General features: G+C 59.9%; 111 protein-coding genes, 1 tRNA gene and 1 pseudogene (1 of these 113 cut by a window edge). 20 read left to right on the top strand and 93 right to left on the bottom strand.

Features of this window, described 5'->3' with window-relative positions:
- The 6 genes from DV520_RS03910 to DV520_RS03885 all read left to right on the top strand — a co-directional run.
- On the top strand, positions 1–581 hold the 3' portion of the coding sequence (locus DV520_RS03910; RefSeq protein ID WP_165850030.1) for a DUF975 family protein. Its footprint begins 199 nt before the window's first position; 581 of the gene's 780 nt are visible here — the last part of the coding sequence; its start codon lies off the left edge, out of view; its stop codon occupies positions 579–581.
- A 15-nt stretch (positions 582–596) separates the two neighbouring features.
- Positions 597–1502 (top strand): DUF4179 domain-containing protein, encoded by a 906-nt coding sequence (locus DV520_RS03905; protein WP_117141846.1) that lies wholly within the window; start codon positions 597–599, stop codon positions 1500–1502.
- Between the two features lie 110 nt (positions 1503–1612).
- Positions 1613–2272, top strand: coding sequence for a response regulator transcription factor (locus tag DV520_RS03900; RefSeq protein WP_021919430.1), 660 nt, complete (start codon positions 1613–1615; stop codon positions 2270–2272).
- A complete protein-coding gene (locus tag DV520_RS03895; protein ID WP_021919431.1) occupies positions 2269–3666 on the top strand; it encodes a sensor histidine kinase in 1398 nt (465 codons plus the stop codon). Before DV520_RS03900 ends, DV520_RS03895 begins: the two co-directional genes overlap by 4 nt.
- Complete coding sequence (locus DV520_RS03890; protein ID WP_021919432.1) at positions 3663–4469, top strand: hypothetical protein; 807 nt, start codon at positions 3663–3665, stop codon at positions 4467–4469. The genes DV520_RS03895 and DV520_RS03890 overlap by 4 nt, the downstream gene beginning before the upstream one ends.
- Before the next feature lie 81 nt (positions 4470–4550).
- Positions 4551–5273 (top strand): M15 family metallopeptidase, encoded by a 723-nt coding sequence (locus DV520_RS03885; RefSeq protein ID WP_117141845.1) that lies wholly within the window; start codon positions 4551–4553, stop codon positions 5271–5273.
- Positions 5274–5338: 65 nt separating this feature from the next.
- Here the strand turns inward: DV520_RS03885 and DV520_RS03880 are convergent, their stop codons facing one another.
- The 13 genes from DV520_RS03880 to fba all read right to left on the bottom strand — a co-directional run bounded on the left by DV520_RS03880 (position 5339) and on the right by fba (position 23860).
- Positions 5339–6265 carry an FkbM family methyltransferase gene (locus DV520_RS03880; protein ID WP_021919434.1) on the bottom strand — a complete coding sequence of 309 codons (927 nt, stop codon included), beginning with the start codon at positions 6263–6265 and terminating at the stop codon, positions 5339–5341.
- Between the two features lie 35 nt (positions 6266–6300).
- Complete coding sequence (locus DV520_RS03875) at positions 6301–6951, bottom strand: manganese efflux pump (protein ID WP_117141844.1); 651 nt, start codon at positions 6949–6951, stop codon at positions 6301–6303.
- A 152-nt stretch (positions 6952–7103) separates the two neighbouring features.
- Positions 7104–8315: an RNA polymerase sigma factor RpoD gene (rpoD, locus tag DV520_RS03870; protein WP_117141893.1), complete on the bottom strand. Its 1212-nt coding sequence runs from the start codon at positions 8313–8315 to the stop codon at positions 7104–7106.
- 105 nt (positions 8316–8420) lie between these two features.
- A complete protein-coding gene (dnaG, locus tag DV520_RS03865) occupies positions 8421–10166 on the bottom strand; it encodes a DNA primase (protein WP_117141843.1) in 1746 nt (581 codons plus the stop codon).
- Positions 10167–10191: 25 nt separating this feature from the next.
- Positions 10192–11196, bottom strand: a complete 1005-nt coding sequence (locus DV520_RS03860) for a deoxyguanosinetriphosphate triphosphohydrolase (protein ID WP_021919438.1) — start codon at positions 11194–11196, stop codon at positions 10192–10194.
- A gap of 160 nt (positions 11197–11356) precedes the next feature.
- Positions 11357–11992 (bottom strand): YigZ family protein, encoded by a 636-nt coding sequence (locus DV520_RS03855; protein ID WP_021919439.1) that lies wholly within the window; start codon positions 11990–11992, stop codon positions 11357–11359.
- 13 nt (positions 11993–12005) lie between these two features.
- Positions 12006–13313, bottom strand: a complete 1308-nt coding sequence (hflX, locus tag DV520_RS03850; protein WP_117141842.1) for a GTPase HflX — start codon at positions 13311–13313, stop codon at positions 12006–12008.
- 21 nt (positions 13314–13334) lie between these two features.
- A complete protein-coding gene (locus DV520_RS03845; RefSeq protein ID WP_021919441.1) occupies positions 13335–13844 on the bottom strand; it encodes a flavin reductase family protein in 510 nt (169 codons plus the stop codon).
- A 153-nt stretch (positions 13845–13997) separates the two neighbouring features.
- Positions 13998–14201: a 50S ribosomal protein L31 gene (rpmE, locus tag DV520_RS03840; protein WP_021919442.1), complete on the bottom strand. Its 204-nt coding sequence runs from the start codon at positions 14199–14201 to the stop codon at positions 13998–14000.
- A gap of 123 nt (positions 14202–14324) precedes the next feature.
- Entirely contained in the window at positions 14325–17903 is a 3579-nt protein-coding gene (gene addA / locus DV520_RS03835) for a helicase-exonuclease AddAB subunit AddA (RefSeq protein ID WP_117141841.1), read from the bottom strand.
- The gene (locus DV520_RS03830) at positions 17881–21210 is read right to left on the bottom strand and encodes a PD-(D/E)XK nuclease family protein (RefSeq protein ID WP_117141892.1); all 3330 of its coding nucleotides are present in this window, start codon (positions 21208–21210) and stop codon (positions 17881–17883) included. Before DV520_RS03830 ends, addA begins: the two co-directional genes overlap by 23 nt.
- Before the next feature lie 14 nt (positions 21211–21224).
- Positions 21225–22826 carry a spermidine synthase gene (locus tag DV520_RS03825; RefSeq protein ID WP_117141840.1) on the bottom strand — a complete coding sequence of 534 codons (1602 nt, stop codon included), beginning with the start codon at positions 22824–22826 and terminating at the stop codon, positions 21225–21227.
- 98 nt (positions 22827–22924) lie between these two features.
- Complete coding sequence (gene fba, locus DV520_RS03820; RefSeq protein ID WP_021919496.1) at positions 22925–23860, bottom strand: class II fructose-1,6-bisphosphate aldolase; 936 nt, start codon at positions 23858–23860, stop codon at positions 22925–22927.
- A gap of 147 nt (positions 23861–24007) precedes the next feature.
- Between fba and DV520_RS03815 the strand changes: the two genes are divergently transcribed.
- Together DV520_RS03815 and DV520_RS03810 are read left to right on the top strand one after the other, a co-directional pair.
- The gene (locus DV520_RS03815) at positions 24008–25255 is read left to right on the top strand and encodes a 6-phosphofructokinase (RefSeq protein ID WP_117141839.1); all 1248 of its coding nucleotides are present in this window, start codon (positions 24008–24010) and stop codon (positions 25253–25255) included.
- A gap of 100 nt (positions 25256–25355) precedes the next feature.
- The gene (locus DV520_RS03810; RefSeq protein WP_117141838.1) at positions 25356–27290 is read left to right on the top strand and encodes a thioredoxin domain-containing protein; all 1935 of its coding nucleotides are present in this window, start codon (positions 25356–25358) and stop codon (positions 27288–27290) included.
- A 45-nt stretch (positions 27291–27335) separates the two neighbouring features.
- Here DV520_RS03810 and DV520_RS03805 read toward each other — a convergent pair whose 3' ends face one another.
- From DV520_RS03805 to rsmA, 30 genes are all read right to left on the bottom strand, one after another.
- Entirely contained in the window at positions 27336–28859 is a 1524-nt protein-coding gene (locus DV520_RS03805) for a DUF3794 and LysM peptidoglycan-binding domain-containing protein (RefSeq protein WP_117141837.1), read from the bottom strand.
- Between the two features lie 239 nt (positions 28860–29098).
- Positions 29099–29992: a ribosome small subunit-dependent GTPase A gene (gene rsgA, locus DV520_RS03800; protein ID WP_021919491.1), complete on the bottom strand. Its 894-nt coding sequence runs from the start codon at positions 29990–29992 to the stop codon at positions 29099–29101.
- Positions 29989–31965, bottom strand: coding sequence for a Stk1 family PASTA domain-containing Ser/Thr kinase (pknB, locus tag DV520_RS03795; protein WP_021919490.1), 1977 nt, complete (start codon positions 31963–31965; stop codon positions 29989–29991). The genes rsgA and pknB overlap by 4 nt, the downstream gene beginning before the upstream one ends.
- Before the next feature lie 16 nt (positions 31966–31981).
- Positions 31982–32716, bottom strand: coding sequence for a Stp1/IreP family PP2C-type Ser/Thr phosphatase (locus DV520_RS03790; RefSeq protein WP_021919489.1), 735 nt, complete (start codon positions 32714–32716; stop codon positions 31982–31984).
- A 34-nt stretch (positions 32717–32750) separates the two neighbouring features.
- The gene (gene rlmN, locus DV520_RS03785; protein WP_117141836.1) at positions 32751–33779 is read right to left on the bottom strand and encodes a dual-specificity RNA methyltransferase RlmN; all 1029 of its coding nucleotides are present in this window, start codon (positions 33777–33779) and stop codon (positions 32751–32753) included.
- Positions 33772–35109, bottom strand: coding sequence for a 16S rRNA (cytosine(967)-C(5))-methyltransferase RsmB (rsmB, locus tag DV520_RS03780; RefSeq protein ID WP_117141835.1), 1338 nt, complete (start codon positions 35107–35109; stop codon positions 33772–33774). The genes rlmN and rsmB overlap by 8 nt, the downstream gene beginning before the upstream one ends.
- A 21-nt stretch (positions 35110–35130) precedes the next feature.
- Complete coding sequence (gene fmt, locus DV520_RS03775; RefSeq protein WP_117141834.1) at positions 35131–36051, bottom strand: methionyl-tRNA formyltransferase; 921 nt, start codon at positions 36049–36051, stop codon at positions 35131–35133.
- 37 nt (positions 36052–36088) lie between these two features.
- Positions 36089–36583: a peptide deformylase gene (gene def / locus DV520_RS03770; protein ID WP_021919485.1), complete on the bottom strand. Its 495-nt coding sequence runs from the start codon at positions 36581–36583 to the stop codon at positions 36089–36091.
- 29 nt (positions 36584–36612) lie between these two features.
- Positions 36613–39078 carry a replication restart helicase PriA gene (priA, locus tag DV520_RS03765; RefSeq protein WP_117141832.1) on the bottom strand — a complete coding sequence of 822 codons (2466 nt, stop codon included), beginning with the start codon at positions 39076–39078 and terminating at the stop codon, positions 36613–36615.
- Between the two features lie 25 nt (positions 39079–39103).
- Positions 39104–39364, bottom strand: coding sequence for a DNA-directed RNA polymerase subunit omega (gene rpoZ / locus DV520_RS03760; protein ID WP_117141831.1), 261 nt, complete (start codon positions 39362–39364; stop codon positions 39104–39106).
- A 6-nt stretch (positions 39365–39370) separates the two neighbouring features.
- Complete coding sequence (gene gmk, locus DV520_RS03755; RefSeq protein ID WP_117141830.1) at positions 39371–39967, bottom strand: guanylate kinase; 597 nt, start codon at positions 39965–39967, stop codon at positions 39371–39373.
- Positions 39964–40227 (bottom strand): extracellular matrix/biofilm regulator RemA, encoded by a 264-nt coding sequence (gene remA / locus DV520_RS03750; protein ID WP_021919481.1) that lies wholly within the window; start codon positions 40225–40227, stop codon positions 39964–39966. The genes gmk and remA overlap by 4 nt, the downstream gene beginning before the upstream one ends.
- A 13-nt stretch (positions 40228–40240) precedes the next feature.
- Positions 40241–41119: a YicC/YloC family endoribonuclease gene (locus DV520_RS03745; protein WP_021919480.1), complete on the bottom strand. Its 879-nt coding sequence runs from the start codon at positions 41117–41119 to the stop codon at positions 40241–40243.
- A 37-nt stretch (positions 41120–41156) separates the two neighbouring features.
- On the bottom strand, positions 41157–41750 hold the full coding sequence (locus DV520_RS03740; protein ID WP_117141829.1) for a J domain-containing protein: 594 nt from the start codon (positions 41748–41750) through the stop codon (positions 41157–41159).
- Positions 41743–42666 carry a DUF5685 family protein gene (locus DV520_RS03735; protein WP_187422451.1) on the bottom strand — a complete coding sequence of 308 codons (924 nt, stop codon included), beginning with the start codon at positions 42664–42666 and terminating at the stop codon, positions 41743–41745. Before DV520_RS03735 ends, DV520_RS03740 begins: the two co-directional genes overlap by 8 nt.
- A complete protein-coding gene (locus DV520_RS03730) occupies positions 42651–43094 on the bottom strand; it encodes a SoxR reducing system RseC family protein (RefSeq protein ID WP_117141828.1) in 444 nt (147 codons plus the stop codon). Before DV520_RS03730 ends, DV520_RS03735 begins: the two co-directional genes overlap by 16 nt.
- Positions 43095–43130: 36 nt before the next feature.
- Complete coding sequence (locus DV520_RS03725; RefSeq protein WP_117141827.1) at positions 43131–44372, bottom strand: CdaR family protein; 1242 nt, start codon at positions 44370–44372, stop codon at positions 43131–43133.
- Entirely contained in the window at positions 44369–45244 is an 876-nt protein-coding gene (gene cdaA / locus DV520_RS03720; RefSeq protein ID WP_021920746.1) for a diadenylate cyclase CdaA, read from the bottom strand. The genes DV520_RS03725 and cdaA overlap by 4 nt, the downstream gene beginning before the upstream one ends.
- A gap of 160 nt (positions 45245–45404) precedes the next feature.
- The gene (locus DV520_RS03715; protein WP_117141826.1) at positions 45405–46523 is read right to left on the bottom strand and encodes an aminotransferase class V-fold PLP-dependent enzyme; all 1119 of its coding nucleotides are present in this window, start codon (positions 46521–46523) and stop codon (positions 45405–45407) included.
- Entirely contained in the window at positions 46520–46771 is a 252-nt protein-coding gene (locus DV520_RS03710; protein ID WP_021920744.1) for a putative Se/S carrier protein, read from the bottom strand. Before DV520_RS03710 ends, DV520_RS03715 begins: the two co-directional genes overlap by 4 nt.
- Positions 46772–46869: 98 nt before the next feature.
- Complete coding sequence (ispF, locus tag DV520_RS03705; RefSeq protein WP_021920743.1) at positions 46870–47349, bottom strand: 2-C-methyl-D-erythritol 2,4-cyclodiphosphate synthase; 480 nt, start codon at positions 47347–47349, stop codon at positions 46870–46872.
- Entirely contained in the window at positions 47346–48077 is a 732-nt protein-coding gene (gene ispD, locus DV520_RS03700) for a 2-C-methyl-D-erythritol 4-phosphate cytidylyltransferase (RefSeq protein WP_117141825.1), read from the bottom strand. The genes ispF and ispD overlap by 4 nt, the downstream gene beginning before the upstream one ends.
- A gap of 74 nt (positions 48078–48151) precedes the next feature.
- Positions 48152–48631: a CarD family transcriptional regulator gene (locus DV520_RS03695; protein ID WP_021920741.1), complete on the bottom strand. Its 480-nt coding sequence runs from the start codon at positions 48629–48631 to the stop codon at positions 48152–48154.
- Between the two features lie 284 nt (positions 48632–48915).
- Positions 48916–49191, bottom strand: a complete 276-nt coding sequence (locus DV520_RS03690) for a zinc-ribbon domain containing protein (protein WP_021920740.1) — start codon at positions 49189–49191, stop codon at positions 48916–48918.
- Between the two features lie 62 nt (positions 49192–49253).
- Positions 49254–49889, bottom strand: coding sequence for a sigma-70 family RNA polymerase sigma factor (locus DV520_RS03685; RefSeq protein WP_021920739.1), 636 nt, complete (start codon positions 49887–49889; stop codon positions 49254–49256).
- A 142-nt stretch (positions 49890–50031) separates the two neighbouring features.
- A complete protein-coding gene (gene ruvB / locus DV520_RS03680; RefSeq protein WP_021920738.1) occupies positions 50032–51075 on the bottom strand; it encodes a Holliday junction branch migration DNA helicase RuvB in 1044 nt (347 codons plus the stop codon).
- 16 nt (positions 51076–51091) lie between these two features.
- Positions 51092–51694, bottom strand: a complete 603-nt coding sequence (gene ruvA / locus DV520_RS03675; protein WP_021920737.1) for a Holliday junction branch migration protein RuvA — start codon at positions 51692–51694, stop codon at positions 51092–51094.
- 19 nt (positions 51695–51713) lie between these two features.
- On the bottom strand, positions 51714–52202 hold the full coding sequence (gene ruvC / locus DV520_RS03670) for a crossover junction endodeoxyribonuclease RuvC (protein ID WP_021920736.1): 489 nt from the start codon (positions 52200–52202) through the stop codon (positions 51714–51716).
- A 207-nt stretch (positions 52203–52409) separates the two neighbouring features.
- Positions 52410–54173 (bottom strand): phosphoenolpyruvate carboxykinase (GTP), encoded by a 1764-nt coding sequence (locus tag DV520_RS03665; RefSeq protein WP_021920735.1) that lies wholly within the window; start codon positions 54171–54173, stop codon positions 52410–52412.
- Positions 54174–54251: 78 nt separating this feature from the next.
- A complete protein-coding gene (gene rsmA / locus DV520_RS03660) occupies positions 54252–55118 on the bottom strand; it encodes a 16S rRNA (adenine(1518)-N(6)/adenine(1519)-N(6))-dimethyltransferase RsmA (RefSeq protein ID WP_021920734.1) in 867 nt (288 codons plus the stop codon).
- Between the two features lie 152 nt (positions 55119–55270).
- Between rsmA and DV520_RS03655 the strand changes: the two genes are divergently transcribed.
- A complete protein-coding gene (locus DV520_RS03655; protein ID WP_021920733.1) occupies positions 55271–56014 on the top strand; it encodes an N-acetylmuramoyl-L-alanine amidase in 744 nt (247 codons plus the stop codon).
- A gap of 267 nt (positions 56015–56281) precedes the next feature.
- Here the strand turns inward: DV520_RS03655 and DV520_RS03650 are convergent, their stop codons facing one another.
- From DV520_RS03650 to DV520_RS12245, 12 genes are all read right to left on the bottom strand, one after another.
- Entirely contained in the window at positions 56282–56653 is a 372-nt protein-coding gene (locus DV520_RS03650; protein ID WP_021920732.1) for a hypothetical protein, read from the bottom strand.
- 68 nt (positions 56654–56721) lie between these two features.
- Positions 56722–58236 carry an APC family permease gene (locus DV520_RS03645; protein ID WP_117141824.1) on the bottom strand — a complete coding sequence of 505 codons (1515 nt, stop codon included), beginning with the start codon at positions 58234–58236 and terminating at the stop codon, positions 56722–56724.
- A gap of 389 nt (positions 58237–58625) precedes the next feature.
- Positions 58626–59996 carry a CCA tRNA nucleotidyltransferase gene (locus DV520_RS03640; RefSeq protein ID WP_021920730.1) on the bottom strand — a complete coding sequence of 457 codons (1371 nt, stop codon included), beginning with the start codon at positions 59994–59996 and terminating at the stop codon, positions 58626–58628.
- Positions 59993–60856, bottom strand: a complete 864-nt coding sequence (locus DV520_RS03635) for a sensor histidine kinase (protein ID WP_117141823.1) — start codon at positions 60854–60856, stop codon at positions 59993–59995. Before DV520_RS03635 ends, DV520_RS03640 begins: the two co-directional genes overlap by 4 nt.
- A 142-nt stretch (positions 60857–60998) precedes the next feature.
- Complete coding sequence (locus tag DV520_RS03630) at positions 60999–61610, bottom strand: SpoIIIAH-like family protein (RefSeq protein ID WP_117141822.1); 612 nt, start codon at positions 61608–61610, stop codon at positions 60999–61001.
- Positions 61611–61620: 10 nt separating this feature from the next.
- A complete protein-coding gene (locus tag DV520_RS03625) occupies positions 61621–62139 on the bottom strand; it encodes a stage III sporulation protein AG (RefSeq protein ID WP_021920727.1) in 519 nt (172 codons plus the stop codon).
- A complete protein-coding gene (locus DV520_RS03620; RefSeq protein ID WP_021920726.1) occupies positions 62136–62624 on the bottom strand; it encodes a stage III sporulation protein AF in 489 nt (162 codons plus the stop codon). Before DV520_RS03620 ends, DV520_RS03625 begins: the two co-directional genes overlap by 4 nt.
- A 9-nt stretch (positions 62625–62633) precedes the next feature.
- Positions 62634–63728 carry a stage III sporulation protein AE gene (locus DV520_RS03615; RefSeq protein WP_242984640.1) on the bottom strand — a complete coding sequence of 365 codons (1095 nt, stop codon included), beginning with the start codon at positions 63726–63728 and terminating at the stop codon, positions 62634–62636.
- A gap of 8 nt (positions 63729–63736) precedes the next feature.
- Positions 63737–64120, bottom strand: a complete 384-nt coding sequence (locus DV520_RS03610) for a stage III sporulation AC/AD family protein (RefSeq protein ID WP_021920724.1) — start codon at positions 64118–64120, stop codon at positions 63737–63739.
- A 6-nt stretch (positions 64121–64126) separates the two neighbouring features.
- Positions 64127–64321: a stage III sporulation protein AC gene (spoIIIAC, locus tag DV520_RS03605; protein ID WP_021920723.1), complete on the bottom strand. Its 195-nt coding sequence runs from the start codon at positions 64319–64321 to the stop codon at positions 64127–64129.
- A gap of 106 nt (positions 64322–64427) precedes the next feature.
- Positions 64428–64937 carry a stage III sporulation protein AB gene (locus tag DV520_RS12250; RefSeq protein WP_165850029.1) on the bottom strand — a complete coding sequence of 170 codons (510 nt, stop codon included), beginning with the start codon at positions 64935–64937 and terminating at the stop codon, positions 64428–64430.
- Positions 64934–65824: a stage III sporulation protein AB gene (locus DV520_RS12245; protein ID WP_165850028.1), complete on the bottom strand. Its 891-nt coding sequence runs from the start codon at positions 65822–65824 to the stop codon at positions 64934–64936. Before DV520_RS12245 ends, DV520_RS12250 begins: the two co-directional genes overlap by 4 nt.
- Positions 65825–65964: 140 nt before the next feature.
- Between DV520_RS12245 and DV520_RS03595 the strand changes: the two genes are divergently transcribed.
- The gene (locus DV520_RS03595; protein ID WP_117141821.1) at positions 65965–66777 is read left to right on the top strand and encodes an MBL fold metallo-hydrolase; all 813 of its coding nucleotides are present in this window, start codon (positions 65965–65967) and stop codon (positions 66775–66777) included.
- A 240-nt stretch (positions 66778–67017) separates the two neighbouring features.
- Here DV520_RS03595 and DV520_RS03590 read toward each other — a convergent pair whose 3' ends face one another.
- Positions 67018–67701 carry a Fic family protein gene (locus DV520_RS03590; RefSeq protein ID WP_333818490.1) on the bottom strand — a complete coding sequence of 228 codons (684 nt, stop codon included), beginning with the start codon at positions 67699–67701 and terminating at the stop codon, positions 67018–67020.
- A 116-nt stretch (positions 67702–67817) separates the two neighbouring features.
- Here DV520_RS03590 and DV520_RS03585 point away from each other — a divergent pair, with 116 nt between their 5' ends.
- Positions 67818–68003, top strand: coding sequence for an Arc family DNA-binding protein (locus DV520_RS03585; RefSeq protein WP_165850027.1), 186 nt, complete (start codon positions 67818–67820; stop codon positions 68001–68003).
- 154 nt (positions 68004–68157) lie between these two features.
- Here DV520_RS03585 and DV520_RS03580 read toward each other — a convergent pair whose 3' ends face one another.
- The 6 genes from DV520_RS03580 to DV520_RS03555 form a co-directional block, all read right to left on the bottom strand.
- Positions 68158–69105, bottom strand: coding sequence for a thiamine pyrophosphate-dependent enzyme (locus DV520_RS03580; protein ID WP_021920716.1), 948 nt, complete (start codon positions 69103–69105; stop codon positions 68158–68160).
- Between the two features lie 6 nt (positions 69106–69111).
- Entirely contained in the window at positions 69112–70293 is a 1182-nt protein-coding gene (porA, locus tag DV520_RS03575) for a pyruvate ferredoxin oxidoreductase subunit alpha (protein ID WP_021920715.1), read from the bottom strand.
- Positions 70290–70598: a 4Fe-4S binding protein gene (locus DV520_RS03570; protein ID WP_021920714.1), complete on the bottom strand. Its 309-nt coding sequence runs from the start codon at positions 70596–70598 to the stop codon at positions 70290–70292. Before DV520_RS03570 ends, porA begins: the two co-directional genes overlap by 4 nt.
- Complete coding sequence (locus DV520_RS03565) at positions 70595–71179, bottom strand: 2-oxoacid:acceptor oxidoreductase family protein (protein ID WP_021920713.1); 585 nt, start codon at positions 71177–71179, stop codon at positions 70595–70597. Before DV520_RS03565 ends, DV520_RS03570 begins: the two co-directional genes overlap by 4 nt.
- Positions 71180–71604: 425 nt before the next feature.
- The gene (locus DV520_RS03560; protein ID WP_021920712.1) at positions 71605–72504 is read right to left on the bottom strand and encodes a precorrin-6B methylase 2-like protein; all 900 of its coding nucleotides are present in this window, start codon (positions 72502–72504) and stop codon (positions 71605–71607) included.
- Positions 72505–72541: 37 nt separating this feature from the next.
- Positions 72542–73105 carry a YcxB family protein gene (locus tag DV520_RS03555; RefSeq protein ID WP_117141818.1) on the bottom strand — a complete coding sequence of 188 codons (564 nt, stop codon included), beginning with the start codon at positions 73103–73105 and terminating at the stop codon, positions 72542–72544.
- Positions 73106–73292: 187 nt separating this feature from the next.
- Between DV520_RS03555 and cysK the strand changes: the two genes are divergently transcribed.
- On the top strand, positions 73293–74225 hold the full coding sequence (cysK, locus tag DV520_RS03550) for a cysteine synthase A (RefSeq protein ID WP_117141817.1): 933 nt from the start codon (positions 73293–73295) through the stop codon (positions 74223–74225).
- A 55-nt stretch (positions 74226–74280) separates the two neighbouring features.
- Here cysK and DV520_RS03545 read toward each other — a convergent pair whose 3' ends face one another.
- Both DV520_RS03545 and DV520_RS03540 read right to left on the bottom strand, forming a co-directional pair.
- Entirely contained in the window at positions 74281–74466 is a 186-nt protein-coding gene (locus DV520_RS03545) for a ferredoxin (RefSeq protein WP_021920709.1), read from the bottom strand.
- Between the two features lie 117 nt (positions 74467–74583).
- Complete coding sequence (locus DV520_RS03540) at positions 74584–75057, bottom strand: low molecular weight protein-tyrosine-phosphatase (protein ID WP_117141816.1); 474 nt, start codon at positions 75055–75057, stop codon at positions 74584–74586.
- Positions 75058–75189: 132 nt separating this feature from the next.
- On the opposite strand from DV520_RS03540, the gene DV520_RS03535 reads away from it, so the two are divergent.
- The gene (locus tag DV520_RS03535) at positions 75190–75498 is read left to right on the top strand and encodes a helix-turn-helix domain-containing protein (RefSeq protein ID WP_021920707.1); all 309 of its coding nucleotides are present in this window, start codon (positions 75190–75192) and stop codon (positions 75496–75498) included.
- Positions 75499–75539: 41 nt separating this feature from the next.
- Here DV520_RS03535 and DV520_RS03530 read toward each other — a convergent pair whose 3' ends face one another.
- The 21 genes from DV520_RS03530 to rplS all read right to left on the bottom strand — a co-directional run bounded on the left by DV520_RS03530 (position 75540) and on the right by rplS (position 94972).
- Positions 75540–76910: an MATE family efflux transporter gene (locus tag DV520_RS03530; protein ID WP_021920706.1), complete on the bottom strand. Its 1371-nt coding sequence runs from the start codon at positions 76908–76910 to the stop codon at positions 75540–75542.
- 179 nt (positions 76911–77089) lie between these two features.
- The gene (locus DV520_RS03525) at positions 77090–77863 is read right to left on the bottom strand and encodes an AIM24 family protein (protein ID WP_117141815.1); all 774 of its coding nucleotides are present in this window, start codon (positions 77861–77863) and stop codon (positions 77090–77092) included.
- Between the two features lie 26 nt (positions 77864–77889).
- Positions 77890–78831, bottom strand: a complete 942-nt coding sequence (locus DV520_RS03520) for a sensor histidine kinase (RefSeq protein ID WP_117141814.1) — start codon at positions 78829–78831, stop codon at positions 77890–77892.
- A gap of 13 nt (positions 78832–78844) precedes the next feature.
- Positions 78845–79669 carry an ABC transporter permease gene (locus DV520_RS03515; protein WP_117141813.1) on the bottom strand — a complete coding sequence of 275 codons (825 nt, stop codon included), beginning with the start codon at positions 79667–79669 and terminating at the stop codon, positions 78845–78847.
- An 84-nt stretch (positions 79670–79753) separates the two neighbouring features.
- The gene (locus DV520_RS03510) at positions 79754–80668 is read right to left on the bottom strand and encodes an ATP-binding cassette domain-containing protein (RefSeq protein WP_021920702.1); all 915 of its coding nucleotides are present in this window, start codon (positions 80666–80668) and stop codon (positions 79754–79756) included.
- 82 nt (positions 80669–80750) lie between these two features.
- A complete protein-coding gene (locus DV520_RS12710) occupies positions 80751–81113 on the bottom strand; it encodes a winged helix-turn-helix domain-containing protein (RefSeq protein ID WP_338083405.1) in 363 nt (120 codons plus the stop codon).
- 14 nt (positions 81114–81127) lie between these two features.
- Positions 81128–81406, bottom strand: a complete 279-nt coding sequence (locus DV520_RS12705) for a response regulator transcription factor (protein WP_338083404.1) — start codon at positions 81404–81406, stop codon at positions 81128–81130.
- Positions 81407–81418: 12 nt separating this feature from the next.
- Positions 81419–82030, bottom strand: coding sequence for a LysE/ArgO family amino acid transporter (locus DV520_RS03500; protein WP_021920700.1), 612 nt, complete (start codon positions 82028–82030; stop codon positions 81419–81421).
- A 39-nt stretch (positions 82031–82069) separates the two neighbouring features.
- Positions 82070–82564: a prolyl-tRNA synthetase associated domain-containing protein gene (locus tag DV520_RS03495; protein WP_187422450.1), complete on the bottom strand. Its 495-nt coding sequence runs from the start codon at positions 82562–82564 to the stop codon at positions 82070–82072.
- Between the two features lie 120 nt (positions 82565–82684).
- Positions 82685–83365, bottom strand: coding sequence for a formate/nitrite transporter family protein (locus DV520_RS03490; protein WP_117141812.1), 681 nt, complete (start codon positions 83363–83365; stop codon positions 82685–82687).
- A 44-nt stretch (positions 83366–83409) separates the two neighbouring features.
- Positions 83410–84018 (bottom strand): ribosome biogenesis GTP-binding protein YihA/YsxC, encoded by a 609-nt coding sequence (gene yihA, locus DV520_RS03485; protein ID WP_117141811.1) that lies wholly within the window; start codon positions 84016–84018, stop codon positions 83410–83412.
- Between the two features lie 11 nt (positions 84019–84029).
- Positions 84030–86429: an endopeptidase La gene (gene lon, locus DV520_RS03480; protein ID WP_117141886.1), complete on the bottom strand. Its 2400-nt coding sequence runs from the start codon at positions 86427–86429 to the stop codon at positions 84030–84032.
- A 161-nt stretch (positions 86430–86590) separates the two neighbouring features.
- Positions 86591–87910, bottom strand: a complete 1320-nt coding sequence (clpX, locus tag DV520_RS03475; protein WP_117141885.1) for an ATP-dependent Clp protease ATP-binding subunit ClpX — start codon at positions 87908–87910, stop codon at positions 86591–86593.
- Positions 87911–87976: 66 nt separating this feature from the next.
- A complete protein-coding gene (gene clpP, locus DV520_RS03470; RefSeq protein ID WP_021920694.1) occupies positions 87977–88558 on the bottom strand; it encodes an ATP-dependent Clp endopeptidase proteolytic subunit ClpP in 582 nt (193 codons plus the stop codon).
- Between the two features lie 51 nt (positions 88559–88609).
- Complete coding sequence (gene tig, locus DV520_RS03465; protein WP_117141810.1) at positions 88610–90154, bottom strand: trigger factor; 1545 nt, start codon at positions 90152–90154, stop codon at positions 88610–88612.
- A 120-nt stretch (positions 90155–90274) separates the two neighbouring features.
- The gene (locus tag DV520_RS03460) at positions 90275–90961 is read right to left on the bottom strand and encodes a metallophosphoesterase (protein WP_021920692.1); all 687 of its coding nucleotides are present in this window, start codon (positions 90959–90961) and stop codon (positions 90275–90277) included.
- A gap of 16 nt (positions 90962–90977) precedes the next feature.
- Complete coding sequence (gene thrC, locus DV520_RS03455; protein ID WP_021920691.1) at positions 90978–92465, bottom strand: threonine synthase; 1488 nt, start codon at positions 92463–92465, stop codon at positions 90978–90980.
- 99 nt (positions 92466–92564) lie between these two features.
- Positions 92565–92933 (bottom strand): YraN family protein, encoded by a 369-nt coding sequence (locus DV520_RS03450; RefSeq protein ID WP_117141809.1) that lies wholly within the window; start codon positions 92931–92933, stop codon positions 92565–92567.
- On the bottom strand, positions 92930–93532 hold the full coding sequence (locus tag DV520_RS03445) for a ribonuclease HII (RefSeq protein ID WP_117141808.1): 603 nt from the start codon (positions 93530–93532) through the stop codon (positions 92930–92932). The genes DV520_RS03450 and DV520_RS03445 overlap by 4 nt, the downstream gene beginning before the upstream one ends.
- Positions 93519–94403 carry a ribosome biogenesis GTPase YlqF gene (gene ylqF, locus DV520_RS03440; RefSeq protein WP_117141807.1) on the bottom strand — a complete coding sequence of 295 codons (885 nt, stop codon included), beginning with the start codon at positions 94401–94403 and terminating at the stop codon, positions 93519–93521. Before ylqF ends, DV520_RS03445 begins: the two co-directional genes overlap by 14 nt.
- A 224-nt stretch (positions 94404–94627) precedes the next feature.
- A complete protein-coding gene (gene rplS / locus DV520_RS03435; protein ID WP_021920687.1) occupies positions 94628–94972 on the bottom strand; it encodes a 50S ribosomal protein L19 in 345 nt (114 codons plus the stop codon).
- A 291-nt stretch (positions 94973–95263) separates the two neighbouring features.
- On the opposite strand from rplS, the gene DV520_RS03430 reads away from it, so the two are divergent.
- The 4 genes from DV520_RS03430 (at position 95264) to DV520_RS03415 (ending at position 98560) form a co-directional block, all read left to right on the top strand.
- Complete coding sequence (locus tag DV520_RS03430; RefSeq protein ID WP_117141806.1) at positions 95264–96583, top strand: Na+/H+ antiporter NhaC family protein; 1320 nt, start codon at positions 95264–95266, stop codon at positions 96581–96583.
- Between the two features lie 99 nt (positions 96584–96682).
- Positions 96683–97270 carry an NUDIX hydrolase gene (locus tag DV520_RS03425; protein WP_117141805.1) on the top strand — a complete coding sequence of 196 codons (588 nt, stop codon included), beginning with the start codon at positions 96683–96685 and terminating at the stop codon, positions 97268–97270.
- 123 nt (positions 97271–97393) lie between these two features.
- Positions 97394–97470: transfer RNA gene (locus DV520_RS03420), tRNA-Pro, on the top strand.
- A 694-nt stretch (positions 97471–98164) separates the two neighbouring features.
- The gene (locus tag DV520_RS03415) at positions 98165–98560 is read left to right on the top strand and encodes a PadR family transcriptional regulator (protein ID WP_021920633.1); all 396 of its coding nucleotides are present in this window, start codon (positions 98165–98167) and stop codon (positions 98558–98560) included.
- A gap of 49 nt (positions 98561–98609) precedes the next feature.
- Here the strand turns inward: DV520_RS03415 and DV520_RS03410 are convergent, their stop codons facing one another.
- The 3 genes from DV520_RS03410 to DV520_RS03400 form a co-directional block, all read right to left on the bottom strand.
- Positions 98610–99374, bottom strand: coding sequence for a peptidoglycan recognition protein family protein (locus DV520_RS03410; RefSeq protein WP_117141804.1), 765 nt, complete (start codon positions 99372–99374; stop codon positions 98610–98612).
- A gap of 240 nt (positions 99375–99614) precedes the next feature.
- Positions 99615–99818 carry a holin gene (locus tag DV520_RS03405; protein WP_021920630.1) on the bottom strand — a complete coding sequence of 68 codons (204 nt, stop codon included), beginning with the start codon at positions 99816–99818 and terminating at the stop codon, positions 99615–99617.
- Positions 99815–100102, bottom strand: a complete 288-nt coding sequence (locus DV520_RS03400; protein WP_021920629.1) for a hypothetical protein — start codon at positions 100100–100102, stop codon at positions 99815–99817. Before DV520_RS03400 ends, DV520_RS03405 begins: the two co-directional genes overlap by 4 nt.
- 154 nt (positions 100103–100256) lie before the next feature.
- Here DV520_RS03400 and DV520_RS03395 point away from each other — a divergent pair, with 154 nt between their 5' ends.
- The 3 genes from DV520_RS03395 (at position 100257) to DV520_RS03390 (ending at position 101477) form a co-directional block, all read left to right on the top strand.
- On the top strand, positions 100257–100682 hold the full coding sequence (locus DV520_RS03395) for a DUF2383 domain-containing protein (protein ID WP_021920628.1): 426 nt from the start codon (positions 100257–100259) through the stop codon (positions 100680–100682).
- A gap of 92 nt (positions 100683–100774) precedes the next feature.
- Positions 100775–100948 (top strand): hypothetical protein, encoded by a 174-nt coding sequence (locus tag DV520_RS12240; RefSeq protein WP_165850026.1) that lies wholly within the window; start codon positions 100775–100777, stop codon positions 100946–100948.
- A 196-nt stretch (positions 100949–101144) separates the two neighbouring features.
- Positions 101145–101477: a sporulation initiation factor Spo0A C-terminal domain-containing protein gene (locus tag DV520_RS03390; protein WP_021920626.1), complete on the top strand. Its 333-nt coding sequence runs from the start codon at positions 101145–101147 to the stop codon at positions 101475–101477.
- 108 nt (positions 101478–101585) lie between these two features.
- Here DV520_RS03390 and DV520_RS03385 read toward each other — a convergent pair whose 3' ends face one another.
- The 5 genes and pseudogenes from DV520_RS03385 to DV520_RS12760 all read right to left on the bottom strand — a co-directional run.
- Positions 101586–104513, bottom strand: coding sequence for a leucine-rich repeat protein (locus tag DV520_RS03385; RefSeq protein WP_117141801.1), 2928 nt, complete (start codon positions 104511–104513; stop codon positions 101586–101588).
- Positions 104510–105709 carry a hypothetical protein gene (locus tag DV520_RS03380; protein ID WP_117141800.1) on the bottom strand — a complete coding sequence of 400 codons (1200 nt, stop codon included), beginning with the start codon at positions 105707–105709 and terminating at the stop codon, positions 104510–104512. The genes DV520_RS03385 and DV520_RS03380 overlap by 4 nt, the downstream gene beginning before the upstream one ends.
- 425 nt (positions 105710–106134) lie before the next feature.
- A complete protein-coding gene (locus DV520_RS03375) occupies positions 106135–106980 on the bottom strand; it encodes a tyrosine-type recombinase/integrase (protein WP_021920805.1) in 846 nt (281 codons plus the stop codon).
- A gap of 343 nt (positions 106981–107323) precedes the next feature.
- On the bottom strand, positions 107324–112732 hold the full coding sequence (locus tag DV520_RS03370; protein ID WP_242984639.1) for an S-layer homology domain-containing protein: 5409 nt from the start codon (positions 112730–112732) through the stop codon (positions 107324–107326).
- A gap of 609 nt (positions 112733–113341) precedes the next feature.
- Positions 113342–113821, bottom strand: a pseudogene (locus tag DV520_RS12760) (VWA domain-containing protein); the annotation flags it as partial.
- Positions 113822–113956 lie beyond the last annotated feature (135 nt).

The following is a 113956-nucleotide window of genomic DNA, read 5'->3' as shown; positions in this document are numbered from 1 at the left end:
TTCTGTATACCGTGGAATACTACACCAATCCCTTGGCCCTCTTTTCCATTTCCCTGGGCACGGCGTGGCTTGTGATCCTGTTTCTGGTCAGCGGTCCCTTTGAAGTGGGGGCCTGCCGGTTCCTGCTGGAGAGTTCCCCAACCCACAAAGTTCCTTTTTCTCGGGTTGCTTTCGGCTTCAACGCCAACTACGGCAATGTGGTGCTCACCCAGTTCCTGCGGCGCTTGTTCAATGCCCTTTGGTTTCTGCTGCTCATTGTCCCGGGAATCATCCGCAGCTTAGGGTACTTTGCCGTCCCCTTCATCCTGGCGGAAAACCCACACCTGCATTACAGACGGGTCATCCGCTTGAGCCTGGATATGACCCAGGGCTACAAGTGGGACATCTTTGTTACTTTCTTGAGCTTTCTGGGCTGGTACCTGCTGGATGTATGCACGTTGGGTATTCTTGGCATCTTTTACGTGAATCCCTACTGCTACGCAACCCAGGCCGAGATGTACCGTTTCCTGCGGACACGCGCCCTGGAAAACGGCATTGCCACGTTGGAAGAACTGCCCGGTGTTCAGCCCCTCCCCCAGTGAGAAAGGAGTGCCCCCATGAAAAAGGTTCTGCTCGCCTGCTTGCTGCTGGCTTTCCTGTTCTGTGCTGCCTGTGGGCAGCAGAAGGAGGAAACCGCCGTCCCCATGCCCGCCGACGGCGGGGATGAGGCCCAGATTCGCCTGGACCCCAATGACCCTCTGAACAGTTACCTGGACCTAAGCCAGCTGGACCAGGCCACCCTGGCCGCCTGCACCCAGACGCTGGACATAACCAGTGAAAACAACGGTGTCACAGCCACCCTCCGCAGCGTCGTGGGGGATGCCATGACGCTGTATCTGACCGTGGATCTCACTTTTCCGGACCCTGTGGACCTCTCCGCTCCTCCCGTTTCAGACGCCTCCTCTCCCTTTTATGGCGGCGCGACTTTTGATTTTACCATGGAGACGCCCCCAGAGTCCGATCCCCTTGAAAACACCCCTGATGGCATCGGACAGCAGGGAATTCAGCTCTCAGAAAATACAGTACGCTATATGCTCTCCATTACCTACCGGCAACCCGTACTCACCCCCGGCAAAGAGGTCACCCTGTCCCTGTCAAATCCCTACGGTGAAACCTCAACCCATCTGTTTCACTGGACGGTAGAGACCCAGGCTCCCGTCCAGGAAGCTACCCTGACGGACCAAGAGGGAACCATGGTGGGAACTGGCTTCTTCTCTCCCTTCTCCGCCTGTGTCACCTTACAGAAGGGGGACACATTGGACCCGGATGCTCTCCTGGAAAGCACCGCTCTCCTGGATGCCTCCGGACAACCCATCCCGGGCTTTCAACTATCCGGCGTAGAAGGAGACCCACCATTGTTCCTGCAATTCCTGTCTTATGTCCCGGTGCTGCCGGACCAGCTCCATACCCTGCAAACTGGCTCCTGCACCGCGCAGATTCACTGGACGGATTCCGCGTCCTAAACACCCAACCGGAGGGCATGCCCTCCGGTTTTTTTGTCTGGGAAACCATTCGTTGCCGTTTGGATGCCTTTTTGTGGTATGCTATGCACACAAGCAAGGAGGGATTTTCATTGCCTAAAATTTTAATCGTAGAAGATGAACTGCCCATTGCCGATCTGATCCGCCTGACCCTAAAGTCGGCCGGCTATCTCTGCGACCATGCCCCAGATGGGGATCAGGCCGCGGACCTGGCGGCTGCCGGGAACTATGACCTGGCCCTGGTGGACGTCATGCTTCCCCGCACCGATGGCTTCACCCTTTTGGAATACTTCCAGTCCCTGGAGCTTCCTGTGATCTTCGTCACCGCCCGGTCGGCGGTGGCCGACCGGGTGAAGGGGCTGAAATTGGGGGCCGAGGACTATATTGTCAAGCCCTTTGACGTGGCCGAGCTTCTGGCCCGGGTGGAAACGGTCCTGCGCCGGTTTCACAAAACCGAGGAGACCCTCTCCCTGGCAGGGGTGCGGGTGGACCCCCGGGCCCGGAAAGTCTGGCGGGGGGAGGAGGAGGTCTCCCTGACCCCCAAAGAGTACGACCTGCTGCTTCTCTTTCTTCACAACCCCAACGCCGCCCTCTACCGGGACACCATTTATGAACGGGTCTGGGGCGGAGAACTGGCCTACGGCAGCAAAACCGTGGACCTGCACGTCCAGCGTCTGCGGAAAAAAGTGGGCTGGGAAAAGGCGCTGCAGGCTGTGAACAAGATCGGCTACCGTCTGGAGACGCCCCTATGAAATTTCGCCTGAAAACCACCCTGTGCATGGTCTGCCTGGTCTCTCTCCTCTTCGGCGCTGGCAGCTGTGCGCTGATCTCCTTCTCCTTTCAGAACGCTCTGGAGCGGGAACAGGCTGCCGCCAGATCCGCCTATGCGCTTCTCGTCCGCACCTTGCAGTTGGTAGAAACGGTAGAGGTCTGGTCCCAGCCCCAGGATGTGGTCCAGGTGCTCCAGCAGCTGTCCGCCCAAGGCAACAAGTCCTGGTCGGCCCTCTCCCTGGAGACAGAGCAGGAGTTTCTCTCCCAAGGAAGTATATCGGATGGCTTCTTAGACCTGAGGGAGCAGGTGGATGAGACGCACTACGCCCAGTCGGCCTTCTCCTATGGAGGCAAGCAGTATCTCCAACTGGCCGGCCAGTTGGAGATTCAGGGGGAACCCCTGATTCTCAATGTGGCCTACGACATCTCCTCCATCTATCAGACCCGCCAGCAGCAGCAGCAGGCCCACGGAAAGATTTTCGCTATTCTCTTTGTGGTGTGCGCCGGCCTGTCGTACAGTATCGCCTGGTTTCTTACCCGCCCCCTGGACAAGCTCTCCCAAACCGCCCAGGCGCTGGCCGCCGGGGACCTGTCCCGCCGCAGCGGAGTGCAGACCCAGGACGAGCTGGGGGCGCTGGCTCGGGAATTTGACGCCATGGCCGCCCGCCAGGAGGCCAATTTTGCCGCGCTCAAGGCCACCATGGAGGGACAGGACCGCTTCATCGGGAGCTTTACCCACGAGCTCAAAACCCCGATGACCTCCATCCTGGGGTACGCGGACCTGCTGCGCCGGGGTACTCTCTCCCCAGAGGAGCAGGCCAACGCCGCAGACTATATTTTTTCCGAGGGCAAGCGGCTGGAGCGGCTCTCCCTCAAGCTCTTGGAGCTGTATCTGGCGGAACACCAGGCCCTTTCCCTGGTTCCCGCCGCCCCGGCGGATCTTCTGCAGGACCTCACCGCCCACCTGTCCCCCGGACTGGCGCGGCAGGGAATTGTCCTCACCACCCAATGGGAGCCTGGGCTGTGTCTGCTGGAACCTGACCTGTTTCGTTCCCTGGTGCTGAACCTCATCGACAACAGCCGGAAGGCCATCGGGGCCCAGGGCACCATCTCCATATCCTGCCAGATGACCGAGCGCGGGTGCCGCCTCACCGTCCAGGACACCGGCAGAGGAATGCCCCCGGAGGTCCTCTCCCACCTGACCGAGGCCTTCTACCGGGTGGACAAATCCCGGGCCCGGGCCCAGGGCGGCGCGGGGCTGGGCCTGGCTCTGTGCGAAAAGATCGCCGTGCTGCACCAAGGCCGCATCACCTTCGAGAGCACCCTGGGGCAGGGAACCACCGTGACCGTTTCTTTGGAAGGAGGCCGCCCATGAAGTCCCTTCGTTTTCTTCTCCCCCTCCTGGCTGCTCTGCTGGTGAGCGTCGGTTTTTTCCTGCCCTGGATGGGGGCGGCCTGGCAGGACCGGGCACTGGGCCACACCACAGTGCAGTATGAAACCGCCCCCCTGCACCTGGCAGACCTCATAGACCACTTAAAGCTGGCGGCCAATGGATACAGCGTTGTCGCCTTGACCCAGGCCAGTACCCGGCTGTCCGCCCAGCAGGCGGAGGAAGCCGCGCAAACGGCTCTGAATGTCATGGCGGAGTATCCCCTTTGCTTTTTCTCCCTGGACCAGCTCTTCAACCCCAGTCTGTGGACCCTGCATTCCGCCACCCCCTTTGTGGCGGTGAGCAATCTCTCCGTTACCTCCTCCCAGGAATCCACCCCCTCCCAGGACTACTTCGCTGCGGACACGGCAAATCCCTCCGCCGCAGTGTTTTGGAACTGCTCCTTTTCCGGCAGCACCGGCCACCAGTTGGACCTGATTTTAGATGATGAAACAGGGAAAATGCTGGCCTTTTCCTATCGGATTCCCGCGACAAACACCGCAGAAGCCGCCTTTTCCATGGAGGACGCCGTGCAAATGCGCCAATTCTGCCAGCAATACTACAACTTGGACGCAGCACAGTTTTCCGCCCTGCTGCCCCTCTATCCCCCCGGCTATCTCCTGCCTTTTACCGATCAGAAGGGGGAGCAAGTCAACTTGAGTCTGCGAACCAGTCAAACCTCCGTGTCCAACTCTTCCCAGGAAAAATGGGATTTCTTTGTCCTTTCTTTCAATGGTGCCGGCGTCTGATGCTGTTTTGATGTCGAAATGCGGCGTATTGGAGGGAGCGCCCTGGTATCTTTTCCTTACAAACTGTGAGGTGAAGATTCCATGCAAAAGAACCGCATTCTCCTTTCCCTGGGGCTGCTGGCCGCTCTTTCGGTCGGACTGATCTGGTTCGGCCTCTCCCAAGAGGTCTCGCCTGACTCCAACGCCGCACCGGTCTCCCAGGCTGTGCCGCCCACCCCGGTGTCCCAAGAGGAGACCCCAGACCCGGCGGACTGGCGCCTGTGCCTGGTCAATCCCTGGCATCCCCTGCCCGAAGGATACCAGCCCCAGCTGACCCAGGTCGAGAACGGACACCAGGTAGACTCCCGCTGCGCCGCCGACCTGGAGGCCATGCTGGCCGACTGCCGCGCCGCGGGACATGCACCGCTCCTCTGTTCCTCCTACCGGACCCAGGAAAAGCAGACCCAGCTCTACAACAATCTGGTGCAAAAGCAGATCGCCCGGGGAAACAGCCGGTCGGAGGCCATGGCCAAAGCGGCCAAGGAGGTGGCGGTCCCGGGCACCAGCGAGCACCAGCTGGGCCTGGCCGTGGACATTGTGGACACCCAAAATCAAGTGCTGAACCGAGCCCAGGAGGACACCGCGGTCCAGCAGTGGCTGATGGAGCACTGCTGGGAGTACGGCTTCATTCTTCGCTATCCCCCTGACAAGGAGGAGAAGACGGGGATTATTTACGAGCCCTGGCATTACCGGTATGTCGGGCGGGAATATGCCCAGGCCATCCGGCAATCCGGTCTGTGTCTGGAAGAGTTTCTCCAGAGGTAGCGGTTTCCCTTGGTCAAAAAAGGGGCCCCCAGGCGTACCAGCCCGGGGGCCCCTTTCCCCCTCCATCAGAGGGCGAACAGCGTGATCTCCGTGGGATAGAGAGGAGAACTTTTGAAGCGCAGGTAGAAGCGATACTCTGGGGATATCTGGTGAATCCGCTGAGGGATCTTCCAGAGGTCCTCATTGTTGTGATACACGGAAAAGAGGAGCTTGGGGTGATCGTTCAAAATATGATGCTTCGCCCCTTCCAGGGCTTTCTGTTCAAACCCCTCAATATCCGCTTTGATCAGCGTCACCGGCTCGGTGATATCCTGATCCAGAGTGGTCACAGGAACCTCCTCCCCACGCTCCTGCCCAAGGGTATTGGCCGAGGCACTGGTCTGGTTGCTGACCAGGAACATGGTTCCCTCGGTATCCGCCACCCCCTTCATACGAAACTCGATGTCCCTGTACTGCTCCAGATTTTTCCGCAGCAGGGCAAAGATCTTGGGGGTAATCTCATAGCAGTAAATCCGTTTATAGCAGTCCTGGCCATAATTTTTCAGGTAGGAGAGCACCGTGTCCCCTGTAAACGCCCCCAGGTCCACAACCACCTCCTCCGTGCTGCAGGAGACAAGGTCCAGGTCAAAATAGTCGTCAAAGAGATACTCCTTGGCCTGCGCCGTGGTGGTGAAATCATAGCGGTACCAGTTGTTCAAAATGGCATAGAGGGTTTTCTTGGACCGGTAGTCCCCCAAGTGATGATACAGCCAGACAAAGTCCTCCATATGTGCAAACAGCGCCTGCCCTTTCTCTTCGATCTCTTCGTACACGCCTTTCTCCGGGTCAAGCCTGCCCCAATAATTGAACTGATTGAAAAAGTCCATGCAGCTCTTCTGAATTTCACGGGGCACTTGGTCAAAGTGCTTCCGGATGCGATAGTAAATCTCCTTCTCACTGAGTCCCCGAATCTCCGCCGCCAATGCTTCAAACTTCTGATCAATCTCGTTCATGTACAAACCCTCCCATACAATTTGGACGCGCTGGCTCACACCAGCTTTAGGCCCGCCAGAACCAGCAGCATCAGGCCGCTGATCCAAGACACCTCAATCTGAAGTCCTCTCATGAGCTTATCTCCCAGCCAGCGGCCCAGCAGGATGGCCGCCAGGCCCAGAACAAAAGAGAGCAGCACCGCCGCGAAAACCGGCGTCTGATCCAACCCTGCCCCGACCCCCACCGTCAAGCTGTCCAGGGACAACGCCACCGCCAGCGCCGTGGCCTCTCCCACGGACAAAGCCCCGGATCGGTCCTGATCTGCCTGTTCCGGGTTGGCGTAAATGTTCAGAATCACGCGAAAGTGAAAGGCAGAAAACTGCCACTGTCTATGCAGGTCCCGGTGCCGCCGGATCAGCGCCTTGAGGGAGCTGTCAAAAATCTTGACAATACCCAGCCCGGCCAGCAGCAGAAAGCAAATCCAAGGCAGGACCCCCTCCGGCAAATAAGATCGGAGGCCGCGGCCCACAAGCAAAGAGAGCCCCAAGCTTCCGCTGCAAATTCCGCTGATGCAGGCCACCGAACGAAATGGCATCCGAATATGATTGGCGCCATAGGAAAAGCTGGCCACAAAGGAGTCCACAGACAAGGCAATGACCAGTAGCCCCGTCTCAAAAAGGGAGCGCAGCAGCGTCTCCATTCCCATCCACACCCCGTCTCTTTTTTCTCCATAGTATGCGTGCCGCCGCGTTTTTGTCCCTCCCCTGTTTTCCCTCTCTGCCGGTGTCCCGGTTCTGTCCACGGGCACAAAAATCCCCCGCGGCAAGGCTTCCGCCTGCCACGGGGGACTGTGTTTGTTCAGTTCAGAAAATCCTTCAGCTTCTTTGAGCGGCTGGGATGGCGCAGTTTTCGCAGGGCCTTGGCTTCAATCTGCCGAATCCGTTCCCGAGTGACGTTGAACTCTTTGCCCACCTCTTCCAGGGTGCGGGTCCGGCCGTCCTCAATGCCAAAGCGGAGCTTCAGCACTTTCTCCTCCCGGGGCGTGAGGGTGGAGAGCACATCCACCAGCTGTTCCTTCAGCAGGGTAAAGGATGCGGCCTCGGAGGGCTCGGAAGCGTCCTCGTCAGGAATAAAGTCGCCCAGATGGGAATCCTCCTCCTCTCCGATGGGGGTTTCCAAGCTGACAGGCTCTTGGGCAATTTTCAAAATCTCCCGCACCTTGTCCACCGGCATGTTCATCTCCTCGGAAATCTCCTCTGGTGAGGGATCATGGCCCAGCTCCTGGAGGAGCTGGCGGGAGACGCGGATGACCTTGTTGATGGTCTCCACCATGTGGACCGGAATGCGGATGGTACGGGCCTGGTCCGCGATGGCACGGGTGATGGCCTGGCGAATCCACCAGGTGGCATAGGTGGAGAACTTGTATCCCTTGGTATAGTCAAACTTCTCCACCGCCTTGATCAGGCCCAGGTTCCCCTCCTGAATCAAATCCAGGAAGAGCATCCCCCGGCCCACGTAGCGTTTGGCAATGGAGACCACCAGACGGAGATTGGCCTCCGCCAGACTCTGCTTGGCCCGCTCCCCCGCCTTGACCAGCTTTTCCATCTCCCGCCGGGCCTCCGGGTCCAGGGCCACACCCTCGGCCTCCATCTCCTCCAGCTGGCGCTTGGTCTCCTGGCCGGTGACCATGGTCTGGGCCAGGGCCACCTCCTGCTCACTGGTGAGCAGGTCCACCTTGCCGATCTCCTTTAAGTACATCCGAACCGGGTCGTCGATGCCGAAGGAGTCCACCAGGGTATTGGGGTCTACAATCTCCTCCTCGGGAATCTCCTCAATCTCCTCAATGGGGGGCATGTCATCCCCGCTGAGCTCAGGCAGGTAGTCTTCCCCCGCGGTGTCAATGCCCATGTTCTCCAGAACATCATAGATCTTGTCCATCTGTTCGGATTCCAGGTCAATCTCCTCCAGGGCCTCCATCAGCTCTCCGGAGGACAGGCGGCCCTTTTTCCGGCCTTTATCCAGCAGGTCCCCCAGCTTCTCCGCGCCGTTGAGGCCCGCCACAATCTTCATGATCTCCGCCTTGCCCGCTTGGAGCTGTTCCTCGGTAACATGAATCAGTTTTTCTTTTTCCCGTTTATTCTCCGGTGCTTTTTTTTCGCTCATGTGCTCCATCTCCTATATACTTTTCTTTTTCCGATAGGTTTCCCGCGCGGCCAAAAGCACCGCTTCATCGGTGGTGGTTTGCTGCTTCATTCGCTCGGTCTCCAAAACGGCCCGGTAGTCCGCCATGGCCTTGGCACCGTTTTCCAGGGCCGTGGGCTGGCCCAGAATGTCCGCCAGGAGGGCAATCTCCTCCCCTTCCAGCTCTCCCTCCAGGGTGCCCAGCTGGAGGGGCCGCCCCTGCTTCAGATGCTCCAGCAGGACCTGGTAGATCTTTCCCAGAACCGGCGCAGAAAACTGGCCGGGTTCCAATCCCTGGGTCTGCTTTACCAGGGACCCGTCCAGCATCAGCAGACGGAGGATGCCCTCCTCCGCCCGGGCGGACCGGGGATTTTCATATCGCAGCTGCCGGGCCTTGGGCTGAATCTGCGCCACAGGGGTCAAATTCCGCCGGGTCTGCTTCTTTTTCGCCGCGCGCAGGCGCTGGTCCTGCACCCGCTGGATCTCCTGGAGCAGCGCGGCTTTCCCCACGCCAGTCATTTCGGACAGCTGGCCGGCATAGACCTCCCGCTCCACCGGGCTGTCCAGGGAGGCCAGCAGCTCCGCCCCCGCCCGGGCAAACTCCGCCTTTTGCAACGGGTCTGTCAAATCATAGCCGCTCTGAAGCTGCCGCAGATTGTACTCCACATAGTTCTCCGACTGATCCAACAGCCGGGCAAAGGCATCCCGGCCGAAGGAGCGGAGAAACTCATCCGGGTCCTTCGCCCCTGTCACCCGAAGCACCTTGACCTTCAGCCCTGTCTTTTCCAGCATGGGAATGGCCCGGTTGGCCGCCTGAACCCCGGCGCTGTCGGCGTCGTAGCAGATGACCACTTCCTTGGTAAATCGGGAGAGCAGCTTGGCATGGTCCGCCGTCAGAGAGGTCCCCAAGCTGGCCACCGCGCAGTCAAACCCGGCCTGGTAGAGGGAAATGGTGTCCATATACCCCTCTGTCAGGACGATCCGGCCCAGCTTGGTGTTTTTGGCCAGGTTCAGGGCGAAGAGGTTGCGGCTCTTGTTGAACACCGGCGTGTCCGGGGAGTTGAGATACTTGGGGGTTCCCTCCCCCAGCACCCGTCCGCCAAAGCCGATGACATCCCCCCGCAGGTCGATGATGGGAAACATCACCCGATTGCGGAAGCGATCATAGATGCTCCCCTTTTGGTTGCTCACCGCCAGACCCGCGTCCAGAAGGTCCCGCTTTTCATACCCTTTCTGGGCCATGGCCCGAATGAGGCTGTCCCAGCTGTCCGGGGCAAACCCCAAGCCGAAGCGGGTCATAATCCCTTTGGACAGCCCCCGGCGCTGGAGATAGTCCAGGCCCGGCTGCCCCACAGGGCTGTGGAGCTGGCTGTGAAAGAATCGCGCGGCTTCCTTGTTCAGGTTCAGCAGGCGGTTTCGTTTCCGGCGGCTGCTCTCGTCCAGGTCCCCCTCGGGAAACTCCATGCCCGCCCGCTTAGCCAGCAGGCGGAGGGCATCCAGAAAGGGCAGGTTCTCCATCTCCATCACAAAGGAGACCACGCCGCCCCCCTTGCCGCAGCCGAAGCAGTGGTAGAGCTGCCGGTCCGGCAGGACATGGAAGGAGGGGGTCTTCTCCCCATGAAAGGGACAGAGCCCCCAATAGCTCCCCCCCTTGGGAGTCAGGGTCACATAGTCGGAGACCACGTCAACAATATCGCTTCGCGCCACCAGCTCATCCTTAAATGACGATGGAATGGCCATCGCGGTCCCCTCCTTTCCGTTTTTCTCATTTCACCGACCAGGCCAGGGGAATAAACGCCTCGCTGTACTTGGCCACGGCGTAGTTGTCGGTCATGCCGGCAATGTAGTCACAGACCGCCCGGTCTACCCCCTCCCGCGCCCGGATATCCTGGTAATCCGGGGGCAAGTCATCCGGGTTTTGCTGATAGAACTCAAACAGGCGGGCGATCATATCCTGGGCCTTGGACTCCTCCCCCTTGGCCAGCGGGTTGTGATAAACCGCCTCAAACATGAACTGACGCAGCCGGGCCATGGCCTGTCCGCAGGCGGGGGACTGGACAATCTCCCCTTTTCCCTGGCTGGCCTGAATCACATCTCCCGTCAGCGTGTTGATCCGCCCGCCGTGGTCAAACCCCAGCACCTGGGAGATATCCAGGGGGATGTCCAGAGGATAAATGATCCCCCCTCGCATGGCATCGTCGATGTCGTGATTGATGTAGGCAATCTTATCCGCCACCCGGACAATCTGTCCCTCCAAGGTCTCGGCCCGGTCCGGGCCCGTGTGGCAGAGAATGCCCCGGCGCACCTCATAGCAGAGATTCAGCCCCTCGCCCCCTTTTTCCAGGCGGTCCACCACCCGAAGGGACTGCTCGTTGTGCCGGAAGCCACCGGGAAGAATCTCGTTGAGCACCCGCTCCCCCGCGTGGCCAAAGGGGGTGTGCCCCAGGTCGTGACCCAGGGCAATGGCCTCGGTGAGGTCCTCGTTGAGCCGCAGGCCCCGGGCGATGGTGCGGGAGATCCGAACCACCTCCAGGGTGTGGGTCATTCGGGTGCGGTAGTGGTCCCCCTCCGGCTGGAGAAACACCTGGGTCTTATGCATCAGACGCCGAAAGGACTTGGAGTGGAGAATCCGGTCAATATCCCGTTGATAGCAGGTTCGGATCTGACAGGGTTCCATGGGGCGCTGCCGCCCCCGAGAGTCCGCAGACAGCGCCGCGTAGGGGGACAAGGTTTGTCGTTCCAGTTCTTCTGTCATCTCCCGCAGGAACATGGGCATTCCCTCCCGTTTCGTGTTGTAAGGGCCTGTTCTTCCTAAAAATTATACGGAAAAAATTTGCGAATTCCTGCTTCCTATGAAAACTTTTTATGAATAAAAGGAATATTTTCTAAAAATCAGGGTTTCTTTCTGAAAAATGAGAGGCACGCCCCCCTCAGCGGGCCTCCACCGGCGCCGCCTGGAAGGTCTCCCCCAGCTTCTCCGCCGCGATCTTGCCTGCGGTCAGTTCCGTGATCCGGGCCGCGTAGGCCGGCCAGTGCTCCACAGGCAGCAGGGCGGGCAGGCGGACCTGGGCGCCATACGAAACCTCCCCCAGAATGCCCTGGGCGGCGGCAATCTCCAGCTTGACCCGCTCCAGCAGGGGGTATGGGCATTCCACCACCGTCTGGGCCCACTGACGGACCTGGGCGATGCCCGCCGCGTCCAGCGCGTCCTTGGCCGACCTGGTATAGGCCCGCAGCAGCCCGCCGGTGCCCAGGAGGATTCCGCCGAAGTACCGGGTCACCACGCAGCAGACATTCTCCACTCCCGCCCGGCGAAAGACCTCCAGCATTGGCTGGCCCGCGGTTCCCTGGGGCTCTCCATCGTCAGAATACCGGATGATGCCTCCTTCCCGGATCAGGTAGCACCAGCAGTTATGGCGGGCATCATAGTGCTTGGCCTTCATCTGGGCAATCTTCTCCCGGGCTTCTTCCTCCTGCTCCACCCGCCAGACATGGCCAATGAAGCGGGATCGCTTCTCCGTGAATTCTGTCTCGCTGTCCCGGGCTGGGACATAATACTCTGCCATGGTTCCCGCCTCCTTAGTCCTCCCAAAATTCCTTGCTGGGCTGCCAGCCGTCAATCACGTATTCCCGCACTTGACCCACGGTCTTTTCCCCGCAGACCGCCACCACCTGAATGGTCTGGCCGTACTCCACCGATTCCACCTTGGCCTCCCGATAGAGCATGTCCACCACGCCGCCCTTGTCATAGGGCACAGACAGCGTCACCCGATAAAATCCGGTGTCCAGACGCTTGCCGATCATGGCCAGCAGTTGGTCCAGCCCCTCCCCTGTCTTGGCGGAGATGGAGACAATATCCTCCCCATGGGGGCGGATTTCCCCCACATAGATGTCCGATTTGTTGAATACCTCCAGCCGCGGGGTGGCCTCCGCCCCCAGCTGGCGAATCAGGGCCTCCACCACCTCGGCCTGCTCCCGCCACTCCGGGTTGGAGGCGTCGATGACATGGAGGATCAGGTCAGCATAAGCCAGTTCCTCCAAGGTGGCTTTGAAGGCCTCCACCAGGTGGTGGGGGAGCTTGCGGATAAAGCCTACGGTATCCGAGATCAGTACCGTGCAGGTGTCAGAGATCTCCAGCGTCCGGGTGGTGGTGTCCAAGGTGTCAAACAGCCGGTTCCGGGCCGGGATTCCAGCGTGGGTCAGGGCATTGAGGAGGGTGGACTTGCCGGCGTTGGTATAGCCCACAATGGCCACCACGGGGATCTCATTCTTCTCCCGGCGGTCCCGCTGGACCGCCCGAATCCGGCGGACCTCCTCCAGGTCCTCGGTGAGCTTGGCGATCTTCCGGCGGATGTGCCGGCGGTCGGTTTCCAGCTGGGTTTCTCCGGGGCCGCGGGTTCCAATGGGGGATTTTCCCCCGGAGGCAGTCTGACGGACCAGGTGCCCCCACATACCTGTCAGCCGGGGCAGCAGGTATTTGTACTGCGCCAGCTCCACCTGGAGCCGCCCCTCCTTGGTCCGGGCCCGCTGGGCAAAGATGTCCAGGATCAGCCCCGCCCGGTCGATGACCTGGGCCCCCACCTCTTCGGTGAGGACCCGCTGCTGGGAGGGGGAAAGCTCGTTGTCAAAGACCACCAGGTCCGCCCCTTGGGCCTGGACCAGGGCGGCCACCTCCGCCACCTTCCCCTCTCCAATGAAGGTTCTGGCCTCGGGGGTCTCCCGATTTTGGAGCACACTGCCCACGCACACACCGCCGGCGGTTTCCAGCAGCGCCTCCAATTCCTCCAGGGTGGCGTCGCTGGCGTTCTCCTCCTGGGAGAGGCTGCTGGCATGGAGCCCCACCAGGACGGCGTGATTTCTCTTTTCTTCCATCGTATGATCGGTCATAGGGACCTCCTTTTTCCAAGATCAGGGAATCTGCTTTTGCCTGACCAAGACCTGGGTAATCTCTCCAATGTAAACCCGGTGATAGTCCTTGGCCTGGTAGTTGCTCAACGCCTCTTCATCCATGTGCGCCGGGTTCAGATCATTCCAATAGCGTTTTTTACACACCAGGACCAGATCGGCCTCCTGAATATACGGCGCCTGCCCCGCCGCCCCCACGTGAAACCCACAGGCGGCAAATTTGTCCTCCTCCCGGCCGCTGACCGCGCCGCAGTAAGCCAGCTGTTTTTTCCACTGGGGGCCGAAGAACGACAGGGTAAAGTATGGATTCTCCTCCAAAAAGGTATAGGTATACCGTTGGGGTCGCACATAAATGGTGGCCACCGGCTTACGCCACAGCACACCCAGGCCGCCCCAGCTGGCGGTCATGGTGTTGCAGTGGTCCGGTGTGCCGGCGGTAATGAGGGTCCACTGGTCACCAATGAGGGAAAAGACGTTTTCCTGCAGTTGTTTTGGGTCGATGGATTGAAACATGGTAACGCCTCCTATTTTTATGCAGATGAAAGGGTACTCGGCTTAGTCTATGCAAAAAGCCAGGGGCAGACACCGTCGGGGGCAAACTTTTTCCCGACGGGAACAACGGAAAAACCCGTGCCGGGAAGGGCACGGGTTCAAAGACAAAATCTTTTAGTTTTCCAAACCGAACTTTTTGTTGAAGCGGCTGACGCGTCCGCCAGTATCCACCATCTTCTGCTTGCCGGTGAAGAAGGGGTGACACTTGGAGCAAACTTCTACTCGGATGTCTTTCTTAGTAGATCTTGTCTCGATCACGTTGCCACAAGCACATCTGATTGTGGTCTGCTCGTAGTTGGGATGGATGCCTTCCTTCATGAGTGTTCACCTCTTTCTGATGTCAAAAAATGATCGCGCCTCACAAGCGCATGATACATGATACCACTTTCAGAGCAAAAATGCAACTCTTTTTTTCAGAATTATTGGGTTTTTTTCGTGGATTCAGGACAGCTCCACCCCAAGGTTGGGGACCAAAAACCAGAGTACCCGCCGGACAACCGGGATTCCGGTCACTTCCTCCAGGGCATAGGCGTAAGCTGCCATCTGCCCCCGGTACCGCTGGCTCCGCTGGGCCAGATGCTCGGCGGAGACATGGTCCGTCTTGAAATCCACCAGGGTGATCCCCTCCGCCGTCTCAAACCAGCAGTCGATCACCCCTTGGAGCAGGACCTCCTCCCCCGCCGGCGCCTGGGGAAAGAAGCGACGGGCCTCGGTCAGGACCGAGAACGGATACTCCCGGTGCAGGTTCCGGCTCCCCCGCAGCTGCCTGCCCAGGTCCCCTGCGAAGAACCGGGCCACTGCGGCTGGGTCCACCGCCTGGGCCTGGGCTTCGGTGAGGTAGTGGGCCCCGGTCAAGCGGTCCAGCTCCGCCTGGACCTGCTCCACAGACCCTGTTCTGTCCAGACGGATGCTCTGCATCACCGTGTGGACCGCCGTCCCTCTCTGGGCCGGGGTGAGCCCCAGAGAGGCCTGGGCAAATTGCGGGCGGTAGAACGGGGCCGGCTCCCTCGATCCCTGGTCCCGGAGAAGAAACCAGCCGGCCTCCTCCGGGTCTTGGTCCGCCACCTGGGTGGCCGTCACCTTCGCAGGGGTGGCGGCGGACGCCTCATAGGGATAGCGCCAGCGCAGCTGCGCGAGGAGCTCCTCCGGCGGAAGAGCGGCATGCCGCGCCGCCTTGCAGGGACCACGGCGGGAGGACCCCCTCTGGGACACCCCGCCGCCATGGTAGGCAATGCGCCAGGATGGCCCCAGGGCTGCCGCCGGCAGGGGAAGCTCCTCCCGGCCGATGGCCGCCCGCAGTTCGCCCCCCTCCGGCCGGGCCAGCGCAGTGAGCAGGAGCCACTGACCCACACTGGTGCACCCCGCCAGCACCCGGGGGTCGGCGGGGTAGGAGACACTCTCCGCCAGGTTCCTCAGGTCTCCCCGCCCATAGGCCAGGGCGTGGGTCAGGATCAGCTTCTCTTTGGCCCGGGTCATGGCCACATAGAGCAGGCGCATCTCCTCCGCCAGCAGTTCCTTCTTCAGGGCCAGCGCCACCCCGGTCCGGGCCAGGGTGGTAAACTCCACCATAGTCTCCCGGTCCAATCCCTTGGGCCCCAGGCCCAGCCGCGGGTGAAAGAGAACCGGCTTCTGCAAATCCCCATAGTTGATCCGCCGTCCCAGGCCGCAGAGAAAGACCACCGAGTACTCCAGCCCTTTGGAGCGGTGGATGGAGAGGATTTTCACCCCGGCCTCCTCCTTGGGCGCGGCCGGCATCGCCGGCAGGCCCCCGCTCTCCCGTACCCGGTCCAAATGAAGGAGAAAGCCGAAGAGCCCTTTGTGTCCCGCTCCCTCAAACCGTCGGGCCAATTCATAGAAGGAGAGTAGATTCTCCCGGCGCTTTTCCCCGCCGGGCAGGGAGGAATACACCTCCAGCATATCGGTCTGCCGGTACAAAGACCAGAGCAGGTGATGACTGCTCTCCTCTCCCGCCCCAAACCGCAGGGCTTCCAGCTGGCCCAGAAAGGACCGGCAGTCCTCCCACCCCTGCGCCCCGGCCGCCTGAAGGGCGGTGTAAAAGGTGCCCTCCGCCAGGCCTCGAATCTCCGCCAGCCGGTCCCCGGTCATCCCCACCAAGGGGGAGCGAAGCACGGCCAGCAGGGGGATATCCTGCTGGGGGTTGTCTATGATCTGAAGCCAGGAGAGGGCCACTGAGACCTCTGAGGCAGCAAACAGATCTCCCCCCTCTTCCGCGGACCAGCCCACCCCCTGCTCCTCCAACGCCTGGGTGTAATAACGCCGCACCGGGCCGGGAGAGCGCAAAAGGATGGCAATATCATCCGGCCGGACCGGACGGGTCCCGCCGGCCCCATCGGACACGGGAAAGCCGGACTGGAGCAGTTCTGCGATCTCCTTCGCCACAAACCTGGCCTCCAGCGCATTGCGGTTTTGCTTCTCCTCGGTGTACGCTGGGTCCTCTGTAAAGTCCAGCACATGAAACTCCGTCTCATAGCCCTCTCCCGCCGGAAACGTGCCGCCAGGGTACAGGGCCTCCCCGTCTGTGTAGTCCATCTCCCCCAACCGCCGGGACATGATGGCACGAAACAGATCGTTGGCCGCCTCCAAAACCTGGGGGCGGGAGCGAAAATTTTTGGACAGCGTAATCCGCCGCTCCTGTCCCACCTGGGCCTGGTCATAGGGGGGAAAGGTACGGTATTTCTCCAGGAAAATGGTGGGGTCGGCCAGACGGAAACGGTAAATGGACTGCTTGACATCCCCCACCATGAAAAGGTTTCTCCCCTCCTGGGACAGCGCCTGGAAAATGGTATTCTGCACCTGATTGGTGTCCTGGTACTCGTCCACCATGATCTCCGTATACCGCGCCCCCCACTGCCGGGCCAGCGGGGTGGGCCCCCCCGCCTCGTCCACCAGCAGTCGGACCGCCAAGTGTTCCAGGTCCGAAAAGTCCAGCAGGGAGCGCTGCTTCTTCGCCGCCTCATAGGCCCGGGAGAAATCCTCCACCAGGTCCAGCAGCCCCAGCATGGCGGGGTAAACCAGCGCCATATCCGCCAGCAGGGGGGCGCTGGGGCCGGACACGGTTTGGGTCAGCTCCTCCACCGCCTTTTTGCACCGGGCCCGGATGCTTTTGATCTGCTCCTGCAGGGCCGGGTCTTCCACCCCCCGGGCAGCTTTGAGCTTGGGAAAGACAATCTCCACCCGGGCCGCCTCATCCCAGCTGGTTCCGGCTGCCTGGACAAAGGCCTCCAGGCTCCTCCGGGTGGCCTGGAGGCTGTCCCCGTAGGCCTTTTCCAGCCCCGCCTCTTTCTGGGCCAGGTCACAGGCCCAGGCCATTTGGTCCGCCCAATAGGCGGCGGTTTGGCCGGCCTCCTCCAGCAGCAGGCTGCCCCAGGGGGTCTGTCCCACATCGGTCACCGCCGACAGGTCCAGGGCTTCCCGCTGGCTGGCCAGCCAGGCCAAGGGGTCGGGGTAGCTCTGAATTTTTCCATAGATATCCAAGGTGATCTCCAGCAGGCGGCTGTCATCCCGCCCTTTGGAGAGCACATCCAGCAGCCTGGCAAAGGGCCCTGTGGGGTCGATCTCCTCATACCGTGCCTCCAGCACCTGGTTCAGGGTCCGGGTCATGAGGACCTGGGCCTCCTCATCCTCGCAGAGGGCAAAGTCCCCCGGGATATCCAGCAGGTGGCCCCACTGGCGCAGAAGGACCGTACAGAAAGCATGGATGGTGGAAATCTGGGTCTCATAGAGCCGGACCGTCTGCTGGCGGAGGTGGGCATGGTCGGGCTGGGCCGCCAGCGCCTCGGCGATCTCCTTGGCAATCCGGGCCCGAAGCTCCTCCGCCGCTGCCCGGGTAAAGGTGATGATGAGAAACTCGTCAATATTCCGCCCCTCCTGGAGGATGTAGTCCATCAGCCGCTCCACCAGCACCCGGGTCTTTCCCGACCCGGCGGCAGCGGAAACCAGCAGGGCGCCGCCGCGATTTTTGACCACTTCCTCCTGCTCAGGCGTTCGTTTCACCGCCATGGGTGTTCCCTCCCTCCTGGGTCTGCTCCAGCCACTGCCAGAATTCGCTGTTCTTCACCGACGGAATCCACCGCCGGCGGTCGGTGTGCTCTTCAAACTGGCAGGCCTGGAAAAATTCACAATACTGGCAGGCATTCCTGGCCTCCCCCCGCCAGACCGGGTCAGCGTCAATGGTCCCCCGGGCAATCTCGCCGCAGATCTGGGCCAAGATCCGCTGGGTGTGCTGCTTCAGCCGGCCCAGCTTTTGGGCGCTGACCAGAGCCTCCCCCGAGATTTTTCCCGTCCGGGCGCTCACCCGCAGGGGCAAAAAGCGGGGACCGCCCTCCCCGTGCTCCATGGCCCGCAGTACGTCCTCCTCTTCCAGCAGCAGGCCTCGACGGACCAGTTCTTTGTCCAGCAGCCGCTGACGGGTTGCCTCATCCATGGAACGGCTGCCGGAAATCATGGCGTCCCGGGCCGGCAGGTACAAGACCCCCGCCGGTATGGGCCGCGTTCCGAAAATGCGGTCCCCCTCCTCCTCCAGAGTGAACAGGTACAGCAGCATTTGCAGCCCCAGGCCGTGCCAGACCTCCGTCAGGTCAAAGGACTTCCGGCCCGTCTTATAGTCCACCACCCGCAGATAGAGCCGGCCGTCCTTGACCCATCCGTCCACCCGGTCCACAAACCCAGAGATCCGGAGGGTTACGCCTCCCTCGGTGATCTCCACCGGAGGGAGCTCTTTTCCCGGACCAAACCCCAGCTCAAAAAGCACCGGCTGGAAATCCGAGGCCTGGAGTTCCGCCACCACATTGTCCACCACCGCCCGGACATTCCGTTCCAGCCGGCGGAAGAGATAGCGGAAGCGGGGGGTCTGGTGCTCCATACCCCCCAGTTCCCGGGCCACATAGTCCTCCACCGCCCGGGCCGTGCAGGCCTGGACCGCCTCTTGGGAGACCCGCGCCACCCCCCCCTGGGCCCGGACCTCCCGCAGCACGGTTTCCAGCACGAAATGGACAAAGGTTCCGTACTCCGGGGCATGGAACCCCGCCGGGCGGCGGTCCTTTGCCCCCAGGCCGTAGCGGAGGAAATAGGCAAAGTGACAGGACTGATACTGATCCATCCGAGAGGCCGACATAGCCACCTTCTCCCCGTACAGCGCCGCCACCCGGTCCGCCGACAACCTTCCCCGGGTCCAGTGGGCCGCCCGATCCAGGCGGCGAAACAGCGTGTCGCAGAGGGGATCGTCCGACAGAGCCTGTCGGACCTGGGGCAGTCCGGCCGCCATGGCACGCAGCTGATCCAGGGAGGGCGCCGCCCCCCCCTGGGCCGCCGCCGCGGGAAACAGACGGTTCAGCCGTTCCACCAGGAAGGAGGGGCGTTTCTCGCCCCCTCCCGCCCCCTGGAACGGCCAGGTGACGCAGAGGCGTTCCGTGGGCTGGGCACAGGTGGTATACACAATGGTATTCTCCCGGCTGATCTTCTCCTCCAACCGGGGTGAACAGGTCAGCCCGTAGTCCTCCAACAGCAGCCGGTCCTGGTCGGTGAGCAGGCCCTGGCCGGGGGCCACCTGGGGAATGGCCCCATCCTCCGCTCCCAGCAGGAAGAGCACCTTACAGGCCCGTCCCCCCAGCCGCTGGGCATCTCCGGCGGTCACCCGGTCCAGGGAGGCGGGAATGGTCCCCACCGAGTATTGGGACAGAAGGAGGCGCAGCAGCCGGGAAAAATCGGCAAACGCTGCCTCCACCTCCCCCAACAGCGCCGCGCACTGCTCCAGGGCCCGGCAAAAAATCTCCCACAGTTGGCTGTATTGCCGGGCCAGCTCCGGCTCACCCTGGTGCAGCAGCGCCGCGCTTCGCGCCTCCAGATGCTCCGGGGCATGGATCTCCTCCAGAAACTGGTAGAGGGCGAGCACCTGTTCTCCGATGGTGCCACCGGCGTTCTTCCGCAGCCGTTCCAGAGGCTGGATCACCCGCAGGCGGAGGGCATTGAGGGTCTCCAGCGTCTCCTCGTCCTGGGGCGTAAACCGCTGATGGTATCCCCCGGGGTGACGCGTCCAGCCTCCGGCTCCGGTCCAGCGGCTGCCCCAGATGTCCCAGGTGAGAACATAGTTCTCCAGCTGGTCACACTCCGGCAGGCTCAGTCCGGCCAGACCGGTCTTCAAGTAGCGAAACATATCCTCATAGAGATAGCCCCCGTTCACCGCGTCCAGCGCGGCGGTGATGAGGGTAAACAGGGGCTTTTGCAGAAGGTCGGTTTTATCCGCCTGAAACAGGGGGATGTCATACTGGGCAAACACCCCCTCCAGCTGCTCCCAATAAGGGTCCATAGACCGGGCCGTCACCACAATGTCCCGGTAGCGAACCCGGCCCTGCCGGACCAGGGCCCGAATCTCCCCGGCGGCCCAAGCCACCTCCTCCCGGGGAGAGGGCAGCTCATGGACCACTATACTACCGTCCCAGGGGCCGGTATAGGAGGGCATGGGATGGGCAAAAAGCGCCTGCTCCAAATGGCGCAGGGGCGGGGTCCGCTCCCATTCCCCGGCGGGCAGAGCTTCCTCCTCCACAGGACAGCCCACCTTGGCAGCCAGCCCCTTGATCCAAGCCAGAGTTTTCCTCGCCGGGGCAAAGACCGCCTCCTCCCCAGCCCCCTCTCCATAGGTCAGCGCCAGTGTCACGGAGTGGGCTTGGCGGAGGAGTTCCGCCAGCACCAGACCCTGTTGGGGGGTAAAGTCGGTAAACCCATCCAAATACACGTCCTGACCCTGGAAAAAGGGAAACCGCCTCAGCTTTTCCGCCAAACGGGTCAGCCGGTCCCGGGGGTCCAGCGCGCCCCGGGCGGTCATGGCCTCATAGGCACCAAAAATCAGGCCCAGGTCTCGGAGCTTCTCACCGTCCAATCCCTCGGTCTCCTCTCCCACCTGGGTCAGCTGCTCCCCTGTGATACAGTAGCTCTTCAGCTCGTCCAGGGTGGTCAGCAGACTGGTCAGAAAGGCCGGCTTCTGGGAGGGCATGGCATAGACCGTCAGATTGGCCTGCACAGAACGAAGGGCGGCGTATAGAACCAGCAGCCGGCCCCCTGCGTCCAAAACAGGCTCCGCCGCCCCGCCGCCCAGGGAGAGCACCCGGTTCTCCAGACGGGTAAAGGAGAGCACCTCCCCGTACCGCCCGGCCTGGTTGCCGTTTTCCCGGCAGAACCGCCGCTCGGTCTCAAAAGACGCCTGTTCCGGCACCAGCAACAGCTGGGGCCGGCGCTCTCCCGCCTCCCTCATCCGGCGAAGCACCTGGGTGGTCTTGCCGCTGCCGGCCCGGCCTGTGAGGATATGCAGCATGGTCCTTCCCCCTTTCAAAACCGGTTCAGCAGGCCGGACAGGCCTTCCTCCCGGTAGATTTCCTGGTAATACGCCAGTTCCTGCTGGATCAGATCATCAATGGCCCGCATCCCCAGCAGTTCCACCGGCGCCTTGTCGTCTGTGAGAATATGCGCCCCGCCCACATAGGGGATCAGCCCCTGGGACACCCGTTCCATCTGGTCCCGCAGCTCCCCCGCCGGGAGGGCGGCCCGGCGTTGGGCCAGCCACTGCACGGGGTCGCCGTCCACCGCCGCAAAGAGCTCCCGGTTGGTGGTGCCGGGGACATCCACCGTAGACACATAGGGAAACAGACTGGCAATGGTGTCGCACAGGGCCTGGTTGATGCTTCCCTCCCCGTCCGAGTGCATATTCAAGTTGACCACCATCACCCCGCCCGGCGCCAGGTGGTCCCGAACCAGGGCAAAGAACTCCACCGTGGACATCTGGAAAGGGATGGTAATGTCCTGATAGGCATCCACCTGAATCACGTCATACTGGGTGTCCACCGCCTGGAGGTAGGCCCTGCCGTCATAGGTGGTCACATCCACCGTCTCGGGAAGGTCAAAATAACGCGTGGCCAGCTGGGTGATCTTGTCATCAATCTCCACCCCGGAGACCTGAACCTGGGGAAAATAGCGGGTACACTGCCGGGCATAGGTTCCGGTGCCGTTGCCCAGAACCAAAACCCGGCCCGCGGTCCCCTGGTGCAGTCCCGCCATCACCGGCGCCGCCAGGGCGTAGTCGTAGTACATCCCGGTGAGGCCCTCCTGCTTCATCTTCACCGACTGTACCCCAAACAGGACATTGGTGGAGAGGATGGTCCGGTCCTCGGTCTCTTTCACCTGGAGATAGTTGTAAACCGACTCCCCTTCATAGGTAAGGTCCTTTTCCCAGAAGGCAAATCCGCCCCGGCCGCCCAACAGGGTGCAGAGCACAAAGAGAATCCCCGCCGCCAGGCAGGTTCTCCAGCAGGTTCTCGCACTGAAGAAATAGGCCAGCCCAATGACCAGCAGAATCCCGGAAAACAGCAAGAAAGTCACCGCCGTGCCCACCGCCGGGATGGTGACAAAGGTGGGCAGAAAGGTCCCCAGGATGCTGCCGATGGTGTTGCAGGCCCCCAGGGTCCCCACCACTTTGCCGTTGTCCTCCAGGCTGTCCACCGTGTACTTCACCAGGGAAGGGGTCACCGTGCCCAGCAGGAACAGGGGAAAGACAAAAATGACCATACAGGCGCAAAAGGCCGCAATCACCAAAAAGTGGGTGCTGATGGTGAGGACCAACAGACTGGAAATGCCCAAAATAATGTACTTTCCCAACACGGGAATGGCAGCGATCCAGACCGCCGCCAAGAGCAGACGGCGGTAGAGCCGGTCAGGGTCGGGATTCCTGTCCGCGGTCCGGCCGCCCCAGAGGTTGCCCAGGGCCAAGGCAATCATAATGGTGCCGATGATGATGGTCCACACAATTTGGGAGGAGCTGAAGTACGGCGCCAGCAGACGGCTGGCCCCCAGTTCCACCGCCATGACGGAGACGCCGGAAAAGAATTCCGTCAGGTAGAGATAATACTTGTTCTTCAGAATGGAGCGTTCTTTCATGGTTCTCTTTCCTTCCCGATTTACCAAAAAACGGTACAGCGACTGCTGTACCGTTTTCTCCGTTCCACCGGACCTCAAAGGGGCCGGCCACAGACAGGTCAGACCTTGTGATCGCTGCCCAGAACATTGACGATTTTGTCCTTGACCAGATCCTTCACATACTGACGGCCTACCTTCAGATAGCCCCGGGGATCAAAGCCCGCAGGGTCCGCCATCAGCTGCTGGCGCACGCCGGCGGTCATGGCCAGGCGGAGGTCCGAGTCGATGTTAATCTTGCACACCGCCATTTTGGCCGCCTGGCGGAGCTGATCCTCCGGCACGCCGATGGCATCCTTCAGCTGGCCGCCGTTGGCGTTGATGAGCTCCACATAGTGGGGAACCACCGACGAGGCCCCGTGGAGTACAATGGGGAACCCAGGCAGGCGGCGGGAAACCTCCTCCAAGATATCAAAGCGGAGCTGAGGCTTGGTCCCCGGCTTAAACTTATAGGCGCCGTGGCTGGTGCCGATGGCAATGGCCAGGCTGTCCACCCCCGTGGCCCGAACAAACTCCTCCACCTGGTTGGGGTCGGTATAGGAGGAGTCCTCCGCCGAGACATTCACGTCGTCCTCAATGCCGGCCAGACGGCCCAGTTCCCCTTCCACCACCACGCCGTGCTGGTGGGCGTACTCCACCACCTGGCGGGTGAGCGCAATATTGTCGGCAAAGGAATGCTTGGACCCGTCGATCATCACCGAGGTAAAGCCCCCGTCAATGCAGGCCTTGCAGATGGCAAAATCCTCGCCATGGTCCAGGTGCAGGGCAATGGGCAGGCCCGTATCCTCTACGGCGGCCTCCACCAGTTTCATCAGGTAGCCGTGCTTGGCGTATTTCCGGGCCCCGGCGGACACCTGCAAAATCAGAGGAGAGCTCACTTCCTTGGCCGCCTCCGTAATGCCCTGGACAATTTCCATATTGTTGACGTTAAAGGCGCCGATGGCATACCCGCCCTCGTAGGCCTTCTGAAACATTTCTGTGGTCGTCACTAACGGCATAGATACCGCTCCTTTCCAAACAATTCGGATAAATTATTGTACCAGCATTCATTGAGAATTGCAAGAGCGGATGGGATATGTTATGATGGGTTCTCAAGAGGAATCGAGTTTGCTCTCCATTCATTTTTTATTAGGGAGGTTTTCTTTATGGAAAACTTGAAAGGCGCCTGCATCATCGGGCAGTCCGGCGGGCCCACGGCCGTCATCAACGCCAGCGCCCAGGGCGTGATTCAGACCGCGCTGGCCTCCCCCCAGATCACCCGGGTTCTGGGGGCCGCCCATGGCATCAAAGGGGTCTTGGCCGACCAGCTCTACGACATGGGACAGGAAGACCCCGGTCAGCTGGAGCTGCTCCAGTTTACCCCCTCCTCCGCGCTGGGGTCTTGCCGGTACAAGCTGGCTGACCCGGATGTGGACGACACGGACTATAAACGGATCTTGGAAATCTTCCAAAAATACGACGTCCGCTACTTCTTTTACAACGGCGGAAACGACTCCATGGATACCTGCAACAAAATCAGCAAATACATGCAGCGGGTGGGCTACCCCTGCAACATCATCGGGGTCCCCAAAACCATCGACAACGACCTGTCCGGCACCGACCACTGCCCCGGCTATGCCAGTGCCGCCAAGTACATCGCCACCTCCTGCATGGAGCTTTACCAGGACGCCCGGGTCTATGACACAGGGACTGTGGTGATCGTGGAGATCATGGGCCGCCATGCCGGCTGGCTGGCCGGTGCCGCCGGGCTGGCCACCTGGGCCGGGTCCGGCCCCGACCTCATCTACCTGCCCGAGGTGGATTTCTCCATGGAGGCCTTTCTGGCCGACGTAAAGCGGGTCTATGAGGACACCGGCAACTGCCTGGTGGCCGTCTCCGAGGGCATTCACTATGGGGACGGAACCTTTGTCTCCGAGGCCAAGACCTCCGCCACCGACGGCTTCGGCCATGCCCAGCTGGGCGGGCTGGCCGCCCTGCTGGCTGAGTCCGTGAAGAGGGCCCTGGGGGTTAAAGTACGGGGGATTGAACTCTCCCTGCTCCAGCGGTGCGGTTCTCATCTGGCCTCCCTGACCGACGTGCGGGAGGCCTATCTGGCGGGAAAGGCCGCAGTAGAGGCAGCCACCGCCGGCCTCACAGACCAAATGGTGGCCCTGGACTGCACCCGGGACGCCAGCGGCTATCGCTGCCAGACCAAGCTCATCCCCCTCACCCAGGCCGCCAACACCGAGCGCAAGGTCCCCCTGGACTGGATCACCCCCGAGGGCAACGGCATCCGCCAGCCCTTCATTGACTATGCCCTCCCCCTCATCCAGGGCGAGCTCCAACGCCCCCTGGCCCATGGTCTGCCTCAGTTTGCCCACTTAAAAAAAGTGCGTACCACCGACATGGACTGAAGCTGCAAAAACCGTCCCTTTTTTCTGAGAAAGGGACGGTTTTTGCATGTTTTGGTGGATTTTTCATATACTAACCGCATCTAATCACGGAGGTATCCCTATGAGCAACCATCTGCGGGGCCAAACCAGCCCCTATCTCCTGCAGCACGCGGACAATCCAGTGGACTGGTACCCCTGGGGACGGGAAGCTCTGCAAAAGGCCAAAATTGAGGACAAACCCATCTTTCTCAGCATCGGGTACAGCACCTGCCATTGGTGCCACGTCATGGCCCGGGAGAGCTTCGAGGACTTGGAGATTGCCCGGCTTCTCAACGAGAGCTTTGTCTCCATCAAGGTGGACCGTGAGGAGCGGCCTGACATTGACAGCCTCTACATGGCGGCCTGCCAGGCCTTCACCGGCAGCGGCGGCTGGCCCACCACCCTGTTTCTCACCCCGGAACAGCTTCCCTTCTTTGCCGGAACCTATTTTCCTCCCACCAGCCGGGGCGGCCTGACCGGACTGCGGCAGCTCCTGTCTGCCATCCGGGACGCCTGGGCTCAGGACCGGGAGGCCCTCACCGCCCCGGGGCGGCAGTTTCTTCAGCTGCTTACCCAGAGACCTCCGGAGCAAAGTTCCCCCACCCGGTCCCTTTTGGAGGAGGGCGTGGCCCAGTGGAAACGGACCTATGATGAGACATACGGCGGCTTCGGCGCCGCCCCCAAATTTCCCATGGGGCACAGTCTTCTCTTTCTGCTCACCTATGGAGAGAAAAAGGCGGACCCCGCCGCCTTGGCCATGGCGGAAAAAACTCTGGAGCAGCTTTACCGCGGGGGCATCTACGACCACATCGGCGGCGGATTCTGCCGGTATTCCACCGACCGGGCCTTTCACATCCCCCACTTTGAAAAAATGCTCTACGACAACGCCCTGCTGATGCTGGCCTACTGCAAGGCCTACGCCATCACGGGACGGACGCTTTACCGCCAGGTGGCCACGGAGACCGCCGGCTATCTCTTCAAAGAGATGTCCCTGGCCTCCGGCGCCTTTGTCAGCGCCCAGGATGCCGACAGCGACGGCAGCGAGGGCGCCTACTACGCCCTTCGCCCGGAGGAAGTGCTGGCTGTGCTGGGAGAAGACCAGGGGACCGCCTTTAACGCCTGCTATGACATCACGGAAGAGGGAAACTTCCATGGCTTCAGCATCCCCAATCTGCTCCACAGCCCCTTGCCGGGGGACCGATTCGCCGCTTGCATCCCCGCCCTGTATGCATACCGGCTGGCCCGGGCCAGCCTTCATCGGGACGATAAAGTGCTGGCCGGGTGGAACGGCCTGCTGATGGGCGCCCTATCCTGGCTCTATCGGGTCTCCGGGCAGACCATTTACCGGGACGCCGCCCGGGGGATCTGGACCTACCTTTCCCGGGTTCATGGGAGCCAGGGTACCCTGTCGGCCACCAGCCGGGATGGGTTGGCCCGGGGGATTGGGTTTTTAGAGGACTACGCATTCTGCGCCTTTGGCCTGCTGTCCCTTTACGAAGCCACCCTGGAGCCGTCCTATCTGTCCCAAGCGCAGACCCTGTGCCGGCAGGTCCTTACTGATTTCACCGACCCCAGCGGCGGCTTCTTCCTCACGCCTCAAAACGCCGATCCCCTGTTGATTCGCCCCAAGGACACCGCGGACGGGGCACTTCCCAGCGGAAACACCATGATGGCCTGGAACCTGATTCGTCTGTCCCATCTGACCCGGGAGGATACGTGGCAGAGGGCAGCGGAAGCCCAAATGGCCTTTCTCTCCCCCCTGGCCGCCTCCTATCCCACGGCCTATCCTGTCTTTCTGCTGGCCTTGCTGGCCCAGGCCGTGCCGGCAGAGGAGATCACGGTGGTTCTGGCGCCGGGAGAGGCCCCGCCCCGGCAGCCCTGGCCCTTTCCCCTGGACGCCGTGGTCACCATTCTGGAACAGCCCACGGACGCCTATCCCCTGCTGGGAGAACAGACCACCTACTATGTCTGTAAAAACCACAGCTGTCTGCCTCCCTGCCACCAGTATCCATCATAAAACGCCAGACAAAGCGCCCCGGCACTGTGTGCCGGGGCGCTCCCTTTAGCTGCTCTTCCGGGGGATCAGCAGCATCTGGCCCGGGAAAATCTCCCCAGAGGTCAGGCCGCTGGCCTCCATAATGTCGCTGTCCGTGGTCAGGTAGGCCTTGGCCACGGTCCACAGGTCCTCCCCAGGGTGGACTGCCCGGAGAATCACAGAGGGCTGCCGGGCGCCGAGCTCCCGCTTTTCCCCCAAGGTCACCCGGCCAATCACCGGGGCCTCCTCCTTTTCCAGAACCATCCAGCGGAAGGCCAGGGGGAAAGAAACCTCCACTCCCTCTCCCGCCGGCGCAGCGGTGGGTTCCCGGAGAAGCTCCGTGGAGAACACCGCCTTCCCGCCGCTCTGGCCGGACAGGCGATGCTGCACCACCACTTTTTGGCGGGCAGACGCCAGGCCCTCCTCGGTGTCATAGAGCACCACCAGCTCCACCTCCTGGGTGAGCATTTGGTCCTCTCCTTCCTGGCTCTGACCGGTCCGGCCCAGCCGGGCCTGCACATCCAAAAGATTGCCGGGAAGGCCCTGGGTTCCCACCACCTCCCGGACGCTCTCCTGCTCCTCTCCCTGTCCCAGGAGGTGGAGTACAGGACAGGTTACCTCCTCCGGCTGCACCTCATAGGCCGTGCTGTACAGGTCGGTGAGAATGGGCACCGTCACCTCCCGGCGCAGCACCGCCTGGGCTTGCACCGCCAGCTCCACCTGGAAGCTCCGCCGGTCCTCCTCCACAGGGGTACACTTTACGTCGGTGAACAGAAGGTCCATGCTGCACATGCCCTCCTCACTGTCCTCCCCGGCATCCATGATCTGGGAATAGGGCAGGTGGAATTCCCCGGTAAACAGGGCTCCGTCCTCCCCCCGGCACAGCAGCTGCAGCATCGCCTCTCCTTTGAACACCAACTTACTGCCGATGACCCGTGCCTCTGTGCAGGTGCACTGTGCCCGGGTCCGCAAGAGCTCCACCGCGTCGGGTCGTCCGGCGGGGAGCACCACCGTGTCCTGGTAGGTAAATGCCTTTTCCTGGGCGTAGACGGTCTGAAAGCTGCGCAGCTCCCCAGTTTTCTGGCGGATTCCATAGCGTTCCGGCTCCTCCACCAGGGAGGTCAGACTTCTGGCCTGGGGCTCAAAGCCCTCGATGTCCAAGCAATATCCCACCCGGACCAGAACCTTCCGGGGGTTGAGCAGATGTACATCCACTGACAGTACCCGGGGAATCACATGGAGCATGCTCCGCCGGGTCAGCTGGGTCAGTTCCGGGGAAGCGGAGAAGGGCAGGGTCACTTCCATGGCCCGCAGGCCCTGCTCTCCTTCCGGCTGATACAGGATCGTGGTTTTCAGCAGGCCGGAAAACTCCCCTTTCCCATCCTGGGGCTCCTTCCGCTGGAGGAGAAGACGGGCCTCCCCATCCAGCACCTGCCAAATGTCCGGACAGGCATCCGGCACGATCATCTCTGCGGTCTCTTCCTGTTCCAATGTCGCACGGCAGACGGACTCCCATCCCCGCACGGTCTCCTGCCGGAGTTCCAATTCCATCACTGTGACCAATCCTTTCTCGTGTCAAGTAAGTATCTGTCCCATCCTATGTGGAACTGCCGGCAGATAGACCTGGTTCCCCGTTTCAAATATGGAAGAGCTTTTTCAGCAAGCCTGCCAAGGCTTTGGGTGCGCTCACCACCACCATCTTCATGGGCTCCCCTCCCTTCCCGGGCATGAAAACACCCGTCCGCTCTCAGTCTATGCCGAAAGGGGACGGGTGGTGCGGACACGGAAATTCAGTTTTTCCCCCAGGGCTTGTTCTCCCTGGCCAGTTCATACAGCCGCACATAGCTCTCGTGCCGGCTGGGGACGATCTTCCCCGCATCCCGGGCCGCCAGAACGGCGCAGCCCTGCTCCTTCACATGGGCACAGCCCACGAAGCGGCATTGGCCCAGGTAAGGACGAAACTCCCGGAAAGACCGGGCCAGGGCCTCTTGCTCCACCGGGTCCTCTCCCTTCTCCTGATCGAAGGCGGAAAAGCCCGGTGTGTCCGCAATGAGCCCTCCTGCCAGGGGGAACAGCTCCACATGCCGGGTGGTGTGGCGCCCCCGGCCCAGCTTCTCGCTGATCTCTCCCGTGGCCAGGCCAAAGGCGGGGTCCAGCGCGTTGAGGAGGCTGGACTTACCCACCCCGGAGTTGCCAGTAAAAGCGGAGATCTTTCCCGCCAGCAAGCCGCGCAGCTGGTCGATTCCCAGGCCAGTAACCGCGCTGACCGGAAGGGCGGGGATTCCCGCGGCCCGATAGGTCTCCAGCAGCTGCTGGGCCGGGACCAGGTCCCACTTGTTGATGCACAAAATCGGCTCGCAGCCCTTGCGCTCGGCCAGAGAGATGATCCGGTCCAGCAGAAAAGGATCGCTCACCGGGACCGCCCCGGAGGCGATGATGACCAGCTGGTCCAGATTGGCCACCGCCGGACGCTGAAAGGCATTGCGGCGGGGCAGAATCTCCACCAGGGAGCCCGACCCATCCGGCTGGAGGGCAATGGCCACCCGGTCCCCCACCAGGGGGGTCACTTTCTGATACCGGAACTTTCCCCGGGCCCGGCAGGTCACCAGGGTCTGCTCTGTCTGAACGTAATAGAATCCGCTCAATGCCTTACGGATGGTTCCTTCTACCCTTGTCTGACTCATTCGTTAAAATTCTCACTGTACCGTTTTTCCAAACTTCCGTCAAAATAGATGCAGATTTCCATGACGCCGGAGCCGGTGACGGGAACATAAAAACTCCCCTGCTCCGTACTCACGTCGTTCTTATAGACCTCTTTTCCGTCCACTGTAATCCGCACCTCTACGCTCTCCCGCTCGTCATCGGGCAGGGTGATCTCGATATTTTTGGTGCTGGTCACCGGTTCCTGCTTTTCCGGTCCCTTGCTCACCTGGAGGACAATGCCTGTGCCCTCCTCCACCTCGGTGTTGGGGGCAATGCTCTGGTAAACCACCTGGCCCACCGGCTTGTCGCTGTTTACCTCCGTCACGCTGGAGATTTTCAGCCCCGCGCTGGTGGCGATGTTTCGGGCGTTCTCCAGCGTGGTTCCCGTGAGGGTGGGGACGGTTACGTTTCGGGTGTCAGGGCCGGAGCTGATCACCAGACGCACGGTATCTCCCGGGCTGACTTTGGTCCCCGCCACGGGATCGCTGGAGATCACCTTGCCTTCCTCCACGTCATCTGAGGGCTCCCGGGTGGGGGTATCCACCTTCAGGTCCAGCTGCTGCAGACGGGTGACGGCGGTCTCATAGGTGTCCCCCAGCACGTCAATCATCTCCACCGTCTCCTTCCCGGAGCTGACCACCACCTGAATGGTGATGGGTTCCTCCCCGGCAGTCACCTCGGTGCCGCCGTCGGGGTCCTGTCGGATGATCTGTCCCTCGGGATAGTCCTCACTGGGTTCCCTGGCCTGTTCTACAATCTTAAAATGTTGTAGGATCTCCTGATCCTGGGTGACATCTTCGATCTTCTCCCCCAGCAGGTTCGGCACTTTCAGCGCGTCATCCTGGGCGAACAGGCCGCTGAAAAAGGTCAGCCACAGGAAAATGCCCACTCCCACCAGGAAGACCACCACCACAATGGGAATGACCAGATTCCGCTTGCGTTCCTGGGCGTCTTCATAGGCCTCCTCCGGCGGATATCGTCGCGGGGGCGGCGCGGTTCTGGGCCGGGCGGGGGGGCGCTGCCGCCGCCCCAGGGAACTGGCCCCATCCACTGCCTGGGTGGGCTCATCCGGCACGGGCTGGTTGCCGTGGAAGCTGGCCAGGTTATAGTGAAACTCCACCTGGGGGTTCTTCCGAAACTCCTCCAGGTCCCGGAGCATGGCTTCCGCATTCATATACCGCTGGTCAATCCGGGACGCCATGGCCTTCATGGTGATCTCCTCCAGGCCCAAGGGGATGTCCGGAATGAGTTCCCGGGGAGACATGGGTTTGGCGCTGATGTGCTGGATGGCCACGGACACCGGGGAGTCCCCATCAAAGGGCAGGCGCCCGGTGAGCATCTCATAGAGAACCACGCCGGCAGAGTAGATATCCGCCCGGGCGTCAATGTGGCTGCCTCGGGCCTGCTCCGGGGAAATATAGTGCACCGACCCCAGAGCCTCCTGGGTCAGGGTGTTCTGGGCGGCGGACATGATCCGGGCAATGCCAAAGTCAGCCACTTTCACGCTGCCGTCCCGGAGCACCATAATATTTTGGGGCTTAATATCCCGGTGAATGATCCCCCGGCTGTGGGCGTGTCCCAGGGCCCGGACAATCTGCGTGATAAAATACAGGGACTCCCGCCAGTTCAGGCGACCTTCTTTTTTCTGCATATATTGCTTGAGGGTAATGCCGTCGATGAGCTCCATGACGATATAGTCCAGATCATCCCCCTTGCTGACATCGTACACAGAGACGATGTTGGGGTGGGAGAGCATGGCAACTGCCTGGGCCTCCTCATGGAACCGGCGGCGGAATTCCGCATCGGCGGCCAGGTCCCGCTTTAAGACCTTGATGGCCACAAACCGGTGCAGCCGGTGGCAATAGGCCTTATAGACCACCGCCATCCCGCCGACCCCGATGACATCCAGGATCTCATACCGGTTGTCAAGCATTTTACCGATGTATTGATTCATGGTAATATACGCCTCCTCACAGTTGGAACAGCACAACGGTGACGTTGTCCGGCGCTCCGCTGTCCAAGGTGCGGGTCATCAGCCGCTGACAAATCTCCTGGGGGGTCCCCCCAGCCAAGACCTCCCGGTGGATTTCCTGGTCGGTGACCTCGTTGATCAGTCCGTCAGAGCAGAGCAGGAGATAGTCTCCCTCCGCCACAGTTTCCTGAAAGAGATCGGCTTTCACCCGGCGGGCGGTGCCCAAGGCCCGGGTGATCAAATTTTTCTGGGGGTGGTTTCTGGCCTGCTCTGGGGTCAGGTCCCCTTTGGCCACCAGATCCTCCACCACAGAGTGGTCCCGGGTAATCCGCCGGATGGCCTGCTTGGTGATGTGATAGGCCCGGCTGTCCCCCACGTTCACCACCCACAGGGTGGTGCCCCGCAGGATCATTCCCACCAAGGTGGTGCCCATGCCCACGCAGTCCCGGTCGGTCTCCGCCTTGAGATAGACCACCCGATTGGCGTCCTCGGCGGCGGCCAGCAGCAGGTCCGCCGCGGGGGGGGGCCCCTCCAGATCCCGCAGCTGCTCCAAATGGGCGCAGAAAGTCTCCACCGCCATCTTGCTGGCGATGTCGCCGGCCTTGGCCCCGCCCATGCCGTCACACACAACGCCCCAGGCCAGGTCGCCGTCCTCTATGATTTCATAGGCACAGGAATCCTGGTTTTCTCTTCGTACGATTCCTCTGTCAGTCAGTCCCCATACGGAAACCATGGGGGATCATCTCCTTTCGCATCTCCTGCTCTCCTCATTCCGCCCGGTTTTGCAGGGCTTTCCGGCGCAGCTGGCCGCAGGAGGCGTCGATATCGCTGCCCAGCCGCCGGCGGACGGTGGCGGGAATACCCCGCTTTTCCAGCTGCCTCTGAAAGGCGGCCACATGGGGACTGGGCTTTAAGCTGCTCTCCTCCACATAGTTGAGAGGAATGAGATTCACATGGGCAACGGTCCCCTCCAACCGGTCCCCCAACAGGGCGGCATGGCGGGGGGTGTCGTTGACCCCGTCGATCATGGCATACTCATAGGAGATCCGCCGGCCGGTTTTGGCAAAATACCGGCGGCAGGCCGCAAGCAGGGCCTCCACCCCCGTGCCCCGGTTGATGGGCATGAGGGCGCTCCTGGTTTCATCGTCGGGGGCATGGAGGGACACAGACAGGGTGAGCTGAAGTCCCTCCTCCGCCAGGCGGTCAATCCCCCGGATCAGTCCACAGGTGGACAGGGAAATGTGGCGCATGCCAATGTTCACACCGTCCGGGTGGTTGACCAGGGTCAAAAACCGCCGTACATTGTCATAGTTGTCCAACGGCTCCCCAATCCCCATCAGAACAATGTTGGAGATGGGGACACCGGAATCTTTCTGGGTAAAAATGACCTGGTCCAGCAGTTCTCCCGCCGTCAGGTTGCGGACCCGCCCCCCCACTGTGGAGGCGCAGAAGGCACAGCCCATGGCGCAGCCCACCTGGGAGGAAATACAGACGGAGTTGCCATGGCGGTAGCGCATGAGAACCGTCTCAATGCAGTTGCCGTCCGACAGCCTCCAAAGATATTTTATGGTTCCATCCAGTTTTGAGACCTGTTTTCGCTCCACCGACGGGGGGGAAATGCCGCCCTCCTGGTCGATCTTCGCCCGAAGGGCCTTGGGAAGGTCCGTCATCTCCTGGGTAGAAACCACCCCCCGGCTGAGCCATTGAAACAGCTGCCTGCCGCGAAAGGCCGGCTGGCCCTGTTCCCTGCACCAGGCGGTCAGTTCCTCCGGCGTCATGGATTTCAGGTCAGTCATGGTCTTCCCTCCTTCGGAATTTGGCCAGGAAAAATCCATCGGTCCCCAGCCGCTGGGGCCAAAGGGTACAAACCCCCTCCGGCTGTTCCCCCATGGGGCCAGGCAGCCGGAATCCCTCCAGAGAAAAGCCCCCATGGGAAGCCAAAAAGGCCCGGACCACCGCCTCATTCTCCTGAGGACGAAGGGTACAGGTGGAGTAAAGCAGCACCCCGCCCGGCTTGACATAATGGGCCACATTGTCCAAAATCTCCCCCTGCAGCGCGGGCAGTCCGGCCAGCTCTTCCTGGGGCTTATAGCGAATCTCCGGCTTTTTGCGAATGACCCCCAGCCCGGAGCAGGGTACATCGGCCAGCACCGTGTCAAAGGTCCCCTCCCACCCCTTACGGGGCTTTCTGGCGTCCAGCACCTGGGCTGTGATGGAACCCAGTCCCAGCCGAGCTGCCCCAGCCTCGATGAGAGCCTTTTTATGGGCATGGAGATCGCAGGCATAGAGTTCTCCTTGGTCTCCCATGGTCATAGCCGCAGCAAAAGATTTTCCTCCCGGCGCCGCACAAGCGTCCAGGACCTTATTCCCTGGCAACAGGCCCGCCGCCAAAACCGCCAGGCGGGCCGCAGGGTCTTGCGGGTAGAACATCCCGGTTTGCCAGGCGCGCCCCTGGGTCAGGTCCCCTGTTCCCGTGAGCACCAGACAGTCCGGCAGCCAGGGATGGGCCGTCACTGTCATCCCCTCCTCTTCCAGCGCCGCCGCCACCTGAGAGGTTTGGAATCGGCAAGTGTTTACTTGTACTGTCACAGGGGGTTCACTGTTGTCCCAGCGGAGCAGTTCTTCCAGCTCCCCCGCTTCCAACTGCTGGCTCCATTCCTCCACCAACCACTGGGGGTGGCTGTACAGCAGGGAGAGATATGCAACAGGATTCCCCCGGTCCAGGGTGGGAAGCTCGTCCAGATGGCGGGCCAGATTGCGGAGAATGCCGTTGACCATCCCCCCCGCCCGGGGATTTTTGCAGTGCTTCTTGGTCAGCTTTACCCCTTCGCTTACCGCCGCGCTGACGGGAATCTTGGTCATAAAAAGCATCTGGTACAGACCCAACCGCAGGTTGTTGCGTACCTTGCTCTCCATTTTGCTCAGTTTCATGGCAGAGTACTGCTGGAGATAGTGGTCCAGCAGCATGCGGTTTTGGATCACACCAAAGCAGAGGCGGGTGGCCAGGGCGGCATCCCGCCGGTCTAATCTTTGTTCCTGGATGACCTTTTTCAAATGGCCGTTGGACCAGGCCTTTTGGCGCTCCATCGCCACCAGGGTCAGCAGCGCAGCCTCTCGGGCGGACATGCCCCATCCCTCCTTTCTCTCTCAGTCCACGGGAATGGGGTGTCCCCGCAGATAGTCCGCAGCCGCCAGGCGCTTGCCTCCGTCCGCCTGAAGCCGGTCGATGCGGAGGAGCGTCCCCTCCCCGCAGGCAATTTTCAGGCCCGTCTTGTCCGCTGTCACCACGCTGCCCGGCGCCTTTTCCGTGGTCTCTTCCAGCACGGTGGTGGCCAAAATCTTGCAGCGTACGCCCCCCAGCTCTGTCACTGCAGCGGGCCAGGGAAGCAGTCCCCGCACCTGATCGTGGAGGGCCCGGGCAGGGCGGCTCCAGTCCATGGGGGACAGGGCCCGGCTGAGCATGGGCGCCAACGTCACCTGACTCTCCTCCTGGGGGGTCCGGGTGGCGGTGTCGTCGGCCAGATGCTCCACCGTCTCCACCAGCAGTTCCGCCCCCAGACGGGCCAGCCGGTCATGGAGGGTCTCCACCGTCTCGTCCGGGTCAATGGGGGTGGCCCGCTGGGCAATGATATCCCCGGCGTCCAGCGCCAGAGCCATGTGCATGATGGTCACCCCGGTCTCCTGCTCTCCGTTCAGGATGGCCCAGTGAATGGGGGCCGCCCCCCGGTACTTGGGCAGCAGGGAGGAGTGCACATTGATGCACCCCAGCCGGGGATAGGACAGAATCTCCTGGGGCAAAATCCGGCCGTAGGCCGCCACCACGATGAGGTCGGGCGCCAGCTGGACAATGGTCTCCAGCGCCGTGCCGTCCCGGAGTTTGGTGGGTTGAAAGACCGCCAGGCCGTGGGCCTGGGCACAGCACTTCACCGGCGTGGGCTGGAGCTTCATCCCCCGGTTCTTGGGTTTATCCGGCTGACTGAACACCCCCACCACCTCATGTCCGGCGGCCACCAGGGCCTCCAGCGAGGGCACGGCAAAATCCGGCGTGCCCATGAATAGAATCCTCATGCCTCTCTCCCCTCCTGACCGCTCCAACAGGCCTGCATTACGCCTCTTCCTCGGCCTTCTGGAGCATCTCATCCACCTCGGCCTCGGTGAACAGGCGGCCCGCCCGCTCATAGTACATGTGTCCATCCAGGTGCTCAATCTCATGGCAGAAGCAGCGGGCGGTGACCCCTTCCCGCTCATATTCCACCGGGTTTCCATGGCGGTCCTGGGCCTTCACCGTCACCTTCATGGGGCGCTTGACAATGCCGTACATCCCCGTTAAGCTCAGGCAGCCCTCAAATCCCTCCTGCTCGCCTTCCTGGCTGACAATGACAGGGTTGACCAGCTCCAGGTACTGCTCATCCTCGTCCATCACCACGCAGACCCGGCGGAGAATCCCAATCTGGGGGGCAGCCAGGCCCAAGCCCTGGGCATCCTTCAGGGTAGCAGTGAGATCATCCAGCAGAGCACCCAGCTTCCGGTCGAAGCTGGTGACGGGATGGCATACTTTATGCAGGGCAGGGTCTTCCTTTTGCAGAATTTTTCTGATCATAATGGGTCATTCCTTCCTCTTATTTCTCTTTAATCCATGGGATTTACATCCATTGCGATGGACAGCCCCCGGTTGGCCCGGTCCTGCTGGGCCGCCTGGAGAATCTGGGCGAGGACCGCCCGGATCTCCCGCCCGTTCCGGCACTTCAGCAGCACGCGGTACCGGTACCGGTTGTTCACCTTCAAAACAGGCGCCGGCGCAGGGCCCAGCACTTCCGGTCCCTCTGGCCCCTGCTGCCGGGGCTTCACCCAGGGTTCTAAGCTACGCCGGATCACCGCGCAGGCCCGGAGAACCTGGGTCTCCTCCGGACCGGAAAGGGTAATCCGAAACAGGTCCAGAAAGGGGGGGAACCGGAGCATCCGGCGCATCTCCCGCTCTTCCTCGTAAAACGTATCGTAATCCTGGCGGGCAGCCAGGTTGATCACATCGTTGTCCGGGGTCCAGGTCTGAATCACAGCCCGCCCCAGCTTTTCTCCCCGCCCCGCCCGGCCCACCACCTGGGTCAGCAGGGAAAAGGTGCGCTCCGCAGCCCGGTAATTGTCTGCGTATAGGGACAGATCGCCGTCCACCACCCCCACCAGGGTCACATTGGCAAAGTCCAGCCCCTTGGCCACCATCTGGGTGCCCAAAAGGATGGGGACCTGCTTCCACCGAAACCGGTCCAGCAGCACCTCGTGGGATTGGGTGGCTGTAATGGTGTCCGCGTCCATCCGCATGATCTCCACCCCGGGATAGCTCTCCTCCAGCGCCTCCTGGAGTTTTTGGGTGCCCATGCCCACAAACTGGAGCCGGCCATAGCAATGGGGGCAGAGCTCCGGCAGGGGCTGGGAATGGCCGCAGTAGTGGCACATCAGCCTGCCATTGGCGCTGTGATAGGTCAAATGAACCGAGCACCGGGGACAGGTGGGAACCTCGCCACACTGGCTGCATACCACCATACGGCTGTTGCCCCGGCGGTTGAGAAAGAGAATGCTCTGTTCCCCCCGCCGGAGGTTTTCCTCCAGTTCTTCCCGCAGCAGGCCGGACAGGCCCGTGGCGTTTCCCTGCCGGAGTTCCTGCTTCATATCCACCAGGCGCACTTTCGGCATCTGGTGGGCATTGTATCGCTGCCTGAGGGTAAACAGGTGATACTGTCCCATCTCCGCGGCATACCGGCTCTCCACCGCCGGGGTCGCCGACCCCAGCAGAAGCAGTCCCTTATGGTGGGTGCAGCGGAACTTGGCCACCTCCCGGGCGTGGTAACGGACCATGCTCTCCGACTGATAGCTGCTCTCCTGCTCCTCATCCAAAATCATAAGGCCCACATCCGCCAGGGGAGCAAACACCGCAGAACGGGTCCCAATGACCACAGAGGCCTGTCCATCCCGGACCCGCTTCCACTCGTCGTACCGCTCCCCGGTGGACAGGCAGCTGTGCAGGACCGCCACTTGCCGGCCGAAATGGGTGAGGAAGAGCTGCAGCAGGCTGGGGGTCAGGGCAATTTCCGGGACCATTACAATGGCCCCCCGTCCCGCCGCCAGGGTCTGCTCGATCAGATGGAGGTAGACCTGGGTCTTCCCGCTGCCGGTGACCCCGTAGAGGAGGGCCGCCTCCGGCTTTCCCCCGTTCATCAGCGCCCGCAGCCCCTCATAGGCCGCCTGCTGCGCCTCGTTCAGAGGAGACAAAGGTTGCGTTTGCCGGATATCCGGCAGCTGGTGGCGGAACACCTCCCGCTCCTGCAGGCGGAGAATCCCCCGCTTTTCCAGGCTCTTCACCGTCTGGTGGGAGGCCCCGGTGAAGTAGCACAGCTCCTTCACGCTGGCGCTGCCCAGGTTGCACAGCAAGGATGTGACCTCATACCCCATGGGCGCCGTCTTCCGCCGGGGCTCCATCCGGGCCAGCGCCTCCGCCGGGTCCACAGCCAGGGAGGCAATCTGCTCCGTCTTATCCTTGACCTTCCGCCGGGCCTGGGTTTCCCGGACCACCAGGCCCGCCTTCTCCAGCTCCCGCAGCACCCCTCGGGGGTCTTTCCCGTCGGGAATGGCTCTGATCTGGGCCAGGTCAGCCCGCCCCCCTGCTCCGTGGAGGAGGGTCATCACCTGTCTGGCCCGGGGATGGCCGGCCGTCTTGGCCTCCCAAGTCTCCCGGTCCACCCCGGGGGCCAGGGCGTATCCCTCCTTGAGCACATACCACAGTCCCGTGGGAAGCATGGTCAGCGCGGCGGCATAGACGGTACAGAAAAACCGCTCCCGCATCCAAAGCGCCAGCTGGATGCCCTCGGGGGTCAGGACAGGGCGGCGGTCCAGCAGAGTCTGAATCTCCTTGAGCCGGTGGGTTTCCTCCGCCTGCTCCAGGGAGAGCACCAGGCCTTCGCTGGACCGGTTGCCCTTGCCAAAGGGCACCAGAACCCGCATGCCCGGCTCCAGCAGGTTCTCCAGCTGGGCGGGAACCCGATAGGAGTAGGGCCGATCAATGGCAAAGGTGGCCGCCGACAGGGCAATTTTGGCCAGCATCATACCGCCGTCACGGCACGGGCGCTGTTCATTCGATGCCCGCTTCCCCTTGGATTAGATGCTCCTCTTCCGGGAATCCTTCCTCCATCCCGGCCGCCTCCTCCGGGTCCTTCCAGTGTCCCTCGGCAATCTCCCGAATGGCAATGCTCACCGGCTTATCCTCCAGCATGAGGTCCTCCCGTTCCGCTTTGGCGGCGATCTTCCGGGCCCGGGCCGCCACCACATTCACCAGCTGATATCGGCTGGGTACCTGCTCCAGCAGTTCATTCATTGCGGGATACAGCATCATAATCCATTACACTCCTTCCACAAGATGAAGCCGTCTTTCCTTCCGGCAGCCCTCCGCGATGAGAATGGCTAATATCTCCCCCACCGCCCGGTCCACCGTGTCATTGACGACGATGTAGTCATAGTTCACAATTTCCTTCGCCTCCCGGCGGGCAGTCTCCAGCCGCTGCTGGATCTTCTCCTCCGAGTCGGTTCCCCGGCCGTGGAGCCGGCGGGAGAGCTCTTCAAAGGAGGGCGGGACCAAAAACAGGGAGACCGCCTCCGGCATTTTCTCCCGAACCTTGGCCGCCCCCTGAATCTCAATCTCCAGGATCACGTCGATTCCCTGGTCCAGCTTCTCCCGGATCACCGCCATGGAGGTTCCGTAGAAATTCCCCACATACTCGGCGTACTCTAAAAATTCTCCCCGTTCAATCCGCTCCTGAAACGCCTGTCGGGTGACAAAATGGTAATTGACCCCGTCTTTTTCCCCTTCTCTGGGGGGACGGGTGGTAAAGGACACGGAGAAATAGAGATCAGGACGGCGTGCCAGCACTTGGGACAAGACCGTGCCCTTGCCCGCGCCGGAAAAGCCGGAGATCACCACCAAGGTCCCTTTGTTCATTCCTCTTCCTCCCCTGCCAGTTCCTCCCGCCCGTTGAGCCGGCCGGCTACCGTCTCCGGCTGCAGGGCAGAGAGGATGATATGGTCGCTGTCTGTAATGAGGACCGCCCGGGTACGGCGGCCATAGGTGGCGTCCACCAGCACCCCCCGGTCTCTGGCCTCCTGGACCATGCGCTTAATGGGGGCGGATTCCGGACTGACAATGGCGATGAGCCGGCTGGCCGACACCATGTTTCCAAACCCAATATTGATCAGCTTCAACAGGTCGCCTCCTCTATTCGATGTTCTGCACCTGTTCCCGGATCTTCTCGATCTCGCCCTTGAGCTCCACCACCACCCGGGACAGGGCCACGTCGCTGCACTTGGAGCCGATGGTGTTGGCCTCCCGGTTGAACTCCTGGATCAGAAAATCCAGCTTCCGGCCAACGGCGCCTCCCTGCTCCAGCATATCCTCCAGTTGGGACAGGTGGCTGCGCAGGCGGACCGTCTCCTCGTCCACGGCCACCTTATCCGCGAAGATGGCGGCCTCGGTGAGAATCCGGCTCTCGTCGATCTGGGTATTTTCCAAAACTTCCTGCATCCTCTGGCGGAGCTTTTCCCGATACGCGGCAACCGTTTCCGGAGAACGAACCTCCACCTGTTCCACCAGCGCGGCGATGGCGGCGGCCTTGGCCCGGATATCCTCCGCCAGCTTTTGGCCCTCCCGTTCCCGCATGGCGTTGAAGCCCTCCAACGCCTGGGAGAGCACTTGGAGCAGGTCCGCAGCAATCACATCGGCATCCCCCTGCTCCTTCTCCACCAGAAACACATCCGGGAACCGGGAGAGGAGAGAGACTGAAATATCATCCTTCAGGTTATAGGCATCCCGCATCTGGGTCAGGGCGGTGTAATATCCGTCGGCCACAGACCGGTTCAGGCTCACCGCCACCTTGTCCGCAGCGGTGGCATCAATGGAAATCAGCACATCCACCTTTCCCCGGCCCACCTGCTTCTGCACCTGGGCCTTAATGCTCTCCTCGGCAAATACATAGAGCCGGGGAATCTTCACCGCACAGTCCAGATAGCGGTTGTTCACCGCCCGAACCTCCACCGTGATGGCCCGGTCGTGGAGGACCCCCTCCCCCCGGCCATAGCCTGTCATACTTCGTATCAAGCCAAACACCTCATTCTCATTTTTCTTCCGTGCGCCGTCAGCCGCTGCACGAATTGCACAGACAGTTGAGGCAGCACAGGGTGGTACAGAGGTTGGCAATATCGTCTCCCCCTCCATAGGTTCCCCGTCGGGCCTGCATCCCCATACTGTTCATGGCCTGACGGTACTCCATGTTGTTGGGGTCCATGTTGCAGGCGGTCCAGAAATTCTGGCGGGCATCGTCCATCCAGCCCCGGCGGTAGGCGATACTGCCCATAAGGTAGTACCACTCCCCGTTGTTGGCCGGGGTACTCCGGAGAATCCGTTCCGCCTCCGCCAGATTGTTCTGGGCAATGAGCTGGCGCACCTGAATCAGCGTGGGATTGTTGTAGCGGCCGCCGCCCTGGCTGGAGGTCCGGCCACCGCCATACCCGTTCCCGCCGGCCGACTGGTATCCGCCCTGGGTCCGGGCCTTCATGATGGCGTCATAGGCCTCATTGACCTCTTTCATCTTGGCCTCGGCCAGGTCGGCCAGAGGGTTATTGGCATAGTTGTCCGGGTGATACTTCTTGACCAGGTCCCGATAGGCGCGTTTGATCTCCTCCTCACTGGCAGAAGAGCTCACGCCCAACACGGCATAGGGATCATTCATACGTTTCCTTCTCCTTATTGGTGGGCACCGCGGCAGGCGCGGACCCTTGATGATGATGAAATGGGCGCTTTCGCTGCTTCCACTGGCCGGTAAAAACGGCCTCTTCCACAGCGGGCAGTCCCGTGCCCAGAATATGGCCCAGCAGAGGCTCCCACTCTCCCCAGTCCAGCAGGGAAAAGGCGGTGTTTGCCAGGCCCAGGGAGACTCGCATGGTCTCCCGCAGCGATTCCTTGGATGCCGCTGCCTGGTCCCCAAATCGGGCCAGGAGGGGATTGTAGTTTCCTGTGCGCTGATCCTCCGCCAGGTCGTCCCAGGCATCGGCCAGGTAGATCCAGCGCCCCACGTGGTAGAGAATCTGCTGCACCCCACGGGTGCGCGCGGCCAAATCCGTCTCCACTGCCGCCGCCTGGAGAATCCGGGCAAAGGTATCCGCCGGGCGGTCCAAGGACGGCACGCGATCCCGCTCCAGTTGATGCAGCTCCTCCAGGCAGGACCGAACCGTCTCATCGAAGGCCGGCCACCGGGCCGCCGCGGCCCGGTAATGTCCTCTCAGCGGCAGGGCCGCAGCCCGGCTGCCCATTCGCTGGGCCAGCTTTCCGTCCCGGAGAGCGTCCTGGAGCTTCCACCAAGTGAGAATCACCGTGGCGTCCGCCGCAGCGTCCAGGGCAGGAGACCCCAGCCAGCAGGTTTTCTTTCGCCAGGGATGGACGGGACAGGGGCAGTCGGGAAAGGTTCCCCCTGTCTCTGGCCGGGCCAGAAGGATGGCCAGGAAGACAAAGTCATAGTTGAGGATCAGCTGGGCCGTCTTTCCGTACCGCTCCCCCAGGGTGCGGCACAGACCACAGTAGACCGCCTCATACCGCCGGGCCTCCTCCGGTGCAAGAACCGGGGTAACCGCTCTTACATACCCGAACATGCCCGTTTGACCTCCACAATGTGGAAGCGCAGGCCGCTGACCTTTTTCATGTGGCGGTCCCAGGCCACGGCCACAAGGATGCCCAGGACAAACCCAATCCCCGCGCAAAGGGCGTGCAGACCCTCTCCGCCCAGGGACAGGGCCGAGGCCACACCGTAAAACACCAGGGCCAGGACCAAGGGCAGCAGGTAGACAATGGCTGCTGTCTTAAAGAAATTGCCATTCTCACTCTGTACCTTCACCACATCCCCCGGGTGCGCGTTCACATCGTTGTATGCCACCACGACGTTTTCCGTCCGCGTCATCATTTTTTCGCAGCCTGCACAGTCCGCGCAGCTGTGGGCAGCGCCGCAGGCGGTCTCCCGCTGTACGGCAACCTGCGCCATTCCATTGTCCAGAATGGACTTTACCATTGCGATCTGTTCCATAGAAACCTCCTTACCTGTTTCTCAAACCATGGTTTCCTATTGTTTCAGCCGCAGGGCAACGCTGTAATGCGTCCCCATGATTTTAACCCCTTCCGGTTCGCCGCCCTTCCAGGTAACCTTTGCCGGGAACCGCTGAAGCTCGTCCCCTTTTCCCGCCTCGGACAGGTCTACCTCCACTTGAAGCTGTTTGGGATCGAGGGCTTCCACCAGGTCCTGCCTTCCCCGCACCCAGACATAAAGCTGCTTGCTCACCAGCGTCGCGTCATACCCCTGGGGGATATTTTGCAATGCAATCTGCTCCACTGCCAGCTGCCGCGTTACCAGCTGGGGAAAGGTGAGAGACACTCTGGCGTATCGGCTCTGCTCTCCCCAGGCAGTGACGCCCGTAGGGAGCTTGATGGGGAAGGAATAGGAGGTATCGCCCAAAACATCCTCCAGCTCAATGGTTCCCAGGGAGATGGCACTGGGCAGAGCTTCCTCGCCCTCCTGGGCCACCACGGTGATGGTTTCCGGGGAAATCGTCACCTCCACATCCTCCCGGGCAGCGCCGCCGCCCTCGATGATCTCCACCGTGAGCGGGAGGGAGACCACCTGCCGGACTGGGACGGTGACCTCCACCGACTCCGCACTGGCGGTCACATTCTTCCGGCTGGCGGGGGTTCCGTCCGGGCCCATGAATACCACACTGGACTGCTCCACTATGGTATCCCGAACCTCTTTTCCCCCCACCGTTGCCAGGGCATAGGAGATGCCCTCCAGCTCCTTTGCCGGGCCCTTTAGAACCAGGGTCTCAGGATCGGTGGTCACCGCACCGGCCAGGCAGTTGTCCGCCTCCGTCCCGATGAACTCTCCTCGAACCGGAATCTCTTTGGTTGCCTGTTTCTCCACCGTCACCGTGACATGCAGGTCCTCCCAATCCGAAATAGAGACATTGTCGCCCACGGTATCTGGGAAGTCCACCTTACAACTCAGCGTATGCTCCCCCTCCGAGGTAACCGAGGAGACATCCAGCTTTAGGGTGATGTTTTTCCGATTGAGCTTCATCAGGGTCTTTTTTCGACCGGAGAGTTTGAGAGAGACATGGTCCCGGTTCTGTTCCGTCACCATCAGCCCTCGCTCAGCCAGGCTGTCCTCTCCCACCACGGTAACCGGGATTTCCCGGACAGTACCGGTGCCGGAGGGATTTTCCACGTTGATGACATACATCCACACACCCACCGCCAGCACAATGGCCAGGACGATATTGAAGATTTTGCGGTTTTTCTTCGGGTTGGTCACGATTCTCCTCCCCTTCCTTTCCAGAACGGCAGGGAAGGTCTGCGCCGCTTGCCGGAGGCGCTCTCCTCCCGGGGCAGCAGTTCATTGCGCAGAATCCGTCCCAGCGTCTCCGGGGACAAGTGCCGGCGGAGGTTACCGTTGACCACAACAGAAATGGCCCCTGTCTCCTCGGAGACAATGGCAACCACCGCATCAGAACGCTCGCTCATACCCAGACCGGCCCGGTGGCGCATGCCCAGGTCTTTGCTTAGATTCATACTCTCCGACATGGGGAGCATGCAGGCCGCCGCCGCGATCTTCCCCTGCCGGACCACCACTGCGCCGTCATGGAGGGGCGCGTTGGGATAAAAGATGTTTTTCAGCAGTTCACTGGTCACCGTGGACTGGAAGGGAGTGCCCGAGGAGATGATGTTGGACAGATTGGTCTCCCGCTCGAACACCATCAAGGCGCCCACCCGGTTTTTCGACATCTCTCCATAGGCCTCCACCGTCTCCTGAATGGCCTCCTCCACATCGCTGACTGGGGTTTCATTCCGGAAAAAGCGGGAGATTCGGGAGACGTTGTTGCTGCCAATGCGCTCCAAAAACCGGCGAATCTCCGGCTGGAAAATGACCACCAGGGCCAGCAGCCCCAGCTCCACCGCCTTATTCAAAATGAAACTGATGGCATTAAGGTTAAATTGGTAGGAAATCCACATCGCAACGATAATCAGCAGCAGCGCCTTGGCCACCTTGGCCGCGTTGGTCCGCTGGAAAATCCCGATGCATTTATAGAACAGGAAGGACAAGATGGCGATGTCGATCAGATCAGAGACTGTCATCAACCGCAGATAACCCAACGTGTTGACGCAGTACTGCAAAAACGAGGTCATCGCTCCCACCTCCTTTAGGGTATAATCCGCCAAGTTTTCTATGGTAATTCAAGTTATTATACTGTATTTCCCTCCCATTTACAACCCCGCCGGCAGAGGAAATTTCACCTTTTCTTCTGAGAAAAGCGCCCTGGAAATCCAGGGCGCTTTTCGTGGGCACCTATCCCAGCCGCCGCATTGTTTTCAGGAACCGCTCCACCTCCTGGCCGGTGTTGAAGGCAGAAAAACTCACCCGCACGGTGCCGGTTGCCTCGGTTCCCCCCGTGGCATGGGCCAGCGGAGCACAGTGGAGTCCCGCGCGAACCGCGATCCCCCGCTGGCCCAGTTCCTCCGCCACCCAGCCTGGGTCCCGGCCGGCCACCCGGAAGGAGAGCACGCCGCTCTGGCAGCCCTTCTCTCCCGCTGAGTAGACCTGGACCCTGGGCAGCTGGGCCAGCCCCTCCGCCGCCTGCCGGACCAGCGCCGCCTCGTGGCAGAACAGCGAATGGATTCCCCGCCGCCGGAGGAACCGCAGCCCTTCCAGCAGACCGGCCACCCCGGGGACGTTGTGGGTTCCCGCTTCCAGCCGGTCCGGCAGGAAATCCGGCATTTCCGGCTGTCGGGACAGACTGCCCGTTCCTCCCGCGATCAGGGGTTCTCCTCCAGCTTGGCAGAGGAGCAGCCCGGTTCCCTGGGGACCATAGAGCCCCTTGTGACCAGGCATCGCCACAAAGGCCGCGCCCCAGTCCTCCATACGCACAGGAAGCACCCCGGCCGACTGGGAGGCGTCCACAATAAGGGGAACCTGACGCCGCCGGCACAGGGCGGCAACCTCCTCCACCGGCAGCACATAGCCGAACACGTTGGACACATGGGTACAGATGACCACATCCACCTCCGGGGTCAGCCGCCGCTCCAGTTCCTCCAGAAACAGATTGGGACAGAAGAGCGGGGCCCGGACCACCCGCAGGCGGACATCGGCAATCGACGCCAAAGGCCGGGTCACCGCATTGTGTTCATATCCCGACAGGAGCACCGTGGCTCCCGGCTTTACCAGGGAATGCACGGCAATGTTCAGCCCATGGGTGGCGTTGAAGGTCAGCACCACCCGCTCGGGCTGCCCCACCTGGAAGAGGGCGGCGGCCTCCTCCCGGCAGGCCAGCAGCGTTCGGGAGGCCCGGGCCGCCGGGCCATAGGTCCCTCGTCCCGGACTGGTCATGGATGCCATGGCCCCCCGGACTGCCCGGAATACAGCAGGGGGCTTTTGATACGTGGTGGCGGCACTGTCCAAATAGATCACAGTTCCACCTCCCGGTAACCATATCCCGCCGCGTTCACGTAGATGCCCAGATAGGGCAGCCGCGTTCCGTTCAGGATGGTCAGAGCCCGGGCCAGGTTCCGGGCGGCGATCTTCACCGAATAGCTGCATCCGGTGGGTGAGATCTCCCCTGGAGACCGGAGGACCCGGGCGGGGATCCCCGCCCGCTCCAGGGCGTTGGACACCCTTTGTGCGTAGGTCAGGGATCGGCACATAATCAGATATACCATAAAAAGCTCCTCCCGCACCAGTGTATGCGCGGGAAGCGGAACTGTGTCGAGGGCGGTGCTGTCCCCGACCAAATGCCTCTCTCTGCGGCAGGAAGCCTCTATTTTCCCAACGGCTCCAAAAGGACCACCCCGTGGGCGGCAATCCCCTGTTCCGTTCCTGTGAAGCCCAGCCCCTCCTCTGTGGTGGCTTTCACACTGATGGCCGTGACCGGCAGCCCCATTGCCCGGGAGTAGTTCTGGCGCATCTGGGGGAGATAGTCCTTCAGCTTGGGGCGCTGGGCCAGGATGGTGAGGTCCACATTTTCCACCCGCCACCCCTGCGCTGCCAGCAGCGCCATCACCCGTCCCAGCAGGTCCAGGCTGGAGATGTCCCGGTACGCCGGGTCCGTATCCGGGAAATGCTGCCCAATGTCCCCCAGGGCCGCCGCGCCCAGCAGGGCATCCATCAAGGCGTGGGTCACCACGTCCGCGTCCGAATGGCCCAGCAGTCCCAGATGATGAGGGATGTCCACCCCGCCCAAAATCAGCTTCCGGCCCGTCACCAGCCGGTGTACATCGTATCCATGTCCGATCCTCATCGTCCCATCCTCTCCGCTAAAATAGCCTCTCCCCAGGTCAGGTCCCTGGGGGTTGTAATCTTGATATTCTCCTCACTGCCCTGGGTCAAACAGACGGGAAACCCAATCCGCTCCACGGCGGAACAGTCATCTGTGAGGGCCGCGCCCTCTTCCCAGGCTTTGGTGAGCGCCCCTTTGATGAGCGAGGCCTCAAACACCTGGGGCGTTTGCACGCCAAAGAGCCGGGCCCGGTCCGGCGTCTGCTGCACCACCCCTTCCTGGGCCACCTTAATGGTGTCCTTCACGGGAAGGGCAGGGGCGGCGGCTCCTCTCTGCCGGGCAGTCTCTATGGTCTGCTCCAACACCTCCAAGGGCAGAAACGGCCGGGCGCCGTCGTGAATGGCAATGAGTGACGCCTGGGGATCGGTCTCCCGCAGCCCCGCCAGAACCGACTCGGTCCGGCTCTCCCCTCCTTTGACCACCCGGCGCACCTTGGTGATTCCCCGCTGGCTGCACAGCGTTCCAATGGGAACCATCAGGTCCTCCCGGGTGACCAAGACAATCTCATCCACCAGAGAGGAGGTCTGAAAGGGCATGAGGGTATACAGCAGCAGGGGTTCCCCTCCCATGGGACAGAGAATCTTGTCGATCCCCTCCATTCGGGAAGCCCGGCCCCCGGCCACAATCACCGCTGAGCAAAAGGAAGCCGCCGCCTCTTCCCGATGAAACAATCTCCGCAGCAAATCCATATTCTTCTCCTTTCCACGGCAAAAAGGAGCCTGTCAGGCTCCTTTTCAATTCCACGTTCTCTGTATCCTACATGTTATGAGTGAAGGGCCCGGTCCATGCGGTCTTCCGCCTCCTGGTAGCTGATGGACTGGGCCAATCCAATTTCTGAAATCAAGATCTGCCGGGCCGAATGGAGCATTTTCCGCTCCCCTGTGGACAGGCCCCGCCGGGCGTCCCGCAACATGAGACCTTTGGCCACCTTGGCCACCTCCAGCAGGTCGCCGCTTTTGAGGCGTTCCATGTTCTCTCGGTAGCGGTGGTTCCAGTTGGTGTCCATCTCCACCTGAAGGTCGGGAATCTTTCCCAAGACACGCTCCGTCTCATCCCCGCTGAGGATAGAGCGAACGCCGATCTCCCCACAACTCTCCGTGGGGATCATCACCAGCATATCCCCCAGGGGCAGCTTCAGGCTGTAATAGTCCCGCAAGACGCCATTGACTTTCCGCGTCACAATCTGGTCCACAATTCCCGCGCCATGCATGGGGTGGACGATCTTATCTCCTATCCGGAACATTGACCTCACCTCCCGATCGGTCTCCTATGTACTTCGGCTTTCGACTCCTCCACAGTTTGATTTGTTGTACGAATGGTTTCATTATATCGTTATTTTTCCATATTTGCAAGGGTTTTTCCATCTTTTCATTAAACTTTTCCCTTATTTTAACCTTTTATTCCCATTCCAATCCTTTTCCCGGCCAACTCCCCCTCCGGGAACCGCCTCGTTCCTGCCCACAAAGAAAAAACGAACGGCGTCAGATTCCTCTGACGCCGTTCGTGGTGGGCGTAATTTCTAAGAAATTAAGCTTCTCTCATCCGAGCAAAACACTCGCTGCAGTAGACGGGACGATCAGACTTAGGCTCGAACGGAACCCTCGCCTCTCCGCCGCAAGAGGCACACACCGCGGTGAAATATTCCCGGGGGCCGCGGGCAGCGGCCTTGCGGGCATCCCGGCAAGCCTTGCAGCGCTGAGGCTCATTCTGGAAGCCTCTCTCTGCATAGAATTCCTGCTCTCCAGCGGTGAACACGAACTCGTTGCCGCACTCTTTGCATACTAAAGTCTTGTCTTCGTACATGCTGTTAACCCTCTCTTTGACATTGTAACCCAGGTTTCTTTGGGTCGGATAAAAATATGCGATCAGCTTTCGCTGTATTCGCCGCGGGATAAATACTGTGCAATCTTGCGTCGAATCCGCTGCACAGCGTTGTCCACCGACTTTGTGGACCGTTGTACCTCTTCCGCGATCTCGGCATAGGACAGGCCATGGAGATAACAGGCCAGAACCTGGGCCTCCAGCCCAGTCAAACCCTTGCGGATCGCCTCCTCCAGCGTGCTGAGATTCTCCTCATGGATGACAACGTCCTCGGGGTTTCTTTGCTGATGATATGCCGTGCCAAAGAAGGTAAAATCCTGGTGAGCCAAAAAGAGGGATGGATCGAGGGAAACATAATCGTTCAACGGTGAGTGCTTTCCGCCGGCGGCGGCCCGCACCACAGAGATGATCCGGCGGCGGACACACAGCTCCGCAAAGGTGCGGAACCGGGCGCCCCGGTCTGAGCGAAACTCCCGAATGGCCGAGAGCAGCCCCAACATGCCTTCCTGAATCAAATCCTCGCTGTCTCCCCCAGCCAGAAAAAAGGGCCGCGCACAGACACGCACCAAGCGGGAGTAGCGGAGAACGAGGGTTTCCTCGGCGGCACGGTCCCCTGACGCGGCCCGTGCACAGAGAGTTTCGTCTGTAATACTGGTGTTTTTTCCATATTCAGCGTTCATATAAATTTCACTTTTATTATAATGTAACAAGAAGGAAAAGTCAAGCAAATTATCAAGTTAATGCTAAATTACAAAAAATCTCCGTCATTTTTGTGTATTTTTCCCCATTTGCTTTTGCATTTTTTCCTTCATCTCCGCCGCCTCACAGCTTCAGCTGCTCCTGTCCATGGAAGGGAAGCCCCAGATGCTCATAGGCCAACCGGGTAACACACCGTCCCCGGGGTGTCCGCGTGAGAAAGCCCATCTGCATGAGGTAAGGCTCATAGACATCCTCCAGAGTCACCGCCTCCTCCCCCACTGTGGCGGCCAGCGTTTCCAGCCCCACCGGTCCGCCGGCATAGTGGGCAATGATGCTGCGGAGCATGCGGCGGTCCACTGCGTCCAGGCCCAGCTGGTCCACCTCCAACGCCGTCAGCGCCTGGTCCGCCACCCCCTGGGTGATCACGCCGCCAGCCCGGACCTGGGCAAAATCCCGCACCCGCCGGAGAAGGCGGTTGGCAATCCGGGGGGTGCCTCGGGCCCGCCGGGCAATTTCCGCCGCGCCGGCTGCCTCAATGGGGACCCCTAAAATCCCCGCGCTGCGGGTGACAATTTGGCCCAGCTCCTCCGGGGTGTAGAGCTCCAGCCGCAGCATCACCCCAAACCGGTCCCGCAGAGGGGCGGAGAGCTGCCCTGCCCGGGTGGTGGCGCCGATGAGGGTGAACCGGGGCAAATCCAGCCGGATGGAGTTGGCCGAAGGGCCCTTGCCGATGATAATATCAATGGCAAAATCTTCCATTGCCGGATACAAAATTTCCTCCACCGACCGGTTCAGCCGGTGAATCTCATCCACAAACAGGATATCATTCTCGTTAAGATTGGTCAGAAGGGCCGCCAAATCTCCCGGCTTCTCAATGGCCGGGCCGGAGGTAATGCGGATATGGACCCCCATTTCGTTGGCGATGATCCCCGACAGCGTGGTTTTGCCCAGTCCCGGGGGGCCATGGAGGAGCACATGATCCAGGGGTTCCTGGCGCATTTTGGCCGCGTCAATGAATACGGACAGGTTTTCCTTGGCCTTTTCCTGGCCAATATACTCTGTCAGGCGCTTGGGACGGAGGGAACCCTCCCCCTCGTCCTCCCCCAGAAGGGATGTGGTCATAAGAGGGGTCGTCTGGGCCTCCTCTTGGGAAAAGTCGATGCTCATGCCGCCCTGCCTCCCTTCACTTGATCATTTTCCGCAGGGCCTGGCGGACAATCTCCTCCAAGGAGAGCCCCTCCAAATCCAGTCCCTTCAGCGCCACGGCAATTTCCGCCGGGCTGTATCCCAGCACCGCCAGCGCCGCCGTGGCCTCCGAGCTCTTGTTCTGGGGGATCACCGTCACCCCTGTGCCCCCATAGCGTTCCTCTCCGGCGGGGAGCTGGCCTTTGGCCAGCTTGTCCTTCAGCTCCAGAAGGATGCGCTGGGCAATCTTCTTCCCGATCCCCTGGGCCACCGTCAGGGCCTTTTCGTCGCCGGTAATGATGGCGGTGGCCAATCCCTCCGGGGTGGTGGCGGAGAGAATGGAGAGCGCGGCCTTGGGCCCCACACCGGAGACGCCAATGAGCAGTTGAAAGCAGTTGCGCTCCTTTTCCGTTCCAAAACCGTAGAGCTCCATGGCGTCCTCCCGGACATTGAGATGGGTATAGAGGGTTACCTCTTGTCCCATCTGGAGTCCAGAGAGGGTATAACTGGTGGTCCGGCAGGCATAGCCCACGCCGCCGCAGTCGATCACCGCCAAGTTGGGGGCCAAGTGGGCCGCTCTGCCCTTGAGATAGTAAAACACGGGAACTCTCTCCTTCCTGTCACTGCCGGCTCAGCCGGGAGGTGTGGGACCGGGCGTGGCACAGGGCGATGGCCACTGCGTCGGCCGCGTCGTCCGGCTTGGGCACAGCTGCCAGATGGAGCAGCCGTCTCGTCATGTCCATCACCTGGCGTTTTTCCGCCTTGCCGTACCCCACCACAGCCTGCTTCACCTGGGAGGGTGTGTATTCATACACGGTGACCCCCAGTTGGGCTGCGGTCATGAGGATGACGCCTCGGGCCTGGGCCACGCCAATGCCGGTGGTCACATTGGTGTTGAAAAAGAGCTCCTCAATGGCCATGACATCCGGGGCAAACCGCTTGATCAATGTCTCCAAATCCTCATGGATTTGGAGCAGGCGCCGGGGCATGGGGACCCCTGCCTGGGTATTGATGGCCCCGCACCGAAGCAAGCGGGCCTGTCCCCGCTGTGCCTCTAAAATGCCAAATCCCACAATGGCATACCCCGGGTCGATGCCAAGAATCCGCACATTCTTTCCTCCCCTCTGCTGCATTCGGCACCCATTATAGCATAGGAATCCGGAGGGGTGCAACCCGGTCACCTCTGTTTTCGCGCCGCCGCCTCCAGGAGAATCCCAATGCGTTCCCGCAGGGCAGAATTCCCCCTGCCGTTCCCTCCTCCATTCCATGAAACAAGCTGCTGACCAGACCTCCGGCCAGCAGCTTTGTTGTTTCTGTCAATCCTTCAGACGGTCCTCCAGGCCCGCCAGCTCTTCCCGCAGCGCCTGGGGCAGCTTGTCGCCAAACTGTGCGTAGAAGCTGTGGATTCCCTCTGTCTCTTTGCGCCAGAGGTCCCGGTCCACAGACAGCAGGCCAGCCAAGGTCTCCCGGCTCACGTCGATGCCCTCCAGGTTGATGTCCTCCGGGTTGGGCAGGTAGCCGATCTCGGTCTCCCGGGCGCCCACCTCATCGAAGCAGCGTTTGAGAATCCACTCCACCACCCGCATATTCTCCCCGAAGCCGGGCCAGATAAACTCGCCCTTCTCATCGGTGCGGAACCAGTTGACATTGAAAATCTTCGGCGGATGGGCGATGTCCCGCTCCATATCCAGCCAGTGCTGCCAATAGTCGGCCATGTGGTAGCCACAGAAGGGCAGCATCGCCATGGGGTCCCGCCGGGTCTCTCCCACCGTACCCTCTGCGGCGGCAGTCTTCTCCGAGGCCATAATGGAGCCCACGAAAACCCCGTGCCGCCAGTTCCGGGACTGATAGACCAGGGGCGCCGTCTTGGCCCGGCGGCCACCGAAGATGATGGCGGAGATGGGCACCCCATGGGGGTTATTAAACTCCGGGGAGATACAGGGGCAGTTCTCCGCCGGGGCGGTAAAGCGGGAGTTGGGATGGGCCGCGGGTCCCTGGGCGGTCTCCGGGCTCCAGGGATTGCCCCGCCAGTCCAGGGCATGCTCTGGGGGATGCTTGTCCAGTTTCTCCCACCACACGGTGTTGTCGTCCAAATTCAGGGCCACGTTGGTGAAAATGGTCCCCTTCTGGGTGGTGGCCAAGGCGTTGGGGTTGGACTTGGCATTGGTGCCTGGGGCTACGCCAAAGAAGCCCTTCTCCGGGTTCACCGCCCACAGCCGGCCATCTTCTCCCACACGAATCCAGGCGATGTCATCCCCCACGCACCAGCATTTCCAGCCGTTTTTCTGATAGCCCTCCGGGGGGATCAGCATGGCCAGATTGGTCTTGCCGCAGGCAGAGGGGAAGGCACCTGTAATATAACGGACCTCCCCCTGGGGATTCTGAATCCCCAGAATCAGCATGTGCTCCGCCAGCCAGCCCTCCTGCCGGCCCAGGTTGGAGGCAATCCGCAGGGCAAAGCATTTCTTTCCCTGGAGCACGTTGCCGCCGTAGCCGGAGTTAATGGACATAATGACATTGTCCTCCGGGAACTGCACAATATACCGCTCCTCCGGGTCCAGGTTGGCCCGGGCGTGGAGGCCCTTGATAAACTGTTCATCCAGGTAGGGCACAGCCTTCTGGCCCGCCCGGGTCATAATGGCCATGTTCAGAACCACGTAAATGGAATCCGTGAGCTCAATGCCATACTTGGCAAAGGGAGAGCCCACAACACCCATGCAATAGGGAATCACGTACATGGTGCGGCCTTTCATAGAACCATCGTACAGGCGATGCAGCTTGGCATACATCTCCTCCGGGTCCATCCAGTTGTTGGTGGGACCGGCATCCTCCTGTTTCTTACAGCAGATGAAGGTCCGGCTCTCCACCCGGGCCACGTCGCTGGGGTCGGACCGGTGAAGATAACAGCCGGGGAGTTTTTCCTGGTTAAGCTCGTGGAGCTCTCCCGTGGCGCAAGCCTCCTTCCGCAGCGCTTCCAGCTGCTGCTCACTGCCGTCGATCCAAATGACCTGGTCTGGCTGGGTCAGCTTTACCTGCTGGTCAATCCAATCCAGCACGGCTCGATTTTTTGTCAATTCCATGTAAAATGCCCTCCTTAGAGCCACCCTTAGCTTCTTTCCATTATATCTCTTTGCAACTTTTTATGCAAGTGACATCCTTCAACTTCCCCTGATTTCTTTTAGTTTTCCCGTTAATTGGGCAAAGTCCGCAAAAGTAAGGCGCTCCCCACGAATGGTCTCCGTCAAATTGCAGGCATGGAGCAGACCACTCAGGGTCTGCTTTTCCACACTTTTTTCCAAAAGAGGATACAAACAGTTGACAAGGGTCTTCCGCCTCTGGGCAAATGCCGCCCGGACCACCTGAAAAAAGAGGTCCGGGTCCTCCACCACCGCCGGGGGCTTTTCCCGGATTGTCATACGGATCACCGTGGAGGTCACCTTGGGAGCGGGAAGAAAGCAGGAGGGAGGCACATCATACAGCAGCGCGCAGTCGGCGTAATACTGGCAGAGAAGGGTGAAGGCCCCGTATTCCGGCGTTCCAGGCTGGGCACAGATCCGCTGTGCCACCTCCCGCTGGATCATCACCGTCACCGCCTGAAAGCATTGGGCCTGGAGCAAGGCTGTGATCACCGGGGTTGTGATATTGTAGGGCAGGTTGGCACAGGCCACCACCGGCAGGCCGGGCATCCTCTCCCGGCAGAGGGCGGCAATGTCCGTCTTTAAGATGTCCCCCGGGACAATCTCCACGTTGTCATAGTCTGACAGGGTCTCCGCCAGAATGGGCAGGAGGGTGCGGTCCAGCTCCACAGACACCACCTTCTCGCCCCGCCGGGCCAACTGAGCGGTCAGCGGGCCAATGCCGGGACCGATCTCCAGCACCCCTACCCCAGGGGCTGCGCCTGAGGCCTCCGCAGTCTGCCGGGGGACCCACTCCTGGATCAGGAAATTCTGGCCCATCTGCTTGGAAAACCGAAACCCATGGCGGCCCAAAAGGGCCTTAATCTCTTTGGGATTGCACAGATCCATTGGCAATACCTCCTGTGGGCATTTTTTTCATCATAGCATAGGCCCGCCGGGATTGCAATGGCACACACGTCCGGGCCCCCGCTCCCTTTCGCAGCACAGAGGTGACCAGCCATCTCTGCCGCGCATAGGATGAGAAAAAAGGAGGGATTATTTTGCCCATTATCTATTTGTCACCTTCCACCCAAGAATACAATGAATATGTCAACGGCCTGGGAAATGAGGAGGAGTGGATGAACCGCCTGGCAGACGCCATGGAGCCCATGCTCTTTGCCTCGGGGATTCAATACACCCGCAACACCCCCGACATGACGGCGGCCTCCTCCATCCGGGCCTCCAATGCCGGGAACTACAACCTGCACCTGGCCCTGCACACCAACGCCTCCGGCGAAGACCAGGCGGGCCAAAACCGGGGGATCATCGCCTTCTATTTCCCGGGAAGTGCCCGGGGAATGCGGGCTGCCCAGTTCTTAGCCGATGGCCTCAAGGCCATCTACCCCCTTCCCAACCTGGTCCGCACGGAACCCACCACCACCATCGGCGAGGTTCGCCGGGTCCGGGCGCCGGCGGTCCTGCTGGAGCTGGGGTTCCACGACAACCCGGACGACGCCCAATGGATCGTCACCCACATCGACGCCATGGCGGAGAGCATCGTGCTCTCCCTCACAGAATATTTCGGCATTCCCTTCTTCCCTGACAGCTATCCCCTGCCCGGGGAAGTCCGGGCGGAGCTGGGCGCCCTGGATGTTTACAGCCGGCCTGACTTTGACACGCCGCCCATCGCCCAACTCTACGACGGCGCCCAGGTGACGGTCATTAACGAATACTATGGCTGGTACCTGATTCAGTTCGGCGATCAGGTCGGCTATGTCGCCGCCGATTTCGTGGCGGTGGAGTGACGCCTCTCTTTTGATCCTTATGTTCATAATTTGTTCACTTAAAGTTAGTAAATTATCCACTTCTTCTCTCCCCCCGTATGCTATCCTAAGCATGTAAACAGAAGTCAATCAACATTACCTCTCTCTTTTCTCTCTCTTCCTAAATACACTGCAAAAAACCGAACGCCTCTGCGTTCGGTTTTTTGCGTTCCGCGCGGGTGCCGGTTCTCCCCATAGAAAAGCGCCGGAGTGATCTCACTCCGGCGCTTTGTTTCGTTTTCCAATGGCTCAGAGCTTCCGCCGCTTCTGCACGGAACGCACTCTGCGCAACATTTTAATCAGGTAGTAGAACAACCCGATGAAGTACGGCACCCCAAAGTAGGTCAAGGTGCTGCGGGTCACGGAAAAGTCCTGGTTATACAGGCACATGATTCCAACAATCACCGTAAAGCCACAGATGATGAAGAGAGAAATATACTTCGGAATCCTCAACACCTTATACTCCATTGATTGCTTGTTTCCAATCACTTTTCCTGCCCAAAGATCCATGAGGAGAATCAACACGATACTGATAATCGCATACAGAACCAACTCCATCATAATCACTTGGTTGTTGGCAACATCCTCTAAGGCCTTGCTGGCCGCCGCTGCTTCATTCATGGGGTACTCCTTTGAAAACGTAAATTAGCAAATCACAGAATTAACCGAACGGACTAAGAGAATCCGGCTTAGGCCTGCTTTCTCTCTTCCATGCCGTGGAACACGCCTTCCTTCAGCTCTGTCTGAGACTTGCCTCTGCGCTGACCGCTGGCGGCCAGGTAAAGGATCAAGCCGATGATCATCCAGCCGACGAACATGATGCAAGCCGTGCTCTTCATGTACATGGGGCTGGCGGGGATGAACAACAGGATGAAGACAACCGTGGACACGATGCCGGCAAACCAGCCCATTGCGGCGCCGCCGGGGACCTTGTAAGGACGCTCCAGGTTGGGCTCCTTCTTCCGCAGGAACGCCAAGGAGTAGGAGGTCAGGCCCCAGGACAACACGAAGGCTGCGCCCGAGAAGGAAGTGATGTCGCCGATCAAGCCAGCGCCCAGGAAGGGGCCGATGAGGGACAGGCCCAGGCAGACGATCAGGCCGGGAACGGGGATGCCGTTCTTGTTCTGCTTGGCAAAGATCTTGGGCATCAGCAGGCCACGGGACATGCCCATGAGCAGCATGGCCGAGGACATGAAGAAGCCGTTCCAGGTGGTGAACAGACCGGCAATGGCGCCGATGGTGATCAGCCAGTAGAAGAACTCACCGGCAGCACCGCCGTAGCTCAATCTCAGCATGGTTGCCGCCGCAGGGTTGGTCATGATGCCGCCGACCGCAGTGGGCTGTGCGAACTCCTGCCAATCCCAAGCAAAGCCGAAGGAGAACAGCAGGAACGCATAGAACACGCAGGCCAGGGTAACGGAGAGCACCACGGTCTTACCAACGGACTTGATGTCGCCGCCAGCTTCCTCAACGCCCTGGGGAATGGTCTCGAACCCGGCCAGGAAGAAGGGAGCGGAGGACATGATGGCGAGGATACCGCCAAACATGCTGCTATTGGTTGCCTCAACATAACCCTGACTGGGGTCACCATAGATCATGGGGTTGCTGGTGTCATAGAGGGGCTGCCAGTGCTCGGGGCTGCCGTGGAGCAGAGAGGCCACAGCGCCGACGACAGCGGAACCCATCAGGATGAAGCACAGGATCTTCTGCACACCTGCCGCCGCAGCCAGGCCACGCATGTTCAGGGCGAACAGCAGGAAAGAACAAATCACGCCAATGATGATGGTGGTCAGATGGATGCCGGTGCCCGCCACATAGTAGAGGGGTTCACCGTCGGTCAGCCCAGGGATCAGATACCCCAGAACGTCGGTGATCTGAATGGCTTCCCAAGGAATGATGGATACGAACCCGCCAAAGGCCGCCCAGCCGGAAATCACGGCGACCTTGTCATTAAACGCACGGAATGCGAATGCCATGCCGCCGCCGGCGACGGGCAGGGCGGGAACCAGTTCGCAGTAGCACAGCGCGATGGGAACCATCATGATCAGTGCTGCGATGTAACCGAGACCGGCAGGAATGGGGCCGCCACTGCCGCTCATCCAGTTGTTGATGGAGACGGCCCAGCCGACTCCCACGATTGCGCCAAAGCCAATGCAGAAAAAGTCAATAGCGCTTACGCCTTTTTTCTCTCCCTGATTACTCATACATTTTACCTCGTTTCTTGTTGAACTCTAATTGGATCATCTCAACTATCATTCGCACGCGGTCTCCGGTCTGGCGGGTGGCTCATTCATGCGCCAGGCCGAACTTCTTCTTTTGTTTCGAGTGTGCTTTCTTCGAATGTCTTCCTGCATTTGAGGAAAATTCACTCTATTTTTTTCCTTCTTTCTTGCCTCTCACGCACCCTCCCGGGTCACCGCATCCCTCCTTTTGGGTTCAGGTTGAGCCGTACTCCCCATCTGTTTTTTCGTCTTTTTGACGAAGCCACAGACCTTTTGAGTGGCTTCATTATATCACACTGTATAGAAAAAATAAAGAGAAAATTTAGTTTTTTAGCAAAATTATCAGGTAGGAACATTTTTCACTTTCTTTTTTAGGTTTCGCCCGAGGATTTGTTTCTTTTTCCTTCTGATTTTTTTGCATCAATTTGTTCTAAATATTGCAGAAGGGCGGTTTTCTCATTGGGAAGGGTTCCCTCCAGCACACAATCCAGCAGCCGGCGGAGAGCCATTCCAATCGCCGGGCCTTGGTAACCCAACGCTAACAGCTCCCTTCCCCCCACCGCCAGCTCCCTGACGGTCAGACAGGGCGCCTCAGCCAGGACCTCCCCGGCAATCTTTTCCAGGCGCCGGAGGTGGTCCAACCTTGTGCAATATGCCGGGGCCTGGGCGGAGGCATCCCCCCGCTGGATCTCCAGCAGATCAAAAAAGCGCTCCGGCCCCAATTTGTTGAGCCAGCGGCGCACCCGCTGGGGGCTCTCCTCGATGACCGCGTCATGGTAGCGCACCAGGCACAGCACTTGCTCCCGGGTCCGCCGGGGAAACCGCAGCCGGGTGAGGATTCCTTCCGCCAGCTCCACGCTCCGCCGGGGGTGCCCGTAGAAATGTCCCTGCCCATCCTCTCCCAGAGAAAAGGTATCTGGCTTTCCCATGTCGTGCAGCAGCATCGCCAGGCGCAGAGGGAGCCGGGGGGGCACATGGTCCACTGCCACCGCCGTGTGGGTCCACACGTCATAGCAGTGGTGGGCATTCCGGTGGGCAAAGCCCACCATGGGCAGCAGCTCCGGGATCACCACCCCCAGCACGGCGGGGTAGGCCCGTAAAATCCGGCCGGCCGCCGGGCCGCAGAGGAGCTTTCCCAACTCCGCAGCACACCGCTCGGCGGACACCTTGGTCAGCAGGGGGGCGTACCGCCGGGCCGCCCGGTCGGTCTCCTCTTCCAGGGAAAAATCCAGCACCGCAGCGAAGCGAAGTCCCCGGAGAATCCGCAGGGCATCCTCCTGAAACCGGGTTCCGGGGTCCCCCACCGCCCGCAGGCATCCCGCCCGCAGATCGGCCTGCCCCCCAAAATAGTCCCGCAGCCCCCGCCCCGGGGCATAAGCCATGGCATTGATGGTGAAATCCCGGCGGGCCGCGTCAGCCCGGAGATTGTCAGCAAATGTTACCCCGTCCGGGTGCCGGGCATCGGAGTAGGCTCCGTCCACCCGATAGGTGGTGATTTCCAGGGGCATGCCCTCCAGCAGCACCGTCACCGTGCCGTGCCGGATGCCGGTTTCCAGGACCGTCTCCCCCTGAAACACCGCCTTGGTCTCCTCCGGCCGGGCGGAGGTGGCCAGATCATAGTCCTTAGGGGCACAGCCCAGCAGCATATCCCGGACACATCCCCCCACCAGCCAGGCCTCAAACCCAGCCTCATGGAGCCGTGCCAGGGCCCGGGCCGCCGGGGGGGCAATGGTCCCCATCATGGCTGCGCCTCCCTCTGGCTCAAGGGAAAGAGCACGCGCACCCGTGTCCCCCGGCCCAGCTGGCTATCCAACTGAATTTTGGCGTCGTGATAGGCGGCAGCGTGCTTGACAATGGACAGGCCCAGGCCCGTGCCGCCGATCTCCTTGGAGTGGCTCTTATCCACCCGGTAGAACCGCTCAAAGACCCGGTCCGTCTCTCCAGGCGGGATGCCAATGCCCGTGTCCTGGACCGTCAGCACCACCCGGTCCCCCTCCCGGGTCACCGAGACGGCCACATGGCCATTCTCCTGGTTGTATTTGATGGCGTTGTCACAGAGGTTAAAAATAATCTCCGCCAGGAGCTTTTCCGCGCCGTCCACCCGCTGGCGGCTCCCGGTCAGGGAGATGGCAATCCCCCGCTGCCGGGCCGCCTCAGCCAGGCTGGCCACAGCCCTTTCACACAGGGCGTAGAGGTCAATCCCCTGGCGGCGCTCCTGCCCGGGCGCGCCCTCGTCCAGATGGGAGAGGTTCAGGATATCCTCCACCAACGTGATCAGGCGCTGGGCCTCCTCGTAAATCTTGCCGGCGAAGCGCCCCACGTCCTCGCTTTTCACCATCCCCTCCCGGATGATCTCCGCATAGCCGGAGATGGAAGTCAGGGGGGTCTTGAGCTCATGGGAGACGTTGGCGGTAAAGTCCCGGCGCATCCGATCCTGCTTCTCATACTCCCGTTTGAGCTGCTCCATCTGCCGGCGGATGCCGGCCTGGCCGGCGGGCGGGCAGAGGGTACGGGCTTGGGGCGGGACCGGCCGCTTGGCGAACCACGTCCCCAGCACCAGGCCGGCGGCCAAGGGGAGCAGGGTTTTCATCGGGTTGGGCATGGTGGGTTCCTCCTGTCAGATGGGTTTCGGGGGTGTCTTTCCCTGGGCATCCATCGTTTTCTCCATTATAACAGGGGGGCAGAACGGGAACAAGCCCCTCCCTTACAGGGGATTCGGCTGTAAGGGAGGGGCTTATGCTGGATTATTCCGCTTCGATGATTTTAATTTGATCGGCTTTCAGACCCGTCTGTTCCATGACGATCTCTCCAATCCGGGCCGCGTCGGCGTCGGTCATGCCGTTCTCCATGGCGGAGACCACCACACTGATGCTGTCCTCCCCCAGGAAGGCCACGCAGTCGGTATAGCCCTTGGCGGTGATGAGGTTCTCAATCTGCGCCTCGGTCATGGTATAGTCCGCCATGGTCTGGATGGCCGCGTTGGCCTGATCCACCGAGCTCTGGTCGGCCTTCTCATCCTCTGCGGCCTCCTGGAGCAGGGAGAGGGCGTTGTCCCGGGCCTGCTGCCGGTTGAGGCGGGCTGTGGAGAAGTAAGTACCAGACTCGGCGTCCGCGCCCTCCTGGGCCGCGGCGCCCTCCTCGGTCTTGGCCCCCTCTTCCCCGGCGGCGCCTTCCTCTGCGGCCGCCCCCTCCTTCTGCTTCTCCAGCAGAGGATCATTCTGACTGCCCACCAGGGCCGCCTCCCCCAGGTTTTTCCCGGCGGCGGTGTCCTGAGAATAGCTCCAGTTCAAATAGACCGCCCCACAGACAAACAGGACGATGGCCGCGGCGATGGCATTGCGTTTCCAGAGTTTCATAGGTTTTTCCTCACTTTCCTTGACTGATCGAAATTTTATCGGCGCCCAGGCCCGTCAGGGCCGACATGGCCTCGGTAAGCTGCAGGCGCACAGTGGGGTCATCTCCCCCGGCGCAGACCAGCAAAGCGCCCTGATACCGGGGGTAAATTTCCTGGACGGTGACGGTCTCCTGGCTGCCGCTGCCCCGGGAGAGGACCACGGTCTCCGTCTTCTCCTCCCCCTGGGACCCGTCCCGGTCCACATTCTCCGCCAGGATCTGCCGGGGTCCATTGGCCACGGTGAGCACCACCGTAACCTCCCCCGCCCCGTGGATCTTGGACAGGGCCTGGGACAGGCGGGCCTCGGTCGCGGCCAGGTCGAAGGCCGACTGCGTCTGCTCGGTTTCCTCCCGTGCCTCTCCCTCCTTTTCCCCGGTGGGAAGGAGCAGCAGGATGAGCCCTGCCAGAATCACCAGCCAAACCAGCCGGTATCTTCCCATCGACGCCTTCACTCGTTGGGCCAGGCGGCCCATGGCTTCTCTCCCGTTCATGGTAGTTCCTCATTCCGATAGATTTGTGCCTCACGAGGAATGTCCAGTTCCTCCTCCATGTAGTGGGACAGGTCCTGCTTTTGCCCCTGGGTCAGCTGGCCTGTGACGGTGGCCCGGATGGGAACGGGAAGCTCTCCCTCCCCCGGGGCACAAACCACCTGGGCCGAGCAGGACGCCCCCAGCTGCTCCCCTTTGTCCACAATGTATGCACTCAATTCCTCCTCTATGATTCCTTTCATGGGTTCATAGGTTTTTTCTTCCAAGGTCTCCTGGCTGATGGCGCCGGCCGGGAGGGAGGACACCATGTCATAAAGGTCCTCATAATCCATGGTTACCAGGGGCTGCAGGATGCCCAGCACCAGAATCAGGCCGCCGGTGAGCTTGCCCACCCGCTTCACCGCCCCCGCCGGCATCAGGGCCTCCGCCGCCGCAATGACCATGGCCGAGACGGTGACGCTGAGCAGCCAGGTTCGTATGATCTCCATCGCTGCCTCCTATCCCACCACCGCCGACACCGTGGAGACCATGGCCACCACCAGCAGCACCGCGCAGGAGGCTGTCATGGCCAGGATCAGACCGAAAGCCGTGCCCAGGGCCTCAATGAGGCCGGTGATCCGTCCGTCGGCGGAGACCGTGGCCGCCAGGGCCGCGGTACATTTATACATTAAGTAGTGCACCCCCAGGTTCAAAAAGGGAACCACACAGATGCCGATGACCGCCAGCATGCCAAACACCCCCGCGGCGTTCCGCAGCACGGAGGCGCCGGCCAGCAGGGTCTCCGCCGTGTCTGAGATGACGCCGCCCACCACCGGCACCATGTTGGAGATGGTGAACTTGGCCGCCTTCACCGTGGCCGCGTCCGCCCCGCCGGAGATCACGCCCGACAGGTTCAGGTACCCCACAAAGGCCAGCAGAACCACGGACAGGAGAATGGTAATCAGCCACTTCAGCAGGCCGCCGATCCGCTTGAGCCCATCGTTGCCCAGGGCCGCCCAGGCCACGTTGGCCGCCACAAAGGCGTAGCACAGCGGGATGAGCAGGGTGTCGATCAGGCGGATCAGGAAGTCCGAAAAGAGGATGGTGGCCCCGTGCTTCACCACCGCCATGGCTGGGGTTCCGCTGGCGGCGGTGGCCATGGACACCGTGGGCAGGAGCACGTCCCCCAAGGTCTCCATATTGAAAATGGCCTCCTCCCCCATGGACAGCAGGGAGTTGACATCCCCCACCGCGATGGCGGTGATGGACAGGGTGGCCGCCAGTGTGGTCACCCCCAGGCCGCTGCCTCCCGTCCCCGCCTTGACCCCTTCCGTGAGCCCACAGAGCAGGGTAACCGCCAGCAGGAGCACACAGCTGCGAACCGACCGCTTCACCACGCCCCCCAGGGCCTCCTTGCCGGTCTCGGCCATGTGGCGGAAGGAGGCGCCCACGTCCAGGCCATCCTCAATGTCATGCTGGCCGGTGTAGGCCTCTCCCGCCTCCTCCAGGTCCTCAATGCCCAGGGACTGGCTCTGGTCCTGCAGGATTTCCTCCTGGTCCAGGGCAAGCGCCGTGGGCATCAGGAGGACCGCAGCCAGGACCACCAGGAGCACCCAGCGCCTCACAGCAGTCCCATGACCAACTGCAGCACCATCTTCAGCAGGGGCAGGGAGACCAGCACCGCTGCCGCCGCGCCGGCCACCTCCACAAAGGATGCCACGCCCCCTTCGCCCGCGTCCCGGCAGAGGGAGGCGGCCAGCTTGGTCACCAGGGCCAGTCCCACGGTCTGGAGCATGGGCCGCAGAACGGTGGGTGAGATGTCGGCCAAATCGGCCAGCTCCTCCATCACATCCCGAATGGTCTCCAGCAGAGGCAGGGTATTCCACAGCAGAAGCACGCAGGCCGCCGCCACCAAAACCACCGCGATCTCCGGGGTCTTTTGGCGCACCACCACCGCGCAGAGGGCCGCCACCACCCCTGCCGCGCCCAGTGCAATCATATCCATAGCGCATCACAGTCCAAACAGGGTCTTGACCAGCTCGAAGAGGTCGCTGATTTTCTGGACAACCATCATCAGCACCACAATCAGTCCCGCCAGCGTGGTCATGGTGGCCTGTTCCTCCCGGCCGGACCGGGTGAGCACTTGGTTCAGCACCGAGACCAAGATGCCCACCGCGGCGATTTTAAACACCAGATCTACGTCCATTCCCGACTTCCTTTCCCCGGGACGAGGGACTCGTCCCTGTTTCCTCTGTTGGCTGTTCCGTTGGTTCCAATCTATGCGCAGCCCAGCTTGTCTATGCCAGGAAGTTTTATAGGAGGATCAGGCAAAACAGCCCCGCTGCAAGGCCCAGCGCCAGATAGACCCGGCAGAGCCGGCGGGCCGTCTCCGCCGCCTCCGCCGCCTGTCCCTCCAGCCCCCGGAGAAGGCCTTCCAGGGCCTGCCGCTGGCTCTCCCCATCGTAGCGGCCCAGCACATCCCCGGCCTCCTGGAGCAGGCGAAGGTCCGCCTCCTCCAGAGGCAGCGCCACCTGTTCCAGAGCCGCTGTCCAGCTCTCCGCCCAGCTCTCCTGGCCGCCCTCGGCAAACCGCCGGCGGCAGGTCCGAAAAAAGGCCGCCGTTGGCCCCTGGGTCCCCGCCTCCGCGCTGGCCATCAAATCCGACACAGGGCGCAGGGAAAAGGCCAGCTCCCGGGCCAGCCCCGCCAGCGTCCGGCGAAACTCCCCCAGACAGGCGGTCCGCTGGCGCAGCCGGCTGCCCCGGAGCAGGCCAAAGGCTGTACAGCCGGCAAAGAGAAGGGTCTTTCCCAACAGCGCGGTCATGGCATGCCCTCCTTCCGCACAGTATAGACTCGCTTGCCCTGGGCCAGGGAGAGCACCACAAAGGTCCGAAAAATCCCCTGGTCCAGCAGTTCCCGGTAGAGGGGCCGCAGCCGCAGCTCCTCCCAGCTTCCCCCGTGGGCGGTGGCCAAAAGGGTCACGCCGCAGCCGGCGGCCTCCTGTATGGCCCGCAGGTCCTCCGGGGCGGTGATCTCGTCCACCGCCAGCACCTGGGGCGCCATCCCCCGCAGGAGCATCAGCAGGGCTGCGGCCTTGGGGCAGTTCTCCAGCACGTCGGTCCGGGGGCCCAGATGGCGGCGGAGGGCGCCCGCGCCCAGCTCCCCCCGCTCGTCGGCCACCCCGACCCGCCGGGGACGCACCCCTTCCCCCAGGGAGACACAGCGGATGAGGTCCCGCAGCAGCGTGGTCTTTCCCAGCCCCGGTGGGGAGAGGATCAGGGTATTGGAGAGTTCTCCCCCCTCCGCCAGCTGGGGCAGCAAAGGGCGCGCCACCCCCGGCAGAGCGTGGGGCACCCGAAGGGCCAGAGAGGTAATCCGACGAAAGGAGAGCAGCTCTCCCTCCCGGGTGGCCCCCTCGCCGCAGATTCCCACCCGCACCCCGCCGGCGGCGGTGACATAGCCGCTGCGCAGCTGGTCCAGCACTGTATGGACCGATCCCCGCCCCGCGGTCTCCAGCACCCGGCGCAACGCCTCCTCCGTCAGCGGGCGCCCCCGCCAGGCGGGGTGGGTCCACTCCTCCCCCGCCTGGACCACCGCCAGGGGAAATCCCTCTCGCAGCCGGAGCTCCTCCACCGCGTCCCGGGCCTTGGGGTCCAGGCTGGACAGCATCTCCCGGAGAAACTGCGGCACCACCTTGTCCCATCCTTCCATGCCGTCTGTCACCTCCTGTTGTTGTCTCCATTCTATGCACGCCTGTCCGAACCCTATGCGTTCAAAAACGCCCGCCTTGCCAAAAACGGTTTCCTTCCTTATAATAAGAGGAACACAATGAGAGAAGGAGAGGAATCGCTATGCGCGTCACCATTCTTGTGGACAACCTTGCCGCCCGGGGGCTGGAGGCCGAGTGGGGGCTGTCCATCTATGTGGAATACCAAGGTCACGCCATCCTGCTGGACACCGGGGCCAGTGACCGGTTTGCCCGAAACGCCGATACCCTGGGGATCGACCTGTCCACGGTCTCCTTCGGCGTGCTCTCCCACGCCCACTGGGACCACGGGAACGGGATGGGTACCTTTTTTGCCCGCAACCCCACCGCCCCCTTCTACCTCCGCCAGGGCTGCGGGGAGACCTGCTATGACAAAACCCCCGAGGGCTGGCGGTACGAAGGCCTTCAGCGGGGCCTTCTGACCACATTTGCCCCCCGTATCCGCTATGTCACCGGGGACTTCTCTCCCCTCCCCGGCGTCACCCTCCTGCCCCACAAGACGCCGGGCCTGGCGCAGCGGGGCCTGGCCGCCAACATGTACCGAAAGGTGGGGGACCAGTGGCTTCCCGATGACTTTTCCCACGAGCAGAGTCTGGTCTTTTCCACCCCCAAGGGCCTGGTGATCTTCAACAGCTGCTGCCACGGGGGCGCGGACAACATCGTCCGGGAAGTGGCGGACACCTTCCCTGGCCAGCCCATCTCCGCCATTGTGGGGGGCTTCCACCTGTACGACACCCCCGCCCAGGAGGTCCGGGCCTTCGCCCACCGGCTGGGGGAGACCGGGGTAACCCAAGTAATCACCGGACACTGCACCGGGCCAGAGGCCCTGGACATCCTGACCCAGGTCTTGGGCAGCCGGGTGCAGCCCCTCTCCACCGGGTTGGTGCTGACCTTTTAACCGCCGCAGAAACATACATGTATTCACAAAAACACCCCTTATAAGGAGAAAATCCTTTCTCCTTATAAGGGGTGTTTGTTCAACGCAACCAGTTCCATCTGGGGATTTTATCCCCTTAAAAAATAAGATGCTTCCCTCTATACTAAGTGAAACTGTATTGGAGGTATCCCGTCATGGTTCCATTTGCCCCACCGAGAATGCTTTCAGTGCAGGAGAAGGCTTTGACCAGCAAAGGAAGCTCTAAAGATCGCTTTCCGGCGGAATATCGAACAGAGCCATCAGTTTCCGAAAGGTATCCTGCCCGTCCAGGCAGGTGTCTGTCAGATATCCCTGTTCTCCTTCCCATTCAGAGAGTCCCCGGTAATAATACCCTTTCTTGGCGTCCTCGATGATAAAGGGAATCAATCCAAAGCGCAGACACTCCTTTAACACAATCAGCCTGCCGACCCTGCCGTTGCCATCTTGAAATGGGTGGATGCACGCAAACTCGTAATGGAAGCGGATGATATCGTGGATCGTAACCGCAGTCTCAGCTTCGTACCGGGACAGCAGCTCTTTCATGTGCTGTGCTACCTCCTTCGGTTTTGTCGTTTCATGGCCGCCGACCATATTCGCCCGTTTTTTGTAATCCCCAACGGCAAACCATGAAAGGGAGGCATCCTTTGTCCCTTGCTTCAAAATACGGTGCAGTTCTTTGATGATCTCCTCCGTGAGCGGCGCTTCCGCCACATCAATACAAAAGTCAATGGCGCGGAAATGATTGACGGTTTCGATGATATCATCCACAGGGATTCCTTCCCCCGCATCGATGGTGTTCGTTTCAAAGATCCGTCTTGTCTGGTCCTCACTGAGCCTACTGCCCTCTATGTGGTTGGAGTTGTAGGTCATCCGCACTTGCAGTTCATGGTACAGGCCCCCCGGCATGCGAATGGATTTCTCCTCCCTGAGCATCTGCAGCAGCCTGTTGTCTGAAATGATCTGGCATAGTTCCTCAGTGGAACAGCCGAAAAAAGAGGAAACCCTGTCACATGGAGGTTACCATGGCTACAATCAGACGTGTGTTTACCCTTCGTCTTCCCGACGAAGTCTTCGATCAAATCGGCCGGTTGGCAAGCAAAGACCGGCGATCTATGACCAATTACATTGAAGTGATCTTGCGAAACCATCTGGCAGAAGTGGAACGCAGAGAGCAGGAAGCCGCCGGCTCCGGCGCCCACACCGAGTAGCACCCGGCTATCTTTTTAAGAAAGGGCTTGCCGCCTGCTTTTTTCAGACGGTAAGCCCTTTCGGCTGCTTAAACAATTTGTCGTTCCATCGTTGTCTCACCTTTTGGGGGCATCTCTTGCCCTCAAGGATTTTTCAGCCGGATCATCTTACATCTTACCCCTGACATTTGGCCAGGAGCTTTTCCCAGTTCTCGTCCACGTTTCGCTGGGCCTCTTCGATCATCCACTCGTTGCCCGGTTTGAACATGTGACGGAAGCGGCCCTGAAGCCGGAGATACTCCTCCACCGGCCGCTTCTGCTTGGGCTGGTAGCTCAGGTGCCACACCCCGTCAATGACCTCGAACAGCGGCCAGACGCAGGTCTCCACCGCCAGCTTACAGATCTCCGGGAGTTTTTCCGCCGGATATTCCCAGCCACGGGGACAGGGGGCCATGATGTTCAGAAAACTGGGGCCGGGGGTATAGATCGCTTTCTGGGCCTTGGTATAAAGGTCCCGGAAATTGCCAAGGAAGGTGGTCTGGGCCACGTAGGGCACATGGTGGGCGGCGATGATCTCGGTGAGATTCTTCTTGTTCTGCAGCTTCCCGGGGATGGCCGACCCCACCGGAGAGGTGGTGGCCTTGGCAAACCGGGGGGTGGAGGAGGAGCGCTGAATGCCGGTGTTCATATAGGCCTCGTTGTCGTAGCAGACATAGGTCAGGTCGTGGCCCCGCTCCATGGCTCCGGACAGGGACTGAAAGCCGATGTCGTAGGTGCCGCCATCCCCGCCGAAGGTGATGAACTTGACCTCCCCCTGGACCTTCCCCTTCCGCTTCAGGGCGTTATAAGCCGCCTCCACCCCGGACAGGGAGGCGCCGGCGCTCTCAAAGGCCGTATGGATGTAGCTGTCCTCATAGGCGGTGTAGGGATAGAGGAAGGAGCTGACCTCCAGGCAGCCGGTGGCGTTGCCCACCACCGCCCGGTCCTCCTCCCGCAGGGCCCGCAGAACGCCCCGGACCGCAATGCCCGCCCCGCAGCCGGCGCAGAGGCGGTGTCCCCCCACAAAGCGTTCTTTTTTCTCCAGGGTCTTTTTGAAATGATAGGTTCTCTCTGTGTTTTCCATGGCCGTTTACCCCCTTTGTCCCAGATGTGAATAGACCGGACCCAGTTCGCCCCCGGCCGCAATGGCCTCCAGCCGGGCAAAGACCGACGCAAAATGCGCCGGGGTGATATCCCGGCCCCCCAGGCCGTAGACATATCCCACGGTACGGGGACGGGGCTCCAGATCGTAGAGGGCCGCCCGGACCTCCGCAAACAGGGGGCCGCCCTGGGCAGAGAAGCTCTCCGCCTTGTCCAGAATGGCCAGGGCCTTCACGTTCTTCAGGGTCTGGGCCAGTTCCTCCGCCGGGAAGGGGCGGAAGACCCGAATCTTTACCAGGCCCGCCGGAATCCCCCGCGCCCGCAGCGCGTCCACCGTCACCTTGGCGGTGCCCGCAGAGGAGCCGATGAGCACCAGGGCGATCTCGGCATCCTCCATGCGGTAGGCCTCGAACAGGCCGTATTCTCGTCCGGTCAGGGCCGCGAACTGGGCGGCCACCTCCAAAATCCGCTTCTTGGCCCCCTTCATGGCCTCGGCCTGCTGGACCTTATGCTCCATATAGTGGCAGCCCAGGTCATAGGGACCGATGGCCAGGGGATTCTCCGCCTTGAGCAGGAAATGCTCCGGGCGGTACTCCCCCACAAAGGCCTTGACGGAGTCGGTATCCAGCAGCACAATATTCTCCAAGGCGTGGCTGGTGATAAAGCCATCCTGACAGATCATCACCGGCAGACGGACGGAGGGGTGCTCTCCGATGGGCATGGCCTGGAGGAAATTGTCATAGGCCTCCTGGTTGTTCTCCGCGTAAATCTGAATCCACCCCGCGTCCCGGATGCCCATGGAGTCCGAGTGGTCGTTGTTGATGTTGATGGGGCCGGTGAGGGCCCGGTTCACGCAGGCCAGGGTGATGGGAAGCCGGCTGGAGGCCGCCACATACATCATCTCATACATCAGGGCCAGGCCCGCTGAGGAGGTGGCAGTCACCGCCCGGGCCCCGGCGGCTTCGGCGCCGATGCAGGCGGACATGGAGCTGTGCTCGGACTCCACCGGGACAAACTCCGTGTTGACCTCCCCGTTGGCCACGTACTGGGCAAAATACTGGGGAATCTCCGTGGAGGGGGTGATGGGAAAGGCCGCCATCACGTCGGGGTCAATCTGCTTCATGGCAAAGGCAATGGCCTCGTTGCCGGAAAGACGTTCGTTGTAATTCATGCCTCTCCACCCTCCTTTACCGTGATGGCCCCAAAGGGGCAGACCTGGGCGCAGATGCCGCAGCCCTTGCAGTGCAGGTAATCAATGCCGGCCAGCTTTCCCTCCGCCACCGGCAGGGAGCTGTCGGGACAGTAGGGCACGCACAGCAGGCAGTTGCGACATTTCTCCCGGTCCAGCACCGGGGTGTCCGTGCGCCAGGCGCCGGTGTTCACATACCGGGCGGTGGCCGGTTCATAGACCTCTCCCCCCAGGGTCATCTCCTGCCAAGGGGTATGCTCGTCAATCTCTCTTGCGGGACGGATCATCCGACCTGCACCTCCTCCCACGCCTGCATTAGGGCCGCCATGTTTCCGGCCACCACCTGGGGCTTGGCGGCAAATTTGTGATGGAAGCTCTCCTCCATGTCCTGCTTAAACCTCTCTTCCTCCAGCACACCGCTCACCCGCACCGCCGCGCTGAGCATGGGGGTGTTGGGGAAGTTCCGGCCCAAGGTCTCCTCGGAGATCCGGCGGGCGTCTATGGTGCACACCGGCCCCGTCCAATGCCGGAGCTTGCCCCGAATCTCCCCGGGGGACTTGGCTGTGTTGACGATCACCGCCCCCGTCGGGGACAGGCCCTTGGTGACATCCACCGTGTCCAGCAGGGTCTCGTCCACCACCACCACATAGTCTGGGCAGTCGATGTTGCAGTGGATGCTGCACCGGGTGTCGCTGATGCGGTTATACGCGGTAATGGGAGCCCCCATCCGCTCAGGGCCGTACTCCGGGAACCCCTGGACAAACTTGCCCGAGCTGAAGGCGGCGTCCGCCAGGAGGAGACAGGCCGTTTTGGCCCCCTGTCCCCCCCGGCCATGCCACCGGAATTCTACCAAACCGTTCTCTTTCATGGAACTTACCTCCTTGGAATATGGGCACCGCCTGTGCCCGGAAGTCCCCCGCCCCGTGGGGAGGGCGGGCAAAGAAAAAAGCCTTCGTCCCTGTAAAAGGACGAAGGCCAAGAAAACACTTCGCTGTACCACCTGTTACCTGCGTACCAACATACGCGCTCCCTGTAACGGGGGACACCGGCAGGGCCTACTTTCCGCGCTTTGGTGTTCGGCCTGCAGCTCAGGAGGGATATTCAGACTTCCGCGCTACTTCCTTCGGGCTCTCACCATCCCCGAATCGCTGCAGGGTTCCGCAGATCCTACTGTCTCCATCATCGCCATTGTGATTGGCTTTGTTTAATTGAGGATATTATACGCACTGGCCGGGGCCTTGTCAAGGCACAAATTCCCCTCTTTTCCCGAAAAAAGGGCCCTTTTCTTGTGCGTTATTCCTGCCCCGCCTGGCCAGAGAAAATCCAGGGCGCCGGCTGCACCTCGATCTCGTCCTTCCGGCCCACCTTGGAGACCTCCAGCTGCATCACCTCCGTGGGCTGGATGCCGTTTTCCCAGAGCATCCCGGGAATCCGGCTCATGAAACTGAACTCCAAGGTATAGATCACCACCCGAATCTTCGGGTTGACCCGCACCAGCGTCTGCAGCTCCAGCTCCAGCTTGGGGGAGGCCACCAGGAACGCCACGTCGGGCACCGGCCACCGGTGGGAGTAGCTCTCCATGTCGTCCACGATCAGCACGTTGTTCAGACCAAAGCGGACCACATTCTCCTCCATGGTCTGGCGGTCTCCCGGCTTATACTCCACCGCTACCACATGGCCCCGGCGGACGGCGATGGCCGCTTCCACGGCGATGCTCTCCCCGGAGACACAGCAAATGGTCTCCTTCTCATCCAGGCAGAGCTTTTTCAGAATGACCGCCCGAATCTCCGGCGCCACGTACCGGATGGTGCCGGGAGAAAAGCTGTCGTTGTCCAGGCCGATCCGGTAGCCTGAGTGGGCCCGGGGGTTGTTGATCAGCATGGCCGCGGAGACGTTCACCCCCCGGTCAATCATCTCTGAGAGGAGATTGTGCTTCATAGGGCCCTGGGGCTCGGAGCCCTCGTTGTACCAAATCTCACAGTCCCCCATGCCCTCGTCCCACATGCTGTAAAAAATCTCCGGGTGGTTCCCGTCGGTGAACACCAGCACAGAGCGGTTGGCCTGCACCGTGGGCAGCAGGTTCCGGTTCTCCCCGGTGATGTCCAAAATGCGTACCGTGGACAAATCAATTTCCGAGTGGTCGGAAAAATATTTGAGCCAAGCTAAGATGCTCTCATTGTTGAAAATACTCATCCTATTCTCCTCCTCTTTCCGCCGGACCAGGCGTCCTTCACTCCACCGGGTCCATGGTCACCGCCGCTTTCTTGCGCAGAAAGGCGGCAAAGGTGGCGGGGTCCCCCTGCACAAAGCTCTCCTTGCACAGCATGTGCGCCGCGTTGGTCACGGTAAAGAGGAAAAAATGCCCCGCATCCTCATTGGCGCTTTTGATACTGATGTATGGGAAGGTGTGCTGTCCGGAGGCCGCATCGGTCTCCTCAAAATGGTCCTTGTAAAAGGTATAGGTCAAGGTCATCCCCTTGTTGGGGTACCGGGCCCAGGACCGTCGGGCCATTCCCCTGCTGTCCGACCGGCGCAGAAGGGCAATGCCCCCCAGAATGCAGAGCGCAGAGAGCACCAAGGTGACAATGGTAATGGGGGCAAAGGCCCCTGTGGTGACAATGCCCGCAATGATGCTGGCCCCCACCCCCAGAAGCAGCAACCCAAAAATAGGGTAGCCGATCTTGCGCGCCAAACGCAGATTTTTTTCCGGTCGGCGGCGGAACTCCAGCACTTTAACCAGCGCGGCCACATCCTCCTGCCGGTAAACCATTTGCACCTGATACTCCACAGACATGCCTCCCACCTCCGCCGGTATGTTCCGTCCCATCGGACCCAACCTGTTTTCCTTCATTGTAAGTCCCCTGCCCCAGTCTGTCAAGGACAACCTGACGCCGCCTTGACAAACCATCCCCTGTGGCCTATGATGATATCATCTATTGTATTCCATGCAAGTGCAAACCTTTGCAATCAGGAGGTCTACTATGGGAACTATCTACACCTCTGTGGAGCAGCTCATCGGGGGAACCCCCCTGCTGGAGCTCCGCCAGATCCAGCGGGCAGAGGGCCTGAACGCCACCCTTCTGGCCAAGCTGGAGTATCTCAACCCCGCCGGCTCCGCCAAGGACCGGGTGGCCAAGGCCATGCTCGACGACGCGGAGGCAAAGGGGCTGCTCAAGCCCGGCGCGGTCATCATCGAACCCACCTCCGGCAACACGGGCATTGGCCTGGCCGTAGTCGCCGCCACCCGGGGCTACCGCACCATCATCGTCATGCCCGACACCATGAGCATGGAGCGCCGCCTGCTCATGTCCGCCTACGGCGCTGAGCTGGTGCTCACCCCGGGCGCCCAAGGGATGGCAGGCTCCATTGCAAAAGCGGAGGAACTGGCCCGGGAGATTCCCAACGCCTTCCTCCCCAGGCAGTTTGACAACCCCGCCAACGCCGACGCTCACCGGACCACCACCGGCCCGGAAATCTGGGCGGATACCGACGGACAGGTGGACGTTTTCGTCGCCGGGGTGGGCACCGGCGGCACCATCACCGGCACAGGGGAATACCTCAAGGCCCAAAATCCCCACCTGAAGGTGGTGGCGGTGGAACCCGCCGCCTCTCCCCTGCTGAGCAAGGGCATGGCAGGTCCCCACGGCCTGCAGGGCATCGGCGCCAATTTCGTGCCGAGCGTGCTCAACACGGAAATCTATGACGAGATCATTCCCGTCACCGAAGCCGACGCCTACGCTGCCGGCCGGGCACTGGGACGGCGGGAGGGTGTCCTGGCAGGCATCTCCTCCGGGGCGGCGCTCTGGGCCGCCATCCAGCTGGCCAAGCGGCCGGAGAACCAGGGCAAAACCATCGTGGTCCTCCTCCCGGATACCGGCGACCGCTACCTCTCTACCCCCATGTTCCAGGACTGACCCCAAAGAAACACCCCGCTTCGTCCAGATTCTCTGGCGAAGCGGGGTGTTTTTTTCATTCCGCCGCGGCAATGACACTGACAGGACAGTCCTCCACCGCCTGGCGGGCCTGATCCTCCTGTCCAGCTGGCACCTGGCCCACAGCCTCCGCAGTTCCCTCCTCATTCCAATGGAACAGGTCTGGGAAACTCTCCACACACAGGCCGCAGCTGATGCAGCCGTCGGTTACTGTCACCTTCATGGGACAAGACTCCTTCCCGGCGCAGGTTGCGCCCTACCGGGATAGTGTGTCACATTGGCTGGAAATCATACGTCTGTTCTCCTCCTGCGCCCTCCATTCTCGCCGCTGGAAACGCACTTACTCAGACGGATTTTTCAGATATGACATCTTCTCCAGCCGGTCCAGCAGCGCCTGACAGCCCTCTGCCAAGTCCGCATAGGTGGCGTCAAAATTTCCTGTATACCAGGGATCGGCAATGTCCCTGGGGTGGGGCGTACCGTCCAGCAGACGGCGGATCTTCCCCTCCGGGTCTCCCCCCGCGATGGCCTTCATATTCTTCACGTTGGCAGAGTCCATGGCCAGCAGAAAATCATAGGCTCCATAGTCCTCCCTGGTCATCTGCACCGCCCGATGATGGCCAAAGGGCACCCCCATTTCCTTTAGCTTGCGCCTGGCGGGGGGATACATGGGGTTTCCAATCTCCTCCCGGCTGGTGGCCGCCGAGGACACCACACAGTCCAGCCCCCGCGCCTTTGCCATCTGGGAAAACAAGCAGGCCGCCATGGGAGAGCGGCAAATGTTGCCGTGGCAGACGAAAAGTATTTTTACCATAAATCCTCACGTTTCCTTCCTTCGGACAGAAAATATAATTTTCTTTTTATACATATATTTGCTACATATAGTTTCCTCTCTGTGCCGTACAATAATTTGCAACGATAAAACCCAAGCGCAGGAGGTCCCAAAATGGAAATCTACGATCGTGGCTGGCGGCTAAAGGCCCTGAGAAAAAAGCGCGGATTATCGCAAAAAGCAGTCGCCGACCGGCTGGGGGTGGACCGCGCCGCGATCAGTGCGTATGAGCGAAACATCGCCACGCCCCGCATTGACGTTTTGGAGAATCTGGCGCTGCTCTACCGGACCTCCGTTGACTATATCTTGGGCATGGAGCACCGTGCCGCCCTCTACATTGATGATCTCTCGGAAAGTCAGCAGGAAACGGTACGCAGCATCGTCGAAACCCTGCGGCGGGAATTCTTGAAAGAGGAATCCTAATGGGCCAGGACACCCCTTTGTGGGTTCCTGGTCTTTTTTTGTCAAGGCACCACCGGAGCCTGGGGCGGTTTTTCCGTCAGCAGCTTTCGCTTCAGCGCCCAGTAGGCCACAGTTACCGCTGCCCCTGCCGCCAGCCAGCTGGCAGGGTAGACCAGCAGCAGACCCTGGAAGGTGGGCATCAAGGGGAAGACAAAGGCCACCCACAAAATACGCAGCCCACAGACGAACACCGCGCAGAGGATGGTGGGAACGAAGGAGTACCCCAGCCCCCGCAGGGTCCCCGACATCACCTCAATGACCATATTGAACAACTGGAAAGGCAGCACCCAGCGCATCCGCGTCAGCGCCAGCAGGGCGATGCCCGCGTCCGAAGTGTAGATCCCGGCAAAGGGCAGACCAAAAACCACCAGCAGCAGCGCAAAGGCCTCCGACAGGATTCCCCCCAGCAGCAGGCACCAGCGGGTGGCACTCCGGCACCGGCGCAGATTCCCCGCCCCGTAATTCTGGCCGTTGAAGGTCATGCTGGCCTGGCCAAAGCTGTTGAGCAGATAGTAGACAAAGATCTCCGCAGTTACGCCAATGGTGGAGGCCGCCACCACATCCGAGCCCAGCCGGTTGATCCCCGACTGGATGATCACATTGGCAATGTTGAACATCATCCCCTGAATGGCCGCCGGGATGCCAATATACAGGATGCCCCGCAGCAGCTTCCTGTCCAGGCGCAGCAAGGCGGGCTCCACCCGGATCGGCCCGGTCTCCCGGCGCAGATAGTGCCAGAGCAGGCCCGCCCCCACCCCGTCGGCAATCACCGTGGCCAGGGCCACCCCCGCCACATCCATGTGAAACAGCAGGACAAATACCAGGTTCAGCACCACATTCACTCCGCCGGAGAGAAGCAGGCAGAGCAAGGGGCGCCGGGTGTCTCCGTTGGCCCGCAGGATGGCCGCCTCAAAGTTATACACCATTTGGAATATGGCGCCCAGCAGGTAAATTTGCAGATACTGGCGGGCCAAATGAATGATATTCTCCGGGGTATCCATCCACCGCAGCAATGGTCCAGCCAGACACTCCCCCACCACCATCAGCACCGCACCGCAAAGAACCGCCACCACCAGAGAGGTATGGACCGCTTTTCGCACTTCCCCCTCCTCTTCCGCCCCAATCAGGCGGGCGATGACCACATTGGCTCCCACAGCCAGGCCGGTAAAAATGGTGATGTAGAGATTGACAATGGAGCTGGTGCTGCCCACCGCGGCCAGAGCCAGCTCCTTCTGGGCAGAAAACTGTCCCACCACCGCCACGTCCGCAGAGTTAAAGAGCTGCTGCAGCATACTGGTGGCGGCGATGGGAAGGGCAAACAACAGGATCTGCTTCCAGAGGACCCCGTGCCGTAAATCATGTGTTCCTTTCATCTGTCTCCTCTGCCTGGCAGAGCACTCCCTCCTATGATTCATTCCGATTTCTTTATATCCTCTTTATTCTATACCGTACCGGGCCAGCGGTGCAAGCCCTCTTTCCTATTTTTTTCAGCGGGTCTGCTTTCCCCTCAAAAAAACAGCGGCGTTCCCACGAACGCCGCTGTGCTCTCCACTTAACCCCTGCCGGTGGGAGACACCGGGGCAAGCAGGACCTTCCCCGTGCCCCGATAGACGTTGACCAGCCCCTCCCCGGAGGCAGCAGACCCGATCAGGGTCTTGCCGGACCGCTCCACGGTAAAGCTCAGGCTGCCGCTCCAGGCCACCGCCAGGTTGCCGTCCACCTTGAGGACATCGTCCTGGAGGGTGATCTCCACCAGCTCCTCCCGGGGACAGTCTGACTCCAGGCAGAGCACACCGTTGCCAGTGATGCCCAGATTGAACAGGCCCTCATTGCCCGCCACCGCAGAAGAGAGGTTGGACCGCATCACCGCCTTGTGCTTCAGCCGGGCGTCACAGGCCAGAAAAAGGCCGTCATCCAGGACAATCGAGCCATTCCAGTCGGCCAGGTCCAGGAGAAGAATGTGCTTGTAGGTAGGCTCCAGCACCAGCAGGCCGTCTCCCGTGTACTCCGGCTTAATGGCGGACTCCCCTGTGACCTTGCCCCGGAGGGCTTTCCCAAACAGGTCTCCTACCCCCTTGACCCCTGTGGTGGCGTTGACGTTGCCCACGCTCCACTGCATGGCGCCGGCCTGAAGGGTGATATTGGCTTGTTTCAGATCACAGAGGACCTGCCGCCGGCGCACATGCATAACGCTGCTAAAATAAGCGGTCTGGGCGCTGTCCGGGCTGACACTGAGGTCCCGCTGGTATTCAATAACTTGAAAGGGTCCCAGCTGGGCCAGGGTACGGATGTCGTCGTTGTCGATGAAATTGGAAAGCTGATACATGGCACACGCCTCCTCAAGGGTGTTTTTTACATTGTATCACAGAAATAGGGTGTGGAACAAGAGGCGCCCTCCCTTTTCGAAGGTTCCGCCGGAAAGGACAGGGCAATGGTCAGCCGCCCTCCCCGGCAGTCCGCCCGGATGCGTCCCCCCATGGCCTCGGTGAGGTGTTTGGCAATGGTCAGCCCCAGTCCTGTGGCATGGCGGCCGGACTCCACCGTATAGAACCGGTCAAACAGGCGGCCTGCCATCACGGGGGTGAGACCGGAAGCGGCATTGGAAAAAGTGATCTCTCCCTCAGAAGTCAGCCGCACCGCCAAGTCCCCCTCACTGTACTTGAGGACATTGCTGAGGATATTGGCAAACACCCGGCTGAGCGCTCCCTGGTCCAACTGACGGCGCACTGGTACAGTGGTCAGGTCCAGGTCCGGAACAATGTTCCGCTGGGTTAGGGCCCCATGGTGGGCCAAAAGACTCTCCTCCAGGACTTGGTTGAGCATCACATCCGCTCGCTCCAGAGGCTGGGCGGTGGAGAGGAGAGAGTATCGGAAGAGCTCCTCCGTCAGCTGCTTCATCCTTTCCACCTGATTCTGAATCTGGGCCAAATACCGGGCGGCAACGGAGGACTGCTCCGTCTGTTCCAGCAGCTCCAAATAGCCGCAGATGGCAGTAAGAGGGGTCCGGAGATCGTGAGAGAGGTTGGTCACCGCCTCCTTGAGCTCCCGGTCTCCATTCTGGTACCGGCGCCGCTGCCGGCGCAGACGCCGCAGTTGCCCGTTGAGCTGAGACGTCAGCCGCCGGACATAGGGGTCCCGGGACAGGGATAGGGTGAGCAGGGTGTTGGTGTCCCGGTCCAGCCAGTCGGTCAGTTGGCCGGCAAGCGCCTCCATGGCCCGGTGCAGGCAGTACAGCCTGCCCAGCAGATACAGCCCCCATCCCCCCAGCAGGGCACACAGCAGCCAAGGTACCATACGCCTCCCTCCTCTATCGCAAATCCTTCCGCCGGAATTCTCCCAGGCCGAGGGCCGTGGTCAGACCCATCAAAAGCAGGGAGGCCCCGGCATTTCTCCCCAGTGCCTGGGGGGAGGCCACCTCTCCGCTGAGAATCTGCATCCCCTGTCCATCGGGGAGCAGGTCATACAAAATCTCATAGACCACCCGCTGTTTCCCCTGCAGATAGTTGGGGTTCACCCCGCCTGGCTGCTGGAGCATCTGCCCATTCTCCTGTCGATAGGAATCAGGATAAGATGGAGGCTCGTCCAGACGGTTGTAGAGATACAGCCCGCCAAACAGCATGGCAAAGGCCAGCAAAATAGCGGCGGCGGCAGCCGTGGCCTTGGCCTGGAGCCAGCTCACCAGACAGGTATACAGGCAGACATACACCATAAGCAGAAGCAGCGTCCCCAGACAGCTTCCCCCTACCAGCGCCCAATCCCCCATCTTCCCGCCCAGCAGAGGAAGTCCCACGGCCAGATAGGCCGCGAGGTAGGACCCCCAGATCAGCAGTCCGCCCCCTAAGCAGGCAAGCAGACAGGAGAAATAGATCTGTTCCCGCCGGTATCCGGCGGTCACCTTATTCCTCAGTGTGCCATCCTGGTACTCTGTGCCCAGATAGAGGCTGCAAAAGGCCGCCAGAACCACCCCCAGAAAGGTCAGTCCGGCAAACAGGCCGTCGGAGAGTTTCTCCGCGCCCTGGCGGTACAACCCCACCGCCTCCATCCCTCCATAGAGCGCCATGAAGAGGACCGAGACCCAAAATGCCTTATGCCGAAGCAGATGAAACCAATGGGCGGAACATAAATTTCTCATGACACGGTCCCCCCTGTGCTTCCCGCCGGGCCGCCCCAAAAGCGCCGGTCCCTGCGCGGCCGCAAGGAGCCGGGAGAAAAGAGGTTAGACATCCCTGCCACCTCCCACCAGATTCATATAGTAGCTCTCCAAAGTCTCGTCCCGCTGGTGGAGCCCGGTCACCTGGCAGCCCGCCTGGTGCAGGTCCAGAATCAGCTGGGAAAGGTCGTGGGCCTCATAGACGTCGGCCTCCCCCTCTCCGGCCAGACGGTACTCCAGCCCCCGGCCATCCAGCACCCGGCAAAGGGTCTTGGCATCGGTGACTGTCAGTCGGACACACCTGCGGCAGGCAGCCTCCAATTCCTGGGCGCTGACCTCCCGGACCAAAGTTCCCTGGTCTAAAAAACCGTAGTGGGTGGCCAGGCGGGCCAACTCGTCCAAGATGTGGCTGGAGAGGAGCACCGTGATCTGGTACTCCCGATTGAGCTTCAAAATAAGCTCCCGCATCTCAATGATGCCCTGGGGGTCCAGGCCGTTGACAGGCTCATCCAGCACCAGGAAATCCGGCTCTCCACAGAGGGCCACGGCAATCCCCAGCCGCTGACGCATGCCCAGGGAAAAGTTTCGGGCCTTCTTTCGCCCCGTCTCCCCCAGGCCCACCAGTTCCAGCAGCGGGGCAATCCCCTCCTCCGAGGGCAGCCCCAGCAGACGGGCCTGAAGGCGGAGATTGTCCTCTGCGGTCAGGTCCAGATAGATCGCCGGGGATTCCACCACAGCCCCCATCCGGCGGCGGACCCGGTGAATAGACGGGTCTGTATTCCGGACGCCATAGAGGGTGTAGCCCCCCGCCGTGGGGGCTTGAAGGCCGCAGATGAGGCGGATCAGTGTGGTCTTCCCGGCCCCGTTTTTTCCCACAAAGCCATAGATTGCCCCCTTGGGGACATGCATCGTCACATTGTGCAGAGCCTTGCCCTGTCGGTAGGTTTTACATAAGGCCTCGGTGGTCAGACAGTATTCCATGTCGATTTCTCCTTTCCTTTGTCTGGCTACAGCCTACCATGTAGCCGTCAAGGAAATGGGTAAGAATTTGGTCAAGATTTGGTCAAGATTCCTTCTTCCACTGAAATCCAATCCCCCATACCGCCTCAATGTACTCCCGTCCCCCCGCTGCCCGCAGCTTTTTGCGGAGGTTGCTCATGTGCTGCTTCAGGGAACCCTCCGTGCAGTCCGGCGTGTCCCGGCTGATTCGCTCCAGAATTGCCGACTTGGACAACACCCGCCCGGGGTTCTGGAGCAGCAGATGGCAGAGCGCATATTCCGTCCTGGTGAGATGCACCGGCACGCCCCCCACAGTGACCTGGCGGGTGGCGGGGTCCAGCATCAAGTCCTCAAAGGCGAGACAAGGTACCTCCTCGCCCCGGGGCCCCCGAAGCTGGACGGCAATGCGGGCCAGAAGCTCCCGCATGGCAAAGGGCTTGCTCACGCCCCGGTCAGCAGGGCGTTCACCTTGTCGTCCACCCCCACCTTGGCGCTGACCACAATGACCGGGATTTCCCCCAGACAGGGCAGCAGTTCCTCCCCGGTCAAGCCGGGGAGCATCAGATCCAACAGAATCAGGTCGGGCTTCGCCCGCTCCAAGAGGTATTGAGCCTCGGTGCCGGAATAGGCCCGCAAGGTAGCATAGCCCGCCTGGCCCAGCGCCTCCTCCAACAGGTCCCCAATGGGCTGGTCGTCCTCAATGATTGCAATGGTTTTCATAGACATTCTCCTTTATCCCAGCATGGTCAGAAAGGACCAGAGCAGGCTTCCCCCGTAGCAGAGAATCACCACCCCGCAGACCCGGTTGATCCACACCATCACCCCCGGGGTAAAATGGCGGCTGAGCAGGGAGACCACCAGCGTCACCCCCAAAAACCACAGGCAGGAGGCCAGGGCCACCCCGGAGATAAAGGAGGACGCCTGGGCGGTAGGCAGGGTCGCCCGAAAGGCCCCCAGCATCATGGTGCCGTCAATGAGCGCCTGGGGATTGCACCAGGTGACCACAAAGGCGGTGGACACCGTTTTGGACCCTGTGGCAGGGAGGGGCCTCCCCTCCGCCCCCGCCTCCTTGGTCCGGAGCAGACCCACGCCAATGGCCAGGACAACCAGGCTGCCTGCCAGCAGAACGGCCATTCGGACCACGGGAAAGGTCTCCATCACCACCCCTACTCCAAAAAAGCAGGCCAGCGCCAGGGTCACATCGAAAAAAATGACGATCCCCGCCGTGGCCAAGGCCCGGCGCCGGGGATGGGCCAGGGCAGAATGGATCACAAACAGATTTTGGACCCCAATGGGGGCCACATAGGCCAGGCCCATGGTAAGGCCCTGAACAAAATACGGCACAGGGGACACTCCTCTCTCTTTCCGGTGTTTTGCCTCCCGTCAAATTGGGACCACATGCACGGGATTGCCATGCGCCCGAATCAGGCGGAGCAAATCCTCCACCTGCAGCCAGAGGGTGGCCGTATTGTCATTGGGGTGAACGCCGATTTTCTGTGCCTCCGGCCGGCAAAAGGATGCGTCCAGGTAGAAGGAAACCCGTCTGTCCCCGTCGTTGAGCAGGCCCAGCGGGGTGACCGCCCCCGGGATCAGACCCAACAGTTCTCCCAGCTCCTCCGCCGAGGCAAAACTTAGGGAGCGAGTCTGATTCTGCTGCCGGAACTGCTTCAAGTCCACCCGCTTGTCTCCCCGGACGGTAATGAGATAGTAGTCCCGCCTCTTGCTGTCCCGGACGAACAGGTTCTTCGCGTCCGCCTCGGGATAGGGCAGTTTGATTTGGGCCATCTCCTCCATGTTATACACCGCCGGGTGCTCTGTGATTTCATGCCAGATTTCTTCCTCCCGCAGCATGCGGTAGATGTCTTCTTTTCCCACCATGGGTCTCTCTCCTTTCTCTTCCGGCGCCACCGGAGACCTGAGGGCAAAAAGGCTGCGGTTTTCTCCCACTGCCGTTCTACAAGAAAAAAGCCGGGTCCAAAGGGCCCCGGCTTGGGTGGTTTATGGCGCTTCAGGCAGGTCCAGGCGTCTTTTTCCCTTCTCCATCAGCGGGAAAAACACACCCCCCACCACATTGCCCAGGGAGATTATCAAAAGGCGGAGAACCGACTCCCCCGGCTGCGCATAAAGCACCCCGGAGACCGACCAATAATACATGTCGGCCACGCTGTGCTCGGTGCCGCAGAGGATAAAAACGGACACGCCCAGAAAGAGGGCTAAGTACTTTCCCACCTGGTGGGGGTTGTTGGCATAGCCGTTGACAGCGATGAAAATGCAGATGTTGCACAAGATGCCCAGCACAAACAGGCCCAGATAGGTGGCCCCCATCTTTCCCTCCACCAGGGCGGCGGCGGTGGCGTCGATGCCGGTCTCTCCCCCCACCATACCGGTCAGATGCTCCAGACCGGCAATCAGCATGGCCCCCAGGAGGTTTCCCACCCAAAAGACCAGCAGATCCAGCAGATAGGCAGGCAGCGGATTGTCAAATAGGTAGCACGCCTTTCCCGTAAACAGGGCATATCCCCGGGTGCAGACGGTAAACAGGCCGATGGTGAACAGCAGCGCCCCCACCACGTTGCCCCCGGGAAAGGCATCCTTCAGTTTCAAAAAGACGGTGCCCCCCAGGCCGATGCAAAAGCCGGCCAGAATGGCGTAGAGGAACAGTCCCCCCACTCGTTTCATGTCCATTTCCTCCCCTTCCGGCCTCCGGGCCGGCGCTCTCTTTCTTACTCCTGGGCTGTGTCGGCGCTGATGTGGTCCAGAATAACCCCCAGCAGTTCCTCTTTTCCCAGTCCCTTTTCCGCGGAAAAGGAGATCACCGGGGTCTGTGCATCCAGCGCCAAGGTCTCTCGGATGCGGGCCAGGTTGGGTTCCCACTCGCTTTTCTTGATCTTATCCTGTTTGTTGGCCACCACCACAAAGGGCTTGCCGGAATCCTTAAACCACTGGGCCATGACGCAGTCATCGGCGGTGGGCTTGTGGCGCAGGTCCACCAACAGAATCCCCAGGGTCAGCAGGCTGGCGTCGGCAAACCACTGCTCAATCAGCCTGCCCCACCGGGCCCGTTCCTGCTTGGAAACCTTGGCATAGCCATATCCCGGCAGGTCCACAAAGTACACCTTTCGGTCAATGCGGAAATAGTTGATGTGGGTGGTCTTACCTGGGGCGGACCCCACCCGGGCAAAGTTCTTTCGGTTCAGCAGGCGGTTGATAACAGAGGACTTGCCCACGTTGGACCGGCCTGCAAAGGCGATCTGCGGCAGACTGTCCCGGGGACAGTCTGCCAGCCTCGCCGCGGAGAGCACAAACTCCGCGTTTTGTGTGTTGAGCTTCATCAGCGTTCCTCTCACGTTCTCGGAATGGATGCCTGGGAACTGGTCCCGGGACCGCCCAGAGGGGCCTCCCCCGCGTCCTCCGCAGGCTGCGCCAAAGGGGGATGCTCCAGGGCGTTGGCCAGAACCTGGTCCACATGGGAGGCGGGAATGAACTGCAGGGCGCCGCGGACCGTCTGGTCGATCTCCTCCAGGTCGGATTCATTGTCCTTGGGGATGATGACCGTGTGGATGCCGTTGCGCAGCGCCGCCATGGATTTTTCCCGCAGGCCGCCGATGGGCAGAACCCGGCCCCGGAGGGTGACTTCTCCCGTCATGGCCACATCTCCCCGAACCGGAATTCCGGTGAGGGCCGAGACCATGGCCGTGGTGATGGTCACTCCGGCGGAGGGGCCGTCCTTGGGCACTGCGCCCTCGGGGAAGTGGATGTGAATGTCTTTTTCCTTGTAGAAGTTGGGCTCCACCCCCAGCTGGACCGCCCGGCTGCGGATATAGGTGAAGGCCGCCCGGGCTGACTCCTTCATCACATTGCCCAGGTTGCCTGTGAGCTCCACTTTGCCGGAGCCGGGCACCACATTGACCTCCGCCTCCAACAGGGTTCCCCCCACGGAGGTCCAGGCCAGCCCGTTGACCAGCCCCACCTGGTTCTCCAGGCCATTCTTCTCTGGATGGAACTTTCGGGGCCCCAGGAACTCCTCCAGGGTGTCCCCTGTGACATGGGCCTGCTTATACCGCTGGGAGACAATGCCCATGGCCACCTTCCGGCACAGGGCCCCCAGCTCTCGCTCCAATACTCGGACGCCAGACTCCCGGGTGTAGGAGACAATGACCTCCCGGATGGCGTCGTCGGTGATCTTCAACTGATTCTTCTTTAGGCCGTGGCGCTTGAGCTGCTTGGGCAGCAGATGCTGCTTGGCGATCTGGAGCTTTTCCTCGTCGGTGTAGCTGGGCAGCTCAATGACCTCCATCCGGTCCAGCAAAGGCTTGGGAATGGTAGAGGTGGTGTTGGCCGTGGTGATAAACAGCACCTCGGACAGATCAAAGGGGAGCTCCACAAAGTGATCCCGGAAGGTACTGTTCTGCTCCCCGTCCAGCACTTCCAGCAGAGCCGCAGCGGGGTCGCCCCGCATGTCGCTGCCCAGCTTGTCGATTTCGTCCAGCAAAAGCAGAGGATTTCTGGTGCCCGCCTGGCGGACGGCATTGATGATCCGGCCGGGCATGGCCCCCACATAGGTTTTCCGGTGGCCCCGGATATCCGCCTCATCATGGACGCCGCCCAAGGAAATTCGAGCCATTTTCCGGTTCAGTGCCCGGGCCATGGACATTCCAATGGAGGTCTTTCCCACTCCCGGAGGGCCCACCAGGCAGAGGATCTGCCCCTTCAAATCCGGGGCCAGCTGCTTGACCGCCAGAAACTCCAGAATCCGCTCCTTCACCTTTTCCAGGCCGAAGTGGTCCGCGTCCAGAATCTTCCGGGCCGCCTGGACGTTGACCCTCTCCTTGGAGGTCTTGGTCCAGGGCAGCTCCAGGCACACATCCAGGTAGTTCCGCAGCACCGAGGCCTCCGCGGAACCGAAGGGCTGCTTCTCCAGGTGCATTACCTCTTTGAGCAGCTTGGTCTCCACCTCCTCCGGCAACTTGGCATCGGCAATCTGCCGGCGGTAGGCGGCCAGCTCATTGTCGCCGTCCTCTCCCAGCTCCTCCTGGATCACCCGCACCTGCTCCCGCAGAAAGGCGTCCTTTTGGTTCTGGGTCATGTTCTCCTGGACCCGGCGCTGGATGCTCTGCTCCATCTCCAGGATCTCCACCTCCCGGCGGAGGAGGCGGTTCATCTTATTCAGCCGCTGGACCGGCCGGAGCTCATCCAGGATGGACTGCTTGTCCAGCACCCGCATGGAGACATTTTGGGCAAGGAAGTCGGCAATATAGCCGGCGTCCTCGCTGGACATGATATTCATCAGCATCTCCGCCGAGGCGTTCTTGGGGGAGAGTTCGCTGTATCGGTCAAAGAGCTCATAGGCCTGGCGAATGGCCGCCTCCGCCCGGAGGGAATTGGTCTTTCCCTCATAGTGCTCGCTGGTCTCCACCGGCTCTACCTGGGCCACCAGGTAGGGATCGGTCTGGGTCAGCTCGTGGAGGCGGGCCCGGATCTGCCCCTCCACCATCACCCGGATGGTCTTCCCCGGCAGGCGGAGAATCTGACGGACCACCGAAACCGTCCCCATGGCAAAAAGATGGTTTCGGTCCGGCTCCTCCACCCGGATGTCCTTCTGGGCCACCAGGAAAATGGGTTGGTTGGAAGACATGGACTCTTCAATGGCCTTCACGGAGGCCTCCCGACCCACATCAAAGTGGACCATCATTTTCGGATATACCGTCAGACCCCGCAGGGCCAGGGCGGGCATGGTTTGCATTGGCACGGTTTCAGTCTTTTCTTCCTCTGGCAAACCGATTCACTTCCTTTCAACGAAAACTGGAACTTGGATTCCAGCGCAGCCGCGCTGGAGTAGACGGAAAGGGCGGAGAAGTTTCCCCCTCCGCCCTGTCAGTTGCATGGAATTGGATTGTCTCGCCCTCAGGCTGTACCGTCCTGGCGGGCCAGGCCGCCGCTCTGGGCCCGGAGGGCCGCAGCGCCCAAGTGGGGGCGAGGCGGCCGGTTGGGGTCGCGGATCAGCTGCGGTTCCGCCCCGTCCCGGACGCTTTCGGGGGTGATATCCACCTCCACAATGGAGTTGTCCGAAGGGATGTCGTACATAATCTGGGACATCACCTCTTCCAGCACCGCCCGCAGGCCTCTGGCACCGATCCCCCGTTCCATGGACTTATCGGCCACGGCCTCCAGGGCCCCGGGGGTGAAGACCAGCTTCACCATATCATATTCCAGCAGCTTTTGGTACTGCTTGACCAGGGCGTTCTTGGGCTCGGTGAGGATCTTCACCAAATCCTCCCGGCTCAGCGGGGACAGGGAGGTGATCACCGGCAGACGTCCCACCAGCTCCGGGATAATGCCGAACTTCAGCAGGTCATGGGGCTGAATCTGGCTTAAAATATTGCGCTTTTCCAGCTCCGCCTTGCTCATGATCTCGGCGCCAAAGCCGATGCCTTTCTGATTGACCCGCTTTTCAATGATCTTCTCCACTCCGTCAAAGGCGCCGCCGCAGATGAAGAGGATATTCTTGGTGTCCACCTGGATAAACTCCTGATGGGGGTGCTTCCGGCCGCCCTGGGGGGGGACATTGGCCACCGTGCCCTCCAGGATTTTCAGCAGGGCCTGCTGCACGCCCTCGCCGGAGACATCCCGGGTGATGGAGGTATTTTCACTCTTTCGGGCGATTTTATCCATCTCGTCGATGTAAATAATCCCCCGCTCCGCCTGCTCGATGTCATAGTCGGCAGCCTGCACCAGGCGCAGCAGGATGTTCTCCACGTCATCCCCCACATAGCCGGCCTCGGTCAGGGTGGTGGCGTCCGCGATGGCAAAGGGAACCTTCAAAATCTTGGCCAGGGTCTGGGCCAGCAGCGTCTTTCCGCTGCCGGTGGGGCCCAGCAGGAGGATGTTGCTCTTCTGCAGCTCCACATCGTCCCCGCCGCCAAAGTAAATGCGCTTATAATGATTGTAAACCGCCACGGACAGGGCCACTTTGGCGGTCTCCTGCCCGATGACATATTCATCCAGATAGGCCTTGATCTCCTTGGGGCTGGGAATGATCTCCGGCATATCCGGGCTCACAAGCTGCTCCTCCGGGGCCGCCATATTATCTAAAATGTCCATGCACAGCTGGACACACTCGTTGCAGATGTACGCACCGGGTCCGGCGATGATCTTTGTCACCTGATCCTGATGCTTGCCGCAAAAGGAGCAGCGGATGGCTCGTTTTTCGTCGTTTTTGGCCAAAACCATTTCACCTCTTTCTAACGCAGGAAAAAGGGGGACGCCAGCCCCCCTTTTTTCCTTGTCCTATCAGCGCTTATCGATCACTTTATCAATGAGGCCATACTCCATGGCTTCCTGGGCGGACATGAAATTATCCCGCTCACAGTCGGCTGTGACCACATCCAGGGGCTTTCCGGTGTTTTCCGAGAGGATATGGTTCATCCGCTTCTTGATCACTTCCAGGCGCTTCAGGTGAATCGCCATGTCCGTAATCTGTCCCTGGGTTCCGGCGGAGGGCTGGTGAATCATGATCTCCGCGTTGGGCAGCGCCATCCGCTTGCCCTTGGTCCCTGCGGCCAGAAGGAAGGCACCCATGCTGGCAGCCATGCCAATGCAGATGGTGGAGACATCGCACTTGATGTACTGCATGGTGTCATAAATGGCCATTCCCGCCGTGACAGAACCGCCTGGGCTGTTGATATAGAACTGGATATCCTGATCCGGGTTCTGGGACTCCAGATACAGCAGCTGGGCCACCACAAGGCTGGCTGTGGTATCGTTGACCTCCTCGGACAGGAAGATGATCCGGTCGTTGAGTAAGCGGGAGAAGATGTCATAGGACCGTTCTCCCCGGTTGGTTTGTTCGACTACATAGGGCACTAAACTCATAGCTTGATCTCCTTTTCCATTCAGAGCACAGTATGCCCGCCCCACGGAAAATTATTCCTCACCCTTGGGCTCTTCTGCCTTTTTCTTGCGGGTGGTGGTCTTCTTGGGAGCTTCCTCCCCTTCTGCGGTGGTCTTCTTTGCTCTGGGCTTTTTGGCGGCGGGCTTCTTCTCCTCACCGTCCTCTGCGGTCTCTTCGGTTTTCGCCTTGGCCTTGGTGGTGCGCTTCTTGGGCTTGGCCTCGGTTTCTTCCGCCGCCTTCTCCTCATCCTTGGTCACTTCGGTGAGCTTGATCTCCCCGTCTTCGGCATCCGCCGCGATCAGGTTGGGCTTGGCAGCCACAGCCACAGCGGCCATGGCGCGGTCCCGGGCCAGGTCCACCTTCAGGGCTTCCCGATCCAGGCCCTCGGTCACCCGCTCATAGGGAACGTTCAGGTTGGCGGCGGCCTTTTTGACCTCCTCCTCCACGTCCTCGTCGCTGACCACGATCTCCTCGGCAGCCACCACGGCGTCCAGCGCCAGCTGCTGCTTGATCTGGGTCACAGCGGCCTCTTTCAGGTCCTCCCGGAGCTTGTCGGTGCTCATCTGCATGTACTGCAGGTACAGCTCCAGGCTGATGCCCTGCTGCTCCAGGCGGGAGGCATAGCTGTCCATCAGGCGGTCGATCTGGGTCTCCACCATGGCCTCGGGCAGCTCAATGTCCACCTGCTCGCACAGCTGGGCCAGCAGGGCCTGGCGGAACTTCGCCTCACTCTGGGCCATGTTCCGGTCCACGATCTTCTGCTTCAGGTCCTCTTTGAACTCAGCCAGGGTCTCAAACTCGGAGACATCCTTGGCAAACTCATCGTCGATGGCGGGGACCTTCTTCTCCTTCACCTCGACGCATTTTACTTTGAACTGGACCGGCTGGCCGGCCAGATCCTTGGCGTGATAGTCCTCGGGGAAGGTCAGATCAATGGTCTTCTCCTCCCCCGCCTTCATGCCGACCACCTGCTCCTCGAAGCCGGGAATGAAGGTGTGGGAGCCCAGCGCCAGCTCATAGCCCTTGGCAGAGCCGCCCTCGAAGGGCACGCCATCCTTGACGCCCTCATAGTCCATGACCATGCTGTCGCCCATCTCAGCGGCCCGGTCCACCGGCTCCAGCTGGGTGGCGCGGTCCACATACTGCTTGAGCTCATTGTCCACCGCCGCGTCGGTGACGGTGGGCAGAACCTTGTCGGCCTCCAGGCCCTTATACTGCTTCAGGGTGATCACGGGACGGACAGTGACAATGGCCTTAAAGGTGAAGCCCTCTTTCCCCAGATCGGTGATTTCCACCCGGGGAGGGGCAACGGAATCCAGGCCCTTCTCCTCAATGGCCTGCATGCATGCCTGGGGATAGATCTCCTCAATGGCATCTTCATAGAATACTCCAGCGCCGTACATCCCCTCAATGACCTTACGGGGGGCCTTGCCCTTCCGGAACCCGGGGACCGAGATGCTGCCGCGGTTCTTGCGATAGGCTTTGTCCAGGCCGGCTTCGAACTCTTCCTGACCCACTTCAATGGTCAGTTCGACCTCAAACTTCTCTTTGTTTTCTACAACGCTCTTGACATTCATGTCCTTTTTCCTCCTGTGAAACGCCCTTTTTGCTCCCTTGAGAGCCTGAAAAGGCATTGTATTGCAGTATATATAGGCTATATTATCAGATTCTTTCCAGAATTACCAGACTTTTTTTCCTCATTCCAAGATTTTTTCCGGGCGAAACTTTAGGTAATCCGCCGAGACCAGACGGTACTCCACCCCGCCCCGCCTTCCCTGAAGGGCCAGGCGGTGGCTGGCGCCGTGGAGGTGGCCGTAGTAACAGGCCCTCACCTGGTACCGCTCCAGCAGCTCCAGGATGGGGGCGCAGCAGTACCCCGTGTAAAAAGGGGGGTAATGAAGAAAGCAGAGCTTCTCCCGGGACCCGGCGGCCTGGAGCGAGGTCTCCAGCCGGGCCAGCTCCCGGCGAAACACCTTTTCATTCTGCCCCTGCTTCTCCTCCTCATAGAACCAACCCCGGGTGCCGCAGAGGGCCAAGTCCCCATAGAAGTGGCAGTTGTTGTGGAGGATGTGCAAGGTGGAAAACCCCTTTTCGGCAAAAAAACGGGTCATCTTCGCCGCCGTGTTCCACCAGTAGTCGTGGTTTCCCTTCATTAAAATCTTTCTTCCCGGCAGGGCATCGAGCCAGGCAAAATCCGCTTCCGACTCCTCCAGGCTCATCCCCCAGGAGATATCCCCGGCGATAACCAGGGTATCTTCCGGCCGCAGAACAGACAGCCCTTGGGCCAGCTTTTCCACGTAGCCCTCCCAGGCCCCGCCGAACACGTCCATGGGCTTGTCGCTGCCCAGGGACAGGTGGGTGTCACCGATGGTGTACAGTGCCACTGGCTTCCCCCCGCGCTTATCGCAGCATGTCCAGGACCACGTCCATCATCTTCTCCTTGTCCACGCTCTCTTCAAAGCGCACCGCCTTGTCCCGGAGGCTGGCCAGGGGGACAGGGGCGGGCCGGCCGGAGACCTCCGCCAGCTGATCCAGGGCGCCCAGGCCCTCCCGCACCTGGGCAACGCCCAGGCTGTGGAGTACGCTGTCACAGAACTTAAAGGGGCTGGCGGTGGAGACAAACACCGTCTTCCGGTCATCCCCGGTCGCCTCCCGGTAGTCCTGCATCACCCCATAGGCCACTGCCGTGTGGGGATCAATGAGATAGTGATGCTCCTTCCAGACCTGGGCGATGATGGCGCTGGTCTTGGCCTCGTCGCAGAAGCCGCCGTAGAAATCCGCCTGGAGCTTGGCCTTGATCTCCTCGGAGACGGTATAGCATCCCTTCTCCCCCAGCTGCTTCATATAGCCGGCCACCTCCTGGTCGTTTTGGCCCGACAGGGCGAAGAGGAGACGCTCTAAATTGCTGGAGACCAGGATGTCCATAGAGGGCGACATGGTGGTATGGAAGGGGCGGTTTTTGTCATAGGTGCCGGTGGCCAAAAAGTCCGTGAGCACGTTGTTGCTGTTGGAGGCGCAGATGAGCTTGCCCACAGGCAGCCCCATCTGGCCGGCATACCAGCAGGCCAAGATATTGCCGAAGTTCCCGGTGGGCACGCAGTAGTTGACCTTCTCCCCCATGGTAATCTTCCCCAGGTTCAGCAGGTCGCAGTAGGCGGAGATATAGTAGACCAGCTGGGGCAGAATCCGGCCCCAGTTGATGGAGTTGGCCGAGGAGAGGAAATACCCTCTCCGGGCCAGGTCCTCCCGGAGTTTCTCGTCGGAGAAGAGGGTCTTCACCCCGGTCTGGGCATCGTCAAAATTGCCGTGGACGGCGCACACGCCCACGTTGTTCCCCTGCTGGGTCTGCATCTGCAGGGCCTGGACCGCAGAGACGCCGTCCTTGGGATAAAACACCAGGATTTTGGTCCGGTCCACATCCTTGAACCCCTCCAGGGCGGCCTTGCCGGTGTCCCCGGAGGTGGCCACCAGGATGCACACGGTTTTGTCCTCCTGATTCTTGACCAGAGAGGCCGAGAGCAGATGGGGCAGGATCTGCAGGGCCATATCCTTGAAGGCCGAAGTGGGGCCATGCCACAGCTCCAGGCAATAGGTATCCTCCGTCAGGGGTTCCAGCGGCGCCACCCGGGCATCGTCAAACTTTTCCCCAGAGTAGCCGGCCTGGGTAAAGGCCGTCAGCTCCTCCTCGGAGAAATCCTCCAAAAACAGCTTCATCACCGCCACGGCCCGCTGGCCGTAGGTCTTGCCCCGCAGGTCCTCCAGCAGGGCGGGGGTGAGCTTGGGGAAGACCTCCGGGGTCAGCAGGCCGCCGTCCCGGGCCAGGCCCTGGGCGATGGCCTGGCTGGCGCGCAGGCGAACAGACTGATTTCTTGTGCTGACATACTTCATGTGATTCACATACCTTTCCAGAGACAATGCCGCGCCCCATGCTCCGGGCGCGCAAAAACAATTCTATGGACCCCGGCACCGCAGCGCCGGGCGCTTCCATCAAAACACGCCCTCCCAGTGGCGGACCACCGGCTTGCGGGTGCTCTCTCCCTGGGGCGCGTAAACCTCCACCACGTCAAACCGAGGCTGCAGCGGGGAGGGATGTTCCATTAAGTAATAGAGGGCGGCGGTGCGGACCCGCCGCTGCTTTCCCGGGGTGACAAACTCCCGGGCCTCGGCCATTTCGGCATTCCTGCGGAGCTTGACCTCTACAAAACAGAGGTAGGGGCCCCGGGAGACCACAAGGTCGATCTCCCCCTCCCGGCAGCGGAAGCGGTTCTCCAACACCCGGAATCCCTGCTTCCTCAAATACCGGGCGGCCTGCTTCTCCCCCCACAGCCCCAGGCTGGTTCGGTCCCCGCCCCTCACAGCTTTTTCAGGAAGGTCCGGCGGTGGATGGGGCAGGGGCCGTACTGGCGCAGCCGCTGGTAGTGCAGCTGGGTGGGGTACCCCTTGTGCCGCTCAAAGCCGTAGACCGGATAGACCGCGGCCATCTCTCCCATGTACCGGTCCCTGGAGACCTTGGCCAGGATGGAGGCCGCGGCGATGGAGGCGCTTTTCCGGTCTCCCTTCACCACCGTCCGGCAGGGCACGGTGATGCCCTCGGACCGGTTCCCATCCACCAGGGCCAAATCAGGCCGGCGGGACAGGCCCTGTATGGCCCGTTCCATGGCCAGCAGCCGGGCCCGAAGGATGTTGATCCGGTCGATCTCCTCCACCTCCGCCCAGGCCACGGACCAGGCGACCGCCTCTTGGCAGATCCGGTCATAGAGAATCTCCCGCCGCCTCTCCGTCACCTGCTTGGAGTCATTGAGGTAGGGGTGGCCCCAGCCCCGGGGGAGAATCACCGCCCCGGCGTAGACCCGGCCGGCCAGGGGGCCCGCCCCCGCCTCATCCACCCCGCACAGGCACCCGCAGCCCTGGGCAAACAGGCTGTTCTCAATTTCCCACAGGTCAGGGCACTCCACTTGGGTCCGCTCCTCTCTCCAGGTCCTCCGGCAGTTCCAGGGTGATCCGGCCCATCTTCCCCCCCCGGAACTCGTCCAGGAGAATGTGGGCCATCCGCTCCAAGTCCACCTCGCCGCCGGAGATCAAAAAGCCCCGCTTGCGGGCGCCGGCCTCCAGCAGCGCCCAGCCGTCCATCCCTTCCTCCGGAACCAGCTTAAAGCGCGCTGCGAGAGACTCGGGCTTTCGCTGGGCCAGCAGCTGGATCAGATGGCATGCCAGGGTCTCCACGTCCATGATGGCGTCCCGGACCGCGCCGGTAAAGGCCAGATGCAACCCGATGGTCTCATCCTCAAACTTGGGCCACAAAATTCCGGGGGTATCCAGCAGTTCCAGCCCTTGGTCCACCGTGATCCACTGCTTTCCCCGGGTAACGCCGGGCCGGTCCCCGGCCTTGGCGGATTTCTTCCTGGCCACCTTGTTGATAAAGGTCGACTTGCCCACATTGGGAATGCCCACCACCATGGCCCGGACCGGCCGGCCCACCTGGCCCTTCTCCTTCCACCTGGCGATCTGCTCTTTCAGCGCCGCCCGCATCACGGGGGAAAACTGCTTGACCCCCGCGCCGCTGCGGGCGTCACACTCCAAGACCGAGATTCCCTGGGCCCGAAAGTACGCCCCCCAGACCTTGCTGGCGGCAGGGTCCGCCTGGTCGGCCCGGTTGAGAATGACCACCCGGGGCTTCCCCCCCACCAGCTCGTCCAAGTCCGGGTTCCGGCTGGCAATGGGAATCCGGGCGTCAATGACCTCGGCCACCACGTCCACATATTTGAGATTCTCCCCGATCATCCGCCGGGTTTTGGTCATGTGGCCCGGGTACCATTGGATGTTCACGTTCCTATCCTCTCCCTTCCCTGCCGGGGCAGCTGCCCGCCCTGGAACGGTGTTATTTCATAACTGATTAGTATACACGACTTTCCCCGTTCTGAAAAGGCTTTTCCACAAAAAAGCGGGGAAACCCCCTGGAAAAACGCCCCTGCTCCCTGGTTTTCCGGCGGGCCCGCGTCCAACAAAAAAGGGAGCGCCGGAGCGCTCCCCTTTTCGGAAACTCGTTGGAATTACAGCTTCTCCTTGACCTTTGCCGCCTTGCCCACGCGGTCGCGCAGATAGTACAGCTTGGCCCGGCGGACCTTACCTTTCCGGACGGTCTCCACCTTCTCAATGACAGGGCTGTAAAGAGGGAACACCTTCTCCACACCGACGCCATAGGAGATCCGGCGCACGGTGAAGGTCTCGTTGATGCCGCCGTGCTTCTTGGCGATGACCGTTCCCTCGAACACCTGAATCCGCTCCCGGTTGCCTTCCTTGACCCGCAGGTGGACACGGACGGTGTCACCCACTGTGACGTCGGGGGCTGCCTTCTCAGGCATGTTCTTCTCAATAAAATTTTTCATGAGATCCATTGTCTTTTTCCTCCTGTAATACAGGTGTTCATGGGGAAATTTCCTATGCACGCCCTTGGTGCATGCCCCAGAGGACCACCCTTTTTCCATAGACGCCGTATATTTTATCAGGTCGCGGAACAAATTGCAAGTATCAATTGCAAGGTTTTCCCGCCCGCCCCGGAAATCCCCTTGACATTTCCCCGTATTTCTTGTAGCTTTTTCTTGTTTGCCTCAGGCGGCCAGGGGCGCCTCCCCGGATCGACCAGCCTCGCTCCCGTCCGAGAGACATGAAAATCGGAGGTTCTTTCTATGAAGCGCGGCAACGTCAAAGCACTGCTCCCCATCGGCGTCTTTCTGATCCTTTACCTGGGCCTTGGCATCCTCTTTGAGTACGGTTTACAGATCCCCATGGGCTTCTACAACATCCCCATTGTGGTGGCCTTCCTGGCAGCCCTGCTGGTGGCCTGCCTCCAGAACCGGGCCCTTTCCCTGGATGACAAGCTCCTTCTTATGGGGAAGGGCGTGGGGGACAAAAACATCATCATTATGATTCTCATCTTCCTCACCGCCGGCATTTTTGTGGGGGTGGTGGGGCGGAGCAGCGCCGACAGCGTGGCCTATTTTCTGCTCTCCCTGGTCCCCGCCCAGTTCGCCGTGGCGGTTCTCTTTGTGGTCAGCTGCTTTGTGGCACTGGCCATGGGCACGTCGGTGGGAACCATCACCCTGATCACCCCCATCGCCCTGTCTGTGGCAGAGGCCTCCGGCTTCTCCATTCCCCTGTGTGTGGCCTCTGTCATGGGCGGGGCCATGTTTGGGGACAACCTCTCCTTTATCTCCGACACCACCATCGCCGCCTGCAACGGCCAGGGCTGCCCCATGCGGGATAAATTTCGGGTCAACTTCGCCATCGCCCTGCCGGCGGCGCTGGTCTCCCTCCTGCTCATCCTGGTTCTCTCCTTCGGGCAGTCCACCGGGCCCCTGGTCCTGGCACCGTACAGCCTCATTCAGATGGTCCCCTACCTTCTGGTTCTCGTGGGGGGAATTCTCGGGGCCAACGTCTTTCTCGTCCTGCTGCTGGGCATTGGGTCCGGGGCTGTTATCATGCTGGCCACAGGGGCCACCGCCCCCACAGAGCTGCTGGCCAACATGGGCTCCGGCGCCGCTGGGATGTATGAGACCGCCATGGTCGCCATCCTGGTCTCCGCCCTCTGCGCGCTGATCCGGGCCCACGGCGGCTTTGACGCCCTTCTGAACGGCATCCGGCGGGTCTTCCACGGCAAGAAGGGCGGTCAGCTGGGCATGGGCCTGCTGGTGGGCACCATGGACATCGCCACCGCCAACAACACCGTCGCCATCGTCATGGCCAATCCCATCGCCAAGGAGATGTCCCAGGACTACGGCATCTCCCCCCGAAAGACCGCCTCCCTGCTGGACACCTTCTCCTGCATCTTCCAGGGTATCCTCCCCTACGGCGCCCAGATGCTGGTGGCCCTCTCCGCCGCCAGTGAACTGGGACATGAACTGTCCGCCTTCCAGGTCATCCCCAATCTGTTTTACCCTTTCCTGCTTCTCATCAGCTCCCTGCTCTTTATCTTCGTTCTCCCGCCACGAAAGGGAGACACCCTATAACCCTTCCTTGCCGAAGCCCCTTCGGGCAAGTTTGCCTTTTCAGGCTGGACCACTTCTGGTACAATAAACACAACACCCCACAGAAAGCAGGTGACTGCCATGGAGCAAGTCCTCGTTGTAAACCGCGCCGCCTTGGAAGCCCGCCTGGGCCCCGGTCCCTTCCTCTCCCAAAATCTCGAGACCATCCGTCAGTTCATTCTGGACCATCATACCTTTCTCCCCCGAGAACAGGCGGAGTATGACAATACCGTCAGGCAGATCATCCCCTATGTCATTCTGCGCCGGGGGAGGCACTATTTCCTTCTGCGCCGCCTGAAAAAGCAGACGGAGACCCGCCTCCATGAAAAGCTTTCCCTGGGGGTGGGCGGCCACATCAACCCCACGGAGGAAGCCGACGACGACCCCATTGCCGCCGGTCTGTGGCGGGAGCTCTCAGAGGAGGTCACCCTTTCTCAGATCACCTCCCTGACCTGCGTGGGTCTGATCAATGAAACCACCGGCGGCGTCAGTGACTACCACACCGCCCTGGTCTATCTCCTGGAAACCACAGGAGAGGTCACCGTCCGGGAGACCGAAAAAATGTCCGGCTCCTGGGCTTCTCCTCAGGAACTCAGTGCGGTATTTGACCGTCTGGAAACTTGGTCACAAATTGTGCTGGAAGAGGTGATCTCCCCCAACGCTGTATAAATCACCCAATTTTGCTTCGAAATACAGCAAAGAAATTGTGCATATATTTTCCTCTTTTTTTCAAAACCCTCTTGCTTTTTTCTTCTCCCCATGGTATTATTACTAAGCTGTTTGAAACGGCATCCGGGTGTGGCGAAGTTTGGTATCGCGCTTGAATGGGGTTCAAGAGGCCTTGAGTTCGAATCTCAACACTCGGACCAAAAGTTCCGAAAATCATCTTATTTGGGTGATTTTCGGAACTTTTTTGTTTGATTCTTTCTTGACATGCCTTGACGTATTCCCCGTTGCCGTATCTCAACCGTCCCGCTCTGCCCCGCCGCTGTTCTGCCAGCGTTTCCACATTTCCTTCTTTTCTCCGCTCTATGCCCCCTCATTCCAGGTACGGTAAAGCTCCGGCCTGTTCTCTTGACAAACCGGGGCGGGATGGTATAATGAAAAACAGAAAGGGCGCTGCTACTGCGGTTAGCCCATCAGAGTAGCATATGTTCTATGCTGACCGTTTGGGTACCATCCAAGCGGTCAGCACGCTTTTATGGAGAGTATGTAGGCCGCAAAGGCCAAGCATACAAAAAACTTCCAGAGAAAGTTTCCCATCCAAGCATCACCTCCCTTCGCAGGGAAGTGGCTAACCGCCGTCTATGTAACAGCGCCTCTTTCTGACCCCTTTTGGGGTACATCCATCATACCATGCCGCGCCGCGGATTGTCAATTTTTGCTGTCCTATCCATGGGGCAGCGTTTTTATTTTGTTCTTTTTGCTCAATTTTGCCTTCCCTCGGCACAAAACAGTATTCATAAATTATTCTATTGGTGATGTATCTACCAAGTATTTCTTATTGACAATTTACTTTTCCTGATATATGATTAATAAAAAGTATCAAAACTGGGTGATGTCATGAAAAAGCGAAAAGAGCTCAAGCGAGATAAAGTGGCGGGCACTCCAGCTGGGATTCGAGAATCCCTGAAAAAAGCAACCACAGAAATGCTGGTTCTGTTTCTCTTGGAGAGAAAGCCCATGTACACCTATGAGATGATGCAGACCATCAAGCTGATGAGCGACGGGAAAATTTCTCTGACCAATCTTTACATCGCTATTTATCGTCTGGAGGATTTTCAGTTTATTCGGAAAGACTTTGAGGAGCTTTCTGACGAAAACCGGACCCGCATTTACTTCTCCATCACAGAAAACGGCCGTCTCTACCTGAGACGCCTGATTGACGAGTACCGAGAGTTCACCCAAGCGGTGGAAGAAATTCTGAAAACCCAATTCCCCTTAACCCCTTTAGAATGAGGAACGCCCTCTGGCCAAGCGCCAGAGGGCGTTCCTTATTTTTTCAGCCTTATAACAGACCCTTCCGGCCCAACACCGCGATCACTTCATCCCGTTTCATGGGGCGCTCCGGGCTGGTGCCGTCCACCACCCCTTCCGCCGTGGCCTTTGCCCAATGACCCTCCTGTTGGGACCAGGCGGGCTCGGCCACGGTCTTGGCGTGGAGCTCCGCCTTTTGCAGCAGCTGATAAGCCTGCTCGTTGGTCATCTCCGCGATCAGCTTCGCAATATCCACAGTTTCCTCCTCCTCTTCCAGCCGCCGATTCACTTCGGCGGCAATTTGGCCATGGCGTCTGTACAGATAGTCTCCCGGGCACGCCTTGGCGGCAAACCACCGGTGAACTGTCATATTCTGTTGTTCCACCTGGCCGATCAGGGCTTTGTCTCCCTGCCACAGCAGTTTCTTGATCCCATTTCTCCGGCAGATATCCGTCAATAGGTCCAGCAATGCGGCGTAGGCCTTGTCTGACACCGGCCAGTCCGGCGCCCCGCCGTTGTTGGCCACCTCAATGGTGATGGCCCGATGGTCGTTGGCGGCATTGGAGGTACACCAGGACCGGTTGGCCTCCTCCACATACAGGGCAATCCGTCCGTCGCTTCCAATGCCGTAGTTGCTGCTGGCCTTGCGGGCCGGGTCGGCAAACAGCGCCCCACAGGTCTCCACCGAACCATTGCCTGCCATGCAGTGAATGGAAATCGTGTCAATCACATGGTTGCGCCGCCCGGAATGATTGGGGGAGAGCTTCGTGTAGCTGACCAGAGGACTATTGCTCATCGCCTGCCTCCCCCTTCCCGTTGGTCATTTCATCCAACATGCTTTCTGGAATCTCATCGCCCGCCTGAAGAACGGTCTCCGTAATTTCCGCCATATACATTCCCTCCCTGGATTGGATCAAATCATAGTCTGAACGGGGTTCTCCCTCTCGGCCCCAACCCCGTATCTTTCACCCATTCCCCCCATTCCATCGTAGAAAAAAAGGGAATTTTGGTGCCTGTCCCGGGGATACCTTCCCGCTTACCCCTCTACCTCCGGCAGCCCAGCCAGACTGGTCAGCAGGGACAGCAGCCCCGCCAGCACCGCAGCAGAGCCCACCACATCCCAGGAGACCTCACACAAAACAGCCGCCGCCCCAATGGTCGCCACGGCGGTCTGCGCCATGGTTTTGATGGCCCGGACGCCTGCCGCGCGCCACCACCTCTTCCATCCCTGTTGTTTCATCCGCAGTTTCCCTCCTGGTCGTGGGCCCGGAGATTCAGGTCCCGCTCAATCTTGTCAATGGCCTCATGCACCGGGCCGTCGCAGCCCTGCTCCTCCAGCCCCTTCAGGCAGGCCAGCACCCCATAGGTCAGCAGGGTATTCTCTTTCCGAATGGCGCTCAGTTCCCTGTCCTGCGCCTTCTGCCGCAGGGTCCAACGGTAGACCCGGTTATAGGTGGTCAGCAACAGGATGCCCGCCGACAGCACCGCCCCCGCGGTGATGAGCATTTGTCCAGTTGTCCCCATACGATCCCTCCTTTCTTTTGCCCTCACTCTTTGGGGAAACACCCCCGCGAGGGGGACGTTTGTATACACGCTTCCAAAAAATTTTTTCTTTTTTCCAGGCAGTCTTTCCCATTCCCCTTGTTTTTTGGGGCATACTATCGATGAGGTGATCCAAATGAAAGACATTGAACTGCTCCAGTACGTCCATGAAACCGCGGAAATGGGGATTCTCGGCCTGCAAGACATCGTGGGCCAGGTCCAAACCGCCAAGCTGAAAAAATCCCTCCAGGGGCAGATTGCAGAATATCAAACCATTGCATCCGAGGCCGCCAAGCTCTTGCAGGCCAAGGGCACCGCCCCAAAGGACCCCAGCCTGATGGCCCGCCTCTCCTCTGAGGTCATGTCCACCATGCAGACCCTCGCCGATTCCTCCGACTCCAAAATTGCGGAGATGACCATTAAGGGCAACAACATGGGCATCACCAAGGGGCTCAAGCATCTCCACGACTATGAGGGAAACGACCGGCAGGTCCGGTCCTTGGCCGAAAAACTGCTGTCCACCGAGCAGGCCAACGTAGAGCAGATGAAGCCCTTTTTATAAGCGGGCCGCTCTTTTCCCCCTGCAGCGGCGCGGTTCCTTCTTTTGGCGGGGATGGTCCCCTGATTTCCGGGCATGCTACCGGAGAGGTGATCTTGATGCAGCCAAATGCCACACTGGTTTTTCAGTCCTGCCTCCGCAGAAACCGGGAGGCGGCCCGTTTTTTCGACGCCTGCACCCCCGGCCAAAAAGAGGCCATTCTCTCCCAGCTGGACAAAGTAGAACACATGGATGCCTTTGTCCGCCATCTCCCCAGCGCCGCCCTGTAATCCGGGCGGCGCTGTTCCATGCCCTGAGCCGGGCGGTTATTCCCAAGGAAATCCACCGGCCCATCAGGAAGACATGTTCTGCAAAGAAATCCTGTCCTTTTCAAACCCAAAGTGTCGAATATCAGCGACAACCAGCGATTTTCCTGTTTTTCGTTCTATTATCTTCTTAAATCTTTTCATTTAGGAGGATATGTCTATGACAACCATTCTGGAAACGCTGCGCCCCTTTGGGATCACCAGGTGTTACAAGGGATTTCCCCTCACAGTTTATGCCATTCATCTTGCCGTCATGGAAGAGGATCGGTTGGAAGAGATCACAGAGAAAATCTATCGGGAAACCGCCGACCACTTCGGATGTAAATGGACCGCGGTAGAGCGCAACCTCCGAACAGTGGTTTCCCGGGCTTGGCAGGTCAACCCGGATTTGCTCTGCCGGATGGCTGGCTATCCCTTAACCGCCGCGCCTACCGCTTCCGAGTTCATTGAAATCATTGCTTCGTACATCATCCGTTCCCGGCAGACATCCTGAGAGAGGGGTGGGACATCAGCCAAAAGAGAAAAAACGCGCAGACAACCTGTTGGTTGTCTGCGCGTTTCTCATGGGCCTCATAATACCGTATCGTGTCCTCGGGCGATGTTATCCAATGCTCTCACAAAAGCGCATAAGGATGGTGGCCACCTGGGCGCGGGTGGCGCTGCCCTGGGGAACCAGGGTCCCGTTCTCCATCCCGGCAATCAGGCCCTGGCCAATCGCCCAGTTCATGGCCGGAATGGCGTAGTCACTGACCTGACCCCCGTCGGGATAGCCCGTCAGGTTCTCCTGAAGGGTAACCGCGTCCATCCCCTTGTACTGGGCAAACCGGTACAGCATGGTCGCCATCTGCTCCCGGGTGATGGGGCTGTTGGGGGCGAAGGTGGTGGCGCTGGTGCCGTTGACAATGTCGTTGGCCGCCGCCCAGGCAACGGCATCGGCATACCAGGCGCCGCGCTCTACGTCGGTGAAGGGCAGATCACCGGACACGGCGGGCTCGTTCTCCAGCCGGTAGAGGACGGTGACGATCATCCCGCGGGTGGTGGTGGAGGCAGGGGCAAACCGGTCCGCCGACACGCCGGTCATCATGCCCTTGTCGTAGACGTACTGGACTGCCTCATAGAACCAATCCCCTGTCTTCACATCGGTGAAGGGCAGCGTCTCCGGCTCAGTGGCAATCTGGGTAAAGGTGGCCTCTACCGTGACCTTGGAGGCAGGCATTTTGAATGTGTATGTGCCGCTGCCCTTGTCGGTCAACTTCACGGTGTCGCCATTCTTGTCGGTGACAACCAACTTGTCCAGCTCATAGCCCTCGTCCGGGGTGACGTTGATGGTCACGGTGCTGCCCTTGGAGGCGCGGGTGGGGCTGACTTTGATGGTGCCGTTGTCCGCATCCTCCACGCTTACCATGTACCGGGTAGTACCAGAGGAGCCGCGCTCGTCAACAGTAACGGTGACATTTTCAGACGCAAGAACTACGTCACTCAGCTTAATGCTGACCGTGATTGTGGCAGTTCCTTCCTTCACGCCCGTAACTGTGACGCTCTTTTGATCGCTGGAAAGTGCTGCCGTTGCAACCTTAGTATTGCTACTCTCTACCATAAGCGTCGCATCCTGGGGCAGCGTGCTTTCCACGGTAAAGTTAATGGTGTTATTCTCATATACACTGGTTGCAGACGGGGAAACAGCCAAAGAATACTGGTTGCTATTTTCCTCACCTTCCACGGGTGCAGAAACAAGGCCGTTCGTAACCAAGTCGCTGTCCTCCGACGTATAAGCATCTACGGCCTCGGCGGGGTAGTAAACAGTAGGTTTATTGAAACTTGCTCCGCTGATTCCGTCAAGCGCGCCCAATCCAAAGGTCGGAGGATTTTCACCCTCGAAAATCAGAGCGGTTTCGCCGTTAGCTTTTACACCGCCTAAGAAATTGCCAGCGATAGAAGTAACTGTGGATGGAATGTTGATGGATTCCAACTTGGGATTCTCATTAACATATTCACCGCTATCATTTTCGGCCGTTAAGTCAAAAGCATACTCGCCGATAGAAGTGATACCTTCGGGAAGTTCTACTTTTTCCAAAGCGAGACAGCCAGTAAATGCATAGCTGGGGATCTCTGTTACTCCGTCGGGGATAATCGCTTCTTTGAGCGACTCACATCCATTGAAAGCCTCCCTGCCGATCTCAGTCAATCCCGCCGGTAAATCAATTTTTTCAAGAGAAGCACATCCGTTGAAAGTTCCAGTTCCGATGTTGGTCAATGTATCGGGCAGCGTCACATTTTTCAGCGCGGCACACCCCAAAAAGACCCCGGTAGTTCCCGTGAGTTCCTTGACGGGACCCAGAATTTCGGCCGTAGCCAAACTGGAACAGTTTGAAAATGCTCCGCCACCGATTTCGGATACGTTTTTAGGGATTGTGATACTCTCAAGGGCTTTACAGGCTTGGAAAGCGTTTTTACCAATGCTGACCAAAGACTCTGGCAGAGTGATGGATTTCAGAGTTTCCATATTGTTGGGGGTCTGCGTAGAATAAGCATTAAACGCATCCGCACCAATGTACTTGATGCCCTCCGGCACCACCACATTCTCCTGCCAGTCCAGCACACGGATCAGGTTCTCGGAATCATAGAGAACGCCGTCTTGCAACTTAAAGATGCTGCCCTCTGCAAAGGTGACATTCCCGCTGCCTTCATTTGCGTCCGCATCAAAATACTCGTCAAAGGTGTCGGTCTGGATTTCCGTAACACTGGCGGGAATTTCGACGGACACCAGGGAGTCGCAGGCTTGGAAAACTTTATGACCCAGAGACTTTACGGTGCTTGGCAGGATAAGGCTGGTAATATCACAGCCACGAAATGCCCGGTCTCCAATGCTCTCCAACTTACTCCCCTCTGCAAAGGTAATAGAGGTAAAATCCCCGTGGAGCGCTTCTTTATCAAGGCGGGTCACAGAAGCAGGAATCTCAATAGTTTTGCATGTGGAGTAGCCAAACGCCCCGGCCCCGATATAGGTGAGTCCTTCGGAAAGGGTGACCTCGGTGCCAGTCATATTGTAGAACGCGTTGTCGCCGATTCCCACTACCTGATATGCTTGATTCTCGTGATTAATCTCCTTGGGGATCATCAAACCATCGCTACGGTTGCTGTACTCGGTTCCTGCAAACACAGTTTCAGTATGTCCGTCGTTGCAGCTATGGGTCCACTTCCAATACCACGGAGCAACCTCTACTGTTGTATCATCCAATTTTTTGTAGGCAATACCGTCTACAACAAAGTCAAAGGTTTCCTGAATCCGCTTGGGATGGCCGTCATTGTTGTCCTCCCAGCCGGGGGTGGTTTTATCGCCCTTAGTATTTGCCGGAGTAGACACCAATGTGTTTTCCTCGTGATTCTCTGCCGCACCCCCCTCGTCTGTGGTACAGACGAGGGGGCTGCTGTCCGCTCCGCTATCCACTGTGGCCAGCGCCGCCGTTGGAAGCATAGTCCCAATAAGGGTGGTACTTAGCAGCAGGGATAAGAGCTTCTTTCCTCTCATTGATTGAACCCTCCTTCATGGCCTATTTCGCCAGTCAGAGTTACATCATCAACCGACTGGATAGAAAGAACCCCAGGAATAGGTGCATCCACACCAGGAGCAATAGCCCCCCAGTTATAAGTGGTGTTCTCTGCAGCGCCAGTCAGCTTATTCTCTGCCCAATCCTCAAAATCAGGGATGTCCATTCCTTCATAGGTGGCTAAAAAAGCACTGAACGGATCGGTGCAGGTAAGAGCAACTTTCTTCCGATTTGCTTGTGCAAAATTAAACTCGGACATGAACTCTTTGTCCAGCCGGAACAGGCAATGATACACTTCCTCGACATTGGAAACGCAGGTCGAGGAAACAGACCCACCAGAAATATTAAAGACGTTGGCCTTGCTGGAATCGGTGACGCCTTTGTAGATGTCTTCGTTTAGAACAATAGTGGCAAAGCTGTTCCAAGCATTGTCCGTCTCAACAAAGCCCTTCAGATTAGAGTTCTTGATGTTGAAAGTGGTATCAATGGTCCAGATGTTCATGGCACACCAGCCCCAAATATTAGAGTTGGTGATGTTAATGACGGAATCAGCCATATCCCGAACACCGTCTACAATATCACCCGCCATATTGATGGGATAGCCAAAGCCAAGGATCGCGCTGTTGTCAATGATGTTCAGCTCCAGTCCTTTGTTGTTCCAAAGGCTGATGCCTCTGGTATCGGCCTGGTCAGACCAATTCTCATAGGTTTTATTCTCAGGCTTTTTGCTGTCCTGGATGATGGAGCTATCAATCGTAACGGTTGCGCCAGCCACCGTACCGTTGCTACCAAAACCAATCCCGCGGTTATTGACATTCCAAAGGCTGTCATTCAGCTTAAAGTTGGGCTTGTTGCTGACAATTTCGAGGCCGCGCCCGCCGCTGCTGGTGGCATCCAAATCCAGGTCGTCGAACGTCACAGCATCATTTGTATTCAGTTGAATGGCGTATCCGGTTCCCGTATAGGTCAGAGTATAGCCATTTCCATCCAGGGTAATGCTCTTGTTGATGTTCAGCGGCGTGGTAATCGTGGTGTTCTCGTTCAGCTTGATTGTGCTGCCGGCCTCGGCAGCGTCGATCTGCGCCTGCAAATCGTTGGCGTCCGCCGCAAACGCTGCGGGCACCATGGCTGCCATCAGGCAGCCGGCTGTTAAAATGGAAAGTAACTGCTTTTTCATTGGGTTTGTCTCCCTTCGTGAAGATAAATTTAACCAATCCCCTATCGAGAATCAGTTCCAACGTAATGTGTGTTACCCGTGGTGTACCAACTCCCCTTCCCCATCTTTGTTCAGGATGCTCCGCTGGATTTGCTCTCGCTGCCTGCATTGCCACAAAATCAGCAGTTTGTCTATAAAGCGCCGCAGGCCCTTACTTAAACTACATATTATTTATAGTCAGTTTATCACAAGAAACCTTGTTTTTCAAGAGGGTGTGTTCATTTGCGGCATAACAAATTTGACCGTCAAGAGCTTATTTCTCGGACGGCCTGTTAAAGTGCGTCTCCTCACAGCTTTACGGAAAAAATCTGGGGAATGTTTATGGCAGATATAGATATTTTAGGGATACCAAAAAATCTTTTGGAGACAAACTGCTGATTTTATCCTTAACGAACCAGCCCCAACTGTTCCAGCTGCCGGGCATGGTCCGCACCGCTGGAAATCAGATAGATGCGGGTCGTCTCGACAGAGCTGTGACCAAGAAGGTCAGCCAGCTTCACCACATCACAGCAAACCTTGTAAAACGTCCGGGCAAAGAGGTGCCGAAGATTATGGGGAAAAACCTTGGTGGGCGCAATCCCCGCCTGTCCGCACAGCGCCTTCATTTCCGCCCATATTTGTTTCCGGGACAGCCCGCTCCTGCTTCTGGTGAGAAAGATCTCGCCAGAGGCAATTTTATTTTTACGGGCGTACTTCCGCAGCTTCCGGCACAGCTTTTGGGGCAATAGGATGGTGCGTATCTTCCCCTTGAGGGAAATTTCCGCCCGTCCGGCCCGGGCCGCCTCCACGGTGATATAGCACACCTCGGACACCCGGATGCCAGTGGCACAGAGGGTCTCCATCACCAGCGCCAGCCGCTCCCGCCCCAGGCTCCTGGCGGTCTCCAACAGGCGGTCATACTCCCCGCGGGTCAGCTCCCGGCGCTCTTCCCGGAACAACCGCCTTTGAATGCGCAAAAACTTGGACCGGCACTCGTCCCACCCCAAAAAATGGAACAAGCCGTTCAGCGCCGCCAGCATGGAGTTGATCGTGACAGGCGCATACCCCTGCGCCAGAAGATGCGTTTTCCACTCCGATGTCCGGTCTTTGCTTACGGGGGCACCCTTCAGCCAGCGGGCAAAGGCGCCAATGTCCCGCAGGTATTTTTCAATCGTTCCCGCGCTCTTCTCCTCCCCAGACAGCCATGTGCGATAGGCCGTGATTTGTTCCATTGTCAGGTTATATTGATTCATCGTGCAGAGCCTCCATTGACAAAGTAATATCCATATTTTATCTTGCCAAAGCGGCTCTATACGGTTATCCCGGAAGGGAATCCCTTCTACAAGAAAAGAAATCGGAACACAGTCCGGTTTCCCCGGACCGTGTTCCGATCCCGCATTGTCATGCTTTCCGGGCGCGGCCCACTGCACCATTCCGCCTCGGTCTGCCCTTCCCTCCCGCAGACGCAACATGGGCGCGAATGTCTCACTTGACATTCGCGCCCATTGTGTCTGGCACCGCTGCTGTTTTCCTCTGCCCCCTTGTTTGGATGGGGGGCATCACAGGCGGTTTTTTCCGCCGCGCCCACTGGGTCAATCAGTCCGCCAGACCGGTCCAGTCCTCCGTCCCGCCGGACTTTTCATAGTCGTGGGCATTGGTGGCCTCGACTATGTTGTAATAAGCCCAATTCGTCTGCGCCACATCCGGGAATTGGCGCAGCTGGTCCTTGTGGCTGTCCACATAGTCCTTGTCCGCCGCGCGGCCCAGCATCCGGTTGACGATGGTGGTCACTTCGGCACGGGTAATGGTGTTGTTCGGGCGGAAAGTCCCGTCCTCATAGCCGTTGATCCAGCCATACCGGATCGAGCCAACCACCTGGTCATAGAACCAGTCGCCGGCATTCACATCGGTAAAGATGTTCTCGCCGCTGGTATCCAGGTCGGCAAACCGCATGGCAATGACCGTGAACTCCGCCCGGGTGATGGCACGGTCCGGGGCAAACCGGCCGTCACCCACCCCCTGGAGGATGCCGAGAGAGGCCAGTGTATGCACAGCCTTGGCATACCATGCGTCTGCGGCCACGTCTGTGAAGCTGACCGCTCCGGAAACCTCCTGGTTCAGCAGCAGGTTATAGAACATCTGTGCGGCCTCCGCCCGGGTCATGTTCTTGTTCGGGCCAAAGGAGCCGTTGGCGTAACCGCTCAGATAGGCGGTGTGGTCCTTGGTGTTCAGCCAGTCGGACACCCCGGTATCCTCCGGGTCGGCCACGCCGCTTGCCAGGGCAAAGACCGCCTCAATGGTGTGCTTTTCCCGCACCTTTTCAAAGGTGTACTTCTCCACTGCGCCCACGCTCTTGTCGTCCACCAGCACGTCGGAGATCACATAGCCCTCATTTGCCGTGATGGTAAAGGTCTTGTCACTGTTGCGGCTCACGCGCACGCTGCCGCTGGGGCTGATCTTGCCGCCGGCACCGGCGCTGGCCGTGATGGTGTAACGGGTGGTGCCGCTGCTATTGCGGGCAAAGCTGGCTACGATGGTTGTATTCTCGGTGATGTTCTGCAGCGTATAGCCGCTCACTGCGCCCACGCTCTTGCCATTTACGGTGACATCGGCAATGTGATAGCCGGAATCAGCGGTGATGGTGAAGTGCTTACTCTCGCCGCAGTTCACCTTCATTGTTCCAGACGGGGCAATGCTGCCGCCGGCACCGCTTACACTGGCAGTCACCGTGCAGGTCTGCGCCTCTGGGTCGTCATACTTATCCGGGATGCCGTCACCGTCCTTATCCGCAGAAAAGGTCACGATGATGCTGTGGTCATCCTGAACATTCGAGAAAGTATAGGTCTTTTGCGCGGTATCATAGCCTTCCAATTCCAACTTGCCGTTGTTCAGGTATGTGGTATCGTCAATGACGATCCGATCTACTGCATACCCATTGTTGGGTGCAAAGGCAAAGGCCTGGTCGCCGTTCTTCTCAACGGTGGCTGCCGTATCCGGAGAAATGCTGCCGTTAGGACCGGCGAAGGGATAGATCACATAGTCTTCGCCTATCACGTCTGGGCGGTCATCCTTGTCTTTATCGTAACCCCAGACAGCATAGACTTCGATGTCTTGGCTGTCAAAGGTCACAGCAGGAACAATGGTAACCTCCGCGAAAGCTGTCTTATCTTCATCGCTGCTGCTGAAGATTCTATCCGTCTTGGTCGTGGACCAACCGAGGAACATAACCTTTGCATTCTCCGCTCCAGATTCCTGATAGGACAGGCCGCTGCCATCGGCCAGCGCCACAGTCTGCTTGGAGACATACTTGTTGGCATCGCTTACAGAACCGCTGACTGTATCGCCTTCCATGGCATTCGTATCATAGGTCAGGCTGTACTTGTCTGTTTCCTCCACATCTGGGGTACCATCTTCGTTGGCATCATAGCCCCAGACTGCGTAGACTTCATCGTCGGCAGTCAGGGTAAGGGTTTCAACGGTTGTCGGACCTTTCTCGTCAGAAGCACTGTAAATTTTGGTGTCCCTCTCCGTGGTCCAGCCGATAAAGATCATAGCGGTTCCGTTGTCCTCATCCGGCGCGTGCTTGGGCACATTTGTAGTTTCCAGAGTATAGTCCTCTGCTGCGTCAGCCTTAACTTCGACCTTGCCCGGCCCGCCGAAGCCTCCGTTGGTGTCGTAGGTCAAAGCGTAGGACTCCGGCTGCGGGTCAGGCTCGATTGGTTTATTCTTATCCGGGATACCGTCTCTGTCCTTGTCCTCAGCAAAGCTGACAACTACCTGTGTACCAGCCTGGACATTCTTCAAAGTCCACTTGCCTTGGCGGTTCTCGTCTGCGGTATACTCGCTGTCACCATCATTGGTGAGAACAATATCACTGCCTACCTTGATGGTATCCAGTGCATAGTCCTCATTGGCGGTGATCGTGAACTCAACAGAGCTGCCTTTGATGACTGTCTTATTTTCAGGGCTGATCGAGCCGTTGTCACCATTCACCGAAGCAGTCACGGTAACAGTGTCTTTTTCCACATCCGGCGTCGTGCCGTCGCTGGAGTAGCCCCAGGCTGCGTAGAGGGTTGTACCGGTTGAGGAGATCGTTACCTTGCTTTGAAGTTGCTCGAGAACCTCTTTGTCCTCCGCACCATAGATCTTCTTGCTGTTATCCTCTGTCAGCCATCCAAGGAACAAGACCGCAATACCGTTCTCCTTCTCGTGTGTCGGCGCATCCACCTTCACCGGGGAATTGGACAAGCTGTAAGACTTGCTTTCCTCCAGTCCGGTTATAACCTTGGTATCTGTTCCCGTAACAGCATCCCCGAATTTACCACCGTTGGCATCATAAGTCAGCGTGCGGTTGTATTTGTCGGGGATTTCACCGTCGCCTGTTACCGGGGCGAAGGTGATGCTGATGGTGTGGCCAGCTGTCACTTTCTCGAACTTAACGGACTTAAAACTGTTGGAAGTATAGCCCTCACCATTCGGGGATGTTGCACCTGCGGTATTCTTGTACTCATTATTGTCCACCGTGATGGTGTCCACTGCATAGCCGCTATTCGGCGTGATGTTTACCGTCAGATTCTGGCCGTCCACCACATAGTAATCGTTGGAGCCTGCCTTCGTCAAAGCGTTTACAGGGGTGGAAGTGGTATCCATGCTATACTCGACTGTGGCAGTCCCGTTGTCACCGGTGCTCACCGTGATCTTATGAGTATTGTCGTTGATATCTGCGGTGCCATTGCCATCGGCATCGTAGCCCCAAACGGCGTAGACGGTTTCACTTTCAGTAATATCTATTTCAGAGACTGTCACAGGCCGTTCATCGTTGACGCTGTAAATCTTTTCGAGTTTGGTAGTAGACCAACCCATGAACACGACAGCGGTCTCCGTGCCATTCCAATTCGTTTTCGCATGGGTGGGAAGCCCTTCCTCGCCAGATGCCAGCAGTTTATAGCCGTCCTGCGCCACTACGGTGACCTCTTTGGTCTCCTTTTCTTCAGTGAATTTACCGCCATTGGCGTTGTAGGTCAGCGTGTAAGTAGTCTCCTTCACATCGGCGGTGCCATCTTCGTCGGTGTCATAGCCCCACACCGCATAGAGCGTTGTGAGTTTAGCCGGCATGGTGTAGTTTCCGCCTTTTTCATGGAAGTCCTCGCCCAGGGATTCGAACTCCGATTTGTCTGCCAAGCTGTATATTTTACTTGTCGCAGTTTCTGTCCAGCCGATCAGCGCAACCGCTTTTCCATCCACATCCTGGTGGGTCGGTGCACTTGAGGGGAGCGTAACGCTGGCACCACTATTTACACTTTGCGCTTGGGGCGGGGGGGCCTGCAAGCTTCCACTGATCGCGTTTCCATCATAAGTAAGCAGGTACGACACTTGGGCAGGATTGTATGTATTTGTGACAGTCACGTTCTTATCCAAGGTTGCAGCGCCAGCTTTCTCTTTGTAAAGGATCGCACCGGATTGCGCCCCCTCTTGATACACATCTCCGGTAAAAGCAGGCGTATAGCCAGGGACATTCTCCTGCTGTAACTGCCATACACTGCCTGCAGGCAGACCCTCAATGGTTGCACACTGGCCAGCTTTCAGCTTGAAGGTCCCATTATTGCCGATCTTCTGGCCCGAACTCTCACCTCCAATCTTGATTGTGTATTCGCCAGTCAGGGTATCATAACCATTCAGGTTAGCTAAGATAAGCTTGTATATAAATTCCTGGTCTGAATTTGCGCCATCTCCCTCAGTAGTTCCTACGGTCACGGTAAGACTTCCCGTAGGCGTGGCCTCTTTCAACAGACCGTTGTTCCCCAGATAGACGGTGACCTTCTCGTTTTCCCCCAGCTCGAACACCGGATGACGATAGGTACCGGCCGTTTGGGTTGTATTTTTGACCTTGACACCATCCCCATCGGATACGCGGGAAAGCTTATTGGTTCCGGCCTTGATCTTGAGGACACCGTTGTCGATATCGGCGTTGCTATCATTACCACCTACAACAATGCGGCTGCCATCCTGCAGCATGTGATAGTCGGTTCGTTTTTGGGCAGCGGTGTCAGAGCTGTCTTCTGCCTGATAGTAAACATGCTGATAGTAATAGGCACGGCCAGACACATATCCTTCGGCTGCTTCAAGCCGATAAGCAATTCCGCCAACTTGTACTGTCCCTGCACCTGGCAGAATAGTCGTTACCTCTGCAGCCTCGGCGTCCTCCTCAGAAAGATAGATATCTTGATTTCCTGTGTTCACCAGATTGTAGAGGATGGTGTCCTCGGTATAGTGGTAGAAGGCGTTGGATTCCGCCGGGGTGAACACGGCGGTGGTGGTGCCGTATTCGCCATTCTCTTGATCCCATACCGCTTCATAATAATTGGTCTGGCCGTTCTTGGAGCGGCTCTTCAGATAGTCATTATCTGCCTCACTCCAATTGTGTTCATCCTCTTTGGCCACAGAGTAGAACAGACGGATCGGATAGGCGTTTTTGTCCAAGTTGATCGTATAGGAGGTCTCTCCCTGCTCATCTGTATCACCCTGTACCTTCACAGTACGCAGAGGGAGAAGATTCGCCGGAATTTCCCACACCAAAGTCTGTCCCTCATCACCGTTGGTCACGGTCAGCTTAATAGCGGACAGGCTTGCGCTGCCGTAAACCGGGTTTCCTTCGACAGTCCCCTCAAATGTATAAGTGGTGACATTGTCTTTGGTTTCAGGGCTACCTTTGGCTGCATATTTTTTTCCTGCAAAGACGATGGTCGGGGTACCGGTCACCTTCATGTACTTTCCCAGCTGATCGGTAAAAACCAGTTTACCGCTCTCACCGCCGGTACCTTCAGCGCCTTCGGTTACATCGGTCGGGGCCGTCGGCGCCTGATTGCTCACATCATCGGCAATCTGGTCGAAAATAGTACCCCAGTTGGCATCGGTAACATCGTAGTACTGGTCGTTGTACTCGAACTTACTTACCGTGACATTTTCATTGTCATTTTTTGTAATCTTGGTTTCTTTCCATCCCAAATTTCCGCCGTCATAACTTCCAGTATGAATAGCAGCCGTGCCGCCGGTATTGTAATCATTAAACTTTTCTTTAAAATAGTTGAGTGCCCAAGATGCAGTCGGGTCTTTTTTATCCCCGTCCGTTGCTGAAAAATGGCTTGGAACTGTCTGCGCGGGGTCCAGATAAGCATAAGCCAATGCCGGGGCATCGCACTCGTCCACATCCACACCAATCGTATAAACCCGGGCAGACTGACCGCTGTCCCCATAGTAATGCGCTGTTACCTGTTCCTTCATATAAGCAGCGGTCATGGCGGCAACAAAGGACTGGGCATAACGGCTTGTCGCTCGCTGGCCAACCTCTTCAATGGTGGCTTCCTCGGGCGGATCAATGAATTTCTCCGAGCCGTACTTTGCCTCGCCCTCTGCCATCAGCACCATGACCGGTGCACGGGTGACGGTTGTGCCACCGACGGTTGCCGTAGTTTCCTCCTCGCTCTGCAGCAACTGCATTCCTGTGTAAATGCCGTGCTGCGTATATTTGTGGGAGGTATTCGTGAGGCGTTCAAAAGAGCTTTCCTTTATTTCACCTCTTACCACTGCTGTTGCCTTTAACGTGTTGTTGTCTCTTGTTAGGAATGTACTACTACTCTCATAGTGCTCCAACGGAAGAAGAACGGAGGACTGGGTGGAATACCCCACCACAGCCACCCGGTTCTGCGGATTCGCATTCAGCAGCATTTTCAGCGCCTCGTTCGCCGCCTGAATCATAGTATTGATCTGGTCATCCTCCCACATATTGTTGGATAAATCCAGCACAAACACAGTATCCGTTGGGACTTTGGTAACATCCGTAATGTCCGCAGCGGAACCCAAGGCGGAAAGCCCTACAAGGAAATCAGCGCTTGTCTCCTTATCGATTGTCACACTGCTCCCAATATCACCGCTCAAGGTGATATTTTCTTCGGATACCGTCTTATCCGTCCAAATACGGCCGATATCCTTGGTGGAGAGGGTATCGCCGCCAAAGACAGCTTCCCACGTGGTTAGCGTGGAGGTGTCGGCTGAGACTGAACTGCTGTTTCCTCCACCTGGATCGTCCGTCGCCATCGCCGCCGTTGGGAATAACCCCACCAGCATAACCAGCGAAAGCGCCATTGCCAATAACCTTCGTTTCATGTCATGGTTACCTCCTTGTATTGTTCTTCTTTCCGGCGTTTGACCACATAGTTTCTCTTATGTGGT

The sequence above is a fragment of the Evtepia gabavorous genome (assembly GCF_003425665.1).
Taxonomy (GTDB): domain Bacteria; phylum Bacillota; class Clostridia; order Oscillospirales; family Oscillospiraceae; genus Evtepia; species Evtepia gabavorous.
The sequence above is the reverse complement of the archived record's forward strand: the minus strand, read 5'-3'. Positions and strand labels throughout refer to the sequence as shown.

Bases quoted from the DNA above. Each gene is read 5' to 3' on its own strand.
- DV520_RS03905 (WP_117141846.1), top strand. From the start codon at position 597: ATGAAAAAGGTTCTGCTCGCCTGCTTGCTGCTGGCTTTCCTGTTCTGT.
- DV520_RS03895 (WP_021919431.1), top strand. From the start codon at position 2,269: ATGAAATTTCGCCTGAAAACCACCCTGTGCATGGTCTGCCTGGTCTCT.
- DV520_RS03890 (WP_021919432.1), top strand. From the start codon at position 3,663: ATGAAGTCCCTTCGTTTTCTTCTCCCCCTCCTGGCTGCTCTGCTGGTG.
- DV520_RS03885 (WP_117141845.1), top strand. From the start codon at position 4,551: ATGCAAAAGAACCGCATTCTCCTTTCCCTGGGGCTGCTGGCCGCTCTT.
- DV520_RS03880 (WP_021919434.1), bottom strand. From the start codon at position 6,265: ATGAACGAGATTGATCAGAAGTTTGAAGCATTGGCGGCGGAGATTCGG.
- DV520_RS03875 (WP_117141844.1), bottom strand. From the start codon at position 6,951: ATGGGAATGGAGACGCTGCTGCGCTCCCTTTTTGAGACGGGGCTACTG.
- rpoD (WP_117141893.1), bottom strand. From the start codon at position 8,315: ATGAAGATTGTGGCGGGCCTCAACGGCGCGGAGAAGCTGGGGGACCTG.
- dnaG (WP_117141843.1), bottom strand. From the start codon at position 10,166: ATGGCCATTCCATCGTCATTTAAGGATGAGCTGGTGGCGCGAAGCGAT.
- DV520_RS03860 (WP_021919438.1), bottom strand. From the start codon at position 11,196: ATGTTCCTGCGGGAGATGACAGAAGAACTGGAACGACAAACCTTGTCC.
- DV520_RS03855 (WP_021919439.1), bottom strand. From the start codon at position 11,992: ATGGCAGAGTATTATGTCCCAGCCCGGGACAGCGAGACAGAATTCACG.
- hflX (WP_117141842.1), bottom strand. From the start codon at position 13,313: ATGACCGATCATACGATGGAAGAAAAGAGAAATCACGCCGTCCTGGTG.
- DV520_RS03845 (WP_021919441.1), bottom strand. From the start codon at position 13,844: ATGTTTCAATCCATCGACCCAAAACAACTGCAGGAAAACGTCTTTTCC.
- rpmE (WP_021919442.1), bottom strand. From the start codon at position 14,201: ATGAAGGAAGGCATCCATCCCAACTACGAGCAGACCACAATCAGATGT.
- addA (WP_117141841.1), bottom strand. From the start codon at position 17,903: ATGGCGGTGAAACGAACGCCTGAGCAGGAGGAAGTGGTCAAAAATCGC.
- DV520_RS03830 (WP_117141892.1), bottom strand. From the start codon at position 21,210: ATGCTGCATATCCTCACAGGCCGGGCCGGCAGCGGCAAGACCACCCAG.
- DV520_RS03825 (WP_117141840.1), bottom strand. From the start codon at position 22,826: ATGAAAGAACGCTCCATTCTGAAGAACAAGTATTATCTCTACCTGACG.
- fba (WP_021919496.1), bottom strand. From the start codon at position 23,860: ATGCCGTTAGTGACGACCACAGAAATGTTTCAGAAGGCCTACGAGGGC.
- DV520_RS03815 (WP_117141839.1), top strand. From the start codon at position 24,008: ATGGAAAACTTGAAAGGCGCCTGCATCATCGGGCAGTCCGGCGGGCCC.
- DV520_RS03810 (WP_117141838.1), top strand. From the start codon at position 25,356: ATGAGCAACCATCTGCGGGGCCAAACCAGCCCCTATCTCCTGCAGCAC.
- DV520_RS03805 (WP_117141837.1), bottom strand. From the start codon at position 28,859: ATGGAATTGGAACTCCGGCAGGAGACCGTGCGGGGATGGGAGTCCGTC.
- rsgA (WP_021919491.1), bottom strand. From the start codon at position 29,992: ATGAGTCAGACAAGGGTAGAAGGAACCATCCGTAAGGCATTGAGCGGA.
- pknB (WP_021919490.1), bottom strand. From the start codon at position 31,965: ATGAATCAATACATCGGTAAAATGCTTGACAACCGGTATGAGATCCTG.
- DV520_RS03790 (WP_021919489.1), bottom strand. From the start codon at position 32,716: ATGGTTTCCGTATGGGGACTGACTGACAGAGGAATCGTACGAAGAGAA.
- rlmN (WP_117141836.1), bottom strand. From the start codon at position 33,779: ATGACTGACCTGAAATCCATGACGCCGGAGGAACTGACCGCCTGGTGC.
- rsmB (WP_117141835.1), bottom strand. From the start codon at position 35,109: ATGTCCGCCCGAGAGGCTGCGCTGCTGACCCTGGTGGCGATGGAGCGC.
- fmt (WP_117141834.1), bottom strand. From the start codon at position 36,051: ATGAGGATTCTATTCATGGGCACGCCGGATTTTGCCGTGCCCTCGCTG.
- def (WP_021919485.1), bottom strand. From the start codon at position 36,583: ATGATCAGAAAAATTCTGCAAAAGGAAGACCCTGCCCTGCATAAAGTA.
- priA (WP_117141832.1), bottom strand. From the start codon at position 39,078: ATGATGCTGGCCAAAATTGCCCTGTCGGCGGCCACCTTTGCCATTGAT.
- rpoZ (WP_117141831.1), bottom strand. From the start codon at position 39,364: ATGATGCTGTATCCCGCAATGAATGAACTGCTGGAGCAGGTACCCAGC.
- gmk (WP_117141830.1), bottom strand. From the start codon at position 39,967: ATGAACAAAGGGACCTTGGTGGTGATCTCCGGCTTTTCCGGCGCGGGC.
- DV520_RS03740 (WP_117141829.1), bottom strand. From the start codon at position 41,750: ATGAATGATCCCTATGCCGTGTTGGGCGTGAGCTCTTCTGCCAGTGAG.
- DV520_RS03735 (WP_187422451.1), bottom strand. From the start codon at position 42,666: ATGTTCGGGTATGTAAGAGCGGTTACCCCGGTTCTTGCACCGGAGGAG.
- DV520_RS03730 (WP_117141828.1), bottom strand. From the start codon at position 43,094: ATGGAACAGATCGCAATGGTAAAGTCCATTCTGGACAATGGAATGGCG.
- cdaA (WP_021920746.1), bottom strand. From the start codon at position 45,244: ATGACCTCGTTTTTGCAGTACTGCGTCAACACGTTGGGTTATCTGCGG.
- DV520_RS03710 (WP_021920744.1), bottom strand. From the start codon at position 46,771: ATGGTATATCTGATTATGTGCCGATCCCTGACCTACGCACAAAGGGTG.
- ispF (WP_021920743.1), bottom strand. From the start codon at position 47,349: ATGAGGATCGGACATGGATACGATGTACACCGGCTGGTGACGGGCCGG.
- ispD (WP_117141825.1), bottom strand. From the start codon at position 48,077: ATGGATTTGCTGCGGAGATTGTTTCATCGGGAAGAGGCGGCGGCTTCC.
- DV520_RS03695 (WP_021920741.1), bottom strand. From the start codon at position 48,631: ATGTTCCGGATAGGAGATAAGATCGTCCACCCCATGCATGGCGCGGGA.
- DV520_RS03690 (WP_021920740.1), bottom strand. From the start codon at position 49,191: ATGTACGAAGACAAGACTTTAGTATGCAAAGAGTGCGGCAACGAGTTC.
- DV520_RS03685 (WP_021920739.1), bottom strand. From the start codon at position 49,889: ATGAACGCTGAATATGGAAAAAACACCAGTATTACAGACGAAACTCTC.
- ruvB (WP_021920738.1), bottom strand. From the start codon at position 51,075: ATGAGCATCGACTTTTCCCAAGAGGAGGCCCAGACGACCCCTCTTATG.
- DV520_RS03665 (WP_021920735.1), bottom strand. From the start codon at position 54,173: ATGGAATTGACAAAAAATCGAGCCGTGCTGGATTGGATTGACCAGCAG.
- rsmA (WP_021920734.1), bottom strand. From the start codon at position 55,118: ATGGATCTGTGCAATCCCAAAGAGATTAAGGCCCTTTTGGGCCGCCAT.
- DV520_RS03650 (WP_021920732.1), bottom strand. From the start codon at position 56,653: ATGAATGAAGCAGCGGCGGCCAGCAAGGCCTTAGAGGATGTTGCCAAC.
- DV520_RS03645 (WP_117141824.1), bottom strand. From the start codon at position 58,236: ATGAGTAATCAGGGAGAGAAAAAAGGCGTAAGCGCTATTGACTTTTTC.
- DV520_RS03640 (WP_021920730.1), bottom strand. From the start codon at position 59,996: ATGATGGGGACCATTGCCCCCCCGGCGGCCCGGGCCCTGGCACGGCTC.
- DV520_RS03635 (WP_117141823.1), bottom strand. From the start codon at position 60,856: ATGCCCAACCCGATGAAAACCCTGCTCCCCTTGGCCGCCGGCCTGGTG.
- DV520_RS03630 (WP_117141822.1), bottom strand. From the start codon at position 61,610: ATGAAACTCTGGAAACGCAATGCCATCGCCGCGGCCATCGTCCTGTTT.
- DV520_RS03625 (WP_021920727.1), bottom strand. From the start codon at position 62,139: ATGAACGGGAGAGAAGCCATGGGCCGCCTGGCCCAACGAGTGAAGGCG.
- DV520_RS03620 (WP_021920726.1), bottom strand. From the start codon at position 62,624: ATGGAGATCATACGAACCTGGCTGCTCAGCGTCACCGTCTCGGCCATG.
- DV520_RS03610 (WP_021920724.1), bottom strand. From the start codon at position 64,120: ATGGATATGATTGCACTGGGCGCGGCAGGGGTGGTGGCGGCCCTCTGC.
- spoIIIAC (WP_021920723.1), bottom strand. From the start codon at position 64,321: ATGGACGTAGATCTGGTGTTTAAAATCGCCGCGGTGGGCATCTTGGTC.
- DV520_RS12250 (WP_165850029.1), bottom strand. From the start codon at position 64,937: ATGACCGCGCTGTTGGGAAAGACCCTTCTCTTTGCCGGCTGTACAGCC.
- DV520_RS12245 (WP_165850028.1), bottom strand. From the start codon at position 65,824: ATGGAAGGATGGGACAAGGTGGTGCCGCAGTTTCTCCGGGAGATGCTG.
- DV520_RS03595 (WP_117141821.1), top strand. From the start codon at position 65,965: ATGCGCGTCACCATTCTTGTGGACAACCTTGCCGCCCGGGGGCTGGAG.
- DV520_RS03590 (WP_333818490.1), bottom strand. From the start codon at position 67,701: ATGCCGGGGGGCCTGTACCATGAACTGCAAGTGCGGATGACCTACAAC.
- DV520_RS03585 (WP_165850027.1), top strand. From the start codon at position 67,818: ATGGCTACAATCAGACGTGTGTTTACCCTTCGTCTTCCCGACGAAGTC.
- DV520_RS03580 (WP_021920716.1), bottom strand. From the start codon at position 69,105: ATGGAAAACACAGAGAGAACCTATCATTTCAAAAAGACCCTGGAGAAA.
- porA (WP_021920715.1), bottom strand. From the start codon at position 70,293: ATGAATTACAACGAACGTCTTTCCGGCAACGAGGCCATTGCCTTTGCC.
- DV520_RS03570 (WP_021920714.1), bottom strand. From the start codon at position 70,598: ATGATCCGTCCCGCAAGAGAGATTGACGAGCATACCCCTTGGCAGGAG.
- DV520_RS03565 (WP_021920713.1), bottom strand. From the start codon at position 71,179: ATGAAAGAGAACGGTTTGGTAGAATTCCGGTGGCATGGCCGGGGGGGA.
- DV520_RS03560 (WP_021920712.1), bottom strand. From the start codon at position 72,504: ATGAGTATTTTCAACAATGAGAGCATCTTAGCTTGGCTCAAATATTTT.
- DV520_RS03555 (WP_117141818.1), bottom strand. From the start codon at position 73,105: ATGTCTGTGGAGTATCAGGTGCAAATGGTTTACCGGCAGGAGGATGTG.
- cysK (WP_117141817.1), top strand. From the start codon at position 73,293: ATGGGAACTATCTACACCTCTGTGGAGCAGCTCATCGGGGGAACCCCC.
- DV520_RS03545 (WP_021920709.1), bottom strand. From the start codon at position 74,466: ATGAAGGTGACAGTAACCGACGGCTGCATCAGCTGCGGCCTGTGTGTG.
- DV520_RS03540 (WP_117141816.1), bottom strand. From the start codon at position 75,057: ATGGTAAAAATACTTTTCGTCTGCCACGGCAACATTTGCCGCTCTCCC.
- DV520_RS03535 (WP_021920707.1), top strand. From the start codon at position 75,190: ATGGAAATCTACGATCGTGGCTGGCGGCTAAAGGCCCTGAGAAAAAAG.
- DV520_RS03530 (WP_021920706.1), bottom strand. From the start codon at position 76,910: ATGAAAGGAACACATGATTTACGGCACGGGGTCCTCTGGAAGCAGATC.
- DV520_RS03525 (WP_117141815.1), bottom strand. From the start codon at position 77,863: ATGTATCAGCTTTCCAATTTCATCGACAACGACGACATCCGTACCCTG.
- DV520_RS03520 (WP_117141814.1), bottom strand. From the start codon at position 78,831: ATGGTACCTTGGCTGCTGTGTGCCCTGCTGGGGGGATGGGGGCTGTAT.
- DV520_RS03515 (WP_117141813.1), bottom strand. From the start codon at position 79,669: ATGAGAAATTTATGTTCCGCCCATTGGTTTCATCTGCTTCGGCATAAG.
- DV520_RS03510 (WP_021920702.1), bottom strand. From the start codon at position 80,668: ATGGAATACTGTCTGACCACCGAGGCCTTATGTAAAACCTACCGACAG.
- DV520_RS12710 (WP_338083405.1), bottom strand. From the start codon at position 81,113: ATGCGGGAGCTTCTGGCCCGCATTGCCGTCCAGCTTCGGGGGCCCCGG.
- DV520_RS12705 (WP_338083404.1), bottom strand. From the start codon at position 81,406: ATGAAAACCATTGCAATCATTGAGGACGACCAGCCCATTGGGGACCTG.
- DV520_RS03495 (WP_187422450.1), bottom strand. From the start codon at position 82,564: ATGGTGGGAAAAGAAGACATCTACCGCATGCTGCGGGAGGAAGAAATC.
- DV520_RS03490 (WP_117141812.1), bottom strand. From the start codon at position 83,365: ATGAAACGAGTGGGGGGACTGTTCCTCTACGCCATTCTGGCCGGCTTT.
- yihA (WP_117141811.1), bottom strand. From the start codon at position 84,018: ATGAAGCTCAACACACAAAACGCGGAGTTTGTGCTCTCCGCGGCGAGG.
- lon (WP_117141886.1), bottom strand. From the start codon at position 86,429: ATGCAAACCATGCCCGCCCTGGCCCTGCGGGGTCTGACGGTATATCCG.
- clpP (WP_021920694.1), bottom strand. From the start codon at position 88,558: ATGAGTTTAGTGCCCTATGTAGTCGAACAAACCAACCGGGGAGAACGG.
- tig (WP_117141810.1), bottom strand. From the start codon at position 90,154: ATGAATGTCAAGAGCGTTGTAGAAAACAAAGAGAAGTTTGAGGTCGAA.
- thrC (WP_021920691.1), bottom strand. From the start codon at position 92,465: ATGAAGTATGTCAGCACAAGAAATCAGTCTGTTCGCCTGCGCGCCAGC.
- rplS (WP_021920687.1), bottom strand. From the start codon at position 94,972: ATGGATCTCATGAAAAATTTTATTGAGAAGAACATGCCTGAGAAGGCA.
- DV520_RS03430 (WP_117141806.1), top strand. From the start codon at position 95,264: ATGAAGCGCGGCAACGTCAAAGCACTGCTCCCCATCGGCGTCTTTCTG.
- DV520_RS03425 (WP_117141805.1), top strand. From the start codon at position 96,683: ATGGAGCAAGTCCTCGTTGTAAACCGCGCCGCCTTGGAAGCCCGCCTG.
- DV520_RS03415 (WP_021920633.1), top strand. From the start codon at position 98,165: ATGAAAAAGCGAAAAGAGCTCAAGCGAGATAAAGTGGCGGGCACTCCA.
- DV520_RS03410 (WP_117141804.1), bottom strand. From the start codon at position 99,374: ATGAGCAATAGTCCTCTGGTCAGCTACACGAAGCTCTCCCCCAATCAT.
- DV520_RS03405 (WP_021920630.1), bottom strand. From the start codon at position 99,818: ATGAAACAACAGGGATGGAAGAGGTGGTGGCGCGCGGCAGGCGTCCGG.
- DV520_RS03400 (WP_021920629.1), bottom strand. From the start codon at position 100,102: ATGGGGACAACTGGACAAATGCTCATCACCGCGGGGGCGGTGCTGTCG.
- DV520_RS03395 (WP_021920628.1), top strand. From the start codon at position 100,257: ATGAAAGACATTGAACTGCTCCAGTACGTCCATGAAACCGCGGAAATG.
- DV520_RS03390 (WP_021920626.1), top strand. From the start codon at position 101,145: ATGACAACCATTCTGGAAACGCTGCGCCCCTTTGGGATCACCAGGTGT.
- DV520_RS03385 (WP_117141801.1), bottom strand. From the start codon at position 104,513: ATGAGAGGAAAGAAGCTCTTATCCCTGCTGCTAAGTACCACCCTTATT.
- DV520_RS03380 (WP_117141800.1), bottom strand. From the start codon at position 105,709: ATGAAAAAGCAGTTACTTTCCATTTTAACAGCCGGCTGCCTGATGGCA.
- DV520_RS03375 (WP_021920805.1), bottom strand. From the start codon at position 106,980: ATGAATCAATATAACCTGACAATGGAACAAATCACGGCCTATCGCACA.